At 65.6% G+C, this 106,889-nt stretch carries 108 protein-coding genes and 1 riboswitch (1 of these 109 cut by a window edge); of the genes, 62 read left to right on the forward strand and 46 right to left on the reverse strand.

Annotated elements, in window-relative coordinates; translation table 11 throughout:
• The 6 genes from gap to PU724_RS16210 all read left to right on the forward strand — a co-directional run.
• Positions 1-778: the 3' portion of a type I glyceraldehyde-3-phosphate dehydrogenase gene (gene gap, locus PU724_RS16185; protein ID WP_127310279.1), read on the forward strand. The gene continues 233 nt to the left of window position 1, outside the view; the window shows 778 of its 1,011 coding nt (coding positions 234-1,011); the start codon falls outside the window, past its left edge; the stop codon is at positions 776-778.
• 209 nt (positions 779-987) lie between these two features.
• Positions 988-2,877 carry a potassium/proton antiporter gene (locus PU724_RS16190; protein ID WP_354420094.1) on the forward strand — a complete coding sequence of 630 codons (1,890 nt, stop codon included), beginning with the start codon at positions 988-990 and terminating at the stop codon, positions 2,875-2,877.
• 104 nt (positions 2,878-2,981) lie between these two features.
• Positions 2,982-4,178 carry a phosphoglycerate kinase gene (locus tag PU724_RS16195; RefSeq protein ID WP_354420095.1) on the forward strand — a complete coding sequence of 399 codons (1,197 nt, stop codon included), beginning with the start codon at positions 2,982-2,984 and terminating at the stop codon, positions 4,176-4,178.
• Positions 4,179-4,393: 215 nt separating this feature from the next.
• The gene (locus tag PU724_RS16200; protein ID WP_292247966.1) at positions 4,394-5,419 is read left to right on the forward strand and encodes a class I fructose-bisphosphate aldolase; all 1,026 of its coding nucleotides are present in this window, start codon (positions 4,394-4,396) and stop codon (positions 5,417-5,419) included.
• Between the two features lie 151 nt (positions 5,420-5,570).
• Positions 5,571-6,311 (forward strand): DUF899 domain-containing protein, encoded by a 741-nt coding sequence (locus tag PU724_RS16205; RefSeq protein ID WP_354420096.1) that lies wholly within the window; start codon positions 5,571-5,573, stop codon positions 6,309-6,311.
• Positions 6,312-6,469: 158 nt separating this feature from the next.
• Entirely contained in the window at positions 6,470-7,198 is a 729-nt protein-coding gene (locus PU724_RS16210) for an SGNH/GDSL hydrolase family protein (RefSeq protein ID WP_354420097.1), read from the forward strand.
• Positions 7,199-7,224: 26 nt separating this feature from the next.
• On the opposite strand, the gene PU724_RS16215 is transcribed toward PU724_RS16210, so the two are convergent.
• The gene (locus PU724_RS16215; RefSeq protein WP_127310283.1) at positions 7,225-7,386 is read right to left on the reverse strand and encodes a hypothetical protein; all 162 of its coding nucleotides are present in this window, start codon (positions 7,384-7,386) and stop codon (positions 7,225-7,227) included.
• Between the two features lie 201 nt (positions 7,387-7,587).
• Here PU724_RS16215 and PU724_RS16220 point away from each other — a divergent pair, with 201 nt between their 5' ends.
• The 3 genes from PU724_RS16220 to PU724_RS16230 all read left to right on the forward strand — a co-directional run bounded on the left by PU724_RS16220 (position 7,588) and on the right by PU724_RS16230 (position 9,100).
• Positions 7,588-7,755: a hypothetical protein gene (locus PU724_RS16220; protein ID WP_127282773.1), complete on the forward strand. Its 168-nt coding sequence runs from the start codon at positions 7,588-7,590 to the stop codon at positions 7,753-7,755.
• Between the two features lie 141 nt (positions 7,756-7,896).
• Entirely contained in the window at positions 7,897-8,307 is a 411-nt protein-coding gene (locus tag PU724_RS16225) for a hypothetical protein (protein WP_189340493.1), read from the forward strand.
• A 73-nt stretch (positions 8,308-8,380) separates the two neighbouring features.
• Entirely contained in the window at positions 8,381-9,100 is a 720-nt protein-coding gene (locus tag PU724_RS16230; protein ID WP_354420098.1) for a helix-turn-helix transcriptional regulator, read from the forward strand.
• 63 nt (positions 9,101-9,163) lie between these two features.
• Here the strand turns inward: PU724_RS16230 and PU724_RS16235 are convergent, their stop codons facing one another.
• From PU724_RS16235 to PU724_RS16245, 3 genes are all read right to left on the reverse strand, one after another.
• Positions 9,164-9,859: a DUF1013 domain-containing protein gene (locus PU724_RS16235; RefSeq protein WP_127285986.1), complete on the reverse strand. Its 696-nt coding sequence runs from the start codon at positions 9,857-9,859 to the stop codon at positions 9,164-9,166.
• A gap of 276 nt (positions 9,860-10,135) precedes the next feature.
• Entirely contained in the window at positions 10,136-10,276 is a 141-nt protein-coding gene (locus PU724_RS16240) for a DUF1127 domain-containing protein (RefSeq protein ID WP_127285985.1), read from the reverse strand.
• A gap of 362 nt (positions 10,277-10,638) precedes the next feature.
• Positions 10,639-11,649, reverse strand: coding sequence for an NAD(P)H-quinone oxidoreductase (locus PU724_RS16245; protein WP_128274536.1), 1,011 nt, complete (start codon positions 11,647-11,649; stop codon positions 10,639-10,641).
• 111 nt (positions 11,650-11,760) lie between these two features.
• On the opposite strand from PU724_RS16245, the gene PU724_RS16250 reads away from it, so the two are divergent.
• The 4 genes from PU724_RS16250 to PU724_RS16265 all read left to right on the forward strand — a co-directional run bounded on the left by PU724_RS16250 (position 11,761) and on the right by PU724_RS16265 (position 14,063).
• A complete protein-coding gene (locus PU724_RS16250) occupies positions 11,761-11,955 on the forward strand; it encodes a DUF1192 domain-containing protein (RefSeq protein WP_354420099.1) in 195 nt (64 codons plus the stop codon).
• 83 nt (positions 11,956-12,038) lie between these two features.
• Positions 12,039-13,286 carry an MFS transporter gene (locus tag PU724_RS16255; protein ID WP_354420100.1) on the forward strand — a complete coding sequence of 416 codons (1,248 nt, stop codon included), beginning with the start codon at positions 12,039-12,041 and terminating at the stop codon, positions 13,284-13,286.
• A 31-nt stretch (positions 13,287-13,317) separates the two neighbouring features.
• Complete coding sequence (locus tag PU724_RS16260; protein WP_126057959.1) at positions 13,318-13,593, forward strand: ArsR/SmtB family transcription factor; 276 nt, start codon at positions 13,318-13,320, stop codon at positions 13,591-13,593.
• Between the two features lie 80 nt (positions 13,594-13,673).
• Complete coding sequence (locus PU724_RS16265; RefSeq protein ID WP_354420101.1) at positions 13,674-14,063, forward strand: hypothetical protein; 390 nt, start codon at positions 13,674-13,676, stop codon at positions 14,061-14,063.
• Positions 14,064-14,117: 54 nt separating this feature from the next.
• Here PU724_RS16265 and PU724_RS16270 read toward each other — a convergent pair whose 3' ends face one another.
• Together PU724_RS16270 and PU724_RS16275 are read right to left on the reverse strand one after the other, a co-directional pair.
• Positions 14,118-14,774, reverse strand: a complete 657-nt coding sequence (locus PU724_RS16270; RefSeq protein WP_128274522.1) for a glutathione S-transferase family protein — start codon at positions 14,772-14,774, stop codon at positions 14,118-14,120.
• An 84-nt stretch (positions 14,775-14,858) separates the two neighbouring features.
• Positions 14,859-15,704: an alpha/beta fold hydrolase gene (locus tag PU724_RS16275; RefSeq protein ID WP_127285980.1), complete on the reverse strand. Its 846-nt coding sequence runs from the start codon at positions 15,702-15,704 to the stop codon at positions 14,859-14,861.
• Positions 15,705-15,801: 97 nt separating this feature from the next.
• Here PU724_RS16275 and PU724_RS16280 point away from each other — a divergent pair, with 97 nt between their 5' ends.
• On the forward strand, positions 15,802-16,314 hold the full coding sequence (locus tag PU724_RS16280; protein WP_127285979.1) for a winged helix-turn-helix transcriptional regulator: 513 nt from the start codon (positions 15,802-15,804) through the stop codon (positions 16,312-16,314).
• A 210-nt stretch (positions 16,315-16,524) separates the two neighbouring features.
• Positions 16,525-16,956 (forward strand): GlcG/HbpS family heme-binding protein, encoded by a 432-nt coding sequence (locus PU724_RS16285; protein WP_354420102.1) that lies wholly within the window; start codon positions 16,525-16,527, stop codon positions 16,954-16,956.
• A 118-nt stretch (positions 16,957-17,074) separates the two neighbouring features.
• Here the strand turns inward: PU724_RS16285 and PU724_RS16290 are convergent, their stop codons facing one another.
• From PU724_RS16290 to PU724_RS16300, 3 genes are all read right to left on the reverse strand, one after another.
• The gene (locus PU724_RS16290; RefSeq protein WP_126057953.1) at positions 17,075-17,476 is read right to left on the reverse strand and encodes a hypothetical protein; all 402 of its coding nucleotides are present in this window, start codon (positions 17,474-17,476) and stop codon (positions 17,075-17,077) included.
• A 375-nt stretch (positions 17,477-17,851) separates the two neighbouring features.
• On the reverse strand, positions 17,852-18,034 hold the full coding sequence (gene rpmF, locus PU724_RS16295; RefSeq protein ID WP_006203806.1) for a 50S ribosomal protein L32: 183 nt from the start codon (positions 18,032-18,034) through the stop codon (positions 17,852-17,854).
• Between the two features lie 167 nt (positions 18,035-18,201).
• Entirely contained in the window at positions 18,202-18,909 is a 708-nt protein-coding gene (locus PU724_RS16300) for a transglycosylase domain-containing protein (RefSeq protein WP_127311378.1), read from the reverse strand.
• A gap of 129 nt (positions 18,910-19,038) precedes the next feature.
• Between PU724_RS16300 and PU724_RS16305 the strand changes: the two genes are divergently transcribed.
• Positions 19,039-19,956 (forward strand): polyprenyl synthetase family protein, encoded by a 918-nt coding sequence (locus PU724_RS16305; RefSeq protein ID WP_127393879.1) that lies wholly within the window; start codon positions 19,039-19,041, stop codon positions 19,954-19,956.
• Positions 19,957-20,237: 281 nt separating this feature from the next.
• Entirely contained in the window at positions 20,238-20,456 is a 219-nt protein-coding gene (locus tag PU724_RS16310) for a tautomerase family protein (protein WP_127393878.1), read from the forward strand.
• A gap of 59 nt (positions 20,457-20,515) precedes the next feature.
• Here the strand turns inward: PU724_RS16310 and PU724_RS16315 are convergent, their stop codons facing one another.
• Positions 20,516-21,439: an SMP-30/gluconolactonase/LRE family protein gene (locus PU724_RS16315; RefSeq protein WP_127311377.1), complete on the reverse strand. Its 924-nt coding sequence runs from the start codon at positions 21,437-21,439 to the stop codon at positions 20,516-20,518.
• Positions 21,440-21,570: 131 nt separating this feature from the next.
• Between PU724_RS16315 and PU724_RS16320 the strand changes: the two genes are divergently transcribed.
• The 3 genes from PU724_RS16320 (at position 21,571) to PU724_RS16330 (ending at position 25,381) form a co-directional block, all read left to right on the forward strand.
• The gene (locus tag PU724_RS16320) at positions 21,571-23,064 is read left to right on the forward strand and encodes a sugar ABC transporter ATP-binding protein (RefSeq protein WP_354420103.1); all 1,494 of its coding nucleotides are present in this window, start codon (positions 21,571-21,573) and stop codon (positions 23,062-23,064) included.
• 123 nt (positions 23,065-23,187) lie between these two features.
• Positions 23,188-24,270: an ABC transporter permease gene (locus PU724_RS16325; RefSeq protein ID WP_354420104.1), complete on the forward strand. Its 1,083-nt coding sequence runs from the start codon at positions 23,188-23,190 to the stop codon at positions 24,268-24,270.
• A 13-nt stretch (positions 24,271-24,283) separates the two neighbouring features.
• Positions 24,284-25,381: an ABC transporter substrate-binding protein gene (locus PU724_RS16330; protein ID WP_354420105.1), complete on the forward strand. Its 1,098-nt coding sequence runs from the start codon at positions 24,284-24,286 to the stop codon at positions 25,379-25,381.
• 68 nt (positions 25,382-25,449) lie between these two features.
• Here the strand turns inward: PU724_RS16330 and PU724_RS16335 are convergent, their stop codons facing one another.
• The 3 genes from PU724_RS16335 to PU724_RS16345 form a co-directional block, all read right to left on the reverse strand.
• Positions 25,450-26,469, reverse strand: coding sequence for a LacI family DNA-binding transcriptional regulator (locus PU724_RS16335; RefSeq protein WP_354420106.1), 1,020 nt, complete (start codon positions 26,467-26,469; stop codon positions 25,450-25,452).
• A 48-nt stretch (positions 26,470-26,517) separates the two neighbouring features.
• Positions 26,518-27,552, reverse strand: coding sequence for an L-idonate 5-dehydrogenase (locus PU724_RS16340; RefSeq protein ID WP_354420107.1), 1,035 nt, complete (start codon positions 27,550-27,552; stop codon positions 26,518-26,520).
• A gap of 67 nt (positions 27,553-27,619) precedes the next feature.
• On the reverse strand, positions 27,620-28,567 hold the full coding sequence (locus PU724_RS16345) for a 2-hydroxyacid dehydrogenase (RefSeq protein WP_354420108.1): 948 nt from the start codon (positions 28,565-28,567) through the stop codon (positions 27,620-27,622).
• A gap of 77 nt (positions 28,568-28,644) precedes the next feature.
• On the opposite strand from PU724_RS16345, the gene PU724_RS16350 reads away from it, so the two are divergent.
• The 4 genes from PU724_RS16350 to PU724_RS16365 are packed head-to-tail and all read left to right on the forward strand — an operon-like array spanning position 28,645 to position 31,121.
• Positions 28,645-29,400, forward strand: a complete 756-nt coding sequence (locus tag PU724_RS16350) for an SDR family oxidoreductase (protein ID WP_354420109.1) — start codon at positions 28,645-28,647, stop codon at positions 29,398-29,400.
• 13 nt (positions 29,401-29,413) lie between these two features.
• Positions 29,414-29,905: a gluconokinase gene (locus PU724_RS16355; RefSeq protein ID WP_354420110.1), complete on the forward strand. Its 492-nt coding sequence runs from the start codon at positions 29,414-29,416 to the stop codon at positions 29,903-29,905.
• On the forward strand, positions 29,902-30,783 hold the full coding sequence (locus PU724_RS16360) for an NAD(P)-dependent oxidoreductase (protein WP_354420111.1): 882 nt from the start codon (positions 29,902-29,904) through the stop codon (positions 30,781-30,783). Before PU724_RS16355 ends, PU724_RS16360 begins: the two co-directional genes overlap by 4 nt.
• On the forward strand, positions 30,780-31,121 hold the full coding sequence (locus tag PU724_RS16365; protein ID WP_354420112.1) for a hypothetical protein: 342 nt from the start codon (positions 30,780-30,782) through the stop codon (positions 31,119-31,121). Before PU724_RS16360 ends, PU724_RS16365 begins: the two co-directional genes overlap by 4 nt.
• 144 nt (positions 31,122-31,265) lie before the next feature.
• On the opposite strand, the gene PU724_RS16370 is transcribed toward PU724_RS16365, so the two are convergent.
• Positions 31,266-32,159 (reverse strand): LysR family transcriptional regulator, encoded by an 894-nt coding sequence (locus tag PU724_RS16370; RefSeq protein WP_127310513.1) that lies wholly within the window; start codon positions 32,157-32,159, stop codon positions 31,266-31,268.
• Positions 32,160-32,361: 202 nt separating this feature from the next.
• Between PU724_RS16370 and PU724_RS16375 the strand changes: the two genes are divergently transcribed.
• Together PU724_RS16375 and PU724_RS16380 are read left to right on the forward strand one after the other, a co-directional pair.
• On the forward strand, positions 32,362-32,757 hold the full coding sequence (locus PU724_RS16375) for a (R)-mandelonitrile lyase (RefSeq protein WP_292102211.1): 396 nt from the start codon (positions 32,362-32,364) through the stop codon (positions 32,755-32,757).
• 25 nt (positions 32,758-32,782) lie between these two features.
• Positions 32,783-33,799, forward strand: coding sequence for a zinc-dependent alcohol dehydrogenase family protein (locus PU724_RS16380; RefSeq protein ID WP_354420113.1), 1,017 nt, complete (start codon positions 32,783-32,785; stop codon positions 33,797-33,799).
• Positions 33,800-33,805: 6 nt separating this feature from the next.
• Here the strand turns inward: PU724_RS16380 and PU724_RS16385 are convergent, their stop codons facing one another.
• Entirely contained in the window at positions 33,806-34,333 is a 528-nt protein-coding gene (locus PU724_RS16385; protein WP_354420114.1) for a hypothetical protein, read from the reverse strand.
• Positions 34,334-34,441: 108 nt separating this feature from the next.
• On the opposite strand from PU724_RS16385, the gene PU724_RS16390 reads away from it, so the two are divergent.
• The gene (locus PU724_RS16390) at positions 34,442-36,778 is read left to right on the forward strand and encodes a response regulator (protein ID WP_354420115.1); all 2,337 of its coding nucleotides are present in this window, start codon (positions 34,442-34,444) and stop codon (positions 36,776-36,778) included.
• Between the two features lie 79 nt (positions 36,779-36,857).
• Here PU724_RS16390 and PU724_RS16395 read toward each other — a convergent pair whose 3' ends face one another.
• The 3 genes from PU724_RS16395 to PU724_RS16405 form a co-directional block, all read right to left on the reverse strand.
• The gene (locus PU724_RS16395) at positions 36,858-37,712 is read right to left on the reverse strand and encodes a transglycosylase SLT domain-containing protein (protein WP_354420116.1); all 855 of its coding nucleotides are present in this window, start codon (positions 37,710-37,712) and stop codon (positions 36,858-36,860) included.
• Positions 37,713-37,717: 5 nt separating this feature from the next.
• On the reverse strand, positions 37,718-38,968 hold the full coding sequence (gene ispG / locus PU724_RS16400; RefSeq protein WP_128276313.1) for a flavodoxin-dependent (E)-4-hydroxy-3-methylbut-2-enyl-diphosphate synthase: 1,251 nt from the start codon (positions 38,966-38,968) through the stop codon (positions 37,718-37,720).
• Between the two features lie 333 nt (positions 38,969-39,301).
• Complete coding sequence (locus PU724_RS16405) at positions 39,302-39,481, reverse strand: YdcH family protein (protein ID WP_006203778.1); 180 nt, start codon at positions 39,479-39,481, stop codon at positions 39,302-39,304.
• Between the two features lie 242 nt (positions 39,482-39,723).
• Here PU724_RS16405 and PU724_RS16410 point away from each other — a divergent pair, with 242 nt between their 5' ends.
• Positions 39,724-39,927 (forward strand): YdcH family protein, encoded by a 204-nt coding sequence (locus tag PU724_RS16410; RefSeq protein WP_126057933.1) that lies wholly within the window; start codon positions 39,724-39,726, stop codon positions 39,925-39,927.
• A 30-nt stretch (positions 39,928-39,957) separates the two neighbouring features.
• On the opposite strand, the gene PU724_RS16415 is transcribed toward PU724_RS16410, so the two are convergent.
• Complete coding sequence (locus PU724_RS16415; RefSeq protein ID WP_354420117.1) at positions 39,958-40,758, reverse strand: IclR family transcriptional regulator; 801 nt, start codon at positions 40,756-40,758, stop codon at positions 39,958-39,960.
• A gap of 129 nt (positions 40,759-40,887) precedes the next feature.
• Between PU724_RS16415 and PU724_RS16420 the strand changes: the two genes are divergently transcribed.
• The 12 genes from PU724_RS16420 (at position 40,888) to PU724_RS16475 (ending at position 50,346) form a co-directional block, all read left to right on the forward strand.
• Positions 40,888-41,769 (forward strand): transporter substrate-binding protein, encoded by an 882-nt coding sequence (locus PU724_RS16420; protein WP_426213364.1) that lies wholly within the window; start codon positions 40,888-40,890, stop codon positions 41,767-41,769.
• A gap of 97 nt (positions 41,770-41,866) precedes the next feature.
• Complete coding sequence (locus PU724_RS16425; RefSeq protein ID WP_126057930.1) at positions 41,867-42,532, forward strand: amino acid ABC transporter permease; 666 nt, start codon at positions 41,867-41,869, stop codon at positions 42,530-42,532.
• Position 42,533: 1 nt separating this feature from the next.
• The gene (locus tag PU724_RS16430) at positions 42,534-43,184 is read left to right on the forward strand and encodes an amino acid ABC transporter permease (protein WP_127287158.1); all 651 of its coding nucleotides are present in this window, start codon (positions 42,534-42,536) and stop codon (positions 43,182-43,184) included.
• A gap of 4 nt (positions 43,185-43,188) precedes the next feature.
• Complete coding sequence (locus PU724_RS16435; RefSeq protein WP_128346799.1) at positions 43,189-43,983, forward strand: amino acid ABC transporter ATP-binding protein; 795 nt, start codon at positions 43,189-43,191, stop codon at positions 43,981-43,983.
• A gap of 92 nt (positions 43,984-44,075) precedes the next feature.
• Positions 44,076-44,537: a RidA family protein gene (locus tag PU724_RS16440; protein WP_127394310.1), complete on the forward strand. Its 462-nt coding sequence runs from the start codon at positions 44,076-44,078 to the stop codon at positions 44,535-44,537.
• Between the two features lie 42 nt (positions 44,538-44,579).
• Positions 44,580-45,755 carry an aminotransferase class V-fold PLP-dependent enzyme gene (locus PU724_RS16445; RefSeq protein ID WP_354420166.1) on the forward strand — a complete coding sequence of 392 codons (1,176 nt, stop codon included), beginning with the start codon at positions 44,580-44,582 and terminating at the stop codon, positions 45,753-45,755.
• A 110-nt stretch (positions 45,756-45,865) separates the two neighbouring features.
• Positions 45,866-46,822, forward strand: coding sequence for a metallophosphoesterase family protein (locus PU724_RS16450; protein ID WP_354420118.1), 957 nt, complete (start codon positions 45,866-45,868; stop codon positions 46,820-46,822).
• An 18-nt stretch (positions 46,823-46,840) separates the two neighbouring features.
• Positions 46,841-47,185, forward strand: coding sequence for a cupredoxin domain-containing protein (locus PU724_RS16455; RefSeq protein WP_354420119.1), 345 nt, complete (start codon positions 46,841-46,843; stop codon positions 47,183-47,185).
• A gap of 46 nt (positions 47,186-47,231) precedes the next feature.
• The gene (locus PU724_RS16460; protein ID WP_354420120.1) at positions 47,232-47,771 is read left to right on the forward strand and encodes a sigma-70 family RNA polymerase sigma factor; all 540 of its coding nucleotides are present in this window, start codon (positions 47,232-47,234) and stop codon (positions 47,769-47,771) included.
• Positions 47,772-47,818: 47 nt separating this feature from the next.
• A complete protein-coding gene (locus PU724_RS16465; RefSeq protein WP_426213370.1) occupies positions 47,819-48,679 on the forward strand; it encodes an anti-sigma factor family protein in 861 nt (286 codons plus the stop codon).
• 96 nt (positions 48,680-48,775) lie between these two features.
• Complete coding sequence (gene purE / locus PU724_RS16470; protein ID WP_128346974.1) at positions 48,776-49,273, forward strand: 5-(carboxyamino)imidazole ribonucleotide mutase; 498 nt, start codon at positions 48,776-48,778, stop codon at positions 49,271-49,273.
• Complete coding sequence (locus tag PU724_RS16475) at positions 49,270-50,346, forward strand: 5-(carboxyamino)imidazole ribonucleotide synthase (RefSeq protein ID WP_354420122.1); 1,077 nt, start codon at positions 49,270-49,272, stop codon at positions 50,344-50,346. Before purE ends, PU724_RS16475 begins: the two co-directional genes overlap by 4 nt.
• Before the next feature lie 8 nt (positions 50,347-50,354).
• On the opposite strand, the gene PU724_RS16480 is transcribed toward PU724_RS16475, so the two are convergent.
• Positions 50,355-50,777, reverse strand: coding sequence for a lysozyme inhibitor LprI family protein (locus tag PU724_RS16480; RefSeq protein ID WP_354420123.1), 423 nt, complete (start codon positions 50,775-50,777; stop codon positions 50,355-50,357).
• Between the two features lie 244 nt (positions 50,778-51,021).
• Between PU724_RS16480 and ykgO the strand changes: the two genes are divergently transcribed.
• The 4 genes from ykgO to PU724_RS16500 all read left to right on the forward strand — a co-directional run bounded on the left by ykgO (position 51,022) and on the right by PU724_RS16500 (position 53,617).
• Positions 51,022-51,147 (forward strand): type B 50S ribosomal protein L36, encoded by a 126-nt coding sequence (gene ykgO / locus PU724_RS16485; RefSeq protein ID WP_006203764.1) that lies wholly within the window; start codon positions 51,022-51,024, stop codon positions 51,145-51,147.
• Positions 51,148-51,314: 167 nt separating this feature from the next.
• Entirely contained in the window at positions 51,315-51,911 is a 597-nt protein-coding gene (locus PU724_RS16490) for a tetratricopeptide repeat protein (RefSeq protein ID WP_127393587.1), read from the forward strand.
• A 180-nt stretch (positions 51,912-52,091) separates the two neighbouring features.
• Entirely contained in the window at positions 52,092-53,153 is a 1,062-nt protein-coding gene (locus tag PU724_RS16495; protein ID WP_127393588.1) for an alpha/beta fold hydrolase, read from the forward strand.
• On the forward strand, positions 53,153-53,617 hold the full coding sequence (locus PU724_RS16500; protein ID WP_135860852.1) for a hypothetical protein: 465 nt from the start codon (positions 53,153-53,155) through the stop codon (positions 53,615-53,617). Before PU724_RS16495 ends, PU724_RS16500 begins: the two co-directional genes overlap by 1 nt.
• 9 nt (positions 53,618-53,626) lie before the next feature.
• Here PU724_RS16500 and pyk read toward each other — a convergent pair whose 3' ends face one another.
• Positions 53,627-55,066 (reverse strand): pyruvate kinase, encoded by a 1,440-nt coding sequence (pyk, locus tag PU724_RS16505; RefSeq protein ID WP_127283856.1) that lies wholly within the window; start codon positions 55,064-55,066, stop codon positions 53,627-53,629.
• Positions 55,063-55,557, reverse strand: coding sequence for a DUF1036 domain-containing protein (locus tag PU724_RS16510; protein WP_127283857.1), 495 nt, complete (start codon positions 55,555-55,557; stop codon positions 55,063-55,065). Before PU724_RS16510 ends, pyk begins: the two co-directional genes overlap by 4 nt.
• Positions 55,558-55,802: 245 nt before the next feature.
• Here PU724_RS16510 and PU724_RS16515 point away from each other — a divergent pair, with 245 nt between their 5' ends.
• From PU724_RS16515 to PU724_RS16530, 4 genes are all read left to right on the forward strand, one after another.
• Complete coding sequence (locus PU724_RS16515) at positions 55,803-56,603, forward strand: N-formylglutamate amidohydrolase (RefSeq protein ID WP_354420124.1); 801 nt, start codon at positions 55,803-55,805, stop codon at positions 56,601-56,603.
• 30 nt (positions 56,604-56,633) lie between these two features.
• On the forward strand, positions 56,634-56,942 hold the full coding sequence (locus PU724_RS16520; RefSeq protein WP_354420125.1) for a DUF1244 domain-containing protein: 309 nt from the start codon (positions 56,634-56,636) through the stop codon (positions 56,940-56,942).
• 82 nt (positions 56,943-57,024) lie between these two features.
• Positions 57,025-57,939, forward strand: coding sequence for an alpha/beta fold hydrolase (locus PU724_RS16525; RefSeq protein WP_354420126.1), 915 nt, complete (start codon positions 57,025-57,027; stop codon positions 57,937-57,939).
• 200 nt (positions 57,940-58,139) lie between these two features.
• Positions 58,140-59,321 carry an MFS transporter gene (locus PU724_RS16530; protein WP_426213375.1) on the forward strand — a complete coding sequence of 394 codons (1,182 nt, stop codon included), beginning with the start codon at positions 58,140-58,142 and terminating at the stop codon, positions 59,319-59,321.
• On the opposite strand, the gene PU724_RS16535 is transcribed toward PU724_RS16530, so the two are convergent.
• Positions 59,279-60,193 (reverse strand): LysR family transcriptional regulator, encoded by a 915-nt coding sequence (locus PU724_RS16535; protein WP_354420127.1) that lies wholly within the window; start codon positions 60,191-60,193, stop codon positions 59,279-59,281. The two genes, PU724_RS16530 and PU724_RS16535, sit on opposite strands and share 43 nt — an antisense overlap.
• Positions 60,194-60,287: 94 nt before the next feature.
• Between PU724_RS16535 and PU724_RS16540 the strand changes: the two genes are divergently transcribed.
• The gene (locus PU724_RS16540) at positions 60,288-61,247 is read left to right on the forward strand and encodes an SDR family oxidoreductase (RefSeq protein ID WP_354420128.1); all 960 of its coding nucleotides are present in this window, start codon (positions 60,288-60,290) and stop codon (positions 61,245-61,247) included.
• Positions 61,248-61,297: 50 nt separating this feature from the next.
• On the opposite strand, the gene PU724_RS16545 is transcribed toward PU724_RS16540, so the two are convergent.
• From PU724_RS16545 to PU724_RS16570, 6 genes are all read right to left on the reverse strand, one after another.
• On the reverse strand, positions 61,298-61,456 hold the full coding sequence (locus tag PU724_RS16545; RefSeq protein WP_127283862.1) for a DUF3309 family protein: 159 nt from the start codon (positions 61,454-61,456) through the stop codon (positions 61,298-61,300).
• A 97-nt stretch (positions 61,457-61,553) separates the two neighbouring features.
• Positions 61,554-64,724: an efflux RND transporter permease subunit gene (locus PU724_RS16550; RefSeq protein WP_354420129.1), complete on the reverse strand. Its 3,171-nt coding sequence runs from the start codon at positions 64,722-64,724 to the stop codon at positions 61,554-61,556.
• A gap of 72 nt (positions 64,725-64,796) precedes the next feature.
• The gene (locus PU724_RS16555; protein WP_127283864.1) at positions 64,797-65,972 is read right to left on the reverse strand and encodes an efflux RND transporter periplasmic adaptor subunit; all 1,176 of its coding nucleotides are present in this window, start codon (positions 65,970-65,972) and stop codon (positions 64,797-64,799) included.
• 161 nt (positions 65,973-66,133) lie between these two features.
• Entirely contained in the window at positions 66,134-66,742 is a 609-nt protein-coding gene (locus tag PU724_RS16560) for a hypothetical protein (RefSeq protein WP_292100998.1), read from the reverse strand.
• Positions 66,739-69,012, reverse strand: coding sequence for a xanthine dehydrogenase family protein molybdopterin-binding subunit (locus PU724_RS16565; protein WP_354420130.1), 2,274 nt, complete (start codon positions 69,010-69,012; stop codon positions 66,739-66,741). The genes PU724_RS16560 and PU724_RS16565 overlap by 4 nt, the downstream gene beginning before the upstream one ends.
• A gap of 2 nt (positions 69,013-69,014) precedes the next feature.
• A complete protein-coding gene (locus PU724_RS16570) occupies positions 69,015-69,476 on the reverse strand; it encodes a (2Fe-2S)-binding protein (protein ID WP_320255275.1) in 462 nt (153 codons plus the stop codon).
• A 126-nt stretch (positions 69,477-69,602) separates the two neighbouring features.
• On the opposite strand from PU724_RS16570, the gene PU724_RS16575 reads away from it, so the two are divergent.
• Positions 69,603-70,199 (forward strand): TetR/AcrR family transcriptional regulator, encoded by a 597-nt coding sequence (locus PU724_RS16575; RefSeq protein ID WP_292101004.1) that lies wholly within the window; start codon positions 69,603-69,605, stop codon positions 70,197-70,199.
• A gap of 24 nt (positions 70,200-70,223) precedes the next feature.
• Here PU724_RS16575 and PU724_RS16580 read toward each other — a convergent pair whose 3' ends face one another.
• Both PU724_RS16580 and PU724_RS16585 read right to left on the reverse strand, forming a co-directional pair.
• Positions 70,224-71,354, reverse strand: coding sequence for a patatin-like phospholipase family protein (locus PU724_RS16580; RefSeq protein ID WP_354420131.1), 1,131 nt, complete (start codon positions 71,352-71,354; stop codon positions 70,224-70,226).
• 185 nt (positions 71,355-71,539) lie between these two features.
• On the reverse strand, positions 71,540-72,628 hold the full coding sequence (locus PU724_RS16585; protein WP_354420132.1) for a citrate synthase/methylcitrate synthase: 1,089 nt from the start codon (positions 72,626-72,628) through the stop codon (positions 71,540-71,542).
• 109 nt (positions 72,629-72,737) lie between these two features.
• Here PU724_RS16585 and PU724_RS16590 point away from each other — a divergent pair, with 109 nt between their 5' ends.
• A complete protein-coding gene (locus PU724_RS16590) occupies positions 72,738-73,880 on the forward strand; it encodes a citrate/2-methylcitrate synthase (RefSeq protein ID WP_354420168.1) in 1,143 nt (380 codons plus the stop codon).
• A gap of 100 nt (positions 73,881-73,980) precedes the next feature.
• Here PU724_RS16590 and phaR read toward each other — a convergent pair whose 3' ends face one another.
• The gene (phaR, locus tag PU724_RS16595; protein ID WP_127285535.1) at positions 73,981-74,592 is read right to left on the reverse strand and encodes a polyhydroxyalkanoate synthesis repressor PhaR; all 612 of its coding nucleotides are present in this window, start codon (positions 74,590-74,592) and stop codon (positions 73,981-73,983) included.
• Between the two features lie 301 nt (positions 74,593-74,893).
• On the opposite strand from phaR, the gene PU724_RS16600 reads away from it, so the two are divergent.
• From PU724_RS16600 to PU724_RS16625, 6 genes are all read left to right on the forward strand, one after another.
• Positions 74,894-76,078, forward strand: a complete 1,185-nt coding sequence (locus PU724_RS16600) for an acetyl-CoA C-acetyltransferase (protein ID WP_127285534.1) — start codon at positions 74,894-74,896, stop codon at positions 76,076-76,078.
• A gap of 123 nt (positions 76,079-76,201) precedes the next feature.
• On the forward strand, positions 76,202-76,927 hold the full coding sequence (phbB, locus tag PU724_RS16605) for an acetoacetyl-CoA reductase (protein ID WP_127285533.1): 726 nt from the start codon (positions 76,202-76,204) through the stop codon (positions 76,925-76,927).
• Between the two features lie 760 nt (positions 76,928-77,687).
• On the forward strand, positions 77,688-81,050 hold the full coding sequence (locus PU724_RS16610; protein WP_354420133.1) for a helicase-related protein: 3,363 nt from the start codon (positions 77,688-77,690) through the stop codon (positions 81,048-81,050).
• Between the two features lie 12 nt (positions 81,051-81,062).
• Positions 81,063-81,449 carry an RNA-binding S4 domain-containing protein gene (locus PU724_RS16615; RefSeq protein ID WP_127285710.1) on the forward strand — a complete coding sequence of 129 codons (387 nt, stop codon included), beginning with the start codon at positions 81,063-81,065 and terminating at the stop codon, positions 81,447-81,449.
• A gap of 158 nt (positions 81,450-81,607) precedes the next feature.
• Positions 81,608-81,946, forward strand: a complete 339-nt coding sequence (gene fdxA, locus PU724_RS16620) for a ferredoxin FdxA (RefSeq protein ID WP_006202440.1) — start codon at positions 81,608-81,610, stop codon at positions 81,944-81,946.
• 430 nt (positions 81,947-82,376) lie between these two features.
• On the forward strand, positions 82,377-82,958 hold the full coding sequence (locus tag PU724_RS16625) for a CarD family transcriptional regulator (protein WP_127285709.1): 582 nt from the start codon (positions 82,377-82,379) through the stop codon (positions 82,956-82,958).
• A gap of 174 nt (positions 82,959-83,132) precedes the next feature.
• On the opposite strand, the gene PU724_RS16630 is transcribed toward PU724_RS16625, so the two are convergent.
• The 3 genes from PU724_RS16630 to PU724_RS16640 all read right to left on the reverse strand — a co-directional run bounded on the left by PU724_RS16630 (position 83,133) and on the right by PU724_RS16640 (position 85,503).
• Positions 83,133-83,897 (reverse strand): amino acid ABC transporter ATP-binding protein, encoded by a 765-nt coding sequence (locus tag PU724_RS16630; RefSeq protein ID WP_292173358.1) that lies wholly within the window; start codon positions 83,895-83,897, stop codon positions 83,133-83,135.
• Positions 83,894-84,574: an ABC transporter permease subunit gene (locus PU724_RS16635; RefSeq protein ID WP_127311582.1), complete on the reverse strand. Its 681-nt coding sequence runs from the start codon at positions 84,572-84,574 to the stop codon at positions 83,894-83,896. Before PU724_RS16635 ends, PU724_RS16630 begins: the two co-directional genes overlap by 4 nt.
• 155 nt (positions 84,575-84,729) lie before the next feature.
• Entirely contained in the window at positions 84,730-85,503 is a 774-nt protein-coding gene (locus PU724_RS16640) for an amino acid ABC transporter substrate-binding protein (RefSeq protein WP_354420134.1), read from the reverse strand.
• Between the two features lie 339 nt (positions 85,504-85,842).
• Here PU724_RS16640 and PU724_RS16645 point away from each other — a divergent pair, with 339 nt between their 5' ends.
• Positions 85,843-86,706, forward strand: coding sequence for an RNA polymerase factor sigma-32 (locus PU724_RS16645; RefSeq protein ID WP_127285705.1), 864 nt, complete (start codon positions 85,843-85,845; stop codon positions 86,704-86,706).
• A gap of 17 nt (positions 86,707-86,723) precedes the next feature.
• On the opposite strand, the gene PU724_RS16650 is transcribed toward PU724_RS16645, so the two are convergent.
• The 4 genes from PU724_RS16650 to thiB all read right to left on the reverse strand — a co-directional run bounded on the left by PU724_RS16650 (position 86,724) and on the right by thiB (position 92,250).
• Complete coding sequence (locus PU724_RS16650; RefSeq protein WP_407046023.1) at positions 86,724-88,130, reverse strand: M48 family metalloprotease; 1,407 nt, start codon at positions 88,128-88,130, stop codon at positions 86,724-86,726.
• A 327-nt stretch (positions 88,131-88,457) separates the two neighbouring features.
• Entirely contained in the window at positions 88,458-89,225 is a 768-nt protein-coding gene (gene thiQ / locus PU724_RS16655) for a thiamine ABC transporter ATP-binding protein (RefSeq protein WP_354420169.1), read from the reverse strand.
• The gene (gene thiP / locus PU724_RS16660; RefSeq protein WP_354420135.1) at positions 89,225-90,835 is read right to left on the reverse strand and encodes a thiamine/thiamine pyrophosphate ABC transporter permease; all 1,611 of its coding nucleotides are present in this window, start codon (positions 90,833-90,835) and stop codon (positions 89,225-89,227) included. The genes thiQ and thiP overlap by 1 nt, the downstream gene beginning before the upstream one ends.
• A gap of 410 nt (positions 90,836-91,245) precedes the next feature.
• Positions 91,246-92,250 carry a thiamine ABC transporter substrate binding subunit gene (gene thiB / locus PU724_RS16665; RefSeq protein ID WP_354420136.1) on the reverse strand — a complete coding sequence of 335 codons (1,005 nt, stop codon included), beginning with the start codon at positions 92,248-92,250 and terminating at the stop codon, positions 91,246-91,248.
• 43 nt (positions 92,251-92,293) lie between these two features.
• Positions 92,294-92,407, reverse strand: a riboswitch (TPP riboswitch).
• Positions 92,408-92,508: 101 nt separating this feature from the next.
• Here thiB and PU724_RS16670 point away from each other — a divergent pair.
• From PU724_RS16670 to PU724_RS16680, 3 genes are all read left to right on the forward strand, one after another.
• Positions 92,509-93,153: a thiamine diphosphokinase gene (locus PU724_RS16670; RefSeq protein ID WP_354420137.1), complete on the forward strand. Its 645-nt coding sequence runs from the start codon at positions 92,509-92,511 to the stop codon at positions 93,151-93,153.
• A 1-nt stretch (position 93,154) separates the two neighbouring features.
• Positions 93,155-94,975, forward strand: coding sequence for an ABC-F family ATP-binding cassette domain-containing protein (locus PU724_RS16675; protein WP_354420138.1), 1,821 nt, complete (start codon positions 93,155-93,157; stop codon positions 94,973-94,975).
• Between the two features lie 68 nt (positions 94,976-95,043).
• A complete protein-coding gene (locus PU724_RS16680) occupies positions 95,044-95,286 on the forward strand; it encodes a type II toxin-antitoxin system CcdA family antitoxin (protein ID WP_127286941.1) in 243 nt (80 codons plus the stop codon).
• Positions 95,287-95,351: 65 nt separating this feature from the next.
• On the opposite strand, the gene PU724_RS16685 is transcribed toward PU724_RS16680, so the two are convergent.
• The 7 genes from PU724_RS16685 to glmM form a co-directional block, all read right to left on the reverse strand.
• A complete protein-coding gene (locus tag PU724_RS16685; protein ID WP_354420139.1) occupies positions 95,352-97,049 on the reverse strand; it encodes a hypothetical protein in 1,698 nt (565 codons plus the stop codon).
• Positions 97,050-97,124: 75 nt separating this feature from the next.
• The gene (locus PU724_RS16690; RefSeq protein ID WP_292101036.1) at positions 97,125-98,423 is read right to left on the reverse strand and encodes an adenylosuccinate synthase; all 1,299 of its coding nucleotides are present in this window, start codon (positions 98,421-98,423) and stop codon (positions 97,125-97,127) included.
• A gap of 268 nt (positions 98,424-98,691) precedes the next feature.
• Positions 98,692-100,293 carry a phosphoglycerate dehydrogenase gene (gene serA, locus PU724_RS16695; protein WP_354420140.1) on the reverse strand — a complete coding sequence of 534 codons (1,602 nt, stop codon included), beginning with the start codon at positions 100,291-100,293 and terminating at the stop codon, positions 98,692-98,694.
• A 68-nt stretch (positions 100,294-100,361) separates the two neighbouring features.
• Positions 100,362-101,537: a phosphoserine transaminase gene (locus tag PU724_RS16700; protein ID WP_320255287.1), complete on the reverse strand. Its 1,176-nt coding sequence runs from the start codon at positions 101,535-101,537 to the stop codon at positions 100,362-100,364.
• Positions 101,538-101,733: 196 nt separating this feature from the next.
• Positions 101,734-102,603, reverse strand: a complete 870-nt coding sequence (locus PU724_RS16705) for an outer membrane protein (RefSeq protein WP_127393486.1) — start codon at positions 102,601-102,603, stop codon at positions 101,734-101,736.
• Between the two features lie 205 nt (positions 102,604-102,808).
• Entirely contained in the window at positions 102,809-103,660 is an 852-nt protein-coding gene (locus tag PU724_RS16710) for an outer membrane protein (RefSeq protein ID WP_127311747.1), read from the reverse strand.
• A gap of 234 nt (positions 103,661-103,894) precedes the next feature.
• Positions 103,895-105,247, reverse strand: a complete 1,353-nt coding sequence (gene glmM / locus PU724_RS16715) for a phosphoglucosamine mutase (RefSeq protein WP_127393485.1) — start codon at positions 105,245-105,247, stop codon at positions 103,895-103,897.
• A 727-nt stretch (positions 105,248-105,974) separates the two neighbouring features.
• Between glmM and PU724_RS16720 the strand changes: the two genes are divergently transcribed.
• Positions 105,975-106,637 (forward strand): hypothetical protein, encoded by a 663-nt coding sequence (locus tag PU724_RS16720; RefSeq protein WP_245509128.1) that lies wholly within the window; start codon positions 105,975-105,977, stop codon positions 106,635-106,637.
• The last annotated feature ends 252 nt before the right edge of the window (positions 106,638-106,889 follow it).

Below are 106,889 nucleotides of genomic sequence, written 5' to 3' on the forward strand. Positions count from 1 at the left end.
CATCAAGGACCCGACCCAGCTGCCGTGGAAGGAACTCGGCGTCGACATCGCGCTCGAGTGCACCGGCATCTTCACCGCCCGCGACAAGGCGGCGGCGCATCTCACCGCCGGCGCCAAGCGCGTCATCGTCTCGGCGCCGGCCGAAGGCGCCGACCTTACCGTCGTCTACGGCATCAACCACGACAAGCTGACCAAGGACCACATCGTCATCTCGAACGCGTCCTGCACCACCAACTGCCTGGCGCCGCTCGCCGCCGTGCTGCACGAGACCGTCGGCATCGAGAAGGGCATGATGACGACGATCCACTCCTACACCGGCGACCAGCCGACGCTGGACACCATGCACAAGGACCTCTACCGCGCCCGCGCGGCGGCGCTGTCGCAGATCCCGACCTCGACCGGTGCGGCCAAGGCGATCGGCCTGGTGCTGCCCGACCTCAAGGGCAAGCTCGACGGCATCTCGATCCGCGTGCCGACCCCGAACGTGTCGGTCGTCGACTTCAAGTTCATCGCCAAGCGCTCGACCACCGCGCAGGAGATCAACGAAGCGGTGATCGCCGCCTCCAAGGGCAAGCTGAAGGGCGTGCTCGCCGTTACCCATCACCCGAATGTCTCGATCGACTTCAACCACGATCCGCATTCCTCGATCGTCGCCCTCGACCAGACCAAGGTCATGGACGGCAACTTCGTGTCGGTGCTGTCCTGGTACGACAATGAATGGGGCTTCTCCAACCGCATGGGCGACACCGCAGTCGCCTTCGGCAAGACCATCGCCTGATCGCGGCGGGCTTCGATCTTTCCAGACCAGACGCCCGGCTTCGGCCGGGCGTTTTTCGTTTGCAGGCCGGGCTGGCGCCCCAAGCGGCAAAACCTCCGGAAATCAGCCCCATAGGAGCAAAAAACCACGCTGCCGCCTTGCACTGGTCATGTCTTCGCCCCACTCTGCCGTAAAGCGGGGAGGGAGGCGGATTTGAGGGGCAATTCCGGATGGAGCATGCGATCTATCTTGTAACGCTGGTTGGCACCGCCCTTGTCGTTGCCGCCGCGTTTTCGAGCCTGATCGCCTTTCGCTTCGGCGCTCCCCTCCTGCTTCTCTTCCTCTGCATCGGCCTGGCCACCGGGACCGACGGCCTCGGCATCGAATTCGACAATGCAAGGCTGGCCTATTTTGCCGGCTCACTGGCACTGGCCGTCATCCTGTTCGATTCCGGCTTCGGCACGCCGCTCAATGCGCTGCGCCAGGCAGCCGGGCCGGCGCTGTCGCTGGCGACCGTCGGCGTCATCCTGACCACCGGCCTGTTCGGCGCCGCCGCCTTTTACCTGCTCGACCTCACCTGGCTGGAATCCTTCCTGCTCGGCGCCGCCGTCGCCTCGACCGATGCGGCTGCGGTGTTCTTCCTGCTGCGCGCCGGCGAGATCAATTTGCGCGAGCGCGTCCGCGCGACGCTCGAGGTGGAATCCGGCACCAATGACCCGATCGCCATCTTCCTCACCATCACCCTGGTCGAGATCATCGCCGCCCACGCCAATCCCGAGGCCAATGTGCTGGTCACCAACCTCGTGCTCGGCTTCCTGCTCAACATGGGTGTCGGCGCCGTCGTCGGCATTCTCGGCGGCCTCGCCATCGTGCGCCTTGTCGAGCGGCTGAACCTCGACCACGGCCTGCTGCCGATCTTCGTGCTGACGCTGTCGCTTATGGTGTTCGCGGCCGCCGGCGCCATTGGCGGCTCCGGCTTCCTGGCGGTCTACCTCGCCGGCCTGATAGCGGGCAATTCCGACATCCGCGCCGTCACCATCCTCAAGCGCTTCCAGGACGGCATGTCATGGCTGGCGCAGATCATCATGTTCCTGATCCTCGGCCTGTTCGCCACGCCCTCGCAGTTTCCGGCGATCCTGGCGCCGGCGGTCCTGCTCGGCCTGTTCCTGATCTTCGTGGCGCGGCCGGTCGCCGTCTGGCTTTGCCTTTTCCCGTTCCGCCTGCCGCGGCCCGAGGTGGCTTTCGTCTCCTGGGTCGGACTGCGCGGCGCGGTCTCCATCCTGCTTGCCATCACGCCACTGCTCGGCGGCCTGGAAAACGGCCGCGTCATCTTCAACACCGCCTTCATCATCGTGCTGGTATCGCTGGTCGTGCAGGGCTGGACCGTCGGGCCGCTGGCGCGCCGCCTCGGCCTCATCGTGCCGGCTAGGCTCGGGCCGCTCGACAAGGTCGAGCTCGAACTGCCGGGCTCGGCCCATCACGAGCTGCTCGCCTATCGCGTGGCGCCGGGCAGCCCGGTGGCGCGCGGCGAGCGCATCCCGCGCTGGGCGCGGCCCTCGCTGGTGCTGCGCGACGGCCGCTCGATGCGCTTCCAGGACATGGGCCGGCTGGCCGCCGGCGACCAGGTCTACATCTTCGTGCCGGACCGCTATCCGCGCCTGCTCGACAAGCTGTTCGCCAGCCGCGCCGTGGTCGATCCGGAGGACGCGGATTTCTTCGGCGCCTTCGCGCTCGATCCGACGCGCTTGGCCGAGGAACTGGAGGCCGCCTATGGGCCGGGCCTGACCGAGGCCGAGCGCAAGCTGACCGTCGGCGCCCTGGTGACGGAGCGGCTGGGCGGCCATCCCGAATATGCCGACCGGGTGCTGATCGGACCGATCGAGCTCATCGTGCGCGACGTCGACGACAAGGGGCGGATCATCGGCCTCGGCCTGTCCTTCGAGCCGACCGCGCCGGTGGCGCGCGTACCGGTGTTCCTGAGCGCCGGCGAGATCCGCGACCGCATCGCCGCCTTCGTCCGCGGCTGGCGCAAGCCGGCGCAGGCGCCTGCCGTCGAAGCGCCGCCCGAACAGCCCGCGACGCCCGAGCCGACAGCGCAAAAGGCAACAAGCGAAAGCTGATCTTGCGCGGCTACATCATTTTTGCGCGCGCGCTTCCACGCGGGCCTTGCATCGTCGCCGTTGGCGGGTAAGGTCCCCGCGATTTTCGAGGAAAGGGAACCAGCATGGCCGGCTTCAAGACACTGGACGACATCGGCAACATCTCCGGCAAGCGCGTGCTGGTGCGCGTCGACCTCAACGTTCCCGTCGCCGACGGCAAGGTCACCGACATCACCCGCATCGAGCGCATCGCGCCGACCATCGCCGAACTGTCCGGCAAGGGCGCCAAGGTCATCCTGCTTGCCCATTTCGGCCGTCCCAAGGACGGACCCACGCCCGAATTCTCGCTGGAGCCGATCGCAAGCGCCACGGCGGACGTGCTCGGCCGGCCCGTCGGCTTTGCCGCCGACTGCATCGGCGACATAGCGGGCAGCGCCGTCGCCGCCATGGACAAGGGCGATGTGCTGCTTTTGGAAAACACCCGCTTCTACAAGGCCGAGGAGAAGAACGACCCGGCCTTCACCGAGAAGCTCGCCGCCAACGGCGACATCTTCGTCAACGACGCCTTTTCCGCCGCGCACCGTGCCCATTCCTCGACCGAAGGCCTGGCGCATCTGTTGCCGGCCTTCGCCGGCCGCACCATGCAGGCCGAGCTCGACGCGCTGGAAAAGGGCCTCGGCAATCCCGTCCGCCCGGTCGTCGCCATCGTCGGCGGCGCCAAGGTCTCGACCAAGATCGACCTCTTGATGAACCTGGTGAAGAAGGTCGACGCGCTGGTCATCGGCGGCGGCATGGCCAACACCTTCCTGGCCGCGCGCGGCACCGCCGTCGGCAAGTCGCTCTGCGAGCATGATCTTGCCGCCACCGCCAAGCAGATCATGATCGAGGCGGCCGAAGCCGGCTGCGCCATCATCCTGCCGGCCGACGGCGTCGTGGCGAAGGAGTTCAAGGCCGGGGCCGCCAGCGAGACCGTCGCCATATCGGACGTGCCGGCCGACGGCATGATCCTCGACGTCGGCGAAAAGACCGTGAAGGCCGTCGGCGACTGGATCGACCGCGCCGCCACGCTGGTCTGGAACGGCCCGCTCGGCGCCTTCGAGATCGAACCTTTCGACCGCGCCACGGTGGCGACGGCAAAGCACGCCGCCGAACGCACCAAGGCCGGCAAGCTGGTCTCGGTGGCCGGCGGCGGCGATACGGTGGCCGCGCTCAACCACGCCGGCGTCGCCGACGACTTCACCTATGTCTCGACCGCCGGCGGCGCCTTCCTTGAGTGGATGGAAGGCAAGCCGCTGCCCGGCGTCGAGGTGCTGAAGCGCTGAAGCAATTCCAGGAAAACCGCGCAGCGGTTTTCCGTTCGGAATTGGGTGGAGCAAAGCATTTGCAGCCAGGCGGCGATGCTTGGCGTTGACCCGATCAAGACTCGGCGAGCCGGCCCCGCGGCGCGACTTTCAATCGATTTCGCGCTTTCCGGCATCATTCCTTTGGCGGTAGAGTTCCGTGAACCGCGGAAAACCACTGTCAGGAGGAAGCAACAATGAGCGAACGTCTCGAAGACATTGCCGCCGCGATCGTGGCCGACGGCAAGGGCCTGTTGGCCGCCGATGAAAGCTCCGGCACCATCAAGAAGCGCTTCGACGTCATCGGCGTCGAATCGACTGCCGACAGCCGCCGCGACTATCGCGAGATGATGTTCCGCGCCAAGGACGCGATGACGCGCTACATCTCCGGCGTCATCCTCTATGACGAGACCATCCGCCAGAAGGCTGCTGACGGCACGCCGCTGGTCGACATCATCAAGGCATCCGGCGCCATTCCCGGCATCAAGGTCGACGCCGGCGCCAAGCCGCTGGCCGGCTTTCCCGGCGACACCGTCACCGAGGGCCTCGACGGCCTGCGTGAGCGGCTTGCCGACTACTACAAGCTCGGCGCCCGCTTCGCCAAATGGCGCGCGGTGATCGATATCGACATCGCCAAGGGCGTGCCGTCTCAGACCTCGATCGGCTCGAACGCGCATGCGCTCGCCCGCTACGCCGCGCTCTGCCAGGAGGCGGGCATCGTGCCGATCGTCGAGCCGGAAGTGCTGATGGACGGCGCCCACGGCATCGACACCTGCTACGAGATCAGCAAGGCGACGCTGCTCAAGCTCTATGACGAACTCTATGCCGCGCGCGTCGTGCTCGAAGGCACTATCCTGAAGCCGAACATGGTCATATCGGGCAAGAAATCGGGCAAGCTGGACAGTCCCGAGATCGTCGCGGAAAAGACGATCAAACTGTTCCGCGAGACGGTGCCGGCGGCGGTTGCAGGCATTGCCTTCCTCTCCGGCGGCCAATCGGACGAGGAGGCGACCGCCAACCTCAATGCCATCAACGCCATCGGCCCGCATCCGTGGAAGCTGACCTTCTCCTACGGCCGTGCCCTGCAGGCGGCGGCGCAGAAGGCCTGGAGCGGCAAGGCGGCGAACGTCGCCGCCGGCCAGGCCGCCTTTGTCCATCGCGCCCACATGAACCATTTGGCGGCGCTCGGCAAATGGCAGCAGGCGCTGGAAAAGGCCGCCTGACACGTTTCCTCAGACGCGACGAAAAACCCGGGCTCACCGCCCGGGTTTTGTTTTTCGCCGGCGGCATCCCCACTTGCGCAGAAAAGCGCGCCGGCCATGTCGGGTCGCGCCGATATCGAACGTCCTTGGCAGGAGAGGACAGGAGATCGTCATGCATCGCAATGCCGTCGTTTCGCGGGAAGACTGGTTCGAGGCGCACAAAAGGCACCTCGATCGCGAGAAGGAACTGACGCGGCTGCGCGACAAGATCGCCGCCGAGCGGCGCGAATTGCCCTGGCTGAAGATCCGCAAGGACTACGTCTTCGAGAGCGAGCAAGGCCCGAAGCGGCTGGCCGGGCTCTTTGGCGAAAACAGCCAGCTGATCGTCTATCACTTCATGCTGGCACCCGGCTCGAACCATCGCTGCGAGGGCTGCTCCTTCCTTGCCGACCATATAGACGGCGCCAATCTGCATCTCCAGCACCACGACGTGTCGCTGGTCGTGGTGGCGCGCGCGCCGCTGGCCGAGCTGTTGCCCTACAAGCAGCGCATGGGCTGGCGGTTCGACTGGGTGTCGTCCTATGCGTCCGACTTCAACTTCGACATGCAGGTTTCCTTCACCGACAAGCAGATCGCCGCCGGCGACACCGCCTACAACTTCGAAAGGCGCGCTCGCACGTCGAAGGACCTGCCCGGCATCAGCGTGTTCTACCGCGACGGGGCCGGCGACATCTTCCTCACCTTCACGTCGCGCGCCCGCGGCGGCGATCCGCTGATCGGCGCCTATCACTATCTCGACATGACGCCGAAGGGCCGCAACGAGACCGGCCCCTATGGTGGCCTGATGGACTGGGTGCGGCTGCATGACGAGTACGGGGACGGCCCCCAGCCGCCACCGGCCTGTTGCGACTGAACCGGCGGCTAATGCATGTCGCCCAAAAGTGGCCCCGGTTTTGGGAAACGACATGCATAAAACAAAGAGCTAAAGCGCGTCGCATGAGGCCGTTCAGGCGCGACGCGCTTTAGTTAGATCGTTCACCTCTTCAACAATATGCGCTAAGGGCATGAGCCATGCAGCGCCTGCTCGCCCTCCTCACCTGGCTCGCCTTTCCCGTCTATGTCTGGCAGGGGCTCGGCGTGCGCCGTCGCACCAGCCGCATGCTGCCGGCCAGAGGTCCGGTCATGCATGAAATGCCGGGCAAGGCGCCGGCGATCACGCTGCTGGTGCTGGGCGATTCCTCCGCCGCCTCTGTCGGCATCGGCCATTCCGAGAACGGGCTCGCGGCGCAGCTCGCCATCCTGATTTCAGAGCGGACGGGCAGCGCCGTGCGCTGGCGGGCGGCCGGCTTCAATTCGGCGACCTCCGGCCAGGTGCGCGACCATGTCCTGCCCAATTTGTCTGCCGATCCGTGGACGCATATCGTGCTCGCCATCGGCACCAACGACACCAAGAACTTCCACTCGGTGCCACGCTTCAAGAAGGAGTTCGGCGGCCTGCTTTACGCGCTGCGCGCCAAATGGCCGGAGGCGCGCGTGGTGTGGTCGCCGGTGCTGGAGTTCACCCGGGCGCCGGCGATGCCCTCCCTGCTTGGCAGGATCCTCGAGATCAGGGCTGCCGAGATGAACCGGATGGGCAAGCGCCTCTGCCTGGAGCGCGGCACGGTACCTGCGTCGCGGCTGCCGATCCTCGATCCGCAGGCCGGCTTTGCCGTCGACGGATTCCATGCCTCGGAAGCCGGCTACCGCGCCTGGGCGGAGCATCTGCTTGCTCCCGTTCTGGGCGAGCAGCCCTCGGCGTAGGCAGCCGATGGGGTGACGTCGCGGCTCTAGCCCCAGTGCCCCAGCACCGCGGTGAGCGAGATCGCCGCCATGGCAAGCAGCGCCAGCTTCCAAAAATCGCTGCGCCGCCTCAGCCCCGGCCAGCCGAGCGGCTTGATCAGCTGGATGACCATGATGCCAATGATGACGAGCGCGAGGAGTTTCGACATGCCGCTTTTGAGCAGCATCGCGGCCGGCTGTCAAAGCCGGTATCGTTGCTTTGAAGCCGGGCGGAACCGGGCAGGACAGCCGCTTCTCCGCGTGCCGGCCAGACTGACCGCAATCTCCTTCGAAAGGCTGCCATCCTCCTGACAGACTGCTGTCAGCAGGGGTGTGCGATAGTGTCCTCATCAAAGAAGAGGAGACTAGCCATGACCGGTTACCAGATCCTGCGCGGTGTGCAGCACTATGTCGGCAAGATCCGCACGATGCGCAACGAGATCCGCACCCAGCGTTTCATGAATGGCTTGCCGGCGGACATCCGCAAGGACATCGGCTGGCCGGATATGTACGCCAACGGCCGCCACATCGACCAATGAGCTTTTTTTGCGTGCCGCGCTTGGATGCGGACACCGCGGTGCCCAGATCTAGAAGCGTCGGCGGATATGCTGAACCCTCCTGACAGTATGCTGTCAGGAGGGTCGTGTCATGGTGTGGCAGGAGTAGAGAGTGAACTTCGCATGGTGAAGAGCTGGAACGACAGGCTGAACACGCCGGGCGTCAATGGCATCAAGCCGTCGCCGCGGAGTTTTGCCGACGTCGTCGAAGGCCAGCCGATGCTGGTGCCGACGGCGCGTCAGGTCGATGATTTCATCCGCTCGATCCCGGAAGGCGTCGAGATGGATGTCCGCGCGCTGCGCACCGCGCTGGCCATCGAGCACGGGGCTGAAGTGACATGCCCGGTCGCCATCGGCTATCATTTGCGCACCGTGGCCGAGGCGGCCGGCGAGGATCTCGAGCACGGCATGGCGCTGAGCGAGATCGCGCCGTTCTGGCGGGTGCTGGACGCCAGGACGCCGACAACGAGGAAACTGTCCTTCGGCACGGAGTTCGTCGCCGTGCAGCGCAAGCGCGAAGGGCTGAAGCCATAGTGCATGTCGCCCAAAAGTGGGAACCGGTTTTGGGGCCACGACATGCATAGAAACAACATCGAGGAACCATACGATGCGTCGTGCCGACAGGCTCTTCCAGATCGTGCAGCATTTGCGCGGCGGCCGTCTGGTCACCGCCCAGAAGCTGGGTACGTGGCTCGAGGTTTCCGAGCGCACGATCTATCGCGACATCGCCGACCTGCAGTCGACCGGCGTGCCGATCGACGGCGAGGCGGGCGTCGGCTACATGATGAGGGAGGGTTTCGACCTTCCGCCGCTGATGTTCACGCGTGACGAGATCGTGGCGCTGGTCGCCGGCGCCCGCATGGTGCGCGCCTTTGGCGGCGCCGCCATGGCGCGGGCCGCCGACGAGGCGCTGGTCAAGATCGGCGCCGTGCTGCCCGATACCGAGAAGGACCGCATCGCCCGCACCGAGATCCACACGCCGATGTGGGTGGTGAGCGATGCCGCGCGCGAGGCGATCGACCTGATCGAGCGTGCGATCGAGAAACGCCAGGTCCTGACCATCGACTATTCGGACGAGGCCGGGCGCGGCACGGCGCGCGACATCCGGCCGCTCGGCCTGTGGTTCTGGGGCAAGGTGTGGACGCTGGTCGCCTGGTGCGAGATGCGCGACGATTTCCGCGCCTTCCGCATCGACCGCATTGCCTCGGTGGTGATCGCCGGCCGCATCTACAAGCCGGAGCGCGGCAAGCAGCTCGCCGATTTCTACCGCGCGGTGGAGCGCAGCGAGGACTATGGCATGACGCCGGACCGGGCGGCGCGCAACTGAAGCCTCGAAAGCCAATAAAAAAGCCCGCTCGAAGCGGGCTTTTTTGTTGGCATGCCGAGAATTCTACTCCTCGTCGTCCGTGTCCTTGTCCTTCGACTTCAGCGCCGAAAGCTTGGCGAAGACGGCGTTGGCGTCGAGCTCGGCGTCCTCGTCCTTCGGCTTTTCCGGCGCCGGGACCAGCCGTTCCGTCAACGCCGCCGGCAGCAGCGTGTCGCCGACCGGCTGCGCCTGCTCGCGGCCGCGCGAGGCGCGGTTGACTTCCATGTCGAGGTCGATCTGCGAGGCGAGGCCCAGCGTCACCGGATCCATCGGCTGCAGATTGGCCGAATTCCAATGCTTGCGCTCGCGGATCTGCTCGATCGTCGACTTGGTGGTGCCTACAAGACGAGCAATCTGCGCGTCCTTCAGTTCGGGATGGTTGCGTACCAGCCAGAGGATGGCATTCGGCCGGTCCTGACGCTTCGACAGCGGCGTGTAGCGCGGGCCCTTGCGCTTGGATTCCGGCACCCTGACCTTGGGGTCGGACAGCTTCAGCCGATGGTTCTGGTCCTTCTCGGCGCGCGCGATCTCGTCGCGGGTCAGCTGGCCGGTCATGATCGGGTCCATGCCCTTGATGCCTTGCGCCGATTCGCCGTCGGCGATCGCCTTGACCTCGAGCGGATGCAGCCCGCAGAACTGCGCGATCTGCTCGAAGGAGAGCGCGGTGTTGTCGACCAGCCAGACGGCGGTCGCCTTGGGCATCAGCAGCGTATTGGCCATATCTAGAAATCCTTCTCGTTCGCCCGCGTTCCCGCGCGGGCGGTGGTTTTAGAGCCACCAAAATGGGAAATTCGCGGTCTGTATAACCGCTCCGTCACCATTTCGCAATGTTTTTGGAAAGCCCCGAGAAGGGAGAGGCCGGGCACAAGCGCGGCTTGGAAAGACAAAACCCGCCGGACTGGGTCCAGCGGGTTTGGAACCGGAGACGAGCAAGCGTCTGCGACGGCTCTGGCTTCGCGACGCGGTCCCGGCGTTGCAGCCGGGTCGCGTTTGCAATCAAAGAGCCTGGCGGGCGATACGCTCGATGTCGGCGCGGTTGATGCCGAGGTCGCTCAGCTGACGGGCGTTGAGCTTGTTCAGCTCGCGCACGGTCTCGTTGTACATGCGCCAGTTACGGAAAGCGCGGATCGGGTTCATGGTGGTTCTCCAGTCGTTGGTTGATTTGTTCGATGCCGTGTAAATAGGCACCGCCGCCTAAGAATTGAACGGACGCTTTTGCATGGCGGCAATGCGTTTTGTGCATTGCAGCATTAAGCTCTTGTTCAGGTTTTCCGCAGGCGATTTACGCACCAGGGCGCGTCGAGATTCAGGTCAGGCCGAGCCGGAGTCGAAGACGGGGCGCGGAGCGACCAAAACGGTGGTTTCCGAGACCCGGCGCGGAGCGTACCTACGCATGTCCCGGAAAAGTGCTCCCGGTTTTCCGACAAGGACATGCGGCAGCAAGGAAACTACGTGAGCACCGGAAGCGCAGGTTTGCAGGCCGGCCTCACCTGAATATCCTAGCCGACGTCGAGCACGATCTTGCCGATATGCTCCCCATCCTCCATCCGCTCATGCGCCCGCCAGGCTTCGCTGAGCGGCAGGATCGTGTCCATCACCGGCGCAATCTTGCGGCTGCCGAGCAGCGGCCAAACCTGCGCCTCGAGCGCGGCCGCGATCGCCGCCTTGAATTCGACCGTGCGCGGCCTCAGCGTCGAGCCGGTATGGGTGAGCCGCTTGACCATCAGCTTGGAGAAATCGACGCTCGCCGCCGCCCCGCCCTGCACGGCGATCTGCACGATGCGGCCTTCCACCGCCGCGGCCTCGTAATTGCGCGTGACATAATCTCCGGCGACCATGTCGAGGATGACGTTGGCGCCCCGGCCGGCGGTCGCGTCCTTGACCGCGGCGACGAAGTCCTCCTCGCGATAGTTGATCGCGCGATCGGCGCCGAGCTTCAGGCAGGCGTCGCATTTCTCCTTGCTGCCGGCGGTGGTGACGACATAGGCGCCGAAGGCCGACGCCAGCTGGATCGCCGTGGTGCCGATGCCGGACGAGCCGCCATGCACCAGCAGTGTTTCGCCGCTCTTCAAGCCGCCGCGCTCGAATACATTGTGCCAGACGGTGAAATAGGTTTCCGGCACCGCCGCCGCTTCGGTGTGGGTGAAGCCGGCCGGCAGCGGCAGCACGCTGCCGGCATGCACCTTGACATATTCGGCATAGCCGCCACCGGGGGTGAGCGCGCAGACCCGGTCCCCGATACGCCAGCGCGATATCTGGTCACCCAGTGCCGCGACCTCGCCCGAGACTTCGAGGCCCGGCAGGTCGGACGCGCCGGGCGGCGGCGGATAGGCGCCCTTGCGCTGCAGCACATCCGGCCGGTTGACGCCGGCGGCTCGCACCCGGATCAGCACCTCGCCCGGTCCCGGCACGGGCACGTCGCGCGTTTCCGGCTTCAGCACCCGCGGCCCGCCGGGCTCCGAGATCGCGATCGCCGTCATCTTCGCCGGAATCTTCTGTCCGCTCGCCATGAACTGTCCCGTCCTCCTCCGGCCGGTCTGACCGGCAGTTTGCATCAGCGCCCCTGCCCTATGTATGCTCATTGTCGAATCCGGCAAATGGCAAATCAGGGAGGAGCGACGATGGCGAGCTTCGACGACGAACCCGTAAAGAAAGCGCGCCCGCATGAGATCGGGCAGGATCTGGCCCTGCTTTCGGCCGACGAATTGTCCGAGCGGATCGGCATGCTGCGCGACGAGATCGCCCGGCTGAAAGCCGAGCTCAAGGCCAAGGGCGCGACCAAATCGGCAGCCGAGGCGCTGTTCCGTCGCGGCTAGCGTTGACGACAGCAACGCTTGCCGCCGAAAAGCCCGAATGCGCCTGTCAGACCGGCGCCACGAACCCCAAGCCGGATCAGACAATGTTTGCAACCTACCGACCGATCCTCTCGTTGCTTCGCGGCACCGCCTTCCTGCTCGCGGCGTCCGGCCTGCACGGGCTGCTTTTGCCGTTGCGTGGCCAGTTGGAGGGCTTTTCCACGGCATCGCTCGGCCTGATGGGCACGGCCTGGGCGGGCGGCTTCGTCACCGGCTGCTTCTTTGCGCCCCGCCTGGTTCGCCGCGCCGGCCATGTCAGGGCCTTCGGCGCCTTTGCCGCGTCGGGCGCCATCGTCGCCTTGCTCACCGGCCTCATCATCGATGAATATGTCTGGATCCTGCTGCGCGCCTTCACCGGCTTCACCATGGCCGGCGCCTTCATGGTCATCGAAAGCTGGCTGAACGAGAAGGCGACCAACGAGAATCGCGGCACCGTCTTCGGCCTCTACATGATGGTCACCTATGCATCGATCATGGGCGGCCAGATGATCGTCGCCGGCGGCGACGTGAAGTCGGCTTCGCTGTTCATGATCACCGGCATCCTGTTCTGCCTGTCGCTGCTCCCGACCGCTGTCTCGACGCAGTCGCATCCCAAGCCGCTGCAGGACGTCAAGCTGGATGTCAAAGGGCTCTACGCCAATTCGCCGGTGTCCGCTGTTGCCTGCCTGCTGATCGGCATCGCCAACGGCGCCTGGGGCACGCTCGGCGCCGTCTATGGCGCCCGCATCGGCATTTCCACGGCCGAGATCGCGCTGATGATGAGCCTGGTGGTGGTCGCCGGCGCGGCCATGCAGCTTCCAGCCGGGCGCCTCTCGGACAAGACCGACCGCCGTTTCGTGCTGGCGGGCGCCGCGTTCGGCGCGGCCTTGTTCGCCATCGTCGTGTTCCTGTTCGAGCCGCGCTCCGGCGTCTTCGTCCTTGTCCTGACCGCCTCCTATGGCGCCTTCGCCTACACGCTCTATTCGATCGCAGTGGCGCATGCCAACGACCACGCGCGGGCGGAGGATTTCGTCAAGGTTTCGGGCGGTCTTCTGCTGCTCTACGGTTTCGGCACCATGATCGGGCCCCTGCTCGGCGCCGGCCTGATGGGCTGGCTGCGCCCCGAGGGCCTGTTCCTGGCCACCGCGCTCGCCCATCTTTGCCTGGCGGGCTACACCCTGCTGCGCATCAGCCGCCGCGCCCCGGTGCCGATCGAAAACCGCGACGCCTTCAAGACCCAGCCGGCCGACCGTTCGGTGACGCCGGAAGCCCTGCGGCTCGATCCGCGCAGAAAGGCTGAAACCAATGGTTGAGATTTGGGAAACTTTGCCTCTAAAATGACGCATGATGTTTTCTGATGCCTTTGTGGCGATTGCCGATCCCAACCGGCGCTATCTTCTCGAAGAGCTCCGGCGCGGCCCGAAGACCGTCAACGAACTGGCGGCCGGACTGCCAGTTTCACGCCCAGCCGTCTCGCAGCACCTGAAGGTTCTGCTCGAGGCCGGCCTGGTCAACGCCAAGGCGGAAGGCACGCGGCGTGTCTACACGGTCAGCAGTGCCGGCTTCCTGCGGCTGAACATCTGGCTCGACCAGTTCTGGGAAGCATTGCCCGGCGAGTGACCTCTGGGCGGCAAGACCGGTCCGGCACTTGCTTCATGCGATTCCGTTCTGCGCTTTTTCTGGCTGTGGAGGAGGAACCCATGGGACGCGAAGCGGTACTTGGCGCTCTGACGGCGATCAATCTGGTTCTGCTCGCTGGCATGGGGCTGATGCAGATCCTGCCGGCGAAGGCGCAGGACGGCACAGGCATGCTGCGCGGAAGCGGGCTTCAGATTGTCGATAGTCAGGGCCGGGTGCGCTCCAGCATCTCCGTGCTGCCGGCGACGGCCGGCGAGGCCGAAACCGTTCTGTTCCGCCTCATCGCGGAGAATGGCCAGCCTTCGGTCAAGATCAGCGCCTCGACCGCAAGCGCCGGCCTGAGTTTCGTCGGCGGCGACGATGCAAGCTACATTTTGCTCGAGGCGGATGGTCCCGAAACCCGGCTCGAGATGGTGGAACCGGAAGGCCGCAAGGAGGTGATCGAGCCATAGGAGCGATTCAAGGCTAGGGGAGAAGGACCGCTCGCCCGATGCGAGGCACTGATGTCAGCCGTCGTTGTAGGGGAAGAACTTGAAGTAGGGCTGGGCTTCCTCGATCACGCGGGCGAAGGACGGTCGTTCGACCAGGCGATCGTGATAACGCCTGACCGCGGGGAACCTGTCGCCGAACGGCTCGACCTTGTTGGCGTAGAACAGCGCCGGCGCCGCCGCGCAGTCGGCCATGGTGAAGGTTTCGCCAACCGCCCAAATCCTCGACTGCATCTCGGTTTCGACGATGGCGTAGGAGGCGCGCAACTGCGCCCGCGCCTGCTCGACACCGAACGGATCGGTCTGGCCCTGCGGCCGCAGCCGGTCGCCGACGATCTTCTGCATCGGCTCCTGCACATAGAAATCGTAGAAGCGGTCGGCGGTCCGAACCTGGCGGGCGAGGTCGGCATCGGCCGGGATCAGCGCGGTCGGGCCAGGATAGTGGACGGCCAGATACTCGATCACGATGGTTGATTCCGGCACCGTCTGCCCGCGCGCCTCGTCGCGCAGCACCGGCATCTTGCCCGCCGGCGACAGTCTCAGGAACGCCGCGCGCGACTGCTCGTTGCCGAGATCGACAATGACGACATCGAAAGGCGTGCCATTCTCATAGAGCGCGATCAGCGGCTTCCAGCAGAAGGATGCCAGCGGGTGGAGGTGCATGGTCAGGGACATAGGGTGCTCGCTTCCGTTCGGCGTGGATTGGCCCGATTTCGATAGTGACGCATTCCGTGCGGCGATGTCACGGCAGACGGCGGGTCAGGCGGCCCGCGCTGCCCGGTCATGCGTCGCGATGGCGGCGATCATGACGGCCCAGTCGTCCGGATGCAGTTCGTGGCCGCCGCCCTCGATACGCACCAACTTCGCACCGGCAACCGCCTCGGCGAGCGCTGCGCCATGCTCGATCGGAAAGATCGGGTCCGTCGTGCCGTGGATGACGAGCAGCGCAATCCGCATCGCCCGAAGACGGTCCTTCCAGTCTCCGCCGCTCTTGAGCAGGAAGTGGTTGGTCGCGCTGAGCAGGCCTCCCGACCGGTCATAGTCCCGCTCGACGAACGCCCTTGTCCGCTTCTCGTCGAACGGATGCGCGGTGCTCGCGATGACGCGGGCCTCGCGGACGATGAAGTCGATCACCTGCTCGCGATCCGACCAATCGACCTTCTCGCCTGCCGCCGCGTGCTCTTTGTAGCTCTCGGACATTGCCGGCAGATGCGAGGTGTCGATGCCGACTGGCGACGTGCTGATCACGGTCAGCGCCGTGACGCGCGACGGGTGTTTCAGCGCCACCAGCTGCGCGATCATGCCGCCCATCGACATGCCGACCACATGCGCCCTCACGACCTCATGATCGTCGAGCACGCGTATGGCATCATCGGCCATGTCATCGAATGTGTAGGGCGGCTCGCCCGGCGCGTATTTCGCCGAGTGGCCGGTGTCGCGATTGTCGTAGCGGATCACGAACAGACCCTCGCCGGCCAGCTTCCGGCAGAACGCTTCCGGCCACCACAGCATCGACGCCATGGCGCCCATGATCAGCAGAACCGCCGGATCGGCGGGACTGCCAAAAGTTTCGGAAACGATCCGGGGCTGCTCTTTCGTCTTCATGGTCGCTTCCTCCTCTGCAATCCGATTGCATTTTGCAATCAGTTGCACGATAATCAGACTGATATGATAATGCAACCGGTTTTTTCTGGAGGCTTGCATGAACACCGACCACCGCTCCGGCTGCCCGATCAATCTGTCGCTCGAAGTGTTCGGCGATCGCTGGAGCCTGATCATCCTGCGCGACATGATCTTCGGCGGCCGGCGTCATTTTCGCGAAATGCTCAACGGATCGATCGAGGGCATCGCGTCCAACATCCTTGCCGACCGGCTGAAGCGGCTGATGGAGCTGGGCATGCTGACAAAGGCCGACGATCCCTCCCACAAGCAGAAGGCAATCTACAGCCTGACCGAGATGGCCATCACCCTGGTGCCGATAATGGCGCATCTCGGCGCCTGGGGCCGTGTCTGGCTGCCGGTCAGCGAGGAGCTCTCGATCCGCGCCGAGCTTCTGGAAAACGGCGGCCCACCCTTATGGGAGCGCTTCATGGACGAATTGCGCCATGAACACCTCGGCGCGCCGATCGACCATGCGGGGCCAACCGTTCGGGCAACCCTGCAGGCCGGCTACGAGGCGGTGGTCGCCCGCAAGGCTGAGGCTGCCGCCGGCTAGAGCAATTCCAGGAAAAGTGTGTAACGGTTTTCCGTCCGGAATTGCGTAAAAACAAATACTTAGAGCGGCTCGGCGATTCCATGAAGCGTTGAACCGCTCTAGACAGGGCGCGGCGTTTCGCCACTTCCCGAAAATCAGTTTCAACCGCCGCCGGGATTGTATCTTGCGTCTCGTCGACGATGATCGCGGCCTTTCAACAGGAGACTGCCCATGACCGCGCTGACGCTCGAGAAAGCCAAGCAAATCATCGACGCCGCCTTCGCCAGGGGTGCCGAGCTGAAGCTCAGGCCGCTGGGCGTGTCGGTGCTCGATGCCGGCGCCCACCTAGTCGCCTTCCAGCGCCAGGATGGCGCCTCGTTCCTGCGTCCGCAAATGTCGGCCGGCAAGGCCTATGGCGCGCTCGCCATCGGCATGGGCTCGCGCCGCGTCGAAGCCTTCGCCAAGGAACGGCCGCATCTGATGGCCGGCATCTCCGACGTCTCCGGCGGTCGTGTCCTGCCTGTCGTCGGCGGCGTGCTGATCCGCGATCATGCCGGCGCCGTCATCGGCGCGGTCGGCATCTCCGGCGACACGTCGGACAATGACGAGGCCGCCGCGATCGCCGGCATCGAAGCCGCCGGTTTCACTGCTGATCCGGGCTGAGCCGGCAGGAGGATGTGCCGAGATTCAGGTCAGGCCGAGTCGAAAATGTTGGTTTCCGAGAACCGGAGCGGAGCGTACCTGCATTTGCAGACCGGTCTCACCTGAATATCGGCACGTCCTAGTTCAGGTTGATATCCCGGCTTGCCGACCGCATCGACACCGAGAAGCCGGCGAGCACGTCGAACAGCGCGATGACCATCAGGGTGAAGAAGACCGAATGCGCCGCGCCCTTCACAAGCAGGAACTCGACCAGGAAGGCGATGAAGACCAGCGTCGACAACAGATGGTCGAGGATCGAGGCGTTGGTGGTGCGCACCGATTTTGAGATCTCGACGAACAGGAAGATCAGGCCGATCAGCACCATCAGGTCGCCGAGCGTCATCGAGAACACGCCACCGGACATCATGCGGAACGAGAACATCTCGTTGGCCCAGGGATCGTCGCCGCTGCCGAATATCCCGAGCAGCCCGAGATTGTAGAGCACGAAGGGCACGATCAGCAGGGGGATGGCACCGAACATCTGGCGACTCCGATTGAGCTTCCTTCAGTTGCAGCCCGCCGGCCTTCCTCGTCAAGAAGTTTCATGCGTCGCCGCTAACACGCTCGAAGACCGCGCGAAACAAGCATGTCAGAGCAATTCCAGGAAAAGTGCGCAGCGGTTTTCCGTCCGGAATTGCGTCAAAACAAAAACTTAGGGCGGTTCGACGATTCCATGAAACGCTGAACCGCCCTAGCGGGGGTTCCTCCCGCGCCTGTCAGGCCACAAGGACCGGCGCGCAGGGTCCGTCGGCGGAGTCGGTATCGGACCGCGACGCTGGAGCGATTGGCGAGGCCAAACGCAAAAAGACCGGCCAATGGCCGGTCTTTTGGAAGTCGCAAAACCGCCGGAAGCTTCTCAGCTTTCCTTCGGCTCCAGAACCTGGCGGCCACGATACATGCCGGTCTTCAGGTCGATATGGTGCGGGCGGCGCATTTCGCCGGAATTCTTGTCCTCGACATAGGTCGGGGCCTTGAGGGCGTCGGCCGAGCGGCGCATGCCGCGCTTCGACGGAGAGGTTTTTCGTTTCGGAACGGCCATGGATATGCTCCACTACATGGTCAAAATGCCCCGGCAACCCTCGTGAAAGGGCCGTGTCTGGGGCCATAATCTGAGAAAGTCGGGTGCCTATACACGCCCTGCGCCGTTTTGGCCAGCACCGCGGCAAATTTTTTTGCCGGAGCAGGAAAGCAGCATTAAGCTGCACCTCAGTCCAGGCAGCCTATATAGGCGCCGGATCTGCCAGCGCGTCGCTCGATCAGCGCCGCCAGCCGTCGCAGGCCAGGCCCCGGCTTGGCGGGATTGCGGGCGATCGGGTTGGGCAGCGTGACGGCAAGCAGCGCTGCCTGCCGGCGCGACAGCTGCTTTGCCGAAACGCCGAAATGATGCTGGGCGGCAGCCTCGATGCCATAGATGCCCGGCCCCCATTCGGCGATGTTGAGGTAGATCTCCATGATGCGCCGCTTCGACATCACCGCGTCGAAATAGACGGCGAGCGGCAGTTCGACCACCTTGCGCACTGTGCCCAGCGGCCGCGACCAGAGGAAGAGATTCTTCACCGTCTGCATGGTGATGGTCGAGGCGCCGCGCGTTGCCTCGCCGGCCAGCGCGTCGTCGACGACGCCGCGCAATTCGCCGAGATCGACGCCGCGGTGGAAGCAGAACTGCCCGTCCTCCGACATGACCACCGAATGCGCCAGCACCGGTGACACGTCGTCGATGGAAACCCAGCGCCGGTCGTAGCCGGAGAAGGTCGCGAGGTCCTTCAGCATCAGCGTCGACACCGGATGCACGAAGGACGGCAGATAGAGGAAGGTCAGCACCACTGGTATCACCGCCAGGATGGCGGCAACGACCAGGGAGCGCCGGCCAAGGCGCTTGAGGCCGGCGCGGTTCAGGCGCCTCGGCCGCGCCATGTCCAGTCCTTCGATTTCATGATCGACGATCGGTTCCGTCAAGCCGCCCCACCCGTGCCATCAGCTCAACCGGCATAATGGCGCGCGGCTTCTTGCGCAATGTCTGAGTGTCGGCTACCGCTCCCGGCCATGGCGAAAGACGAAGAAATCGCGTTCGAAACCGCACTTCTGATGCGCGCAGCGGCAATCGAGGCGCTGCTCAGGCGGCTTCTCGACCAGCGCGCGCTGTCCGGCGAGATCGCCCGGCCGAAGCGGCTGATGGCGGCCATGCGCCATGGCGTGTTGAACGGCGGCAAGCGCCTGCGTCCGTTTCTGGTCATGGAAAGCGCGGCGCTCTTTTCCGCCGATGGCGAGGCGGCATCGCGCGTCGCGGCGGCGCTCGAATGCGTGCATTGCTATTCGCTGATCCATGACGATCTGCCGGCCATGGACAATGACGATCTGCGCCGCGGCCAGCCGACCGTGCACCGGGCCTTCGACGATGCCACCGCCATCCTCGCCGGCGACGCGCTGCTGACGCTTGCCTTCGACATCCTCGCCGACGAGGCGACCGTGCTGCCCGTGGAACGCCGGGCAGCGCTGGTGCTGGCACTTGCCCGCGCCGCCGGCGTTGGCGGCATGGTCGGCGGGCAGATGCTCGATCTCGATGCCGGCCGCAATCCACCGGACGAGGCCGGCATCATCCGGCTGCAGGCGATGAAGACCGGCGCCTTGATCCGCTTTGCCTGCGAGGCCGGCGCCATCGTCGCCGGCGCGCCGCCGGAAGACCGCGAGCGGCTGGCCGAATTCGGCTCGGCGATCGGGCTCGCCTTCCAGCTTGCCGACGACTTGCTCGACCTGACGGCGGATGCGCACCAGATGGGCAAGGCGACCGGCAAGGACGCCGCCGCCGGCAAGGCGACGCTGGTCGCCCTGCACGGCGCCGACTGGGCGCGCAAGCAGCTCAGCGGCCTCGTCGGCCAAGCGCATGCGCTGCTGGATCCCTATGGCGAGCGCGCGGCCTTGCTGAAGGAAGCGGCGACATTCGTGGCGACGCGCAACAGCTGACCTGTTGCACAGGCGGACGACGCCGGCTCGCCACCAGTCCGATCTTCACAACCCTGCCAGCGCGAAATGCTGGATGCCATTCCAGCAAAGCGCGCACTGCTGAGCGAGCTGCGGATAGGGCGCCGACGTCGGCTTCGATTGTTCGCTCTTTCCGAATAGTGCTGCCAGCAGCGGGGTGATTATCCGACTTCTGCGGCAATCTATATCCGCCCGATGACGGCGCGACCGTCGTCATCAGCCTCGCCAAGCAACGCCATGAATCCACCGAAAGGAACCTGCAAATGCCCTTTGCCAACTTCAAGATGCCCGAGGCCGCCCTCACAAAAGCGCAGAAGGAAGACCTCGTCCACAAGACCACGCAGATGTTCGTCGACTATTTCGGCGAGGGTGTGCGCCCCTACACCATGGTGCTGATCGAAGAAGTTCCTGATGGAGGCTACGGCCGCGCCGATGAAGTCTTCGTCCTTCCCGATGCCTATCGGGCAAAGGATGGTGCCTGACATGGACAAGGCGGGCCGCTTGTCGAGCGGCTCGCCTTTCGAGCAATGCAAGTCGGACCTCAGCCTCTTGCGGCCGCGTTGGCGACCACGAACACCGCATAGAGCGACTGCCGCGCCGTGATGAACAGGCGGTTGCGCTTGGCGCCGCCGAAGGTGAGGTTCGCCACCGTTTCAGGGATGCGGATCTTGCCGATCAGCGTGCCGTCGGGGTCGAAGCAATGCACGCCGTCGCCGGCGCCTGCCCAGACACGGCCGGCCGTATCCACCCTGAAGCCGTCGAACAGGCCGGCCGTGCAGGTTGCGAAAACGCCGATTTCCCCCAGCGAATTGCCTTCGACGGCAAACTTGCGGATGTGCCGCGGCCCGTCCTTCTGATGCGTGATGCCGGTGTCGCCGACATAGAGGACGCTCTCGTCCGGCGAGAAGGCGAGACCGTTGGGCTTCGCCATCGTCGAGACGACCCGCGCCACCGCGCCGGTCGCGGGATCGGCGCGGTAGACGTGGCAGCCCTCGATCTCCTGTTCGGCGCGGTCGCCCTCATAGTCGGTCGCGATGCCGTAGGGCGGATCGGAAAACCACACTGTGCCATCCGAGCGCACCACGACGTCGTTAGGCGAATTCAGGCGCTTGCCGTCGAAACGGTCGGCGATCACCGTGATCGATCCGTCATGCTCGGTGCGCGTGACGCGGCGCGCCCGATGCTCGCAGGTGACCAGCCGTCCCTCTGTATCGACCGTGTTGCCGTTGGCATTGTTTGCCGGCGCCCGGAACACCGAAACCACGCCATTGGTCTCGTCGTAGCGCATGATGCGGTCGTTGGGGATGTCGGAGAAGACCAGATAGCGCCCGGCCGCGAACCATGCCGGGCCTTCCAGCCAGCGCCCGCCGGTCCACAGCCGCTCGACCGCCACATGGCCGACGAAGCAGCTTTCGAACCGCTCGTCGAGGACCTCGAAGCCGGCGCCCTCTATGTCTCCGAACATGCTTCTTCCTCCGCGAAAACGGGTTATCGATAGCCTTCGCGGCGAGCTGTTTTCAAGACTTGACCTGCAAAAATGTTAGCGATAACATCGGTGCCAATTCAGTCCGTTTGCTTGGCTTGGGAGGGCCATAGATGCGGCCCAAGCTCATCGAATTCATCGACATCTCCAAGCGCTTCGGCGGCACCCTGGCGCTGAAGTCGGTGTCGCTCGACATCCACGAGGGCGAGATCGTCGCCCTGCTCGGCGAGAACGGCGCCGGCAAGTCGACGCTCATCAAGACGCTCGCCGGCATCCACAAGCGCGACCAAGGCACGATCCGCTTTCGCGGCGAGGACTATCACCACCGCCCGCCCCGTCCCAACCAGCCGCAGAAGGTCGCCTTCATCCATCAGGACCTCGGCCTCATCGAATGGATGACGGTGGCCGAGAACGTCGGCATGGCGCAAGGTTTTTCGCGCCGCTCCGGCCTGATCGACTGGCGCGACACCGAGCGCCGCGCCGAGCGCGCGCTGGCGCTGGTCGGCTGCGCCTTCGATCCGGCGACGCGCGTCCAGGATCTTTCCCGCACCGAAAAGTCGCTGGTGGCGATCGCCCGCGCGCTGGCGACTGAGGCCGACGTGCTGGTGCTCGACGAGCCGACGGCGAGCCTGCCGGCGGACGAGGTCGAGCGCCTGTTCGAGGCGCTGCGGCCGTTGCGCGAGCGCGGCGTCGGCATGATCTATGTCTCGCACCGGCTGGACGAGGTGTTCCGCATCGCCGATCGCGTCGCCGTCATGCGCGACGGCCGCATGGTCGCGGTGAAGCCGGTGGTCGAGACCACGCCGCAGGAACTGGTCGACCTGATCGTCGGCCGGCCGGCGCACCAGATGTTCGCCAAGTCGCAATGGCAGGACGGGCCGGAGCGGCTCAAGGTCGAAAACCTCACTTGCGGCAACGTCGGCCCGGTCACCTTCGAGGCGCGCTCCGGCGAATTGCTCGGGCTGGTCGGCCTGCGCGGCGCCGGACAGGAGGCTGTAGGCCGCGCGCTGTTCGGCGCCGAGCGTTTCGAGGGCAATGTCTCGCTCGACGGCAAGCGCCTCGACCTGTCTTCGGTCGGCGCCGCCCTTGCCGCCGGCGTCGGCCTCATCGCGCGCGACCGCACCGAGGAATCGGTCGCGCTGTCGCTTTCCGTGCGCGAGAACATGTATCTCAATCCGTCGGCGGTCGGTCGCGGGCTGTTCTCCTTCATGAAGCCGGCTCGGGAAAGCGATCTCACGCAGGAACTCGGCGCGCGGCTGGGGCTGAGGCCCAACGATCCGCATCTGCCGATCGAAGCGCTTTCAGGCGGCAACCAGCAGAAGGTGGTCGTCGGCCGCTGGCTGGCGACGGGCCGCAAGCTGCTGATCGCCGAGGACCCGACGGCCGGCGTCGATGTCGGCGCCAAGGCCGAGATCTACCGGCTGATTGCGGCGGCCGTCGAGGCAGGGCTGGCGGTCATCGTCGTCTCCACCGATTTCGAGGAGGTCGCCCATATCTGCCATCGCGCCCTCGTCTTCTCGCATAACCGCATCGTGCGCGAGCTGGTCGGCGATGCCTTGACGACGGCTGCGCTCATTCGCGCCGCCTCCGTGTCCGAAGCCGCCTAGAGCCGGATGATTTCAGGTCGAATCGACCTGAAATCTGAATCCGGTTCTAAATCAAAGAGATAGAGCATGATGTCGTCCGAAAACCGCCTCACACTTTTCGGCATCACGCTCTAGGAGGACCTCATGAATTCGATCAAATCGACGGCGCTTGAGCCGACCCGGTCGGAACTTTCCGGGCTGAGCCTCGGCCAGAAGGCTTCGCGCTACCTGCCGGTCTACGGCCTGCCGATCCTGACGCTGCTGCTCATCCTGCTGTTCTCGCTGCTCTTGCCGCGGACGTTCCCGACGCTGCTCAATCTGCGCTCGATCATCTCCGACAAGGCGATCATCGCGATGCTGTCGCTGGCGGCGATGATCCCGATGGCCTCGGGCCGCATCGACCTGACGGTGGGCTACGGCATCGTGCTGTGGCACATCCTGGCCATCAGCCTGCAGACGGCCTTCGGCATCCCGTGGCCGATCGCGGTGCTGGTCGTCATCCTGCTCGGCGTGCTCACCGGCTTCGTCAATGGCTGGCTGGTCGAGGTGGCGCGCATCGATTCCTTCATCGCCACGCTCGGCACCGGCACCGTGCTGTACGCTTTGGCCATGTGGTACACCGGCGGCCGCCAGGTCGTCGGCGTGCTGCCCGAGGGCTTCCTCTCCCTCAACGGCACGATGCTGTTCGGCTTGCCGATCACCGGCTACTACGTGGTCGTCCTGGCGCTGGCGATGTGGCTGGTGCTCGAATACCTGCCGATCGGCCGCTACCTCTACGCCATCGGCGCCAATCCGAAGGCCGCCGCGCTCAACGGCATCCCGGTGCAGAAATTCGTCATGGGCGCCTTCGTCGCCTCCGGTGCGCTGACCGCGCTGGGCGGGGTGCTGCTCGCCTCGAAGCTCCGGATCGGCCAGGCCAGCGTCGGCCTGGAATATCTGCTTCCGGCGCTGGTCGGCGCCTTCCTCGGATCGACCACCATCAAGCCCGGCCGCGTCAATGTCTGGGGCACCATCATCGGCGTCGTCATCCTCGCCGTCGGCATTTCCGGCATCCAACAGTTCGGCGGCTCGTTCTGGGTCGAGCCGCTGTTCAACGGCGTCACCCTGCTCGTCGCGATCGGCATTGCCGGCTACGCGCAGCGCCGCCGCGGCGCCGTCGTGCCAACCCAGGCGCCCGCCAATCAACCAGCCACCAGCCAACCAACAAAGACAACCAACAATGCTTAATGGGAGAAACAGCATGCATCGCAGGACAATTCTTCAGCTTGGCGTCGCCTGTCTGGCACTTGGCATCGCCTCGCCGACGCTGGCCGATCCGATGGCCGACGCCAAGGCGGTCGTCGACAAATACGCCGGCAAGGTCGAGAAATGGGACGGGCCGACGACCGGACCGAAGGGTGCTGCGGGCAAGACCATCGTCGTGCTCGGCGGCGACATGAAGAACGGCGGCATTCTCGGCGTCACCAAGGGTGTCGAAGAGGCTGCGGCAGCACTCGGCTGGACGGTCAAGACGCTTGACGGCGCCGGCTCCATCGGCGGCCGCACCGCCGCCTTCGGCCAGGCGCTGGCGCTCAACCCGGACGGCATCATCATCAACGGCTTTGACGCCGTCGAGCAGAAGCCGGCGATGGAGCAGGCCAAGGCGGCCAAGATCCCGATGGCGGCATGGCACGCGGCACCGACGGTAGGCCCGATCGACGACCTCGGCATCGTCGCCAACGTCTCGACCGATCCGATGGAAGTGTCGAAGGCGGCCGCCGACTGGGCCTTCGTCGACGCCAAGGGCAAGCCCGGCGTCATCATCTTCACCGATTCCACCTACCAGATCGCCATTGCCAAGGCGGATCGGATGAAGAAGGAGATCGAGGATCTCGGCGGCAAGGTGCTCGAATATGTCGACACGCCGATCGCCGAGACCTCGCAGCGCATGCCACAGCTCACCACCTCGCTGCTGCAGAAATACGGCGACGCCTGGACCCATTCGCTGGCCATCAACGATCTCTATTTCGACTTCATGGGTCCGTCGCTGGCGGCCGCAGGCAAGTCGGGCACCGACGCGCCGATCAACGTCGCGGCCGGCGATGGCTCGGAATCGGCCTATCAGCGCATCCGCTCCAGCCAGTTCCAGAAGGTGACGGTGGCCGAGCCGCTGAACCTGCAGGGCTGGCAGCTGGTGGACGAGCTCAACCGCGCCATGGCCGGCGAGAAATGGTCGGGCTACATCTCGCCGCTGCATGTGGTGACCTCGGACAATGTCGAGTTCGACGGCGGTCCGGACAACCGCTTCGACCCCGGCAACGGCTACCGCGACGAATACAAGAAGATCTGGGGCAAATAGGCTTCGCCAGCATCTCTGTCGGAAAAGCCAACGGCCGGCGGGATCCCGCCGGCCGTTGCTTTTTCCAATCAAGCCGTGTGGCGTGCGATCACCTTGGGCGTCATGCCGACCACGATCCGGTCATCGGGTTCCCGCCGCCCATTGAGCAGGTCAAGCACCAGTTCGGCGACGCGGATGCCGATCTCATGCGCGCCGACGTCGATCGTGGTGATCGACGGCACCGACTGCTCGGCAAGGTCATAGGCACCGAAGCCGGCGATTGCGACGTCGTCGGGAACGCGGATGCCGCGCCGCAGGCATTCCATAAGCGCGCCGAAGGCGGAAAGGTCCGACACGCACATCACCGCCTGGGTGTCCGGCCAGCGCGAGATCATCTCGACCATGGCGGCAGCGCCCTCGCGCATCGAGATCGGCGGCACGCCGGAGGCGATGACGCGCGAGGCGTCGAGGCCGCGGTCCTGCAGCGCCGCCACGAAGCCGCGCCGGCGGTCGAGGCCGCGCGTATCGCGCGAGGTGTCGCCGCCGATGAAGCCGAGCCGCGAATAACCGCGCGCGACGAGATGATCGACCATCAGCCGCCCGGCCTCGGCGTTGGAGAAGCCGACGACGTGGCCGATCGGGTCGCTCGGCAGATCCCACGTCTCCACCACCGGCACGCCGGCATTGGCCAGCATCTTGCGGCAGCGCGGCGTGTGCCTGCCGCCGGTGACGATGATCGCTTCCGGCCGCCGCTGCAGCAACTGCCCGACCAGGCGCTCTTCCTCCTCGACATTGTAGTCGGTGAAGCCGAGCAGGATTTCCAGCCCGCTGTCGCGCAGGCCCTCGGTCATGCCGCGCACCGTGTCGGCGAAGTTGGCGTTGTTGATCGATGGTATCGTCACCGCGACGAAACCGGAGCGCCGCGAGGAAAGGTTGGCGGCGATGCTGTCGAAGACATAGCCGAGCTCCTCAGCCGCCTGCAGGATGCGGTCTCGCGTGTCGGCGCTGACCGAGGCGTCGCGCTTGAAGGCGCGCGACACAGTCATCGTCGAGACGTTGGCGCGATGCGCGACATCGGCCATGGTCGGGCGTTTGGGCGAGGACTGCATGGCCGTACGTTATCGATATCACAACGGAATGCAACGCGCCGCCGACGCTTATGCAAAGGCGATCTGGACCTTCATCGCCTGGCTTCGGTCGTTGGCAAGCTCGAAGCCGGAAAGCGCCTCGTCGAACGCCACCGTGTGGGTGATCAGCGGCTTGACGTCGATCAGCCCCTTGCGCATCAGGCCGACGCCGACGGCGAATTCCGGATGGAAGCGGAACGAGCCGTTGATCGACAGTTCCTTGGCGGTGACCGTCGACATCGGCAGCGCCATCTCGGCGCCGCCGAGGCCGAGCTGCACGATCGTGCCGCGCGGACGCGTCGCCGCGATGCCTTGCGCCAGCGCCGTCGCCGCGCCCGAGCATTCGTAGAGGATGTCGAACGTCCCCTTGTCGGCGAGATAGGGCGCCAGCCCCTCCGGATCTGTCCGCGTGTTGATCGCTTTGTCGGCGCCGGCGCGCAGCGCCATCGACAGGGTGAAATCGGCGAGGTCGACGGCGACGATCTCGGCCGCGCCCGCGCGCCGCGCACTGAGGATCGACAACAGGCCGATCGGCCCGCAGCCGGTCACCAGCACGCGCTTGCCCAGCATCTCGCCGGCCCGGCGCGTGGCGTGCAGGCAGACCGCCAGCGGTTCGGCCATCGCCGCTTCGCCGGCGCTCAATCCATCGGCCGGCACGCATTGCGGCGCGTCCGCCACCAGCATTTCGCGGAACGCGCCCTGGATGTGCGGGAACGGCATGGCGCTGCCATAGAAGCGCATGTTGAGGCACTGGTTGTGCATCCCCTCGCGGCAGTAGCGGCAGCTGTAGCAGGGCCGCGACGGCGAGACCGCGACCAGTTGGCCAGGCTCCAGCCCTCTGACGCCCGGGCCGAGCTTCTCGATCACGCCGGAGACCTCGTGGCCGAGGATCATCGGCTCCTTCAGGCGCACCGTTCCGAAGCCGCCATGATTGTAGTAGTGCAGGTCGCTGCCGCAGATGCCGCCGGCGGCAAGACGCAACAGCACCTGGCCCGGTCCCGGCTCCTCGACCGGACGGTCCTCGATGCGCAGGTCCTTGGCGGCGTGGATGACGATCGACTTCATGGTGGGCGAGCTCCTCGAGCAATACCAGGAAAAGTGGATGACGGTTTTCCGTCCGGGATTGCGTAAGCTAAAGCACCGGCGAGATGAGCGGCTGGCCGGCGAAATGAGCGGCGAGGTTGTCGCGCACCAGTCTGCCCATCGCCTTGCGCGTTTCGACCGTGCCCGAGGCATGGTGCGGCTGCAAAAGCACGTTGTCGAGCGCCAGGAACCGCGGATTGAGCTTCGGCTCGCCTTCGAAGACGTCGAGCGCGGCCGAGCCCAGCACCTTATTCTCGAGCGCGTCGAGAAGCGCGTCCTCGTCGATGTTGGAGGCGCGCGAGATGTTGATCAGCATGCCTTCCTCGCCGAGCGCCGCGATCACCTCGCCGTCGACGATGTGGCGCGTCGCGGCGGAAGCGGCAAGCGTCACGAACAGGAAGTCCGAACGCCTGGCCAGCGCGACGGGATCGGCGAGGAACTCCCAATCGGCGGCAAAGTCCTTCGGCGCGACGTCGCTGTAGGCGATTTCCATGCCGAAGCCGGCAAGGCGCTTGGCCACCTCATAGCCGATGCGGCCGAGGCCGAGCACGCCGGCCCGCCGTCCCCAGACCCGGCGCTTGAGCGGATAGAGCCCCTTCGCCGCCCAACTGCCGTCGCGTACCCAGCGCTCCGCGCCGATCATGCCGCGCGACAGGCACAGCATCATGGCGATGCCGAGATCGGCGACGTCGTTGGTCAGCACGTCCGGCGTGTTGGTGACGCGCACGCCGCGCTCCCGGCAGGCCGCAAGATCGACCGCGTCGAAACCGACGCCATAGACGGAAACGAGTTCGAGCGACGGGCAAGCCTCGATCATGGCGCGGCTGGCGCCAAGCTCGCCGCGCGTGGCAATGCCGCGCACGAGCGGTCCGACCTCGGCGAGAAAGGCCGGCTTGTCGTCGGCCGCGAAATAGCGGTGCACCGTGAAGGCTTCGTTGAGCGGCTCCTCGTCCCATGCGGGATAGGGTCCAACCTGAAGGATGTGAGGCCGCTGCATCGTATTCGCTCCACTTGACTTGACAGATGATGTTATCGATAACATAAGACGCTCAGCGACGAGAGGCAATCAGGAAAATGTCGTCCAAACTGTTCGATCTCAGCGGGCGCACCGCGCTCGTAACCGGCTCCTCGCAAGGCATCGGCTTTGCCTTGGCCAAGGGCCTCGCCGAAGCCGGCGCCAAAGTGGTCCTCAATGGCCGCGACGAAGCTAAGCTGCGTGCCGCGGCAGCGGACATTCCGGGCGCCGCGACGCTCGCCTTCGACGCGACCGACCATGATGCGGTCCGCGCCGCCATCGACGCTTTCGAGTTTGCCGGCGGGTCGATCGACATCCTGGTCAACAATGCCGGCATGCAGTTCCGCACGCCGCTCGAGGATTTTCCCGCCGACGCCTTCGAGCGCCTGCTGCAGACCAATGTCGCTAGCGTCTTCCATGTCGGCCAGGCCGTGGCGCGGCACATGATCGGGCGCGGTCGCGGCAAGATCATCAACATCGCCAGCGTCCAGACCGCGCTCGCCCGCCCCGGCATCGCGCCTTACACCGCGACCAAGGGCGCGGTCGGCAACCTCACCAAGGGCATGGCGACCGACTGGGCGAAGCACGGCCTGCAATGCAATGCGATTGCGCCCGGCTATTTCGACACGCCGCTCAATGCAGCCCTCGTCGCCGACCCGGCTTTCAGCGCCTGGCTCGAAAAGCGCACGCCGGCCGGCCGCTGGGGCAAGGTCGAGGAACTGGTCGGCGCCTGCGTCTTCCTGGCCTCCGAAGCGTCATCCTTTGTCAACGGACACATTCTCTATGTCGATGGCGGCATCACGGCTTCGATCTGATCCCCCGCCGCGCATGGTGGTCATGGGCGTCACCGGTTCCGGCAAGACGACGGTCGGCGAGGCGCTCGCCGATGCGATCTCGGCGACATATGTGGATGGCGACAAGCTGCACCCGCAGGCCAACATCGCCAAGATGAGCGCCGGCATTCCGCTCGACGATGCCGACAGGTGGCCGTGGCTGGCCAAGGTCGGCGAAACGCTGCGGCAGCGGCCCGCACCGGTCATTGTCGGCTGCTCGGCGCTGAAACGCACCTATCGCGATTTCATCACCGAGCAGGCGGGCGCGCCGGTGCTGTTCATCTATCTCGACGGGTCGCGCGCGCTGATCTCGAAGCGCATGCATGAGCGTACCGGCCACTTCATGCCCACCAGTCTGCTCGACAGCCAGTTCGCGACGTTGGAGGTGCCGGGCAAGGACGAGAATGCGATCGCGGTGACAATCGACGCGGAGCTCGATGAGATCGTCGCCGACATAGCTGACAGGCTGGCGGGAGGACCGACATGACCAACAAAGTGGCACTGATTGGCGCCGGCGCCATGGGTGGAGCGATCGGCGAGCGCCTGCTCGCCACCGGCAATCGCCTCGCCGTCTTCGACCTCGACAAGGCCAAGGTGGAAGTGCTGGTCGCCAAGGGCGCGACCGCGATGGCGAGCGCTGCCGAGGCTGCCGGCGCCGCCGACTACGTCATCCTCAGCCTCAATTCGGCGGCGATCGTGCGCCGCGCCGTGTTCGGCGATGCCGGCGTGGCTGCCGGCGCGAAGCCCGGCACGCTGATCATCGACATGTCGTCAATCGATCCCGACGCGACGCGCCAGCTGGCGGCCGACGCGAGCGACAAGGGTCTGCGCTGGGTCGACAGCCCACTCTCCGGCGGTGCGCCGAAGGCGCTGACCGGCGCGTTGACACTGATGGCCGGCGGCGAGGAGGAGGATGTCGCGGATGCCCACACCGTGCTGCGCGACGTCGCGGCCAATTACACGCATATGGGTCCGGCCGGCGCCGGCCAGACGACCAAGCTCATCAACCAGGTTCTGTGCGCGCTGAATTTCATGGCCGTGGCGGAGGCGACCCGGCTGGCGCTCGACGCCGGCGTCGACGCGCTCAAGATACCGCAGGCGCTCAAGGGCGGCCGCGCCGACAGCGCCATCCTGCAGGAATACCTGCCGCGCTTCGCCACCCGCGACTACCGCCGCACCGGCCGCATCGACAACATGGTCAAGGACCTCAACGCCGCCCAGGACTTGGCGCGGCGCACGCATACGGCGATGCCGCTGACGGCGCTCTGCGCCGAGGTGCACCGGCTGCTGACCGCCGCCGGACTGGGCGGCGAGGACCAGGCCGCACTGATGGAATTCTTCCAACGCAAAGAGGACGGCAAATGATCACGCGCTACGCACTGTTCGAAGGCAAGGTGAAGGACGGCCAGACGGAAGCGTTCCGCAGGGACGTGATCGAGACCGTCCTGCCCAAATGGAAAGCCTTCCCGGGCGCGCTCGATGTCCGCGTCTCCTTCGCCGAAAAGCGCGACGACGGCGCGCCGGAATACCCGATGATCCTGGCGATCAACTACCGCGACCTGGCGGCGGTCGACGCGGCTCTCGCCAGCCCCGCCCGCGCCGAATCGCGCGCCGCGACCGAGGCGGTGCTGTCGCGATATTTCGAGGGCCGCATCCACCACCATGTCACGATCGCCAATGAGTTTCCCCTGGCGGGCGATTGACCCCCCAATAACCGTCGCGGATCAGCGTGTAGTGTTTGAGGAAGTGGCGCCTGCCTATCTCTATCTCACGCAGCGCGAGTTCATGACCGACGAGACCATCGACGGCGGGCAGCGGCCGGTCTAGCCAACAGGCGCTCCTGCCCCTCAGCTCCGGTGCCGCAGCGCCTCGACGATCACTGCCAATGCCGGCGAGAGCTGCCGCCGGCTCGGATAGTAGAGATGATAGCCGGCGAAGGGCGGGCTCCAGTCGCCGAGCACCAGCGTCAGCCGTCCCTCGGCGATGTGGCGGCTGACAAGGCTTTCCGGCACATAGGCGATGCCTGAGCCGCTGATCGCGGCGTCGACCATCGGGATGGTTGAGTTGAAGGTGAGTTGGCCCTCCACCCGGACCCTGAGGTCGCGGCCGTCCTTGGCGAATTCCCACGCATAGAGGCCCCCAAACGTCGTCAGCCGCAGGTTGATGCAGTCGTGCGCAACCAGATCCTGCGGCGTCCTGGGCACCGGGCGGCGAGCGAAATAGTCCGGCGAGGCGACGGCCACCAGCCGCCAGTCCGGGCCGATCCGCACCGCGATCATGTCCTTGTCGATGCTCTCGCCGAGCCGCACGCCGGCATCGAAGCGCTCCTCGACGATGTTGCGCATGCCGTTGTCGCTGTAGAGCTCGACATTGAGGTCGGGATAGTCGCGCAGCATCGGCTCGAGCTTTGGCCAGACGGTCGACTGCAGCGCATGGTCGGAGAGCGTGATGCGGACCGTTCCCGACGGCTTGTCGCGAAACGCCACCAGGCTTGCGAGGTCAGCTTCGATCTCTTCGAAACGCGGCACGAGCGACTGGTAGAGCCGCTCGCCCGCATCGGTCGGCGCGACGCTTCGCGTCGTGCGCGTCAGCAGCCGAACACCCAGGCGCGCTTCCAGCTCCTTGATCGTGTGGCTGAGCGTCGACTGCGAGGTTCCGAGCTTCGCCGCCGCCCTGGTGAAGCTGCGCTCGCGCGCGACCGCCACGAACCAGAGCAGATCCTTCATGCCGTCGCGCTGCATCGCTGCCTTGTGCAAGATTTATATCAGATCTCGATAAGTCCATGCGGATTATATCGCCTATTCGAACGAGGTCGACCGCAATATGTTCCCCGCAAGTCGGCGCAGGAGGCTCTCCGGCGCGCCGGTCGGGCTCGGCCGGCTGGGTCGAAGATCCCGCAACCGCCCTGCGGCCCACATTGAACGCATCAGACGAGAGATCCCCATGGACATTATTCGCGCCGGCACGAGACCCTCCGCCAACGGCCCCTCGGACTGGTTCACCGGCACGGTCCGCATCGATCCGCTCTTCAATCCCTTCGATGCCGCGCGGGTGCAGGGCGCGCAGGTGACCTTCGAGCCGGGCGCCCGCACCGCATGGCACACGCATCCGCTGGGACAGACGCTGATCGTCGTCTCCGGCTTCGGCCGTGTGCAGCGCGAAGGTGGTCCGGTCGAAGAGATCCGGCCGGGCGATGTCGTCTGGTTCGCTCCCGGCGAAAGACATTGGCACGGCGCGTCGCCCAACACCGCGATGGTCCACATCGCGGTCCAGGAGCCCAGGGACGGCAAGACCGTGGACTGGCTGGAACATGTCAGCGACGCCGATTACGGCGCCTGATCCCGATCGAACGAAAGGAAGAAAAATGCTCGCAACCGTTCTCCACAAGCCCGGCGACATCCGCTGCGAGGAAGTCGCCGATCCGAAAATCCTTCACCCGACGGACGCCATCATCAAGCTGTCGGCGAGTTGCATCTGCGGTTCGGATCTGTGGCCCTATCGCGGGCTGCAGCCGGTGGACGGCCCGATGCACATGGGCCACGAATATTGCGGCATCGTCGTCGAGGTCGGCGCAGAGGTGCGTAACGTTCGCCCCGGCCAGTTCGTCGTCGGCTCGTTCTGCCTCTCCGACAACACCTGCCCGCATTGCCGCTTCGGCTTCCAGTCTTCCTGCGCGCAGCGCGAGTTCATGTCGGGCGCGCAAGCGCCTTACGCCCGCGTGGCGCTGGCCGACGGCACGCTGGTGGCTACCGCGGAGGTTCCACCGGCCGAACTGGTGCCTGACCTCTTGGCCGTCTCGGACGTGCTAGGCACCGGCTGGTATGCGGCCGACGCGGCCGAGGTGCGGCAAGGATCGACCGTGGTCGTGGTCGGTGACGGCGCCGTCGGCCTGATGGGCGTTCTTGCGGCGAGGGAGATGGGCGCGGAGCGCATCATCGCCATGAGCCGCCACGCAAGCCGCCAGAGACTCGCACGCGAGTTCGGCGCCACCGACATCGTGGCCGAGCGCGGCGAGGAAGGCGTGGCGCGCATCAAGGACCTTACCAGAGGGGTCGGCGCCGACTCGGTGCTGGAATGCGTCGGCACGGCCGAATCCTTCGACCAGGCGTTGGCCGTCTCGCGACCCGGCGGCACCATCGGCTATGTCGGCGTGCCGCATGACGTTTCCCTGGACGGACAGCGCCTGTTCTTCGGCCAGAAGCGCATGCTCGGCGGCCCGGCGCCGGTCCGCCGCTTCCTGCCCGACCTGATGGATCGCGTGCTCAAGGGCAGGATCAAGCCCGGCAAGGTCTTCGACCTGCAGCTCCCGCTGGCGGACGTCGCCGAAGGCTACCGCGCCATGGACGAGCGTCGCGCGATCAAGGTGATGCTTTCCGTTTAGCCGGCTTCAGTTGCCGGGAAGCACGGCCCACAGCTTGGCGGCAAAACCGCGCTTGTCGAGCTGCCACGGATTGCCGGTGACCTCCGCCTTGCCGTTCCGGCATTTGTAGGAATAGACGGCGTCGTGGCCGGTCGCGAAGGCCGGCACGACGTCGTCATTCGGGTTGGCGTTGCAGAATCCATCCGCGCCGGGATTGTCGCGCGCGGCGTTCATCCTGGCGCAAGGCAGGTTGGCGCCGACGAAGCAGACCAGCACCTTGCCGTTCATGCAGCGATAGCTGGCCTGTGCCTGCAATTCGGACTCCTGCGGCGCGGCTCTGGCGTCCGGAAACAGCTTTTTGAACGCCTTGGCTGTGCCGTCGTAGAGATCGTGCGAATAGGGGCGGATCGTGTCGTCGTTCTTCACCTGTCGGCACAATTCATGGAGGTTCGTGGTCGTGGCTGCCGCCGCGCCACTTGGGGCGGCGACCCACCAGGCGAAGGTCGACAGCAGCACAGAAGCGAAGCCGATCGCCGAAAAGCGCAATGCCCGCATTTTGAGCTCCTCAGCAAACTGCGCGGCGACTGCCGCGCGAACGAAATCTTAATGTAAATCAAGCGTAATCCCGACAATTAAAATTATGCGTATGTGTTGGGGTTGCGCATGCCGGAATATTCTTCCTTCATCCGGTCGATCCGGGTCCGTTATCTCTCGGGATTGCTGATTTTCGCGCTGGCCTCCACCGCGGTCATGTTCGCGCTCAACCGGGTCAATTCTTTCCGTCACAACGTGGACGCGCTGAGCAGCAATCTGGTCATTTTCGGCCGCGATCTGCGCAACGCCACCAATTTCGCCGAGACCACCGGCACCGCCTGGCGCGCCGAGACGCGCGATGGGCTGGTGGCGTCGGCGCGCGGCCATTCCGAGCGGCTCTCCGGCGAGATCGAGGCCTTGACCGCCCAGCTTGCCGCCATCAGGCCGCGCCTGTCGAAGAGCACCGTCAACGACCTCGATTCCACGTCCGTCAACGGCGACCTGTTCTGGTCGGCACGCGACATGGTGCGCAACTTCAATCTGATGTCGGTGGCGCAGAAGGTCGATGAATGGAGTTACCGCGAGATCCGCAACCAGAATGACCTGTTTGCCCAGCCGATGCTGGTTCGCGTCCGCACCGCGATGGACAATGAGCGCCATCTGGCCGACGCCGCCAGCGACAGGCTGCTTCTGTGGGCGAGCGGGCTGTTGTTCGCCGTGCTCGCCATCGTCGCCTTCTGGGTCTTCAGGCCGATGGAAAAGGCGATCCGCCGCGCCTTCGCCGAGACCGCCGCCTCGCTGTTCAAGGCCGAGGCGGCCGACCGCGCCAAGTCGGAATTCCTGGCCAATATGAGCCACGAGATCCGCACGCCGATGAACGGCGTGCTCGGCATGGCCGAGCTTCTGGCCAAGACCGAACTGACGACGCGCCAGAAGACCTTCACCGACGTCATCGTCAAATCCGGCAACGCGCTGCTCACCATCATCAACGACATCCTCGACTTCTCCAAGATCAATGCCGGGCAGATGATGCTCGACCCGGCGCCCTTCCGCCTGGCGGAAGCGGTCGAGGATGTGGCCACGCTGGTGTCGGCGCGCGTCGCCGAGAAGAACATCGAGCTCATCGTCCGTGTCGATCCGCGTCTGCCGTCCTTCGTCGTCGGCGATGCCGGGCGCTTCCGCCAGATCGTCACCAACCTGGTCGGCAACGCGGTGAAGTTCACCGAGAAGGGCCACGTGCTGGTCGATGTCGGCGGCGAGGTAACGGACGGCGTCGTCCAGCTCAAGGTGCGTGTCGAGGACACTGGCATCGGCATTCCGGCCGAGAAGCTGCAGAACGTGTTCGAGAAGTTCGCGCAGGTCGACGGCTCCTCGACGCGCCGTCATGAGGGCACCGGCCTCGGCCTGGCGATCGCCGCCCGCCTTGTCGACCTGATGGGCGGCAAGATCGGCGTCGAGAGCGAGATCGGGCGCGGCTCGGTGTTCTGGTTCGCCGTGCCGCTGCCGGCGCACAGCCAGGACTCGCGCGACGAGATCGTGCCGGTCGACGTCACCGGCGCCCGCGTGCTGGTCATCGACGACAACCCGGTCAACCGCGAGATTCTGCTGGAGCAGTTGCGAAGCTGGAGCTTCGACTGCGCCGCCGCCGAAAGCGGCGCCGTCGGCCTTGCCTTCCTCGATCGCGCCAGCCAGCTCGGCGCCGCCGTAGACTGCATCATCCTCGACTATCAGATGCCGGGCATGAACGGCGCCGACGTCGCCAAGGCGATTGCCGCCGACAGCCGCATGTCCGCAATCCCGGTGGTCATCCTGACCTCGGTCGACCAGGTCGATTTCGGCAAGATGGTCATCGATTTCGGCATCGCCGCGCATCTGACCAAGCCGGCGCGCTCGGCGGTCCTGCTCGGCACCGTCATCTCGGTCATCCAGAAGGCGCGCTCGCAGGTCGGCAAGGCACGCTTCGTCCGCGAGGCGGTCGCGCCGCAAGCAGCGCCCGCACCCGCCTTCACCGTCATCCGCGGTCCGGCCATGCCGGCGCCCGCCGCACCGGAACCGGCTGCCGCCGCGAACGGCCCGATCGACATCCTGATCGCCGAGGACAATGACGTGAACCAGCTGGTCTTCGGCCAGATCCTCAACGGTCTCGGCCTCAGCTACCGCATCGCCGGCAATGGCCGCACGGCCGTCGAGATGTACAGGGCGCTGCGGCCGAGGCTGATCCTGATGGATGTCTCCATGCCCGAGATGAACGGCTACGAGGCGACCGGCGCCATCCGCCAGATCGAACGGCAGAGCGGCAACCACACGCCGATCATCGGCGTCACCGCGCACGCGCTGAAGGGCGACCGCGAAAAATGCATCGAGGCCGGCATGGACGACTATCTGCCGAAGCCGATCTCGCCCGACCGCCTCGGCAGCAAGATCGGCACATGGCTCAGCGAGACGGTGGCTGTGAAGACGGCGTGATCGCCGTTGAGGAACTGGTCGCAACGATCGCCCGTCGAATTCCTTCGCGCTAGCGTCTCTGATCTTCTTTGAATGCCAGCTATCGGTTGCGCACCACCAGGCAGGCGCCGCCGACGCCGTGCAGTTTCTGGCAGATGCCATTCGCCTCGCCCCGGCTGTCGGCGCCGATCCGGACCGCGTAGATGCCGCGCCGGCCGATCGGCGTGCGCACCCGGCTGACCACCGGATCATGACTGGAAAGCAGGGCCGGGAAACGGCTCCTGACCCTCAGCCATTGGCCGACCGCGGCGCTGCGGCGGAAATTGCCGGCCACCTGCACGCCCCAGGGCTTGACGTTGATCGAGGCCATGGCAACGGTCTGCGACATGATCACCGGCAGCTTGCGGCAGGCGGCGGCAAAGCTTGCCTTGGCATCGAGCGGCTCGATCTTGCCGGCATAGGAACTATCCGAGAATTTGTCGACCGGCTCGCCCATGACGTCGAAGACATAGCTCTCGGTCTCCATCGGCAGGAAGCCGCCGGAGCCGAGCCAGCGCGACACGCGGTTCTCGCCGGCATTGTAGGCGGCGGCCGCAAGGCCGAGATTGCCGTAGCTGACCTTCATCTCGGCAAGGTATTTCGCCGAGGCAGGGATCGCCTGCTCGATGTCGAAGGGGTTGGCCAGTCCCCGCATCTTGGCCGTGCCCGGCATGAACTGGGCAATGCCTTCGGCGCCGACGGGGCTCACCGCATTGGGATCGAAGCGGCTTTCCTTCCAGATCAACCGGGCGAAGAAGTCCTTGGGCAGGCCATTGCCGACGGCATGCGCCTCGATCAGGTTGCAGACCTTGCCGATGAGCCGCTGCTTGGCCGACGGCGGCGGATCGGCTTGAGCGATTGTCACCCAGCCTGCCCCGCACAACAGGATCAGCGTCGCCCTGAGGAAACGCCGCATCGGATCTACTCTGCCGCTGCCTTGCCGCGTCCGTAGCGCTGCTCGATATAGTCGGCGACCATCTTCTCGAAATCCTGGGCGATCGACGGGCCGCGCAAGGTCGCCGCCTTCTTGCCGTCGACGAACACCGGCGCCGTCGGCGTCTCGCCGGTGCCGGGCAGCGAAATGCCGATATCGGCATGCTTGGATTCGCCCGGACCGTTGACGATGCAGCCCATCACCGCGACCTTGAGGTTTTCCACGCCGGGATACTTTTCGCGCCACACCGGCATGTTCTTGCGCAGGTCGGCCTGAATGTTCTGGGCCAGTTCCTGGAATACTGTGGACGTCGTGCGGCCGCAGCCGGGGCAGGCCGCGACGATCGGCACGAACTGGCGAAAGCCCATCGTCTGCAGCAGTTCCTGCGACACCTGCACCTCGCGGGTGCGATCGCCGTTCGGCTCCGGCGTCAGCGAGATGCGGATGGTGTCGCCGATGCCTTGCTGCAGAAGGATGCCCATGGCGGCGGACGAGGCAACGATGCCCTTGGTGCCCATGCCGGCCTCGGTCAGGCCGAGATGCAGCGCATGGTTGGAGCGGGTGGCAAGCTCGGCGTAGACGGCGATCAGGTCCTGCACGCCGCTGACCTTGGCCGACAGGATGATCTTGTCGCGGCCAAGCCCGATCTCCTCGGCCATTTCGGCCGACAGGATCGCCGACTGCACGATCGCCTCGCGCGTCACCTCCTGCGCGGTCAGCGGAAAGCCCTGGGCCTGGTTCTCGTCCATCAGTCGCGTCAGTAGCTCCTGGTCGAGCGAGCCCCAGTTGACGCCGATGCGCACCGGCTTGTCGTATTTGATCGCCATTTCGACGATCGCCGCAAACTGCCTATCCTTCTTGTCCTTGAAGCCGACATTGCCGGGATTGATGCGGTATTTGGCCAGCGCCTCGGCGCAGGCCGGATGATCGGCGAGCAGCTTGTGGCCGATATAGTGGAAATCGCCGACCAGCGGCACATTGATGCCGAGCCGCGCCAGCCGGTCGCGAATGGCCGGCACGGCGGCGGCACTTTCATCGCGATCGACGGTGATGCGCACAATCTCGGAGCCGGCGCGGTGCAGCGCCGCGACCTGGGCGACGGTCTGGTCGATGTCGGCGGTGTCGGTGTTGGTCATCGACTGCACGACGACCGGCGCGCCGCCACCGACGACCACGCCGCCGACGGAAACGCCGACCGATGTCCGGCGCGGGAAGGGAGAGGAAAAATATCCGGTCATGCCGGCTGCCTTTTGCTCAGAGCAAAGCGTGCTCAAGGGTCCGGGCATGAGGTGGAGGAGCAAAGATGGCTTGTCAATGGCAACGGGCCAGCGGAAGCCGCAAATTGGCGGGGCGGCGATGCGACCGTTGCGCACCGCGATGGCCGACTGCCGCCCACCCGCATGCCGAGATGAATGGCGAGAACGGTCCGATATACGGCGCCCGAGGCACGCGATCCGCATGCCTGAAGCCGTGGGAACCTTTATCGGGATAAAGAAGGAAACATCTCCGGCGACAGGCTGCCACCGGAGAGATGATCGCACCGAAGGCGGCGCGGCTTTGTTAAAGGAGCGTCAGTGCGTCGTCGGTTTCGCCTTCAGCTTTTCAATCTCGTCCTTGATTGCCAGCTTGCGCCGCTTGAGATTCACGATTTCGAGGTCGTCGACCGACGGATGGTTCATCGCATCGGTGATCTCGCGCTCGATGTCACCGTGTTTCCGCTGCAACTCATCAAGATGGGATGCAAGAGACATGATTGGTTCTCCCTTTCATGATTTTCCTCGATTGCAGCCGCCAAAATGCGCCCACCGCCAGTCCGCATCTGTGACAGCACGATGACACTCTGCCACCAACCGATCCCGATGTCGAATGCCGCGTGGTAGCATTCCACGACAATGTGAAATGTGATATGAGCGGCCCGCCGGTTGCAAAATCCCACCGGCCCCGCCCAATCAGGCCCATCTCTTGGGCGCCGCAGACGTGCAGACGGTAGAGAATGTCCGAACAGGAACAGGCCGAGATCCGGCTCGAATTTTCCCGCCTGAAGCAGGAACACGCCGATTTCGACGCCGCCATCAATGCGATGATCGCCACCGGCTGCGACCCCCTGCAGATTCAGCGCATGAAGAAGAAGAAACTCTTCCTCAAGGACCGGCTGATGGCGCTGGAAGACCGCATCATCCCCGACATCATCGCCTGACGCGCGGCCGGGCGTCCCGGCCCGATCGGCTCACGCCGCGATCGACAGCCGTGCCGCGCGCTCGCGCAGCAGAGCGATGAGTTCGGCTGTCCGCTCCTCGGATGTGTCTATCGGAACGACAAGGCACATCGTTGCCTCGACCTTGCCCAGCGCCGAAAATACCGGCGCTGCCAGGCACTTGGTGTAGGCGTCGACGAGCCCGGAGGTCACGCAATAGCCGGTGGCCCGCGCCTTGCCGATGTCGTCGATGAAATCGTCGAGCTTGAGCTTGCGGCCATCCGGCAGGATGAGGTCGGCCTCGGATACCATGGCTTCGATCCGGTCCCGGTCGAAGCCCGCAAGCAGCAGCCTGCCGGAAGCGGTCCAGGGGAGCGGTATCTGCAGGCCGGTGGCCGAGCTGATGCGGAACGGCCTCGTGCCGGGACTGGAATGGATGATCGTGTAGCGGCCGCTCTGCAGCATGCACAATTCGGACGTTTCGCCGGTCTCGTGCGAAAGCGTGTCGACCTCCTGCCTCCCGCGCCGCAGCATGTCGTTGCCGCGCATATAGGCCATTCCATAGAGGTAGAGCTTCTTGCCGAAATAGACCCGGTTGCCGTCGCCGGCCAGCTCCAGCAGCCCGGCGTCGACCAGCTCGCGCACCAGCGTGTAGGTCGTCGATCGCGGCGCGTTCACCCCCTTGGCCAGCTCGCCTATGCCGATCGCGCGCTGGGTGGCGTGCAGGAAGTCCAGAATGTGCAGCACCCGGTTGAGGCCCTTCTCGCGTGAGTTCGCGGGCTTCTCCTCGTCCGTTCCGGTCTGCCACTCCGCGAGAGTTTCGCCATCTTGCATTGTCGATTCCTGGTGTTAGTATTGTCTTGTACAGGATACACGCGTCTCTTGTAAGAGACAATCGCCTTGTCGATCACCGACGCGTGTATCGCTCGTCCACTGGGGAACACAACACGAAAGGAGGTCGCCGTGAACGACACATCCAAAAGACGTGATTTTCTGAAACTGGGAATGGCGGGGCTGGCAACGGCCGGCGTGGTAGCCGCGGCCGCAACGGTCGATGCCAAGAAGGCGGCGGCTCAGGCGGCGCCCGACAGCCTGCTGCGCACCGTGCTCGATCGCGGCAAGCTGATCGTCGGCACCGGCAGCACCAACGCGCCCTGGCACTTCGAGAACGATGCCGGCGAGCTTGTCGGCATGGACATCACCATGGGCCGGATCCTGGCCAAGGGCCTGTTCGACGACCCGACCAAGGTCGAGTTCGTCATGCAGGACCCGGCGCAGCGCATTCCGAACGTGACCACCAACAAGGTCGACATCACCATCCAGTTCATGACCATGACGGCGCAGCGCTCGCAGCTGATCAACTTCTCGCGGCCCTACTACGTCGAAGGCGTCGCTCTGCTGACGCTTCCTTCCGCCGAGAACAAGACCTTCGACAAGCTGCTCGCCGCCGGCTCGGCGACCCGCATTTCCATCCTGCAGAACGTCGATGCCGAGACCTCGGTCCATTTCGCCCTGCCAGATGCTCAGGTAATGCAGATCGACACCCAGGCCAATGTGCTGCAGGCGCTGGAATCCAAGCGCGTCGACGCCGCCGCCGTCGATCTTTCCACGGTGCGCTGGCTCGCCTCGCGCAATCCCGACAAATATTTCGACGCCGGCAAGAGCTGGTACTCGATGCTCTACGGCGCGGCGCTTCGGCAAGGCGATCTCGACTGGCTGACCTACGTCAACCAGACCTTCACCATCGCCATGTTCGGCCACGAAACCGCGCTCTACGACGCGGCGTTTAAGGACTATTTCGGGCTGGAGCCGCCGGTGCGTCATCCGGGCTTCCCGGTCATCTGATGCCGTTCGCAGAAAGGGCGCCTGGCGCGCCCTTCCATTCCCTTCCAGCGCGGCGCGACCTGTTCGCGCCGCGGCGGAAGTCTTGAGGCTGCAGCACATGGGCTACGCGCTCAACTTCAACCTGATCTGGCGCCATTTCGACAAGCTCTGGGGCGGGCTGCTGCTCAGCCTCGAGCTCGCTGTGATCTCGATCGCCATCGGCATCGTCATCGGGCTGGTGCTGGCGGTCTGGTACGTTTCGGCCGGACGCACGGTGCGGGCGATCATCGCCGCCTATGTCGAGTTCATCCGCAACGTGCCGCTGATCCTGCTCGTCTATCTGGTCTTCTACGGCCTGCCGACGGTGATCGACATCGCCTATAGCGCGCCGACCTCGTTCGTGCTCACGCTGTCGGTCTATAGCGGCGCCTATCTGGTCGAGGTGTTCCGCTCTGGTCTCGAGGCCGTGCCCCGCGGCCAGTTGGATGCCGGCAAGGCGATCGGCCTCACCCCCTGGCAACGGCTGCTCCATGTGCGCCTGCCGACGATGCTGCGCATCACGCTGCCGGCGCTCTCCAACACCTTCATCTCGCTGTTCAAGGACACCTCGATCGCCTCGGTCATCTCGGTGCCCGAACTCACCTACGGCGCGCAGTGGATCAACTTCAACACCTTCCGCATCGTCGAAGTCTACCTGGTCACCACGGCGATGTACCTGGTCACCGGCTATGCGCTGCTTTTCGCGCTCAGGCTCGTCGAGCGCCGGTTCAGGGCGGCGCGCTGACATGCTGAGCCAGATCCTCTACGCCGTCCCGTTCCTCGCCCAAGGCTTCGCCATCACCCTGTGGGTGTCGCTGCTGGTCGTGGTGCTTTCGCTCATCGCCGGTGTCCTGTTGGGCGTCGGCCTGGTCTATGGCCCCGCCCCGCTGCGCTGGGCGGTGCGCATCTTCAGCGACACCATCCGTGGCATCCCGATCCTGGTGCTGATGTTCTTCGTCTATTACGGCATGCCGGCGGTCGGGCTTCATCTACAGTCCTTCTGGGCCGCGGTGCTGGCGCTGACGCTGTTCAAGACGGCGCAGGTGGTCGAGTATGTGCGCGGCGCCGTCGGCTCGATCCCCAAGGGCCAGTCCGAAGCAGCGATGGCGATCGGGCTGACCTTTCGCCAGCGGCTGACCTACGTCATCTTTCCGCAGGCCTTCAGGCGCTTCCTGCCGCCCTGGATCAACGGCGTCACCGACGCGGTCAAGGGCAGCGCGCTGGTCTCGCTGCTCGGCATCACCGACTTGATGCAGGCGATCAACCAGGTCATCGGCCGCACCTACGAGGCGATGCCGCTCTATATCCTCGGCGCGCTGGTCTACTTCGCCGTCAATTACGCGCTTTCGCTGGCCAGCCGTCGGCTGGAGCGACGCTTCTCCTTCATTCGGGAATAGCATGATGTCCGACGCCTCAAACGCCCGTCCCGCGCTGCTCGAAGTCCGCGATGTGTCCAAGGCCTTCGGTGCCGTCGCGGTGCTGCGCTCCGTCAGCCTCGAGGTGACGCGCGGCGAGGTGGTGACGGTCATCGGGCCGTCAGGCAGCGGCAAGACCACGCTGCTGCGCTGCGTCAACTTCCTCGAAAGCTACGACAGCGGCTCGATCCGCATCGACGGCAGGGAGGTCGGCTACCGCGACGCCGCAACGCGCCAGCGCCGCAGCGAGCGCGACTTGGCCAGCATGCGCGCCGAGACCGGCATGGTGTTCCAGGGCTTCAACCTGTTCCCGCATCTGACCGCGGCCGGCAACATCATGCTCGGCCTCACCAAGGTGCGGGGCAAGAGCGCGGCAGAGGCACGCTCGATCGCCGAACACTGGCTCGGCCGCGTTGGCCTTGCGCACAAGGCCGACAGCCTGCCGGCCGAGCTGTCCGGCGGCCAGCAGCAGCGCGTCGGCATTGCGCGCGCGGTGGCGATGGAGCCGAAGATCCTGCTTCTCGACGAGATCACCTCGGCGCTCGATCCGGAACTGGTCGGCGAGGTGCTGGCCGTGGTGCGCAGCCTCGCCGAGGACGGCATGACCATGCTGATGGTGACGCATGAAATGGCTTTCGCCCGCGATGCGTCCAGCCGCATCGTCTTCATGGCCGATGGCGGGGTCAGTGCCGTCGGCCCGCCGAAGGAGATCCTGGCGGCGGAGACCACCAACGAGCGCCTCCGCAGCTTTCTGGCGCGGTTCCGCGCCTCGCATTTCTGACATCGGGCGGCGACCCAAGCAACTCCAGGAAAAGTGCAAGCGGTTTTCCGTCCGGAGTTGCGTAGAACAAAGAGAAGCCGCAAGGAGACTACATGACGCCCTATATCCGGCTCGCCGAACTCGGCCTGAAGCTGCCCGAGCCGCCGACGCCCATCGCCAACTTCGTCACCCACGCCGAGAGCGGACGGCTGATCTTCCTCTCCGGCCAGGGGCCGTTGCGCGCCGACGGCACGCTGTGCACCGGCAAGGTGGGCGAGGACGTGACGGTGGAGGAAGCCTATGAGCACGCCCGCCTCACCGGCCTCAACCTGCTTGCCGTCATGCATGCCGCTGCCGGCGACCTCGGCCGCATCGTGCGCGTGGTGAAACTGCTCGGCTTCGTCAACGCCACGCCGACCTTCAGCGACCATCCCAAGGTGGTCAATGGCTGCTCCGATCTTTTCGCCGACGTCTTTGATAAGATCGGCGGCCATGCCCGCTCGGCGATCGGCGTCGGCTCGCTGCCGGGCAACATTACGGTCGAAATCGAGGCGGTGGTCGAAATCGCCGCCTGAGGTCTTTTCAATACGGGATTCCAGAAGATGACGATCTCCAACATGACAATCCGTGAACGTCTCGGCCTGCGCCCGATCATCAACGTCTCCGGCACGATGACGACGCTCGGCGCCTCGATCATCGTTCCGGAAGCGATCGCGGCGATGGCAGAGATCGCCTCGCAATGGGTGGAGATGGACGACCTGCAGCGCGCTGCCAGCACAGTCGTCGCGCGGCTGACGGGCGGCGAGGCCGGATTCATCACCGCCTGCTGCGCCTCAGGCATCACCATGGCGATCGCCGGCGCGATGACCGGCACCAATCTTCTGGCGATCGAGCGGCTGCCCAACGACACGGAAGGGCTGAAGTCGGAGGTCGTCATCCAGCTCGGCCACATCGTCAACTACGGCGCGCCGATCGACCAGTCGATCCGGCTAGCCGGCGCCAGGGTCGTGCCGGCGGGCACCGTCAGCGTCACGCAGGACTATCATGTACGCGAGGCGATCAACGAGCGCACAGCGGCCGCCCTCTACGTCGTCGCCCACCACACGGTGCAGTACGGCATGCTGTCGCTGGAGGAGTTCTGCGAGATCTGCCATGCCAAGGGCGTGCCGGTGATCGTCGACGCCGCCTCGGAATATGATCTGCGCAGCTTCCTCGCGCGCGGCGCCGACATCGTCGTCTACAGCGGCCACAAATTCCTCTCCGGCCCGACCAGCGGCATCGTCACCGGCCGCAAGGACCTGGTGCGCGCCGCCTATCTGCAGAACCGTGGCGTGGCGCGCGCCATGAAGGTCGGCAAGGAAAGCATCGCCGGCACGATGGCCGCGCTGGAAGCCTGGGAGAAGCGCGACCATGCCGGCATCCGCAAGCGCGAGGAAGCGGCGCTCCACCTGTGGAAGGACGCGCTGCATGGCCTGCCCGGCATCGTCGCGCGCATCATCCCCGATCCGACCGCCAATCCGCTCGACCGCCTGCAGATATTCGTCGCGCCCGAAAGCCGCTTCACCGCCGCCGGCCTCGCCTCGGCGCTGGCCGCCGGCTCGCCGCCGATCATCGTGCGCAACCATGAGGTCGAGCGCGGCCATTTCTTCCTCGATCCCTGCAATCTCCATCCCGGCGAGGCCGAGATCGTCGCCGAGCGCCTGCGCGCCGTGCTGACCGCCAAGGACCGGCCGGCGGACGCAATGAAGGTGGCGCGCAAGGATTCGGCCGGTGCCTTGCGCTGGCCGGACTAGCATTCGCGATCACGACAGTGTGAACGGCCGGGTTTTCGCCGGGCGGGAATAAACCGCCGGCATGATGGGTCTCCTCGACATACGCCGCTTCGGGCGTTGAGGAGACCGACATGACCCATCACCACGATGACGACGGCGGCGACGGCATCAGTCGCCGCCATGCGCTGGAATGCATGATCTGGGCCGGCACCGGCGTTCTGTGGACGATTTCGGGCGGCGTGCCCATATCGCTCAACCTGCTCGGGGCTGCTCAAGCCGCCGAGGCCATGGCCACCGGCTTCACCTTCCTGCAGATCTCCGACAGCCATATCGGCTTCGACAAGGCGGCCAATCCTCATGCCATCGACACGCTGAAGGAAGCGATGGGCAAGATCCAGGCGTTGCCGCAAAAGCCCGCCTTCCTGATCCACACCGGCGACATCACCCATCTTTCCAAGCCGGCGCAGTTCGACAATGCCGCCCAGATCATCGGCGGCGCCGGCTTCGACGTGCACTACGTCCCGGGTGAGCATGACCTGATCGACGAGGGCAACGGCCAGGCCTATCTCGAACGCTACGGCAAGGGCACGAAAGGTGCCGGCTGGTACTCGTTCGACCAGAACGGCGTGCATTTCGTGGCCCTCGTCAATGTCGTCAACTTGAAAGCCGGGGGGCTCGGCAACCTCGGTGCCGAGCAACTCGGCTGGCTGGCGGACGATTTGAAGGCCGTCAGCGCCTCGACGCCGGTCGTCGTCTTCGCCCATATTCCGCTGTGGGCGGTCTATCCAGAATGGGGCTGGGGCACCGACGACGCGGCGCAAGCACTCGGCCTGCTCAAGCGCTTCGGCTCGGTCACCGTGCTCAACGGCCACATCCATCAGATCATGCAGAAGGTGGAAGGCAACGTCACCTTCCACACCGCGCGCTCGACCGCTTTTCCGCAGCCAGCGCCCGGCACCGCTGCCTCGCCCGGACCGATGACGGTGCCGGCCGGCCAGTTGCGCAGCCTGCTCGGCACCAGCCGGGTCATGGTCAAGCAAGGCGGCCAGGACCTCGCCATCATCGATTCGACACTGGCCAACGCCTGAACGGCAAAGGAACCCACCATGATCTGCATACGCCTTCCGGCCCGGCACATGGCCGCGATGCTGACCGCCTTCGCCCTGACCACGGCGACCTCCCAGCCGCTCAGCGCGGCGGACGCGCCGATGGTCAAGATCGAGAACTTCGCCTTCACGCCGCCGGTGCTGACGATCAAGCCCGGCACCACTGTGACCTTCCGCAACGACGACGACATCCCACATCTGGTCGTCGCCAACGATTCCTCCTTCCGTTCCAAGGCGCTTGACACCGGTGACACATATGAATTCACCTTCACCAAAGCAGGCGATTTTGCCTATTTCTGCGGGCTTCACCCGCACATGCAGGGCAGGATCACCGTCGCTCCCTGAAGGCGCGCGGCGGACCCAGCCCGGGGTGCCGGACAATGGTGCGGTGTTGAGCGAAAAGGCCCTGGCCGAGCGCTTCGGCGCGGTGGTGCTGCCCCATCTCGGCGACGCGCTTGCGCTCGCCCGCTGGCTGACCGGCAACGCCGCCGACGCCGAAGATGTGGTGCAGGAAGCCTGCCTCAAGGCGCATGCCGGCATTGCCGGCTATGCCGGCGGCAACGCCCGCGCCTGGCTGCTGACCATCGTGCGCAACACCGCCTACAGCTGGATGTCGCGCAACCGGCCGCGCGGCACGATCGCCGTCGGCGACCTCGGCGATCTCGACGAGATGGCGGCGGCGCATGGCGCCGGCCTGCCGGATGACAATGGTCTCGAGGCGAGCCTCATCGCCAAGGCCGATACGGCGGCACTTGGGGCGGCGATAGCGGCACTGCCGCGGCCGTTCCGCGAGACGCTGGTGCTGCGCGACATCAACGGCCTGAGCTACCGCGAGATAGCGGCCATGCTCGGCGTGCCGATCGGCACCGTGATGTCGCGGCTGGCGCGCGCCCGCGGCCTGCTTGTGTCTGAACTGGGGAGAGCGCCATGACCGGACATGACGACGGACTGCCCAACGATCCGGAAGGTATCAGACTTATGATCCATGCCCTTGTGGATGGCGAACTTGATGCGGCAGCGGCGTTGGCCGTGGAGCGGCGCATCGCCGCCGACCCGGCGCTTGCCGCCGAGCATGCCCGCATCGTCGCGTTGCAAGCGGCGGTCAGCCGCTTGCCGCGTCCCGATGTCAGCGATGCCTTTCGGGCCCGCATCGCGGCGATCGGCATGGCGGGCATCGAACAGCAGGTGCCCGCCGAGGCGGCAGAGCCGCAGCGGGGTGCGTCGCCGGCGCTACCAAGATTGATTGCGGGCGCTGGCGGAGGCCAGAGGCGAGAAACCGGGACGCGTCCCTCCCAGACGCGGCCATCGTCAAAGACACGCCTTTTTGGCTCGTTCGATTGGCGGGCGCTGGCGGCGTCGATTGTGATCAGCGCGGTGCTGGCCAGCGGCGCAACGCAATGGCTGATGTTCAACGGCGCGTCCGACAGCTTTGCCGCGGCGGTCGCCAGCGGCCATCGCCGCAGCCTGCTCGCCGCCAGCCCGATCGACATCGTTTCGTCCGACCGCCACACCGTGAAGCCGTGGCTCGACGCCCGCATCGGCGTGTCGCCCCCGGCGCCCGACCTCGCGCAGGACGGCTATGCGCTGATCGGCGGCCGGGTCGAAGTGATCGCCGATCGGCCCGTGCCGGCATTGGTCTATCGCCATCGCGAACACCTGATCACGCTGGTCGCCGAGCCGCGGCAGGGTGGCAATGCCAGCCAGCCCGAAGACCTATCGTCCGGCGGCTTCTCGCTGGTCCACTGGAGCGACGGGGCCTTCTCCTACTGGGCGATCTCGGACATGGAGCGGCCCGAACTCGAGGACTTCGTCGCCCGCTTCCGCAAGGCGGCGGTGTAAGCCGATTTATGGCCGCCGGCCTCGCGATGCCGGCGCGTCCTTGCCGTTGCCGGCGAATTCCGCTAAGGCGCGCCTTTGCCGCCGGGAGCGAAAACTTTGACCGATCAGCGTGCCGACGTCGCCATCATCATGGGCAGCCAGTCCGACTGGGCGACGATGCGCCACGCCGCCGAGACGCTGGAGGCGCTGGGCATCCCGCACAAGCGGCTGATCGTCTCCGCCCACCGCACGCCCGACCGGCTCTATGATTTCGCCAAGGGCGCCAAGGCGGCCGGCTACAAGGTGATCATCGCCGGCGCCGGCGGCGCCGCGCACCTGCCCGGCATGACGGCGGCGATGACGCCGCTTCCCGTCTTCGGCGTGCCGGTGGAATCGAAGGCGCTGTCCGGCCAGGATTCGCTGCTCTCCATCGTCCAGATGCCGGCCGGCATTCCGGTCGGCACGCTCGCCATCGGCAAGGCGGGTGCCGCCAATGCCGCTCTTCTCGCCGCCGCCGTGCTGGCGCTGAACGACGACCGGCTGGCCGCCCGGTTGGACGCGTGGCGCGCCGCCCAGACCGCCAAGGTTGCCGCCGAACCGACGGACGCGCCATGAGCCTGCCTGCGGGATCGACCATCGGCATCATCGGCGGCGGTCAGCTCGGCCGCATGCTGGCGATGGCCGCGGCCCGTCTCGGCTATCGCGCCGTGGTGCTCGAACCGCAGGCCGATTGCCCGGCGGCCCAGGTCGCCAACCGTCAGATAACAGCCGCCTATGACGATGCAGCGGCCCTCGCCGAACTCGCCGCGGCCAGCGCCGTCGTCACCTACGAATTCGAGAACGTGCCGGTGGCCGCCGCCAGCACGCTGGCCGCCAAGGTGCCGGTCTACCCGCCGGCTCGCGCCCTCGAAGTGGCGCAGGACCGGCTGGCCGAGAAGAAGTTTCTCAACGGCGTCGGCATTTCGACCGCCGATTTCCGCGCGATCGACAACGATGCCGAACTGACTTCCGCGCTGAAGGAATTCGGCGGCAGCGGCATCCTGAAGACCCGGCGCCTGGGCTATGACGGCAAGGGCCAGCGCGTCTTCCGCAACATGGACACCGGCGGCTTTTCCGGCACCTGCGAGGCGATGGGCAATGTGCCGCTGATCCTCGAATCCTTCGTCGCCTTCGAGCGCGAGATATCGGTGATCGCCGCGCGCGGCCTTGACGGCAGCATCGCCGCCTACGATCCGGCCGAGAATGTCCATCGCGACGGCATCCTGCACACTTCGACCCTTCCGGCCGGGATCAGCCATGAAACGGCGGCCGCCGCGCAGGCCGCGGTGGCAAAGGTGCTGGCGGCGCTCGACTATGTCGGCGTCATCGGCGTCGAGTTCTTCGTGCTCGCCGACGGCTCGCTGCTCGCGAACGAGATGGCGCCGCGCGTCCACAATTCCGGCCACTGGACGGAGGCCGCCGCGACGGTCTCGCAGTTCGAGCAGCATATCCGCGCCGTTGCCGGCCTGCCGCTGGGCACGCCCGGCCGTCACTCGGACTGCGTCATGGAAAACCTGATCGGCGACGACGTCAGCCGCGTTCCGGCCTTGCTCGCCGAGCCCGACCTGATGTTGCATCTCTACGGCAAGGCCGAGGCGCGCGCCGGCCGCAAGATGGGCCATTTCACCCGGATCAGCCGTCGAAGCTGAGCACCGGCTTACTGCATGTCCTGGTCTTCGTCCTCGTCCGGGCTGGCGCAGGTCGCGTCGCCTTCCTGGCAGTTGCGGCCGGACGTGAGCCGCTTGACGCGCTCATTGGTCAGCTCCGTCAGGCATTGCGAGACCTCCATCGGGTAGATGGAGCCGCCCTCGCTGTCCGCGGCGGAATAGGCGCATTCCGCGTCGCGGAACGTGATCCAGGCGCGCTGCGCCGCCTGCAGCAATTTGTTGGATTTCTCGTCGCCATCGCCGACAAGACCCTTGTAGGTTGCATTGAGCTTGGCGTCGGCCGCCTGGTAGTCGGCATCGGCGCAGATATTCATCATCTGCTGGCTGTCGTCGCCTCGGTCGCATTCCTGCGCCCGCGCGACCGGGGCCGCCGCCAGCACGGCAAGACAGGTGGACAGAACCGTCAGGCGCATGTGCGTCTCCAAATCATCTTGCGAGGCGACGGCACCATTCCAGCCCGACCCCGGCTGCGCAATGCCACGCAGCGGAGATGGCGAACATTTGATTGCCCGCGATTTCAGCCGGCCATAAAGCACGCTTGCGGTTGACACGGGCAAGGCTCCTCGTTTATGAGCCACGCAAGTTCAGAGGCGCGCTTTTTCGGGCGCGCCTTTAAAATTCGGCCCGGCAGCGGGCCCCGACCGAACAGGCAAGACCATGAAGATCAAGAATTCGCTCAAGGCGCTGAAGGCGCGTCACCGCGACAACCAGCTGGTTCGTCGCAAGGGTCGCATCTACATCATCAACAAGACCGCCCCGCGTTACAAGGCGCGCCAGGGCTGAGCCTTGCGCGCGGCTTAGTGCATGTCGCCCAAAGGTGCCAAGCGGTTTTGGGACAAGGACATGCACATAGAGACCACGCCGCGCGTCTATGATGGTATTGCCGGCTTGCCGGCCCCTTCACGCTAAAATCACTTTGCCGATCCGCCGTCCGGGATTAGATTCCGGCGATGCGGATTCGTTTTGCATTCCTCGCGACCCTTTGCCTGTCCGGCGCTGTCCTGCCGGCCGCTTTGGCGCCCGCTTGGGCGAATGATCCGGCCGCGCCGCCTGTGGCTGTGACCAAGCAAGCCCGCCTCGACCAGTTGTTCACCGATCTGAAGCGCGAGCGCAATGAAAAGGCCGCCGAGCGCATTGCCCAGCGCATCTGGAGCGAATGGTCGCAATCCGGCAGCGCCTCGATCGACCTGATGATGCAATGGTCGCAAAAGGCGATGGAAGACCAGAAATACGACGTCGCGCTCGATTTCCTCGACCAGGTGGTGACCTTGCAGCCGACCTATGCCGAAGGCTGGAACCGGCGCGCCACGCTGCATTTCATGATGAAGAACTACGGCAAGTCGATGTCCGACATCGACCACACGCTGCATCTCGAGCCGCGCCATTTCGGCGCCCTGTCCGGCCTGGCGCAGATCATGGCCGAAACCGGCCACAAGCAGTCGGCGCTGGAAGCCTGGCAGAAGGTGCTCGCCATCTACCCGATGATGCGCAGCGCCCAGGACCAGGTCGGCACGCTGTCGGAAGAGCTTGCCGGCGAAGGCATCTGATAAGGGAGTAGGGGAGTAGGGGAGTAGGGGAATAGGGGAGTAAGGCAGTAGGCAGTGCTTCATGGAACACACTCCCCTATTCCCCTATTCCCCTATTCCCCTATTCCCCTATTCCCCTACTCCCCTACTCCCCTACTCCCCTACCAAAACTAATTTCTCTCCGGCTCGTATTTCCTCCGCATGAACCTCATCTACGCTGCGTTTGCCTTCTTCCTCGCGCTCGTCCTTGCCTTTGTCGGCGTCACCCGCGCCGGTGCCTGGCTGATCGAGCGCCGCAACCTGCCGGTCGGCGACTTCGCCGACATCGGCGGCGCGCGCATCCATTATGTCCATGTTCCGGCGCCGGCCAATGCGGAGCTGCCGCCGATCGTCTTCATCCACGGCGCCAGCGCCAATCTCAAGGATCAGATGCTGCCGCTGCGGCCGCTGCTCGAAGGCCGGGCCGAGATGCTGTTTCTAGACCGGCCCGGCTTTGGCTGGTCGGAGCGCGGCGACAACGAGACCTTGCCGGCGCAGGCCGACACCATCGCCGCGCTGATGGATCAGCTTGGCATGAAAAAGGCGATCGTCGTCGGCCACTCCTTCGGCGGCGCGGTCGCCACCGCCTTTGCCCGCAAGCATCCGGACAAGACGCTGGGCCTCGTCTTCCTGTCGCCCGCCAGCCATCCCTGGCCGGGCGGGGCGACGGCCTGGTACTACAATCTGACGGCCATTCCGCTGATCGGCCCGCTGTTTTCCGAGACGCTAGCCTATCCGGCCGGAGCGCTGCGCATCGATGCCGCCACGGCCTGCGTCTTTTCTCCCAACAAGGCGCCGGACGGCTACGTCGCCGCCGCCTCGATTCCCCTGGTGCTGCGGCCAGGCGCCTTTCGCGCCAACGCCGCCGATGTGGCTGGGCTCTACAGCTACGCGCTCGACGCTTCGCCGCACTACCATGACATAAAGGCGCCGACCGTCATCATTTCCGGTGACCACGACAAGGTGGTCTACGCCACCATCCATTCGACCGGCCTTGCCCGCGATATCCCCGGCGCCGAGCTGGTCTGGGTACACAATCTCGGCCACAAACCCGACTGGATCGCGCCGGATCTCGTCGTCGGCGCCATCGAGAAGACCGCCGGCAAGAGCATCGACCTGCAGGCGATGGCGAGGAGGGTCGAGGCGCGGCTTGCCGACGATGCCTACAACCAGGGACAATGTCCCGACATCACGGTGCCCGACGCCGAGCTGGCGCCGACCTGATGTATGTCCTGAAGCACGGCATCAAGAAAAACCCCGAAAAATTCTGGGCACTGCCGGACCGCATTTTCTTTGGCTACGGCGCCTGCCACATCCTTGCGGGCACTTTCCTCGGTCATCCTCCCAAGGGCGGATTTTACGGCGAGCGGATCATTCCGGGCGAAGGCTTTTCGGGAAACCACATCTATGTGACGAACGGCGTGATCGCCTTCGACTACCATGGCTATTCCCGGCGCGAGCGGCTTCTGGTGCACCACAAAAGAGGATGGGCCGCGCACAGCGCCGGTTGGCACTGCGCGCTCGAAAGGGTCGACTTCGATCTGCTCGACACCGCCGAACTCAACCGGCGCAAGATGCGCGGGCCGGATCAGTATCTGCATGATCCCATCCCTCGCGCGCGCCACTTCCTGCGGCGTGTCGATCACGCCGAAGGTGCGGCAAGAGCGCTCGGAACTGCAGCGGACTAAGCCCAGGAGCTAGGTGCGGCTGGCCTGCGTCTCCGACCCGACATAGGCGATGCGCAGCATGTTGGTCGAGCCCGGCGTCCTCAGCGGCACGCCCGCGGTGATGATGACGCGGTCGCCCGGCTTGCCGAAGCCCTCGTCGATCGCGATGCGGCAGGCGCGGTCGACCATGTCGTCGAGGTCGACGGCATCGGGCGACACCACGCAATGCGTGCCCCACAAAAGCGACAGCCGCCGCGCCGTGTTGAGGATCGGCGACAGCGCCACGATCGGCACTTGCGGTCGCTCGCGCGCGGCGCGCAGGCCGGTCGTGCCGGAGGCCGTATAGGTGACGATCGCCGACAGTTTCAGCGTTTCGGCGATTTCGCGAGCGGCGAGCGATATCGCATCGGCGCCCGTCGCTTCCGGTTCTGAGCGCTGCGCGTTGATGATGCCGGCATAGGTCGGGTCGGTTTCGACCTTGGTGGCGATGCGGTTCATCATCGCCACGGCCTCGACCGGATAGGCGCCGGCCGCGGATTCGGCCGAAAGCATGATGGCGTCGGCGCCCTCGAACACGGCGATCGACACGTCAGACACCTCGGCGCGGGTCGGCACCGGCGCGGTGATCATCGATTCCAGCATCTGCGTTGCGATCACCACCGGCTTCCCGGCGCGGCGCGCCGCACGCGTGATCTGCTTCTGGATGCCGGGCACCGCCTCGAGCGGCATCTCGACGCCAAGGTCGCCGCGCGCGACCATCAGCGCGTCCGACAGTTCGATGATCTCCGCTAGGCGGGTAACCGCCTGCGGCTTCTCGATCTTGGCCATGATCAGCGCCCGGCCGCGCGCGATCTTGCGCGCTTCGGCGAGATCTTCCGGCCGCTGCACGAAGGACAGCGCCACCCAGTCGACGCTTGCCGCGAGCACCGCGTCGAGATCGGCGCGGTCCTTCTCGGTCAGCGCGCCGACCGGCAGGTCGGTGTCGGGCAGGCTGACGCCCTTCTTGTCGGAAATCGTGGTGCCGGCGACGACGGTGCAGGTGATCGACTTGCCGTCGCTCTTCACCGCCCTGAGCTCCAGCTTGCCGTCGTCGATCAAAAGACGATGGCCGGCCTCGACCGAACTCAGGATTTCCGGATGCGGCAGATAGACCCTGCTCGACGTGCCCGGCTCCGGATTGTTGTCGAGCGTGAAGGTCTGGCCGACGCTGAGCGTCTCCTTGCCATTGGCGAACTTGCCGACCCTGAGCTTCGGCCCTTGCAGGTCGGCGAGAATGCCGATCGGACGGCCGACCGTTTCCTCGACCGCGCGGATGCGCCCGACCAGCGTGCGCATCAAATCGTGGTCGGTATGGCTCATATTGATGCGGAAGACATCGGCGCCGGCTTCGAAAAGCTTTTTCAGCATCTCCTCCGACGAGGAAGCCGGACCGATGGTGGCGAGGATCTTGACCTTACGGTTACGTCTCATTGACTGTTTGTTCCCGGGGCGGGGGCCGCTGGTGCGCCTCCCGTTGCGGGCTCGTCGGTCAGCTGGACCATCCAGCTTGCCTGCTCGCCCGTGTCATATTCCTGAAATCCGGCGCGTTGGAAGCCCCGGGCGACGCAATCGGTTACGCCGGCGATCTTGAACTCTTTTTCGGCCACGCACATGTTGATCGGGCCGTCCCAGCGCCCGCCGCGCTCGGCGTCTTCTGCATAAAGATAGTAAAACCTTGATGACAGCGGACCCTCGATCAGCGTCTTGCAGCTCGACCCTTCGATGTGCCACCAGCCCTCGGTGATCCAGCCGGCCTTGGCGCGGTAGCCGATGCCGACGCCGACCAGGTTCTGAGTGGCGTTGCAGACGCGGAAATCGGCCCGGGCGGGGGACGCCGCGACCATGGCTGTGAGCCCGGTGGCGACGGTCAGGATCGGCAAGGCGAAGGCGCGGCGCATGCGCGGCCTGCCGGCGGAACCCATCCTGAAACCCCTCAAGAACGACATCTGCATCTCTCGACGCCCCTTTTCGGCAAACTCCGGGCGCATGTCAACGCGCCGTTTTGTTCAATTCCAATCGATTTAGAAAGGCCCCAGGCGCGATTTGCCGCCATGCTTTGGATTCTTCGCAGAAACCGTGGCCAAACAACGGCATTGCGCCAGCGTCCTCTTCGTGGAATGACGTTACCACCCTGCCGGGAAGCCAGCGACCAGACCATTTCCAGCCGATGACCCGATCCACAGTTTTCGCGCCTTTCGATATTGTCGAAGGCGACCGCAAGCGAGGCATCGTTCTGCTTGGCGATCATGCCCGCCGCGCGCTGCCGGAAGAGTATGGCAGCCTCGGCCTGCCGGCGAGCGAGTTCGAGCGCCACATCGCCTACGACATCGGCGTCGAGACGGTGACGCGCGAACTGGCGGCGACGCTCGGCGTGCCGGCGGTGCTGGCCAATTTCTCGCGGCTTTTGATCGATCCCAATCGCGGCGAAGACGACCCGACGCTGATCCGCCAGCTCTATGACGGCACCATCGTGCCGGGCAATTATCCGATGGCTCCAGAAGAACGCGAGCGACGGCTCGACCGCTTCTACCGGCCCTATCACGACGCCGTCGGCGCCATGATCGCCTCGGTGGCCGAGGCGTCAGCCAAGGCGCCCTTCATCTTCTCAATCCATTCCTTTACGCCCGTCATGCAAGGCATCCGGCGGCCCTGGCATGTAGGCATATTGTGGGACCTGGATGATCGCGTGGCGCGGCCGCTGATCGACATGCTGGCCGAGGACAAGAACCTCGTCGTCGGCGACAACGAACCCTATGACGGCGCGCTGCGCGGCGACACCATGTTCCGGCACGCCATCGTCAACGGCTTTGCCCACGCGCTGCTCGAGATCCGCCAGGATCTGATCGCCGGGCGCGAGGGCGCCCTCGCCTGGGCCGAGCGGCTGGCGCCGATCGTTGACGCGATCGATGGCCGTCCCGATATACATCGGGTGAAGATGTTCGGCTCGCGCACCGGGCCGGTATCATAGGGCCTGAGAAGGGCCCAAGGAGTGCATGACATGACCGAACTCAGCGATGAGCAGAAGCGCGATTTCGAGGCCGCCGCCTTCCGCCGGCTTCTCGATCACCTGCGCCAGCGCGGCGACGTGCAGAACATCGACCTGATGAACCTTGCCGGCTTCTGCCGCAACTGCCTGTCGAACTGGTATCGCGACGCGGCCGAGGCCGAGGGCGTCGCGCTATCCAAGGACGAGTCGCGCGAGATCGTCTACGGCATGCCCTATGCCGAATGGCAGGCGCTCCACCAGACCGAGGCGTCGGAGGCCAAAAAGGCCGAGTTCGAGGCAAGGCGACCGAAGGATCACTAGCGAATCTGGTGCGGTTCAAGGCGACGACGTTCGTTCGGCTGACCCGCTATGAACTTTAGCGGCTCGTTGCCGTTCTAAAGTCATGATGAAAGATACGACAGAGATTCCCGGCTTCACAAGCCGCGTGGTTGAAGGCGAGCGCGGCGGAATTTTCGTTTACGAAGGTGGCGACGGGTTTCCCGTACTTCTCCTGCACGGCTTTCCAGAGACGAACCTGATGTGGCGCGAGATCGCCCCATTGTTGGCGGGCGAATATAAGGTGATCGCGGCCGACCTGCCCGGATACGGGCGAAGCAACTGTCCAGACGAGCGCTTGAGAGACGCTATGTCGAAGCGCGAGATCGCCACGACGCTGGTGGAAGCCATGCGATCCGCCGGCCATGATCGCTTCGCCATAGTCGGCCACGACCGAGGAGGCAGAGTTGCCTATCGGGCCGCGCTTGACCATCCCGCATGCGTATCTCACGTCGCGGTGTTGGACGTTGTGCCAACTTTCGACGTGTGGGATCGCGCTGACGCGCGCCTTGCCTTGGCTTTCTGGCCGTTTTCGCTGCTCGCGCAACCATCTCCTCTTCCAGAGCGCCTGATTTTCTCCGCGCCCGGCGCGGTCGTGGACAATGCGCTTGGTGAGTGGGGAACACCGCGAGACGTTTTTCCCGACTGGGTTCGAGAGACCTATATTGCCGCCCTGAGCGATCCTGGCCATATCCATGCAATCTGCGAGGAATATCGCGCAGCGGCGAGTATCGACCGCGAGAACGACGCGGCAGATCTCGGTGCTGGCCGGCGCATCAATTGCCCTCTGCTCGCCCTTTGGAGCGAAAGCGGCGCCCTGGCGAGCTGGTACGACGATGCCGGGGGTCCCTTGGCCCTCTGGCGCCGGTGGGCGATCGATGTACAGGGAAGGGCGATGACGGGAGGACACTTCTTCCCTGAGGAGCATCCAGCGATCACGGCTGGTGTGATAACCGATTTTCTCAAGAGTCGAATGTCTTGATAACTGTCCTTGGCTGACTTGGCGGTCACCCTGCAACGACATGCGCCGGCATGCGGATGGCCTGTCCACGAGTTTGTCGTTGACGCTGTGAACCAACCCGATGTCGCCGCTTTGGCCCAAGCACTTCTGCCGGCTCAGCGCTTGACTATGAATTGAATCGATCTAATTTTCTGCCCAAATCCACCGGCGTACTTCACATCATGAGCGTGCAAATCACGATGCAAGCCGCGACGCGCGGACGCTGGGCCGTGGCCGGCATCTTCCTCGCCAACGGCTTTCTGACCGGGAGCTGGGCACCGCAGATCCCGGTGTTCCTGACCCGGCTGGACATCTCGAAATTCACGCTCGGCCTGCTGATCCTCCTGTTCGGCGCCGGCGCGGTGGCGGCGATGACCTGGTGCGGCCATCTGATCTCCAGGCATGGCTCCCGCGCCGTGCTGCGCTCGTTCGGCCTGTGCGGCAGCTTCGGCCTGCTGGCCGTTGCGCTCGCCCCCAATGTGCCGCTGGCGGCCATCGCCATGTTCATCTTCGGCGGCTCGATCGGCGGCATGGACGTCGCCATGAACGCCAACGCGGTGGCGGTGGAAAGAAGGCTCTCCCGCGCCATCATGTCGTCCTCGCACGGCTTCTGGAGCCTTGGCGGTTTCGCCGGCGGCGCGCTGGGCGGCTTCGCCATCCAGAACTACGGCCATTTCGCCCATGCGACGGTGGTGACGGTGCTCGCCTTCGCGGTGATCGCGCTCGCTGTCGGCCATCTCATTGTTGAGGACAAGCCCGAGGCCGCCGAGCATCGGAAATTCTCACTGCCGGCGAATCCGCTGGTCTATCTGGTCGGGCTGATGGCTTTGCTGACGATGGTCTCCGAGGGCGCGGTGCTCGACTGGGCGGCGCTCTACCTGCAGCAGGAGCTCGGCGCCGACCTTGCCATCGCCGGCCTTGCTTACGCGGCCTTTTCGGGCGTCATGGCATTGATGCGCTTCCTCGGCGACGGCGTGCGCAACCGCTTCGGCGCGGTGGCGACGCTGCGCGGCTCGGCCCTTGTCGCCGCCGCCGGCATGCTGGTGGCCGGCCTGTCGCCCTCGCCCTGGCTTGCGATCGCCGCCTTTGCCTTTTGCGGCTTCGGCATCGCCAATATGGTGCCGATCATCTTCTCGGCCGGCGGCAACCAGGAAGGCATGTCATCCGGCACTGGCATGAGCGTCGTCACCACCATGGGCTATTCCGGCATACTGGTGGCGCCGTCGGCGATCGGCTTCGTCGCCGAGCATTCGAGCTTCGGCCCGATCTTCGTCGCCCTGTCGGGGCTGTTGATCGTCGTCCTGTTGATGGCCGGGCTTGCTCACCGCGCCGAGTTCGCTCCGGAACCGGCACCGGCCGAATAGCGCTTCAGCTCCTCGTAGAGGAAGTCGGCGACGCGGCGGATGCGCACGCTGCTGCGCACGTCGCGATGCATGGCCAGCCACACCGGCAGCACCGGCAGTGGAAGCTGTGGCAGCACGATCTCCACCAGCGGATCGCGCTCGGCCAGCGGACGCTGGCCAAGGCCGATGCCATTACCGGCCCGCACCGCCTCCCACAAAACGATCTGATTGTCGGTCCTTAAGCGAAAGCTGTTGCGGCTGACCGGAATGCCGTACCCGGCAAAGCCTCGGATCATCTCGTCGCTGCGATCGAAGCCGATCAGCGCATGGCCGGCAAGGTCGGCGGGCTCCAGTGGGCGGCCGCCCCTGCCGAGATAGGATTTGGCCGCGCAGGCGCAGAGCGGAATGTCGGCGACCTTGCGCGCCACCAGCTCGTTCTGCGCCGGCTTGACCATGCGGATGGCGATATCGGCATCCCGGCGCAACAGGTTCTCGACCTGGTTCGAGGCGACGATCTCGACTTCGATGCCCGGTTCCTCAACACCAAGCCGCGCCGTGATCTCCGGCAGCACATAGGCCGCCACCACCTCGCTGGCGGCGATGCGCACCGTGCCCTCGATCGCCTCGACCGACCCCAGCGCCAGCAGCGAAAAGGCGCTCGCCTGCTCGCTCACCGCGCGGCCGCGTTCGAAGAGCACGCTGCCGGCCTCGGTCAGCGCGTAGCCGCTGCGGCCGCGACGGAACAGCGTCACGCCGAGCGCCTGCTCAAGCTCGGCGATGTGCCGGCCGAGTGTCGGCTGGCTCGCCACAAGCTTTCGCGCGGCGGCCGACAGGCTGCCGGTCTCCGCCACGGCGACGAAACTCTTGATCAGGTTCCAGTCAATCTCTGCCATTCATTTATGAATATCAAAACGTCAACATCAGTCAATTTCCATTCGTTTGCGAAAGGCCCAGATTGAGGGCCCAACGCAAACACGGAGACGAGAAATGACCAAGATCGCAATCCTCGGCGCCAATGGCCGGCTCGGCCGCGTCGTCGGCAAGGCCTTCATCGACGCCGGCTTCGACGTCCGCGCCGTCACCCGCAGCGGCAAGGTGCCGGCCGACCTCAAGGGCGCCGCGGCGATAGCCGGCGATGCGCTCGACCGCGGCTCGCTGATCCGCGCGACGCAAGGCGTCGACATCATCTTCAATGGCCTCAACCCGATCTACACCGACTGGGGCAAATGCCTGCCGATGGCCGAGAATGTCATGGCCGCCTGCGGCGCCAACGGCGCGCTGCATCTGTTCCCCGGCACCGTCTACAATTACGGCTCGCCGATGCCTCGCGTGATCACGGAAGACACGCCGTTCCGGCCGACGACCGAGAAGGGCCGCATCCGCGTCGCCATGGAGGATCTGTTTCGCCGCGAGGCCGAGGCCGGCCGCGTGCGCACCATTCTGCTCAGGGCGGGCGACTTCTTCGGCGGCACCGGCAGCGGCTCCTGGTTCGATCTGGTCGTCGCCGCCAAGATGGCGAAGGGCATCTACACGGCGCCCGGTCCGGCCGATCTCGTCCACGAATGGGCCTATCTGCCGGATTTCGCAGCGGCTTTCGTCGGCCTGGCGCGCAATCTCGACAAGCTCGGCTTCTATGAGGCGCTCAACTTCCCCGGCCATGCCGTCACCGACCTCGATATCAAGGCCGCGGCCGAGAATGCGCTCGGGAGCAAGCTGAAGCTCGGCTTCATGCCGTGGTGGGTGCTGCGCGCCGGCAGCCCGTTCGTGGCGATGTGGCGTGAGATCGTCTCGATGTCCTACCTTCGTTTCGAGGAGCACCAGCTGGTCTCGACACGGCTGGAGGAGATCATTGGCGAAATCCCGCACACTCCTCTCGATCAGGCGGTGAAGGAGGCCATGCGGGATATCGGCATTGCCGTCGCTCCCGCTTCGCGCGAGGCCGCCTGACTGCGGCCGACGACGACCGGGCCTCCGAGGAAGCTCGGTCGCATAAGGGATCAGATTCTGCCCATCAACAACAGGATCAAAAGCACCACCAGGATGACGCCGACGATGCCCGAAGGGCCATAGCCCCAGGAGCGCGAATGCGGCCATGCCGGCACGGCGCCGATCAGGATGAGGATGAGAATGATGACGAGAAGTGTGCTGACCGTCATGAGAAAGCCCTCGCCGTGAGGTGAAGTTATGCTGGGACAATGCAAAAGGCCGCCCGGTTGTTCCCCGGGCGGCCTTTATCTTCCTGGTTGAGCTGACTTATTCGGCGGCTTTCTGGAAGGCGATGGCCGGCTCGGCGCCCGCATCGTCGCCTGGGACAGTCGTTGAAACCTTGCCCTTGCCGCGACCGAACAGCCGCCGGAAAAACGCGTTGAAGCGACTGTCCTTGCTGCGCGTGAACACCATCAGCATCGATGGCGTCACCACCAGCGTCAGCAAGGTGGCGAAGGACAGGCCGAAGACGATCGCCGACGACAGCGATATCCACCACTGCGTCGACGGCGCGTTGATCGTCGTCTCGTGATGGAAGATCTCGAGGCCGAGGCCGAAGGCGATCGGCAAGACGCCGAGGATCGCCGACACCGCCGTCAGCACCACCGGACGGGCGCGCTCGCGGCAGGTCTGCAGCACCGCGTCCATCTTGTCCCAGCCTTCCTCGCGCAACCGGTCGTAAGTGTCGATCAGCACGATGTTGTTGTTCACCACCACGCCGGCGAGCGCGATGACGCCGATGCCGGACATGACGATGCCGAAGGCTTCGCCCGTCAGAAGCAGCCCGAGGAAGACGCCGACCGTCGCCATGACCACGCAGGACAGCACCAGCCAGACGCTGGTGAACTTGTTGAACTGCATGAGCAGCACCAGGAAGATCAGGAAGATCGCCGCGCCGAAGGCCTTGCTGAGGAAGGCGCCGGCCTCGGCGCTGTCCTCGTTGGAGCCGGCGAGCTTCCAGCGGATGCCGCTGCCCAGCTCCATCTCGGAGACGGCCTTGGTCACTTCCTGCTGCACCGCCGCGACCTGGGCGCCGGCGCTGACATTGGCTTGCACCACCACCGTGCGCGCGCCGTCGATGCGGTTGAGGATGCCGACCGTCGGCTCGGGCTTGCGCACGACGAAGTTCGAGATCGGCACCGAGCCTTGCGAGGTCTGTACCCTCAGCTCATCCAGCGTCGACAGCGTGCGCCGGTCCTCGGGCAGGCGCAGCCTTATGTCGACGGCGTCGTCCGCCCCGGCGGGCCGGTATTCCGAGAGCTTCAGGCCGTTGGTGACCAGTTGCACCACCGTGCCGACCGAGGTCGGGCTGATGCCGTATTGCGCCGCCTTGGCGCGGTCGACCTCGAGCGCCCAGTCGACGCCCGGCGGCGGCAGGCCGTCCGATATGTCGATGACGTTAGGGATCTTGGCGATCCGCGCCGCCACCGCGCGCGCCTTGTCGTCGAGCCCCTTGGGATCGGCGGCCGAAAGCCTGATTTGGATCGGCTTGCCGGTCGGCGGGCCGGCTTCCGGCACGCGCACCTCGACATCGACGCCGGGAATGCCGGCCATGACGCCGCGCAGGTCGCTGAGGATCTGGTTGGCCGACTTGCGCTCGCGCCAGTCGACGAACTCGTACTGGATGACGCCGACGACATCCTCAGGAATGTCCTGACCGCCGCCTTGCGTCTTGCCGGCGCGCGTATAGACCGACTTCACCCCCGGCCAGCCGAGCAGCCGGTTTTCCGCTTCCTTGGTGGCGGCGTCCATCTCGGCCAGCGAAAGGTTGCCGCGCGCATGCACGTAGAGCAGGCCGTAATCCGGCTCGACGCTGGGGAAGAATTCGACGCCGGCACCGTATTTCGAATAGGCGAAGCCGACGCCGACCAGCAGGCCGACGGTGAGCAGTATCACGGTGATCGGGAAGCGCACCGCCTGCTTGACCAGCGCCATGTACCAGCCGTCGCGGTTCTCGTCCTCATCATGCTTGGGCGCCTTGGCGAAGATGGCGCCCAGCGTCGGCGCGAACACCAGCGCATAGAGCATCGAAGCCGACAGCGTCACGATCAGCGTGATCGGCATGTATTTCATGAAGTCGCCGATGATGCCCGGCCAGAACAAAAGCGGCGAGAAGGCGGCGATGCGCGTCATCGTCGCGGCGATGACCGGACCGGCCATGCGCCTTGCGGCCAGCGCGAAGGCGTCCGCCTTCGGCATGCCTTCGCTCATGCGCCGCTCGGCGAATTCGGTAACGATGATGGCATCATCGACCAGCATGCCGACCGCCAGGATGAGGCTGAACAGCACGATCATGTTGATCGTGTAGCCCATCATGGCGAGCAGCAGGATGCCGATCAGGAAGGACGACGGAATGGCCAGCCCGATCAGCAAAGAGGCCCGGCCAGACAGCGCGTAGAGGATGACGATGAACACCAGGATGACGGCGATCATCACGTGGTTCTGCAGGTCGCCGAGCAGCTGGTTGACGAAGACCGACTTGTCCTGCGTGTAGGTGACATGCATGCCTTCCGGCATCGTCTTGATGAAGCTGTCGGACACTTCCCTGACGTGGTTCAGCGTGTCGATCAGATTGGCGCCGATGCGCTTCTTCACCTCGATGGCGATGGCCGGCTTGCCGTCGAGGCGCGTCACCGTCTCGGCGTCCTTGAAGGTGGAGCGGATGGTGGCGATGTCCTTGGCCTGCACCACGGCATTCGGCGTGGCGACGACCGGCAGGTTGGCGACATCCTCCGGCGTCTCGATCAGCGACGGCACCTTGACCGCGTATTTGCCTTCCGAGCCCTCGAGATTGCCGGCCGCGACCAGGCTGTTGGAGGCGCCGACGCCTTGCATCACCTGGTCGAGCTGCAGCCCGTAGGAGGACAGCTTGACCGGGTCGATGACGACTTCGACCAGATCGTCGCGCGCGCCCTGCAGCGAGCCTTCGAGCACGCCGGGCACTTCCTCGATGCGGTCGCGCAATTCGCGCGCCGCCGCCGTCAGCACGCGCTCCGGCACGTCGCCGGACAGCGTCACGACAAGGACCGGGAATTCCGAGACGTTGACCTCGTTGACGGTCGGCTCCTCGGCGGCCTGCGGCAGGTCGGCCTTGGCGTCCTGCACCTTGCTGCGCGTGTCCTGCAGCGCCGTCGCCAGATTGGTCTGCGGCTGGAACTCGACCAGCACGTAGCCGCCGCCCTGGAAGGCGGCCGAACGCATCTCCTTGAGGCCCTTCAGGCTTTTCAGCTTGCTTTCCATCGGGCGCAGAAGAAGGCGCTCGGAATCCTCCGGCGAGATGCCCTGATAGATCAGGCTGATATACATCATCGGAATCGGAACGTCGGGCTCCGCTTCCTTCGGCGTCGACTGATAGGCGACCCAGCCCGCCACGAGCAGGAACAGCAGCGCGGATATTGTGAGGCGGGCGTTGTGGATGGCGAGTCTGACGATATCCATGACTTATGCCTGCTGTTGTCTTCGAGGAGTCGCGATTTGGCCGACGCCGGGCGCGCCCGACATCGGACTGCGCTACTGCGTCCCGGAGGTGGCTTCGCCGATCAGCTTGTTGATGGTCGCCTGGTCGGCCTCGACCGGCTTGACCGCATCGCCTTCCTTCACCAGCTCCTGGCCGGCGACGATGATGCGCGCGTCACCTGGAATGCCGCCCAGCACCAGGCCGTTCGGCGTGTCGTCGACGAGATCGATCGGGTAGAACGCCACCTTGTTGTCCTTGCCGACGGCGCGGATGCCGAGGTCGCCCTTGTCGCCGAGCGTCACCACCGAACGCGGCAGCATGACCGCGTCGGTCGGCTGCGCGCTGAGCGTGATTTCGGCCGTCATGCCGGCGGGGATGGCGCCATCGGCATTGGGGATCGCCACTTCGACACGGAAGGTGCGGGTCTGCGATGAGGCGTCGCGGCTGATGTAGCGCACGGTGCCGGTGACCTTCTGGTCGTTCACAAGGCGCACATTGGCCTCGTCGCCGATCTTGATGTAGCGCAGGTCGCGCTCGCTGACCTCGCCGCGCGCGATCACCGGGTCGAGCTTGAGGATGGTCGCCACCTCACCGCCCTGCATCACCGAGCTGCCCAGTTCCACCGGAACGCGGTCGATGACGCCATCGAACGGCGCCTTGACCTCATTGCGGTCGAGCTCGGCTTGCGCGGTCTCCAGCTGGGATTGCGCGGACGTCAGGTTCGAGCGCGCGGTGTCGAGCTGCAGCGCCGGCAGATTGCCGGTTTTCATCAGCCGCAGGGCCGCTTCCAGCTCGGCCTGGCGCTGCACCAGAAGCTGCTTGGCGTTGTCGACATTGGAGATCTTCTCCTCGGCCGCCAGCATCAGCACGAGGTCGCCGGTCTTGACGCGCTGGCCCTGCTTGACCGGCAGCTGGTCGATGACGCCGGCGACCCGCGTCGCCAGCACCGCCCGCTTGTCGGCTTCGGTCAGCCCGGAGATGCGGATGGCGCGCGCATAGGTCTTGCGCGGCGGCGTCACCACCGCGACGGTGCGCAGCGGCGCCTTCGCCTCGGCCTCGGCGGCTTTCGGCTTGGCGGCCTCCGGCTGCGTAGCCTTCGAGGCGTCTTCTGCCTTCGGCTTGTCGGCGGCGGCGCTGCCCACGGACGAGAATTCACCAGTTCCCATCCAGGCTGCGAATCCGATAAGCACAACAATGGCTGCAAGCTTGTGAAACCTGATTTTCGGCATCGTCGTCGTTTCCACTGCGGGGTTCGGCCAGGCCGCTTCTTTCAGATGCGGGCGCGTCGCCGATATGGGTGCGCGCAAGGCCCTATTCAATTTGCCGTGATAGGCGAAGCGCCGCTTCTACCTCAAAGTTGCAACGCAAAATAGTCAGAAACTTTGATGGATTATTGCGCTGCCGGACAGGGCGCGCCCGCCGCCATCCAGTTCTCGATCGCTGTGTATGTCTCCTCCGCCGAGCCTGGCGCCGGCTCACGATCCGCTCCCGGGGCCCAGCCCCAGGCAACCAGTTTGTCGTCGCGAACATGCAGCGCGACATCCTGCAGGCTGCGCCCGCCATTGCGGGCGGGGTCCTTGATCTGGGCGCAGATTTCGGCCGAGGACTTTCCGAACCAGACCATCTCGGCCGGCGCCAGATGCCAGTTCTCGGCCCCCGGCGGCCCGTGCAATGCCTTGGAATTGCTGGAGAAATGGCACGTCGTGCAACGCAGGCCGGGATTGCCGAAGCCGGAGCCGTCGGCGCCGCGCTGGACATTGAAGCCATGCACGCGCGTGCCGCCATAATGCGCGCCGGACCAGCGCGGCCGGTCGTCGGCGACATGGCAGTCGGCGCAGCGTGGATGCGAGAACACCGCATAGACCTTGTCCCATTCGGGCAGACCCTTGGCCGTGTCGACTGCTGCTGGGGCTGGTTGCTGGGACTCCTGCGCGGTTGCAAAAGGCGCCGCCAGCAACATGATGGCAGCAGGCGTCAGCATGATGAGAAGCTTCCTCATGCGAAGGTCACCTCTTTTGACAGCGGCAACCTACGGATGCGCTTGCCGGTCAGCGCGAAGATGGCATTGGCGAGCGCCGGAGCGGCCGGCGGCGTGCCGACCTCGCCGACGCCGCCCATCTTGTGGAAATTCTCCAGCACCGCCACCTCGAACACCGGGGCCTGGAAGATGCGCATGGCGTCGAAATCGTGGAAGTTCGACTGCTCGACCATGCCGTCGGCGAAGGTGATTTCCTGGCCCATCGCCGCCGACAGGCCGTAGATGGCGCCGGAGATGAGCTGCGCCTTGATGATGTCCGGGTCGAGCGCGGTGCCGACATCGGCAGCGATCCACACCTTCTCGATGCGGATGCCGGCCGGCGTGTCCGCGACCTGCACGATCTCGCCGACCCAACTGCCGAAGGACAGCGTGAAGGCCATGCCTTTGGCCTTGCCGGCCGGCAGCGCCTCGCCCCATTTCGCCATCCCGGCGACTGCCTCGACCACCTTCAGCGCCGACGGATAGGCGGCCATCAGCTTCTTGCGCAGTTCGACCGGGTCGGTTTTCCCGACGGCCGCGATCTCGTCCATGAAGCCTTCATGGAAGAAGCCGTTGATCGAGCTGCCGACCGAACGCCACGAGCCGACGGGAATCGAGACGGGCGCGGCGACGCCGCTCACCCGGTAGTTCGGGATCGTGTAGGGCTGGTCGTAGGCGCCATCGACGATGGTCTTGTCCGGTCCCATCGCCGACAGCGAGGGGAACAGCCGCCGCAAGGTGCTGGCGATCATCGATGGCGACGATACCTTCATGTCGACCGCGACCGGCAGGCCATCGTCGCCGAGCCGCGCCTGGAACCTGCCGATTGCCGCGGGGCGGTAGGCGTCGTGGCGCATGTCCTCCTCGCGCGTCCAGGTCACCTTGACCGGACGACCGCCGGCTTCCCTGGCCATCAGCGCCGCGCACAGCGCATAGTCCATCTCGACGCGCCGGCCGAAGCCACCGCCGAGGAAGGTTGTGTGCACCGTGACCTTGTCCTGCTCGATGCCGACCGCGTTGGCGCAGAGCTGGCGTACCAGCGTCGGCGCCTGGTTGCCGCACCAGATGTCGAGGGCGCCGTCCTTCAGCCGCGCCGTGGCGTTCATCGGCTCCATCGTCGCGTGCGCCAGGTACGGCACCGCATAGTCGGCCTCGACGATCTTTTCGCGTGGCGCGTCGGCGAAGGCGGTGTCGACATCGCCGTCGTTGCGGAGTGCCGAGCCCTTGGTGATGAGCGCCTGTTTCAGCGCCGCGTCGATGGCGGCGCTGTCCAGCGGATATTCGGGGTCGGCCCATTTGGCCTCGATCGCCTCGGCGGCCCTGAATGCCGCCCAGGTGTTTTCGGCGATGACGCCGAAGCCATGGCCGTAGCTGGTCTCGATCGGCACGATCTTGACCACGCCCGGCATTTTTTCCGCCTTGGACAGGTCGGCGCTCACCGGCTTCGACCAGAAGCGCGGGCTCATCTTCACCGTGCCGTAGAGCATCTCCGGCAGCCGGACATCGATGCCGAAGATCGGCGCGCCGGTGACCTTGGCCAGCATGTCGACGCGCTTCTGCGGCTTGCCGAGCAGCTTCCAGTCGACCCTGTCCTTGAGCCTGACCTCGGCGGGCGGCGGCATGGCGCTGGCTGAGGCGGCGACTTCGCCATAGGTGACCGATTTTCCCGACGCCTTGTGCAGGACCGTGCCGCTGGCGGTTTCCAGCTCGCCGGCCGAAACGCCGAGCTTCTGCGCCGCCGCCGCGATCAGCATCTGCCTTGCGGCAGCGCCCGCCTGCCGCATCTTGTCGAACCCGTCGCGCATCGAGGACGAGCCGCCGGTGCCCTGCAAAGCGAGCAGCTTCCCGACGACGCCGAGGCCGGAGCGCACCGCTTCCGCCGTCATGCTCTCGTCGAAGAAGGCGAACGGACCGCCCTCCTGGAGGATCGCCGCGTTGTAATAGGCATAGGAGGCCGGGCCGTGCTCGACCTTGACCTGGTCGAGACCGACATCGAGCTCCTCCGCGACCATGGCGGCAAGCGTCGTCGACACGCCTTGCCCCATCTCGGCGCGCGGCGCGACGATGGTGATGGTGTTGTCGGCGCCGATCTTCACATAAGGATTGAAGGTCGCCTCCCCCTTGCCGAGATCGGCCTCGAGCGGGTTCGCGAAGGGCTTGCGGTAGTAATAATAGCCGACGGCGACACCGCCGGCGACGGCGGCGGCGCCGATTAGGAAGGTGCGGCGGGCGATCTTTCCGATGCTGGCCATGATCAAAGCCCCGCCGTCTTCAGCGCCGCGGCTTTCTTGATCGCCGCGCGGATCTTCGGATAGGTGCCGCAGCGGCAGAGGTTGCCGCCCATGGCGTTGTCGATGTCGTCGTCGCTCGGGTCCGCCACCTCCTCGAGCAATGCCACCGCGCTCATGATCTGGCCGGCCTGGCAGTAGCCGCACTGCGCCACCTGCTCCTCGAGCCAGGCCTGCTGCACCGGGTGCAGCTTGCCGCCGGCGCCGATGCCTTCGATCGTGGTGATCGCGCCGCTGACTCCGCCGACCGGCAATGAGCAGGAGCGCACCGGCTGGCCGTCGACATGCACGGTGCAGGCGCCGCAAGCGGCGATGCCGCAGCCGAATTTCGGGCCCGTCTTGCCGACGAGATCGCGCAATGCCCACAACAGCGGCATTTCAGGATCGGCATCGATGTCGAACGATTGTCCATCGACGGTGAGGCGCATGGGGATACCCTTCGTTGTCGTCCACAGCCAGGAGCGAAATGGCAGGTCTCGGCCACTTCGCCTTCATACAACTTGACAAAATCCGTCATTTTGTCAATAGAGTTCGTACAGGATAGACTTGCCGCCATGATCGAAGCCGAGGACATTGCCGTCGACCCCAAGCGCGCCCGCATTCTGGAGGGCGCGATGAAGGTGTTCCTGGCCTATGGTTTTTCGCGCACCACCATGGACGACATCGCGCGCGCCGCCGACATGTCGCGGCCGGCGCTCTATCTGCTGTTCAGGAACAAGACCGACATTTTCCGCGCCATCGCCCTGATGCTGCTCGGCCGTTCGGTCGAACAGGCAAAGAGCGAGCTCGAAGGCGGCGGCGCCTTCGCCGAACGCATGATGCGCGCCGTCGACGCCGCGCTGATCTCGATGATAGGCGCCGTGCACGCCTCCCCGCACGGCGCCGAGCTGCTCGACATGAAGTCGAGCGTCGCCGACCTCGTCGGCTGCTGGCGCGGCGGCCTTGTCGAGCACATTGCCAGGGCGATCGAGGGCGAAGCGAAAGGGAACGGCGTCGACCTCGCCGCCAAGGGACTTTCGGCGCGGCTGCTCGCCGACATGCTGCTCGACGGGCTGGAGGGCATGAAGACGCGCATCAGCAATCCGGACGAGCAGCGGCAGGCCGCCGCCGCGCTGATCATGGTGATCGACCTGGTGCTGCACAAGGGTTGAAGTCGGCGGGCAGTACCCGGTGCGCTAGGCGCCGCGCCGCGCCTGCTCGGGCTTCCTGCGTATGGCGAGAAACTCCTTGACCCGCCGGCCCGGCGCCGGGCCGCGCACCGGCCGGTAGCCGTCGTCGAGTTCGCCGGACAGATCGAGCGTCGGCCGCTTGCCGACGGCGTCGTAGTTCTCCTCCAGCCAGTCGCTGGCGGCACTTCGGCCAAGATCGCGCAGATAGGCGAGGAAGGCCCATTCGGCATTGACCTTGGACGACGCCGACAGATCCTTGAACGCCTCGTCGGCATCGATGCGATGCATGCGGATGTCGCGGTACTCGCCATGCGGCAGCCGGCCGGCGGCGATCAGCTCCTTGACGAAGGCGATCGAGCGGAATTCGCGCAAAAGCCCGGCGTTGAAGGTGATCTCGTCGATGCGGTTCTGGATCTCGTTGGCGCTCCTCGGCGTGCCCTCGCGCACCACCGGGTTGATCTGCACCAGAAGCACGTCCTCGGTGGCAGTCGTCTTGAAGAACGGATAGAGCGCCGGATTGCCGCCGTAGCCGCCATCCCAGTAGGGCACGCCCTTGATCTCGACGGCGCGGAACAATTGCGGCAGGCAGGCCGAGGCCATCACCGTATCGAGGTCGATCTCGCCATCGGAAAAGACGCGCAACTGCCCGGTCTCGACATTGGTCGCCGAGATGAACAGCTCCACCGACTTGCAGGCGCGCACATTGGAGAAGTCGATCTCCTGCTTGACCACGTCGCGCAGCGGATTGAGGCCGAGCGGGTTGGCGACATAGGGGGAAAACACCCGCGACATCGTGTCGAAGAAGACATAGCCGGGCGTGTTCTCGATCGACCAGTTGCCCCAGGCGACGTCCCACGGCATGCGCTGCACCGGGCTGAAGCGGCCCTTCCGCGCTACCGCGCGCCAGAAATCGTCGAGCTTCTTGCGCGCGCCTTCGACGCCGCCACGGACGAAGCCGTCGGCCAGCGCCACCGCGTTCATGGCGCCGGCGCTGGTGCCGGAAACCGCAGAAATCTCCAGCCTTCCGTCCTCCAGCAGCCTGTCGAGCACGCCCCAGGAAAAGGCCCCGTGCGAGCCGCCCCCCTGCAGCGCGACGTTGATCTTCTTGTTTTCTTCCGCCTTGCCGTTCGTCGTCATGGCGTTCCTGTCGTTGGGTGGCGCAGCCTCATCCGGCCCGGGAATCGGGTCGGCGCGGCCGCGGCGGACCTATGTTGCAGTGCAGCATATAAGTCCTGACCAAGGCAAGAACACGAACACGCTCGCGTGATCACATGAAATTTCGCTCATGAGCGAGATTCTCCGCCTGAAGGCGGAGACCGACTTCAGGCGACGAGATCCGGCACCGGCCCGACATAGCGCGACTGCGGCCGGATCAGCCGCCCGGTCGTCTGCTGCTCGCGCGCATGGGCGATCCAGCCGGCGATGCGGCCCGCGGCGAAGACATTGGAGAACGCCTCCGCGGGAAAGCCCGCCGCTTCCAGCAGGAGCGCGGTGTAGAATTCGACATTGGTCTGGATCGAGCGCTGCGGCTTGGCGACCCGCAGCACCTCGAGCGCTGCCTGCTCGACCTCTTCGGCGAAGGCCAGCCGGCGGCCGGTTCCACCCTTGCCGCCCAGCTGCCGCACCACCGCCTTCAGCACGTCGGCGCGCGGATCGCGCACCCGGTAGATACGGTGGCCAAAGCCCATGATGCGCTCGCCATGCACGATCTCGTCGCGCAGCCAGCCGGCGGCGTCCCCGCTCGCCTCGATCGCGTCCAGCATTTCGACGACCGGTCCGGGCGCGCCGCCATGCAGCGGCCCCTTGAGCGCGCCGAGCCCGGCCAGGATCGCCGAGGTCAGCCCGGCCTGGGTCGAGGCGACGACGCGGGTGGCAAAAGTCGAGGCGTTGAGGCCATGGTCGCACACGGTGACCAGATAGGTGTCGAGCGCCCTGGCCAGGTCGGGTGAATCCGCCTTGCCGCTCAGCATCCGCAGCATGTCGGCGGCATGATCTGCACCCTTGTCCGGCGCGACCGCTTTGTCGCCGCGTTTTGCCCGCAGCAAGGCCGGCGTCAGCACCGCTGGCGCGGCGATCAGCCGGAGCGCATCCGCCAGCGTCCCGCCATCCTGCAGCAAGGCGATGCCGGCGCGCATGCCGCTGTAGACATCGAGCGCGGCCAGCGTCGGAAAAATCGGCTGCAGCCGCCGGAACACCTCGACCCGCGCCCGGCCGATCGCCTCGGCCAGTTCAGCATCGCCGGGAAGGTCGTCGAAGAAGCCGTCGAGCAACAGGCGCGCCACTTGCGGATAGCGCCAGCGGCCGGCCAGTTCCAGCAGCGAATGGCCACGGATCGTCAGCCGGCCGCCGAGGCCGTCGACATCGGAAAGCACGGTTTCAGCCGCCACCACATCATCGAGCCCGTTTGCCATGTCCGTCTCCTTCGCCATTTACGGAGCTGAATTAATGGTGCAAGTTCGAGGCATCAATCTTGATCAAGTGAATCAATATGTCCAAGCAATCGGCTGCATGACAAACAACATGTCCGAATGGCTGACGCGCGAGGAGGCGCTGGAACGGCTCAAGGTGCGGCCGCAGACGCTCTATGCCTATGTCAGCCGTGGCCGTATTGGCATGCGTCCGGACGCAGCCGATCCGCGCCGCAGCCAGTATCGTGCCGACGACATCGCCGCCCTCGCCACGCGCCGCGCGCGCGGCCGAAGCCCGCGAGCGATCGCAGAAAGCGCCATCGACTGGGGCGAGCCGGCTTTTGCCACCTCGATCTCGACCATCCAGCATGGCGGCCTTTTCTATCGCGGAAAGGATGCTGTGACGCTCTCCAGCGCGGCGACGCTGGAGGAGACGGCAAGCCTGCTCTGGGCAGCGGACGTCCCGGTGTCGTTTGCCTCGCCCGGCCGCGGTGACGCGCGCGACAGCGGTCGCGGCGCGGCATTCGCGACGCTGGCTGGACTGGCTGCCGAAGGCCGGCCTTCGCTGGGACGCGGGCCAGCCATGCTCTACCGCGATGCCGCCGACGCCATCGCGGCCCTGGCAGAGGCGCTCGGCGCGGCTGCGGGAAACGGCGCCGTGCATGAGAGATTGGCGCGCAGCTGGTCGGTCGGCGCTGCCGGCGCCAATCTGATACGCAGGGCATTGGTGCTGCTCGCCGATCACGAGTTGAACGCCTCGACCTTCGCCACGCGGGTCGCCGCGTCCACCGGCGCGTCAGTTGCCGCTTGCCTGCTTGCCGGTCTTGCCACCCTGTCCGGACCGCGCCATGGCGGCGCCGGCGAGGCCTTGCTCAATCTGGTCGAGGACGCCGAAAGGCTGGGAGCCGATGCGGCGGTCGAGCGCTGGCTTGGCCACGACCGGCCGCTGCCCGGCTTTGGCCATCCACTCTATCCGGAGGGCGACCCAAGGGCGGAGGCGTTGTTGGCCGATGTCGAGATCGATGGCTGTATGTCATGCCTCGGCGAGACCGTCCTCGGCGCGACGGGGGCGCGCCCGAACATCGACTTCGCGTTGGCCGCGCTGACGCGCCAGTTGCGCCTGCCGCCCGACGCGCCGTTCCGCCTGTTCGCGCTCGGGCGCAGCGTCGGCTCGGCCGCGCATGCCGTCGAGCAGGTCGTGAGCAACCGCCTGATCCGGCCGCGCGCCCGCTACGACGGGCCCGTCGGGATTTAGCGGAACTGGTGCTTATCAAAGCCAAGCCCTGGGGCGCGTCGCTCCAGGGCTTGTTGAGATTCAGGGTCAGGCCGGCTTCACCTGTATGGCAACGTGCCCGTCACGACATCGTGTCGAGCTTGCGCTGCATGGCCGCGATCTGTTCCTTCAGTTCCTGGAGGTCATCGGATTTTTCCGGCGCTTCCTTTTTCACCGGCTCGGCCGGGGCGGGCGCAGTGCCATTCGAGGTCGCCGACGGAAACGGCGTGAACATGCGCATGGCGTTCTGGAACATCTCCATGTTGCGGCGCGTCTGGTCCTCCAGCGCCTTCATCGGCGTCGACATCTTCATCATGTCCATCGGCGACTTGCCGAACGCGCCCTTCATCTGTTCGCGAAAACGCTCCTGCTCCTTGGAGAAGGCGATCATCGACTGCTCGAGGAAGCTGGGCACGATCATCTGCATCTGGTCGCCGTAGAAGGCGATCAGCTGGCGCAGGAACGGGATCGGCAGCATGTTCTGCCCATCCTTGTTCTCCAGCTCGAAAATGATCTGGGTCAGCACCGGATGCGTTATGTCGTCGCCGGTCTTGGCGTCCTGGACGGTGAATTCCTCGCCCTTCTTGACCATGTCGGCGAGGTCTTCCAGCGTCACATAGGTGCTGGTGCCGGTGTTGTAGAGTCGGCGGTTGGCATATTTCTTGATGACGATCGGGTCGTCTTTTGCGGCCATCAGTATCCTCCCCGGACACCGGCGCATTTGAGTAAGCAGCCGGTAACGATTGCGCCCTGTCAAGGATATGCGCAAAAGCGTCACAATTCCAAGCGGTTTGTGCAGTGCAAGATCGATTAATGCTGCACGGCGGCCGGAATATGCTGCGCAGCGAAGCGAGGACCGCCGCCCTGGCCGGCGCAGGCCTGCTTGCCGCGCATGGCCGGCATGCCCATTTCCGGTTTGACTTGGCACCGGGAAAGGGCAAGAAAGTTCCTCAACGACACCCAAAAACACCACACCTCGAAGTCTGGAGAAGAAAATGTCCGCATCCAATGGCATCGTTGTCGCCAGTGCCGCGCGCACAGCAGTCGGCTCCTTCAACGGCAGCTTCGCCGCCACCCCGGCACATGAACTCGGCGCTGTCGTGATCAGGGAATTGCTCGCGCGCGCCAACGTCGAGCCTTCCGAAGTCGACGAGGTCATCCTCGGCCAGGTGCTGACCGCCGCCCAGGGCCAGAACCCGGCCCGCCAGGCTTCGATCAACGCCGGCCTGCCCAAGGAGACCACTGCCTGGGGCCTCAACCAGGTCTGCGGCTCGGGCTTGCGCGCAATCGCGCTCGGCATGCAGCAGATCGCCACCGGCGATGCCAAGGTGATCGTCGCCGGCGGTCAGGAATCGATGTCGCTCTCGGCGCATGCCCAACATCTGCGCGCCGGCGTCAAGATGGGCGACTACAAGATGATCGACACCATGATCAAGGACGGGCTGTGGGATGCCTTCAACGGCTATCACATGGGCAACACCGCCGAGAATGTCGCGCGCCAGTTCCAGATCACCCGCGACGACCAGGACGAGTTCGCGCTGGCTTCGCAGAACAAGGCCGAGGCCGCGCAGAAGGCTGGCAAGTTCAAGGACGAGATCGTCGCCTTCACCATCAAGGGCAAGAAGGGCGACACGATCGTCGACCAGGACGAATATATCCGTCACGGCGCGACGCTCGACGCCATGACCAAGCTTAGGCCCGCTTTCGACAAGGACGGCACGGTCACCGCCGCCAATGCGTCCGGCATCAACGACGGCGCTGCCGGCGCGCTGCTGATGAGCGAGGCGGAAGCCGCCCGCCGCGGTATCACCCCGCTGGTCCGCATCGCCTCCTGGGCGACCGCCGGCGTCGATCCGGCGATCATGGGAACCGGCCCGATCCCGGCCTCGAAGCGGGCGCTGGAGAAGGCAGGCTGGTCGGTCAAGGACCTCGACCTTGTCGAGGCCAACGAGGCCTTCGCCGCGCAGGCCTGCGCCGTCAACAAGGGCATGGGCTGGGATCCGTCGATCGTCAACGTCAATGGCGGCGCCATCGCCATCGGCCACCCGATCGGCGCCTCCGGCGCCCGCGTCTTCAACACGCTGGTCTTCGAGATGCGCCGCCGCGGCGCCAAGAAGGGTCTTGCCACGCTCTGCATCGGCGGCGGCATGGGCGTTGCCATGTGCGTCGAAGCGCTCTGAGCTCAGCGAATAGCGAAAAGGGAGTAGCGAATAGAGAAGAAAAGCGTCGCGCGGCGGGACGACTAATCCCTGTTCGCTATTCGCTGCTCTCTATTCGCTCAGACGATTCAAAGGGAGGACCACATGAGCAAGGTAGCAATCGTCACGGGCGGATCGCGCGGCATCGGCGCGGCGATATCGATCGCTTTGAAGAAGGCCGGCTATTCGGTTGCGGCGAACTATGCCGGCAATGACGAGGCGGCCGCGAAGTTCAAGGCCGAGACCGGCATCCCGGTCTACAAATGGTCGGTCGCCGACTATGACGCCTGCGCTGCCGGCATCAAGCAGGTCGAGGCCGATCTCGGCCCGGTCTCGGTGCTCGTCAACAATGCCGGCATCACCCGCGACGCCATGTTCCACAAGCTGACGCGCGAGCAGTGGAAAGAGGTCATCGACACCAATCTGTCCGGCGTCTTCAACATGACGCATCCGCTGTGGGGCGGCATGCGCGACCGCAAGTTCGGCCGCGTCATCACCATCTCCTCGATCAACGGCCAGAAGGGCCAGGCCGGACAGGTCAACTATTCCGCCGCCAAGGCCGGCGACATCGGCTTCTCGAAGGCGCTGGCCCAGGAGGGCGCGCGCGCCGGCATCACCGTCAACGTCATCTGCCCCGGCTACATCGCCACCGAGATGGTCAAGGCGATCGATGAGAAGGTGCTCAACGAGCGCATCATCCCGCAGATCCCGGTCGGCCGGCTCGGCGAGCCCGAAGAGGTCGCGCGCTGCGTCGTCTTCCTCGCCTCCGACGAAGCCGGCTTCATCACCGGTTCGACCATCAGCGCCAATGGCGGCCAGTATTTCGCCTGAGGTCCGCCAATTCGCCTGAAGACGCGACGCGCTTCGGGTCCGAAATTCCGAGACAGCGATCTGAAAAACGGGCCGGGAGATCGGCCCGTTTTTTGTTGCCGTTGCAACCCCCGCGGCGTCTCCCGCGCGACGCCCTGCCCCGATCCGGCACGCAAAGGTTAACGGCCGTCGCGGGGCCTGTGCAAAAGCTGTTCGCAACCCTGTGGATTCTCGGTGGAAAACTTTGCCGCGACACAACATATTGGGGTGAACAAACCGGGAAAATACCGCCATCGCTGATTCGTCGCCGATTCGTTCCGGCTTTGGCCGGAACGTTAACGCCGAGGACCGAAAATCCGCCTCGAAAGGTTAACGCGCGTTAGGAAAAGTCAAGAATTTCATAATCTTGGGCAAGGCCGGAAGATCAGGGTCCGTCGCCGATCGGCAAAGGTTAACGGCGCCGCGCGACTCGCGTTCGCCCTGCATGAATCGGGCCAATCAAGAGATTCAGCATGTGGTGAGACTCGCCGTCGAAAAACCCACATGTAGCCGTGAACAAAACCTGAATCTCGGCGAGTCAGTGATTCGTCGCCGATTCGTTCCAGACTCGTTCCAACCATTAACCGAGACCGCATTTCGGACCCTCATACGGAGCCAGGGAGACTGACGGCGGAACATTCCGCTTTCGCTTCGCGCATGAAGTCCTTATGTGTCGCCTGTCACACGCGCCGACGCTGGCGTGCTCCCGACAACGAGCGGCAGAGAGTCTATTTCCGGGCCGATGAACGTCCAGCCGAAACATCCTCAGCCGTTGATCCTTTCCGGCCGTGACGTGACGGCTGTGCTTGGGCCGACCAACACCGGCAAGACCCACCTCGCCATCGAGCGCATGGTGGCGCATGAGAGCGGCGTCATCGGCCTGCCGCTCAGGCTCCTGGCACGCGAGGTCTATACGCGCGTCTGCGAGAAGGTCGGCGCCCACAAGGTCGCGCTGATCACCGGCGAGGAGAAGATCCAGCCGCCTGGCGCCAGATATTCGGTCTGCACGGTCGAAGCGATGCCGCGCGAGACCGATGCCGCCTTCGTCGCCATCGACGAGGTGCAGCTTGCCGGCGATCTCGAGCGCGGCCACATCTTCACCGACCGCATCCTGCATCTGCGTGGCCGCCAGGAGACGCTGCTGCTGGGCGCGGCGACCATGCACGGCATCCTGCAGCGTCTCCTCAAGGGCGTCTCCGTGGTCACGCGCCCAAGGCTGTCGCACCTTGCCTATGCCGGTTCGAAGAAATTGACCCGCCTGCCCAGGCGCACGGCGATCGTCGCCTTCTCCGCCGACGAGGTCTATGCCATTGCCGAGCTGATCCGCCGCCAGCAGGGCGGCGCGGCCGTCGTGCTCGGCGCGCTGTCGCCGCGCACTCGCAACGCCCAGGTGGCGCTGTTCCAGGCCGGCGATGTCGACTATCTCGTCGCCACCGACGCCATCGGCATGGGATTGAACCTCGACCTCGACCATGTCGCCTTCGCCCAGAACCGCAAGTTCGACGGCTACCAGTACCGCAACCTGACCGCCGCCGAGCTCGGCCAGATCGCCGGCCGCGCCGGCCGGCATTTGCGCGACGGCACGTTCGGCGTCACCGGACAGGTCGACCCGCTGGACGAGGAGCTGATCAAGAAGATCGAGAGCCATGATTTCGATCCGGTGAAGGTCATGCAATGGCGCACCGCGGATTTCGACTTCGCCAGCCTCGACGCGCTGAAGCGCTCGATCGAGACCAACGCCCCGGTCGAGGGCCTGACGCGCGCCCTGCCGGCAGTGGACGCGCAGGCGCTGGAGCATCTGTCGCGCGACGAGGCTATCCGCGCGCTCGCCACCGACGCCAAGCGCGTCGCGCTGTTCTGGGAGGCCTGCGCCCTGCCCGACTACCGCAAGATCGCGCCGGCCCAGCATGCAGACTTGATCGCCTCGATCTACATGGACCTGGCCCGACATGGCCATGTCGACGAGAACTACATGGCCGAGCAGGTGCGCCGCGCCGACACGACCGACGGCGACATCGACACGCTGTCGCACCGCATTGCCCAGATCCGCACATGGACTTTCGTCGCCAACCGCCCTGGCTGGCTGGCCGATCAGGCACACTGGCAGGAAAAGACGCGCGAAATCGAAGACAGATTGTCGGATGCGCTGCATGAGCGGTTGACGAAACGCTTCGTAGACCGCAGGACTTCCGTCCTCATGCGGCGCCTTAGAGAAAATACCATGCCTGAAGCCGAAATCAGCCCAACCGGAACCGTCCTCGTCGAAGGCCATCATGTCGGCGAGTTGCAGGGGTTCCGCTTCACCGCCGACCAGAGCGCCGGCGGCGAGGATGCCAAGGCCGTGCGCACGGCCGCCCAGAAGGCGCTTGCCGCGGAATTCGAGACACGCGCCGAGCGCTTCGGCGCCTGCGCCAATGGCGATCTCGCGCTTGGCTCGGACGGCACGCTACGCTGGATCGGCGCGCCGATCGGAACGCTGGTTGCCGGCGACGAGCCGCTGAAGCCGCGCCTCGTGCTGCTGGCCGACGAGCAGCTCACCGGTCCGGCTCGCGACAAGGTGGCGGCGCGCGCCGAGCGCTTCGTCAATTTCCAGATCGAGTCGCTGCTGAAGCCCCTGGTCGACCTCAAGAATGCCGAGCAGCTCACCGGCATCGGCCGCGGCATCGCCTTCCAGCTCGTCGAGCATTTCGGCCTGATCAACCGCCGCGACATCGCCGAGGAGATGAAGTCGCTCGACCAGGAGGGCCGCGCCGCGCTGCGCCGGCTGGGCGTGCGCTTCGGCGCCTATCACGTCTTCGTGCCGGCATTGATCAAGCCGGCGCCGGCCGGGCTGGTGACGCTGCTGTGGGCGCTGAAGAACGACGGCAAGGACAAGCCCGGCTTTGGCGACGTCGTTCATGCGCTGGCGTCGGGCCGCACCTCGGTGGTCATCGATCCCGCCTTCGACAAGAGCTTCTACAAGCTCGCCGGCTATCGCAATCTCGGCCGCCGCGCCGTGCGCGTCGATATCCTTGAGCGGCTGGCCGACCTGATCCGTCCCGCCACCAACTGGAAGCCCGGCCTCGGCCAGCGCCCCGACGGCGCCTATGACGGCCACGCCTTCATGGTGACGCCGCCGATGATGTCGATCCTCGGCGCCACCGCCGACGACATGGAAGAGATCCTCAAAGGCCTCGGCTACCGCGCCGAGCCGAAGCCGGCCGCCGAGGTCAAGGCGCGGCTCGAAGCGCAGGACAATGCCGCCCGCGAGGCGGCCGCCGCCAAGCTTGCGGCCGAGGAAGCGGCAAAGGCCGAGCTGGCCGCCGCGGCCGAAGCGGCGTCTGCCGAAGCCGGCGTCGAAACACCGGCCGAGGGTTCCGAACCTGGCCCGGATGCCGTTGTGGCGTCGGATGTCATGGTTGAAGTTTCGGCCGAACCCGTCATCGAGATGGTTGCCGAGCCGGTCGCGGAAGAGGCCACCGACGAGGCCCCACTCGCCGCGGAAGCCGTCACCGAGCAGCCTGCGGATACTGCTCCGGCAGTCGAGCCGCACGCAGAAGCCGAAGTTGACGCCGTCGCCGCAGAGCCGGTGGCCGAGGAGTCGCTGGCGGCCGAAGCGGTGTCCGCCGCGCCTGCCGCGACGCCGGAAGCCGCCTCCAGCGAGGCGGCCGCCGAGGCCGAGGAGCCGAAGCCCATCCTTCTGTGGCGGCAGGGCCGCTTCGACCAGCGCCCGCGCCATCGCCACGACAACCGCAGGGACAATCGCCCGCGCAACGGCCAGGCCGCGCGCGAGGGCCAGGCTGACGCCGCCGGCGGGCAGCCTGGCGGAGCCCAGGAAGGACGCCGCGATCAGCGCGACGGCAAGCCTCGCTTCGACCGCTCCAAGTTCAAGCCGAGACCGCAAGGCGAGGCTGGCGAGCGCCGCGAGGGCAGACCGCAAGGCGAACGTCCCGACCGCCGCGACGGCAGGCCCGACTGGAAAGGCGGCCGGCAGGACGGCAAGGGCGGCGCGCAGGCCGGCAAGCCTGCCTTCCAGGCCAAGCCGCGCGAGGAGCGGCCGGCGCGCTTCGATCCGGACTCGCCCTTTGCCAAGCTCGCCGCCTTGCGCGACCAGCTGAAGAAGTAGCCCGCGGGTACGATGGTCACCGATGCCCGCCAGCGCATCGACAAATGGCTGTTCTTCTCGCGCGCGGTGAAATCGCGCTCGCTGGCGGCCAAGCTCGTGGTCGCTGGCCGCGTGCGCATCAACAGCGACAAAGCAGCGCAGGCCTCCGACATTGTCCGCCCCGGCGACGTCCTGACCCTCACTCTGGATCGACGCATCCTGGTCTGGAAGGTGCTCGGCGCCGGCGCCAGGCGCGGCCCCGCCGAGGAGGCCCGCCTGCTCTATGAGGACATGTCGCCACAGCCCACGCCGAAGGGCGAGGCGGTGCCGGACGCCATTCCGGCGCTGCGCGAAGCCGGCAGCGGTCGCCCGACCAAGAAAGAACGGCGGGAAACCGACCGGCTGCTGGGCGAGGATTGAGAGAGGATTGAGACAAGACCGGCCTTGTCCGGCGGGCCGTCTGGAAAATCCTTTCCGGGCACGCCGGCGGCGCCGGGGACGGCCGCCCTTGCCAGCGGCCGGCAAAGGCGTTACCTCACCAAAAAGCCCAGCAAAAACGGGACGTCCCGGAGCCTGCGATGACCTATGTCGTGACCGACAATTGCATAAAATGCAAATACATGGACTGCATTGAGGTCTGTCCGGTCGACTGTTTCTACGAAGGCGAGAACATGCTCGTCATCCACCCCGACGAGTGTATCGACTGCGGCGTCTGCGAACCGGAATGCCCGGCCGACGCGATCAAGCCCGACACCGAGCCGGGGCTCGAGAAGTGGCTGCAGGTCAACACCGAATATGCCGAGAAGTGGCCGAACATCACCGCCAAGAAAGAGCCGCCGGCCGACGCCAAGACCTTCGATGGCGAGGCTGGCAAATTCGAGAAATATTTCTCGGCCGAGCCCGGCGAAGGCGACTAGCGCATGACCCCGAAAATCGCTTTCGATTTTCGGAAAGGATCATGCGCAAATCAAAAGCGACACGGCCGGTTCGGCCGGCATGACGCTGCGTAACAGGTGCGAAACAGGAACTGTCTTGACAGGCAGGGATGGCGCACGGCCTTCGCGAATGCAGCAAAACCTTGATTCTTCCGACTTTTTGTGCTACATCAGCCAAACATGCCGGTGACACAACGTCGATTTATGGCGCAGACGCCCCAAATCACTGAAAGGTGAACTTCACAATCCGGACCAGAGCGATCTGGGGCAGGCGGTCGCAATTGTGCGGTTGGCTGGCCCCGGTTTTTCCGGATGGGTTCATCTGTTGTGCGGCTAACGGTCGGTGACCCCGATCGCGCGAGTTTCAGCCGGCGCCGCCATGCCGGCGCTACAACAAGGAGTTCAGGGCGTAATGGCAACGATCACCCCGCAGAAGAAGTCCAGCGCAGCACGTCACGGTTTCAAGACCGGCGAGTTCATCGTCTACCCGGCGCACGGCGTCGGCCAGATCGTCTCGATCGACGAGCAGGAAGTCGCCGGCCACAAGCTGGAACTGTTCGTCATCGACTTCCAGAAGGACAAGATGCGCCTCAAGGTGCCGGTCGCCAAGGCGACCTCCATCGGCATGCGCAAGCTGTCGGAAGAGGACTATGTCGACCGCGCGCTGAAGGTCGTGCAGGGTCGCGCCCGCATCAAGCGCACCATGTGGTCGCGCCGCGCCCAGGAATATGATGCCAAGATCAATTCGGGCGACCTGATCTCGATCTCGGAAGTCGTGCGCGACCTCTACCGCGCCGACAACCAGCCGGAGCAGTCCTATTCCGAGCGCCAGCTTTACGAGGCCGCGCTCGACCGCATGGCCCGCGAGATCGCCGCCGTCAACCGCATGTCGGAGACCGAGGCGGTTCGCCTCATCGAGGTCAACCTCAACAAGGGCCCGAAGCGTGGCGCCAAGGCCGACAACGAGGAAGCCGAGCAGGAAGAAGCTGCCTGAGCTTTTTCGCTCAAGAATACGAAAAACCCGGCCTCGCGCCGGGTTTTTTGTTTCCTGGAGCCTCTGCCCTCCCCCTTGTGGAGAGAGTCGCTGCGAAGCAGTGGGGCGGGGGTGCCGCGCCGACCCCCACCCGGACCTTCGGTCCGACCTCCCCACAAGGGGGAGGTAGGGGGCTCAGCTACCCTTCTGAGCCTCCTCCTGCCGCAGCGAGGCGATGAAGCGCTTCGTCCGCTCGCGCTCCGGCCTGTCGAACACGACCGAGGCCGGGCCTTTCTCGACGACGACGCCGGCATCGAGGAACACCACCTCCTGCGCGATCTTGGAGGCGAGCCTCAGATCGTGCGTGGCCATCACCATGGTCGTGCCCTCCCGGGCGAGTTGCCCGAGCACCTCGACCACTTCCTGGGCCAGCTCCGGGTCGAGCGCCGAGGTCGGCTCGTCGCAGAGCAGCACCTTCGGCGACGGCGCCAGCGCGCGGGCGATCGCCACGCGCTGCTGCTGTCCGCCCGACAGCGTCGCCGGCCAGGCATCGGCCTTGTGCGCCATGCCGACCTTCTCCAGCAGCGCCAGCGCGCGCTCGCGCGCCCTCGCCTCCGGCCGTCTCAGCACCGTCACCAGTCCCTCCATGACGTTCTCGATCGCGGTGCGATGCGGGAACAGCTGGAAGTTCTGGAACACCATGCCGGTCTGCAGGCGAATGCGCTGGATGTCCCTGGCGTGCACCTTGATGCCCGGGCGGAATTCCAATGTCTCCTCGCCGATCCGCACCGTGCCGGAGGTCGGGATCTCCAGCAGGTTGATGCAGCGCAGGAGCGTGCTTTTGCCGCCGCCGGACGGGCCGACCAGCGCGGTCACGCTGCCTTCCTCGATGCTGACGGTGACCCCCTTCAGCACGAGGTTGTCGCCGAACCGCTTCTCGATCTTGTCGAGGCCGATCATGCGTTCGCCTCCAGGAAGCCGCCGTAACGGTTGAGGCGCACCTCCAGCCGCGCCTGCAGCGCCGACAGCACGGAGCTCATCACCAGATAGAGCGCCGCCGCCTCGATATAGAGGATCAGGGGCTCGTAGGTGGTGGCGACGATGCGCTGCGCCGCCTGGAACATCTCCGGCACGGTGATGGCTGCGGCCAGCGAGGTATCCTTGACCAGCGAGATGAAGGTGTTGGACAGCGGCGGCACGGCGACGCGGCCTGCTTGCGGCAGGATCGTGCGCCGCATCGCCTGGCTCCAGGTCATGCCGATCGAATAGGACGCCTCCCACTGCCCTTTCGGCACCGAGCCGATGACGGCGCGGATGATCTCCGACGTATAGGCGCCGATGTTGAGCGTGAAGCCGATCAGCGCCGCGGGAAAGGCGTCGAGCAGGATGCCGACGGAGGGCAGGCCGTAGAAGATCAGGAAGAGCTGCACTAGGAGCGGCGTTCCACGGAAGATCCAGACATAGAAGCGGGCCACGGCCGCCAGGGGCTTGGGGCCGAACAGCCTGAGCAGCGCCGTGGCCAGCCCGGCGACGAGCCCGAAGGCGAAGGACAAAAGCGTCAGCGGCACGGTGAAGATCAGCGCCGCCCACAACAGCGTCGGCAGCGATTCCAGCATCAATTGCAGCCAGTGCGGCACGGGGCCCTCTCCTTGAGGTGCAGCCTGGATAACCGTCCATCGCCTCCGGCGTCGCGGCGGGTGGCTCCGGCGAGGGGCTGCGCGGTGCATATCACGCGAAAACCGGCGGGCCGTCAAAGACGACTCGCCGGGATCGAAGTGCCAGACGGCCTGGCTTACTGCGAAACGTCCTGGCCGAAATAGGTGTCGGCGATCTTCTTGTAGGTGCCGTCCGCCTTGATGTCGGCCAGCGCCTTGTTGATCGCCGCGACCAGCTCCGGATCGCCCTTGCGCACGATGACGCCGGAATAGTCGGCATTCTCTTCCTGCGCGGCGATCTTCACATTGGCGTCGGGCTTGTGCTTCTTGAAATCGAGGAAGGAGAGGCTGTCGTTGATGGTGGCGTCGGCGCGGCCGGTGAGCAGAAGCTGGATCGACTGGTCGAAGCCGTCGGTGCCGACCAGCTCGGCGCCGTTGGTCTCGGCCAGCTTGCCGAAATTGGAGGTCAGCGACTGCGCCGACTTCTTGCCCTTGAGATCGGCGAAGGTCTTGATGTCGGTGTTGTCGCCGCGCACGATCAGCACCGCCTTGGAGGCGATGTAGGGCTCGGAGAAATCGTACTTGGCCTTGCGCGCGTCGGTGATGCCGACCTCGTTGATGACGGCGTCGTAGCGGTTGGCGTCGAGGCCCGCGATGAGCCCGTCCCATTTGCCTTCGAGGAACTCGATCTTGACGCCGAGCTTGTCGGCGATCGCCTTGGCGATCTCGACATCGAAGCCGACCAGCGCGCCGGACGTGTCATGATAGGTGAAGGGCGCGTAGGTGCCTTCCGTGCCGACCTTGAGGACGCCGGCCTGCTTGATCTGGTCGAGATTGGCGCCGGCATGGCCGGCGGTGACCGCCAGGGCCTGCAGCGTCCCGGCGATGATGAGCGACTTAAGCCATTTCATTTTTCTGTGATCCCGTTTTGGCCGGTGCCCCGGCGCGTCTGTGAGAGCCGGAAACTGACAGATAGGGCTGAGCAAAATAAGGAACCAGATTTCAAAAATCTGGCATTCCAGGAATGACATGCTCAAGCGCATGCGAGAACCGATCCGCATGCAGGCTCCCCGCTGTTTTCGAGTCGTCCGAGACAACGCAAGGCGGCCCGGCCGTCGCTGCGGAACATTCCCCGGCATGGCACGTTCTTGGCTTTGTAGGGCGCGGCGCCGCCATTTCAACCGCCGCTGACGCCAGGGATGGTATCCGGACACCGGAAACGTCCGCGATATCGGAAAATGGAGCGCGGCATGATCGACGACACGGCAGGACGGACCATGGTCCGCGCGGCGATGAAGGCTCCCTATCTCGAGCGCGAGGAAGAGCATCTTCTGGCGTTGCGCTGGAAGGAGGACAACGACCAGCACGCGCTGCACCGCATCACGGTCGCCCATATGCGGCTGGTCATCTCCATGGCCTCGCGGTTCCGCCACTACGGCCTGCCGCTCGGCGACCTGATCCAGGAGGGCCATGTCGGCCTGCTGGAAGCAGCCGCCCGTTTCGAGCCGGAACGCGAAGTGCGCTTCTCGACCTATGCCACCTGGTGGATTCGCGCCTCGATGCAGGACTACATCTTGCGCAACTGGTCGATCGTGCGCGGTGGCACCAGCTCGGCGCAGAAGGCGCTGTTCTTCAATCTCAGGCGTTTGCGCGCCCGGCTGGCGAACGGCGCCGAGCCGATTTCCAACGCCTCGCTCTATCGCGAGGTGTCGGCGGCGCTCGGCGTGCCTGAAGCCGACGTGGCGATGATGGATTCGCGCCTGTCGGCTCCGGACAGCTCGCTCAATGCGCCGCTTGGCGATGATTCCGGTCCGGCCGAGCGCATGGATTTCCTGATTTCGGACGATCCGCTGCCGGACGAGGTCGTCGGCGACACGATCGACATCGAACGCCGCTCGCTGTGGCTGAAGGCGGCGCTCGGCGCGCTCAACGCGCGCGAGCTGAGGATCATCGAGGAGCGCCGGCTGACCGACGAGGGTGCGACGCTGGAAGCGCTCGGCGAGGCGCTCGGCATCTCCAAGGAGCGCGTCCGTCAGATCGAGGCCCGCGCCATGGAAAAGCTGAAAGTCGCGCTGGTCGAGCAGAATCCTGAATTCCTGGCGACCGCCGCCTGACTTCTGTCTGCCCCAGCTTATCTGTCGGTGACGATCTTGACCTTGTCGCCGGTCGAGACGGCGGCGCCCGGCGATAGCGCGTTGAGCACCCTGAACAGGTCGAGCTTGCGGTCGACGCCGACCATCTGCGCGGCGAGCGAGCCCATGGTCTGCCCGGCCTGGACCGTGACGACGCGAATATGCAGCGGCTTCAGCGCCGCCTTCTCGGCAGCGCTGAGGATGCGGAACGAGCCACTGACCGAACGCGCCACCGGCTCCAGCGCGGTGCTGGCCGAAGGTGCCGCCGTCAGCAGCCGGTAGACCTGGCCGCCAGCGCGGATCACAGCGATGTCGAACTGCCAGCCGTCGGCGCCGGCATGCGCCACGGCCGCCTCGTTGCCATTGATGGTTTCCTGGCGAACGCTGGCATCGTCGAGGCCGGCCACCCAGCCGCTGCGGATATAGTCGGTCAGCGCCCGCGACTTGTCGATCGAGACGCCATCGAAGCGGATCGCCATGTCGCCGGGGCCGGTTGCCGTCACCGCCGCCGCCGAATTGTCGATGACGAAGCCGTCGGGCACCGTGAACGACACGCCGAGGCCCGGATGCAGGAAGGTCTGGCCGCGTACATAGCCCTCTTCCGGCGTGTCGCCGTAGAGCAGCCCGTCAATGCCGGCGAGGAAGGCGTCGCGGTCGCGCGTGCCGATGCCCGGCGGGCCGAAGTTGCGGGCAAGCCGCTGGGCAAGCTCGATGCGCTGCGGCGTGTTCGGATGCGTGGCCAGGAAGTCGAGGCTGGCATCGGTTGCGCCGCTGATCGAGCGGAAGTCGGTATAGGCCGACATCGACTGCAGGAAGCGACCGGCGGCGTAGGGATCATAACCGGCCTCGCCGATCGACTTGATGCCGATGGCGTCGGCCTGCAGTTCCTGGTTGCGCGAGAACTGGGCGAGCCTCAGCTTGCCGCGGATGAGCGCCGCCTTGGCCGTCGGGCTGTCGCCCAGCACATCCGACACCACCTTGGTCGCCAAGCCTTCCTCGGCTTCGAGCTGCTGGCGCTGCAGGCCGTGATTGGCGGTGACATGGCCCATCTCGTGCGCGATGACGGCGGCGAGCTCGGACGAATCATTGGCCAGCGCCAGCAGGCCGCGGGTGACATAGAGGTAGCCGCCGGGCAGCGCGAAGGCGTTGACGTTGGGCGAATTGAGGATGGTGATACGATAGGTCTGGGTCGGATTGGCCGACACCACCGTCAGGCTGCCGACGACCTTGGCCACCATGCGCTCGAGCTTGGGATCGGAATATTCGCCGCCATAGGTGGCAAGGATGCGCGGGTGCTGCGCCTTCGCCATTTCGGCAAGCTTCGAGTTGGCGACGACATTGTCGACGGTGATCGGCTTGTCGGACGGCTGGAAACCGGATTCCTGCACATCCGGCGGCGTGAACATCTGGCAGCTGGCCAGCGCCACGGCAAGGCCGGCCAACGCGAGGAGACGCGCCAGCGGTTTCGTCAGCACTCTATGCTTGCCGGTCGGCAGATCGGCTTCCTTTCCAAATCTTTGCGGGCAAATCACGGCCTATGCCGGACCAGTATGGGCGGACCTAGCCATACTCCTCCAGTCAAGGCAAGCAAACGCTGCATCACCCAAACCCGGTTTGAGCGTAAATTATGTCCGCTTCCGGGCAACACGCCATGATCCGGCGGCGATGCATGCCGCCCGAAAATGCACTGTGGTTTTGAGGCAACGGCCTGCATCGAACAGAACCCGAGCGCCTCATCCGCGGTCGTCGAGGCGCGACCCTTTGGCCGCGCCCATGCCGACATAGCGCCGGAAGGCGTCCGGTCCAGAGCCGTCGAAGAAATCGGCCGCCGTCCCCGTCGCGGCGACCGTGTGGTTGTCGAGGAACACCATGTCCTGGCCGATGCGGCGCGCGTCCTCGGGCTGGTGCGTGACAAACAGCACCGTCATCTGCCGTTCGGCATGGACGCTGGCGAGGAGGTCGAGCATGTCGTCGCGCAGCGCCGGACCGAGCGAGGCGAAGGGCTCGTCGAGCAAGAGCACCGGGCGGTCGCGCACCAGCACACGCGCCAGCGCAACCCGCTGCCGCTCGCCGCCGGAAAGCTCGCGCGGCAGCCGCCTCTCCTTGCCGGCAAGGCCGACACGCGCCAGCGCCTCGGCAATCGCCGCATGGTCGGCCTCGCCGAGGCTGAGCGATGGCGAGCGGCCGAGCCCGACGTTGCGCTCCACCGAAAGGTGGGCGAACAGATTGTTCTCCTGGAAAACCATCGAGACCGGCCGTGCCGAAGGCGGCGCGGCGCTGACGTCGCAGCCATCGATCAGCACGCGCCCCGAACGCGGCGCCTCGAAACCGGCCACCAGGTTGAGCAGCGTCGACTTTCCCGAACCGCTCGGCCCCATGATGGCGGTGATCTTCGCGGCGGCGAACCCGACGTCGAAACGGAACGGCGCTTCGCCATAGTCGAATGACACGTCCTCCAGCCGAACCGTCGCTCCTTTCGCCCTGCTTTCCTTCGCCGGCATCATGATCTCTCCCCGCGCCCGAGCCGGTCGGCGGCAAGCACCAGCGCCAGGCAGACGAGGCCGAGCAGCAATGCCAGGCCGGCGGCGTCGGCGGTGCGATAACTGCCCATGCGTGCCAGCAGAAGATACGGCAAGGTCTGCACGGAATCGCTGCCGAACAGCGCGATGACGCCGAGATCGCCGAGCGACAGCGCCATGGCAAAGGCGAAGCCAGTGGCGAGCGGCCGCCTGAGCGACGGCCAGTCGATCAGGCTGAGCCGGTTCCAGCCGGATATGCCGAGCAGCAGGCAGAGCCTTTCATGGCGTTCGCTTGCCGCGTCATAGGCGGGGCGGATCGCGCGGATGGCGAAGGGCATCGCCATCACCGCGTTGACGGTGACGACCATCAGCGGGGCAACGGCAAAGACGTCGCCGACCGTGCGCAAGAGCAGGAACCAGCCGGCGCCGACGACGATGGGCGGCACGACGAGGACGAAGCCGGCGCCGGTATCCGCTGCATGTTCCAGCAATGTCTTGCGGCCGGAACGGCGTTTCAGGGCCAGCGCCCGGCGCGCCGCGATCAGCGCCAGCGACATCGCCACCGCGAGCGACGCCGACAGGAAGGCCAGCCCCACGCTGGTCAGCGTCGCCTGTCGCACCGCGCCCTCGCCGGCCAGCCGGCCAAGGTCGGCGCCAAGGCCCGCCGCGACCGTCGCCGCCATCGGGCCGGCCACGAACAGCAGGGCGAGCACGATCAGGGCCGCGTTCAGCAAGGTTTCCGTGGGGCTCGCCGAAAGGTAGCGGCGCGCCGCCACCGGCAGGTTGGCGTCGCCGGCCGTGTTGGCGCCGAGCCGCGTCAGCGCCAGCACCACGGCAAAGGTCAGCGCGATCTGCAGCAGCGTCAGCGTCACCGCCCGCGCCGGATCGAAATCGAAGCGCAGCGCCTGGTAGATGGCGACCTCCAGCGTTGTCGCGGCCGGCCCGCCGCCGAGCGTCAGCACGATGGTGAAGGAGGTGATGCACAGCATGAACACCAGCCCGGCGACACCGGGCAGCGCTGCCCGCAGCGCCGGCCACTCGATCAGCCGGAAGGCGGGCCGGACGCCCATGCCGAGCTGGCTTGCCAACCGCCAGTGATTGGCCGGCACAGTGCCCAGCGCCTCGAGGAACAGGCGCGTGGCCAGGGGCAGGTTGAAGAAGACATGGGCGACGAGGATGCCGGACAGTCCGTAGATGCCCGGCCAATCCCGGCCGCCGAGCAGGCCGGCGAAATAGCCGGCGCTGCCATAGAGTGCCAGAATGCCGAGCGCCGCAACGATCGCCGGCAGCGCCAGCGGCAGGGCGAAGAGCTGCAGGATCAGGCCGCGCCCGAGAAATCGCGGATGCCGGGAGAGCGCGCGTGCGACGAACAACGCCGGCACGACGGAAAGCAGCGTCGACAACAGCGCCTGCCACAGCGTGAAGCGCACGACGCGCAGCAGATAGGGATCGAAGGCCGAGGCGGCGCCGGAGAAATCATGCGCGCCTTCGAGGACAAGGCCGGCAAACGCCCCGCCGATCAGCAAGGCGATGGCGCCTAGCGCGGCGATGCCGGCGGTGATGCGGGGGTCAGAGCGAGGCGCGAGCTGCACGCTGCACCACCAGTCTCCGGATGGCTGGTTGGCCCGAACTCAATGAACGTCGAGTTCCTTCGCGCCCCCCTCTGTCCTGCCGGCCATCTCCCCCGCGGAGGCTCCTTTCCTCTCCCTCCGGAGGGGGGAGAGGTGGCGCCGCGAAGCGGCGACGGAGTGGGGGAACCACCTGGAAACCGCCGCAGCGGACACAGGAAAGAGGATCGCGTGCAAGCATCGTCTTGATGCGCGCCAAGGTCGACCCCCACTCCGTCGAGCTTCGCTCGCCACCTCTCCCCCGATCGACGGGGGAGAGGAAGGATGCCAAGTCATCCGAGCCGGCGCCTGTCCTCAACGGCAAAGGCTCCCTTCCGAAGATTGTGTGATCTGTCCCCCCTTGCGGGGGTGGCTTGGCGCAAGCATCGAAAAACCTACTTGCTCATCGCCGCCAGCCATTCATCCACCCAGGCCTTGCGGTTGGCGGCGACCTCTTCGGCGCTGAACAGCAAGGTCTTGGTCGGCTTGACCAGTTTGTCGAAGGCCGGATTGAGCGGATTGTCGGTCTTGCCGGCCGGGAACATCCAGTTGGTCTCGGGGATGACATCCTGGAATTTCGGGCCGGTCATGAAGGCGATGAATTTTTCGGCCAGTGGATTCTTCGCCCCTGCCGTGGTGATGCCGGCAACCTCGATCTGCAGATATTCGCCCTCCTCGAAGGACGCCGCCTGGTAGCGCTCGGTGTTTTCCGCGACCATGTGATAGGCCGGCGAGGTCGTGTAGGACAGCACCATCGGCGCTTCGCCCTTGGTGAACAGGCCATAGGCCTCGCTCCAGCCCGGCGTCACCGTCAGCACCTTGGGCTTGAGTTTGGCCCAGGCTTCCGGCGCCTTGTCCCCATAGACCGACTTCACCCAGAGCAGCAGGCCGAGGCCGGGCGTCGAGGTGCGCGGATCCTGGATGACGATCTTGTCAGTGGCGCTGCCCTCGACCAGTTCCTTCAGGCTCTTCGGCGGGACTTTCAGCTTTTCGGTGTCGTAGACGACGGCGAAATAGCCGTAGTCGAACGGCACGAACGTGTCGTCGCTCCAGTCGCCGGGGACGTTGAGGCCGGACACGCCGCCATGCGGTGCGAACAGGCCGCTCGCCTTGGCTTCCGCCGTCAGGTTGGTGTCGAGGCCGAGCACGATGTCGGCCTTGGTCGCCGCGCCTTCCAGCTTGACGCGGTTGAGCAACGCCACGCCATCGGCGACCGAGACGAATTCGAGATCGCAGCCGCATTCGGCCTCGAATTCCTTCTTCACCGCCGGGCCTGGCCCCCACTCGGCGGTGAAGCTTTCATAGGTGTAGACGGTGAGCTTGTCCTTCGCGGCCGCAGGGCCCGCGAGAAGCGAAACCAGGCCGGTGGCCAGAACAAGGTGGGATAAGAGCGTGCGCATCGGCGCCTCCTTCGTTGGTGTTGAAAGGAATTGAGGCGTCGGATGTTCCGAAACGTCTAATCCCTCCGCCGGTACAAACCGGATCAGGTTCAGCGGGTTGGCGATTGCCTCTCAGCCGGCCCGCGAAAACCCGCGTCCGGCACCCCGTTAGAGCGTTTCGACACATAGGCCCGGCCACGGCACCGCGCAAGCGGAAGTTTGCCGGGTTTCCAAGGCGCCGCTTCCGTTTCGCCGGCGAGGCTGATAAGGGCGACGCCCATGGGCACATTCACCATCCTGCTTGGCGGCGACCTCGTCCGCACGCCTAGGCTCGAGAGCCAGCTCGCCGGCGCGCGCGTCATCGCCGCCGATGGCGGCATCGGCCATGCCCGCATGCTGGGCCTGACGCCCGAGCTCTGGGTCGGCGATTTCGATTCCGTGCCGGCGGACTTGCCGCATGATCTGGCCGCCGTGCCGCGCCAGGTGTTTCCGGCCGAGAAGGACAAGACGGACGGCGAGCTGGCGATCGCTGCCGCCCTCGAGCGCGGCGCCACCGCCCTGGTGCTGGCCGGCGCCTTCGGCGGCAAGCGTGCCGACCACGCCTTCCTGCATCTGGCCCTCGCCGTCCGCCTGGCCGAGGCCGGCATCAGCGTGCTTTTGACCAGCGGCGCGCAGGAGGGCATCCCCCTTCTGCCGGGCAAGGCCGGCTTCGACTATGCCGACGGCACGCTGTTTTCAGTGCTCGGCTTTTCCGATCTTTCCGGCCTCAGCGTCACCGGCGCCAAATGGCCGCTCGACCATGTCGAGGTGGCGTTCGGCTCGTCGCTGACTATATCCAACGAGGTCAAGGGGCGGCTTGAGATCGCTCTCGGCCACGGCCGCGCGCTGCTGCTCGCTCACCCCTATCCTCTTCCTGAAAGCTGACATGGCCCCGCCTCTTCTCAATCTCGACGGGATAAGACTGACCTTCGGCGGCACGCCGCTGCTCGACGGGGCGGCACTCAGCGCATCCGCCGGGGACAAGATCGCGCTGGTCGGCCGCAACGGCTCCGGCAAGTCGACGCTGCTCAAGATCGCCGCCGGCATGATCGAGCCACAGGACGGCGAGGTGTTCCGCCAGCCTTCGGCGACGGTGCGCTACCTGCCGCAAATGCCCGACATGGATGGCTTCGCCAATGTGCGCGCCTATGTCGAGGCGGGGCTCGGGCCGGCCGACGATCCCTACCGCGCCACCTATCTGATGGAGCATCTCGGCCTCACCGGCGAGGAGCGGCCGAACGACCTGTCCGGCGGCGAGGCGCGCCGCGCCGCCCTTGCCCGCGTCATGGCGCCGGAGCCCGACATTCTGCTGCTGGACGAGCCGACCAACCATCTCGACCTGTCGGTGATCGAATGGCTGGAGGAGGAGCTTGCCCGCACCTCCTCGGCGGTGATCCTGATCTCGCACGACCGCCGCTTCCTCGAGCGCGTGTCGCGCGCCACCGTCTGGCTCGACCGCGGCCAGACCAAGCGGCTGGACAAGGGCTTTGGCCATTTCGAGGAATGGCGCGACCAGGTGCTGGAAGAGGAAGAGCGCGAGCAGCACAAGCTCGGCCGCCAGATCGTGCGCGAGGAGCACTGGCTGCGCTACGGCGTGACCGCACGGCGCAAGCGCAACATGCGACGGCTCGGCGAGTTGCAGACCATGCGCCAGCGTTTCCGCAGCCATCGCGGCGCCGAGGGCACTGCCACCCTGGTGGCCAGCGACGCCGCCGAGTCCGGCAAGCTGGTGATCGAGGCCAAGAGCATCGAAAAGAGCTTCGGCGACCTCACCGTGGTCAGGGGTTTTTCCACCCGCATCCAGCGCGGCGACCGCGTCGGCCTGGTCGGGCCGAACGGCGCCGGCAAGACCACGCTTTTGAAGATGCTGACCGGCGAATTGGCGCCGGATGCCGGTTCGGTGCGGCTCGGCGTCAATCTCGAGATCGCCACGCTCGACCAGAAGCGCGAGGCCGTCGATCCGCAGGAGACGCTGGCGCATTACCTCACCGACGGGCGCGGCGAGAACCTTCTCGTCAATGGCGAGCAGCGCCATGTCGTCTCCTACATGAAGGACTTCCTGTTCAAGCCGGAGCAGGCGCGCACGCCGGTGCGCGAGCTTTCGGGCGGCGAGCGGGCGCGCCTGCTGCTCGCCCGCGTTCTGGCCAGGCCGGCCAACCTGCTGGTGCTCGACGAACCGACCAACGACCTCGACATGGAGACCCTGGAGTTGCTGCAGGAACTGGTGGCCGGCTTCGCCGGCACCGTCATCCTGGTCAGCCACGATCGCGATTTCCTCGACCGCACCGTCACCAGCGTGATCGCACCGGATGGCGGCGGCCGTTGGATCGAATATGCCGGCGGCTATTCCGACATGCTGGCGCAGCGCGGCGGCTCGAAGCTCGAAGACCGCAAGGCAAGGCCAAGGGCGGAGGCCGGCGAAACGCCCGCCGCAGCGAGATCTGAAACGGCCGCGCCGAAAGGCCCGGCGAAGAAACTGTCGTTCAAGCAGAAATTCGCGCTGGAATCGCTGCCAAAGAAGATCGAGGCAGTAACCGCCTCGATATCCCGGCTGGAGAACAATATCGCCGACCCCTCCTACTACGAGCGCGATCCGGCCTCGTTCCAGAAGACCATCGCCGCCCTCGACAAGGAGCGGGTAACGCTCGCGGCGCTGGAAGAGGAGTGGCTCGAACTGGAGATGCTGCGGGAAGAGATGGAGGGGTGAGCGGCAATCAACGCCGCCTCGCTGCCGTAACCGTACAATGCGCATATACGCATGTTGCGGAGGCCATCATGCGCAAGATAGCCGCGAACGCGGTTCGTCAGCCGGCAAATCTGTCGATCGATTCACAGATCATGAAGGAAGCGAAGGGGCTCAATGTGAACGTCTCGCGAGCCGCCGAAGCCGGGATAGCCGAAGCGGTCGCCGCCGAGAAAACGCCGCTATGGAAGCTTGAGAACCGCGCCACCATGGATGCTTGGAACGACTATGTCGACAAGCATGGCGTTCCGCTCAAGGAGCATCGGCAGTTCTGATGGCCCGCTATGACGTCTTCGCCGCCAGGCTGTTCCAAGGCTTCTGAGCCGACGACAGCCCTTCCTCATCCCGACGTTTTCGCCTGCCAGGCTTTCAGCGCCTCGTCGAACACCTTCTCGCCGGGAATGCCCTTTTCCATGGTGAGCAGGGCGCGGCGTCCGGTCTTGTAGACGACCGGAACGTCGATCCAGTCCTGGCCCCTGAGCAGCGTCAGATTGGCGTCCTCGTCAGCCTTGGTGTCGTTGAGAGCAACAAGGAAGAAGCCGTCTGCGATCTTGGCCGGGATGCCGATCAGCGGGCTGCCGGCATCCTGTTCGGAGCTCTTCATGGCGATGCGCAGGATGTTGTCGACGCCGCCGCCGTCAAACCCTTCCGGCGTCAGGAAGATCATCTCGATGATGTGGCTGGCCGGCAGCGTCTGGTCGGTGTTGCGCCTGATCGTCATGCGCAGCTGGATGTCCTTGCCCGGAATGGTCGCCTCGGCGCGGATCGCCGGTTCCGGCGGCAGATCGCCGCCCGGCGATTCCTGCACCAGCGACCAGACGATGTTGCCGGGCTCGGCCGAGCCCTGCTGGGTGCTGGTGCGCTCTTCATAGAAGATCGCCTTCTGGCCGACCGGCAGCGCGGTTTCAGTCGGCGCGGCGGCCGGTGCGGCTGGCGCAGCGCCAGCGGCCGGTGCGGCGCCGGCTGCCGGCGCGGGCTGTGCGCCGGCGGCCGGTGTTGGCGGCGCAGCGGCCGCATCAGCCGGCGCGGCGGGTGCGGCAGCATCGGCGGGAGCGGCAGGTGCGGCAGCATCGGCCGGCGGCGTTGCACCGGGCGCGGGAACCGCGGGTGCGGCGGTAGCCGCTGCCGGCTGGCTGACTGGCGGCGGAGCGGCTGACGGCGGTGTCGTCAGCGCAGCGACGGATTCGCCTTCGCCAATGCCGCTTTGCCCGCCGGCCGGGCCGGGATCGGTCTCCTTGCCCTCGGGGGTCAGGCGCTGGGTGAACTTGGTCGCCTCGGACGGTTCGCCGGCGCCCGCCGCCGGCGGCGCCGCCGCGGCGTCGGCGGCAGGCTTGGCCGGCTTCACCAGCGGCTCGGTGGTGACGGTCTTATCTCCGCCAAGACCGAGCATCGAGCCGAATGCGTCCTTGTTCAGCCAGATGCCGTAGCCACCGCCGCCGATCACCACGAGCACGGCGGCCGCGGCGATGAGCCCGCCATAGCTGCGCTTGCGCGCGGCGGGGCGCAGCCGCTGGAAAGTTTCGGCCGGCGCCGGCTCCTGGTCGTTGTCGAAGACCTCATCCTGGTCGTTCGGCACCGAGCTGTCCATGCCAGCCAGGGGGACATCGGTCTCGAATGGCGGCGGCGCTGGCGGCGCCTTCTGCCAGCCTGGCTCCGTCTTGGCGACGGGCGGCGCCGGCCGGAACGGTTCGGGCTTGGCGGGCTCCGGCCTGGCCGGTTCGGGTTTGGCGACGACAGGCTGCCGGACATGGCTCGGCTGGTTCTTGTTGCGGTCGATCGAGGAGAAGATGTGCTCCAGCTCGGCCAGCGGATCGGCCGCCGGCGCGCTTTTGGCATAGCCCCGTTCGACGCTGGAAATGGCATCCTCGAGAGTGCGCTTCTGCTGATCGGCGACCGACGGCGCCAAAGGCGGGACGTGGTCCGCAAGCTTCTTGGCGATTGTCGCCCGCGCCTTGTCATAGACCTTCGACCGCATCTCCGGCGTGTTCTCGCTGAGACTGTCGATCGTCTTTTTCAGAACGGTGATGAAATCTGCCATGCTTCAGTGGACCTGCATTTTGTTCCTGGGCCGGCCCCCGCAAATCAGCCGCTATGCCCTGGAAAGGCTGAGAAACTAGTCTTGAAACGGATCGGTCACAAGTATCGTGTCATCCCGCTCCGGGCTGGTGGAAAGCAGCGCCACCGGCGCGCCGATCAGCTCCTCGATGTATCGGACATACTTGACCGCCTGGGCCGGCAGATCGTTCCAGCTGCGCGCGCCGGCGGTGGTGCCTTTCCAGCCTTCGAGCGTCTCGTAGACCGGCTCGACACGTGCCTGCGCGCCCTGGCTTGCCGGCAGATAGTCGATCGTCTCGCCATCGAGGCGGTAGGCGGTGCAGACCTTGATCTCGTCCAGCCCGTCGAGCACGTCGAGCTTGGTCAGCGCGATGCCCTTGATGCCGTTGACGGCCACCGCCTGGCGCACCAGCACCGCGTCGAACCAGCCGCAGCGGCGCTTGCGGCCGGTGACGACGCCGAATTCATGGCCGCGCGTGCCGAGGAACTCGCCGATCTCGTTCTTCTGCTCGGTCGGGAACGGACCTTCGCCGACACGCGTCGTGTAGGCCTTGGTGATGCCGAGCACATAGCCGATGGCGCCTGGACCGACGCCCGACCCGGCCGCCGCCTGGCCGGCGACGGTGTTGGACGAGGTGACGAACGGATAGGTGCCGTGGTCGATGTCGAGCAGCGTGCCCTGCGCGCCTTCGAACAGGATGCGCTCGCCGGCGCGACGACGGTCGTCGAGAACCTTCCAGACCCGGTCCATATAGGGCAGGATCTCGCCGGCCACCGAGGTCAGCTCCTGCATGATCGCCTCATGCGTCGCTTCCGGGTGGCCGAGCCCGCGACGCAGCGCATTGTGATGCGTCAGCAGCCTGTCGACCTTCACGGGAAGCGTTTCCAAATCCGCCAGATCCATCACCCTGACCGCGCGCCGGCCCACCTTGTCCTCGTAAGCGGGTCCGATGCCACGGCGGGTCGTGCCAATCTTCGTCCCGGAATTGGAGGCGGCGTCCTCGCGGAATCCGTCCAGTTCGCGGTGCAGCGACAGGATAAGCGCGGTGTTTTCGGCTATTTTCAGGCGGTCCGGCGTCACCTCGACGCCTTGCGCCTTCAGTTTCGCCGCCTCGGCGACGAACGCGTGCGGATCGAAGACCACGCCATTGCCGATGATCGACAGCTTGCCTTGCCGCACCACGCCGGAGGGCAGGAGCGACAGCTTGTAGACCTTGCCGTCGACGACCAGCGTGTGGCCGGCATTGTGGCCGCCCTGGAAGCGCACGACGACGTCGGCCCGCTCCGACAGCCAGTCGACGATCTTGCCCTTGCCTTCGTCGCCCCACTGCGAGCCGACGACCACCACATTGGCCATGTTGCTTTTCCCTTGAGATGCCGACTTGCGGCTTGAAAACGACAGGCCTCTATAGCGTCAAGACCCGGCGAACGCGACCATTCTTTGCCGCCGAAAACGGCCAAAGGCATAAGAATTTTGCCTGCCGCGCCATTTGCCCGGGCGAGCGGGGCGCGATGCCGCGGCTTTGCTCCCGGGCGCTCCCGCCAAGCCGACGCCCGGCACAAATGCAAACGCCGCGCGGGCTATCGCACGCGCGGCGCTGTCATGCAAACCGGCGAGACTTCGTTCAGTCGCCGCCGACGTCGAACCGCAGTCGCTTCGCCGAGTCGATCGACTTGTGCGCCCGCACCTGCTCCAGGACCGTTTCCGGGAACGGCGCGTCGAGATAGAGCAGCGCGATGGCGTCGCCACCCGGCCGGTTGCGGCCAAGCTGGAAGTTGGCGATGTTGACGCCGTTCTCACCGCAGACCGTGCCGAGCAGGCCGATGATGCCGGGCGCGTCGGCATTGGTCGTGTAGAGCATGTCGCGGCCGACCTCGGCGTCGAGATTAATGCCCTTGATCTGGATGAAGCGCGGCTTGCCGTCCGAGAAGCAAGTGCCGGCGATCGACCGGGTCCTGTGCTCGGTGGTCACGGTCAGCTTGATGTAGCCGTCGAAGACGCCCGACTTGTCGCGCTTGACCTCGGCGACGATGATGCCGCGTTCCTTCACCATGATCGGCGCCGACACCATGTTGACGTCGGAGACCTGCGGCCGGATCAGGCCGGCAAGGGCCGCGCTGATCAGGGCGCGCGTGTTCATGGTCGCGGTCGAGCCGTCGAACAGGATCTCGACCTCCTTGATCGGATCCTCGGTGACCTGGCCGACAAAGGCGCCGAGCACCTCGGCGAGCTTGACGAAGGGCTTCAGTCGCGGCGCTTCCTCGGCGGTGATCGAGGGCATGTTGATGGCGTTGGAGACGGCGCCCTTGATCAGGTAGTCGGACATCTGCTCGGCCACCTGCAGCGCTACGTTCTCCTGCGCCTCGGTGGTCGAGGCGCCGAGATGCGGCGTCGCCACGACGTTTTCCATGCCGAACAGTTCGTTGTTCTCGGCCGGCTCGACCTCGAACACGTCGATGCCGGCGCCCGCCACCTTGCCGCTCTTTAGCGCCGCCACCAGGTCGGCCTCGACGATCAGCCCACCGCGGGCGCAATTGATGATGCGCACGCCGGTCTTCATCTTGGCGATCGCCGCCGCGTCGATGATGTTGCGTGTCTTTTCGGTCAGCGGCGTGTGCAGCGTGATGAAGTCGGCGCGCGCGAAAAGCTCGTCGAGCTCGACCTTTTGAACGCCGAGCTCCTCGGCGCGGCTGTCCGAGAGGAACGGGTCGAAGGCGATGACATGCATCTTCAGCCCGACGCCGCGCGTGGCGACGATCGAGCCGATATTGCCGCAGCCGATCACGCCCAGCGTCTTGCTGGTGATCTCGATCCCCATGAAGCGGTTCTTTTCCCACTTGCCGGCATGCGTCGAGGCATTGGCCTCCGGGATCTGGCGGGCGAGCGCGAAGATCATCGCGACCGCGTGCTCGGCGGTGGTGATCGAATTGCCGAACGGCGTGTTCATCACGATGATGCCCTTGCGGCTGGCCGCCGGGATGTCGACATTGTCGACGCCGATGCCGGCGCGGCCGACGACTTTGAGATTGGTCGCGGCGTTGATCAGCTTTTCGGTGACCTTGGTGGCCGAGCGGATGGCGAGGCCATCATACTGGCCGATGACTTCGGCGAGCTTTTCCTTGTCCTTGCCGAGATCGGGCAGATAGTCGACCTCGATGCCGCGATCCTTGAAGATCTGCACTGCGGTGGTTGAAAGCTTGTCTGAGACGAGAACGCGGGGCGCCATGGCGGCCTCCTTCGAATGGGATTGATCCGGTTGGAAATGGGCGGCCTTGGGGGCCGCCCGCCAGAAACTCAGGCCGCTGCCTTCAGCGACGCCTTCTGCGCGGCAAAGGCCCAGTCGAGCCAAGGCAGCAGCGCCTCGAGGTCGGCGGTCTCGACGGTTGCGCCGCACCAGATGCGCAGGCCAGGCGGTGCATCGCGATAGGCGCCGATGTCATAGGCGACGCCGTCCTTGTCGAGCGCCGAGACCAGCCCCTTGGCGAAAGCCGCTTGCCCGTCGGCGTCGAGCGCCGCGACATCTGGATCTGTGAAGGAAAAACACGCCGAGGTGTTCGAGCGCGTCGCCGGGTCGACGGCGAGATGGCCGAGCCAGGATGATTTGGCGACGAACCGGTCGAGCACCGCCGCATTGGCGTCGGCGCGGGCGACCAGGGCGTCGAGGCCACCGATTGATTTCGCCCAATGAAGCGCGTCGAGATAATCTTCCACGCACAGCATCGACGGCGTGTTGATCGTCTCGCCCTTGAAGATGCCCTCGATCAGCTTGCCGCCCGAGGTGAGGCGGAAGATCTTCGGCAGCGGCCACGAAGGCTTGTAGGTCTCCAACCGCTCGACGGCGCGCGGCGACAGGATCAGCATGCCGTGCGCGCCCTCGCCGCCCAGCACTTTCTGCCAGGAGAAGGTGACGACGTCGAGCTTGGCGAAATCGAGCCTTTGCGCGAAAGCCGCCGAGGTCGCGTCGCAGATGGTCAGACCCTTGCGATCGGCGGGAATGAAATCGCCGTTCGGCACCCGCACACCCGACGTCGTGCCGTTCCAGGTGAAGACCACGTCGCGGTCGAAATCGATGCCGGCCAGGTCCGGCAGCGCGCCATAGCCGGCCTCGAACTTGCGCACGTCGGCGAGCTTCAGCTGCTTGACCACGTCGGTGACCCAGCCCGAGCCGAAGCTTTCCCAGGCGACCATGTCGACGCCGCGCTCGCCGAGCAGCGACCAAAGCGCCATCTCGACCGCGCCGGTGTCGGACGCCGGCACGATGCCGATGCGGTAGTCGGCCGGAACCTTGAGGATGTCGCGCGTCAGCTCGATCGCCTGTTCGAGCTTGCTCTTGCCGATCTTGGCGCGGTGCGAGCGCCCGAGCGCGGCAGCTTTCAGCGCCTCGACCGACCAGCCGGGACGTTTTGCGCAGGGACCTGAGGAGAAATTGGGATTTGCCGGACGGAGTCCGGGCTTCGTAAGCGTCGTCATCGTGGTCTATCCTTCCAGATAGTGGCCCCTCGTTGGGGAGGGGTGGCCCACGGACGGCGATATGCGTTCAGGCTTCCGGCGTCAAGAGGAAAGTTTTTGTCGCTGGCGGGATACTCGCGCTGAGTCGGCAAGCAGCGGCCCGCAAAAGCAAACGGCGGGCCACGGACCCGCCGTCAAGAATCCTGCCCCGGCGGACCTACCAGAGATCGTAGCGCAGCCCGAGCTTGACCGTCTGGTAGTCGATACCCTTGTGGATGTTGAAGGCGCCGCTGTCAAAGGCCACGTATTTGGCGCTCGGCACCGAGAAGTACTCGTAGCCGAGATCGACCGAGAGGTTCTTGCTCACCTGATAGGAGAACCCGGCGCCGATCGAATAGGCGAGGTTGAATTTTGCTTCGGAATCCTCCGATCCCTGGTAACCCGCCGGATCATCGCAGGTGAAGCCGCCGCCGCCCGACGAATCCGGCGCGATCTCGACGCAATTGCGCTCGCCCTGGGTCTTGAAATACTTGTTGTAGGCGACGCCGATGCCGCCGCCGACATAGGGCGTGATGCCGACATAGGTGCCGAGGTCGACATAGCCATTGGCCATCACGCTGTAGCCCTTGTTGGTGGCGCGGTTCGTGGCCACGCAGTCTTCCGTATCCGGGGCCGTGCCGATGATGATGACGCCGCCGGGCCCGATCGTCACCGTATTGGTGTGGCCGGCGCAGCCGTCCGGCACCACTGCGTGGTCGCCGAACTTGTTGGTCGGCAGGATGCCGCCATTGAGTTCGACCCTGAGGAAGTCATTGAGGTGGTAGCCCATGCCGATGCTGCCCGTGAACAGGCTGCTGTCGTTGGTGAAGCTGGTCGCTCCGCTCGCCGAGATCTGATGCTCGAACGGATGGCTGAACGCGTAGCCGATATCGCCGCGCAGATACCATCCCGAGCCGACCTCGACCGGCACGTAGTCTGGCGCCTGGTCGACATAGATCGGCGGATCGTAGTCGGCCGGCAGCGCCTGCGTCACCGGCATCAGCACGATGGCGGCCAGCGCCAGCGCAATACGCGATTTGAATACCATGTCCCCGGCTCCCGAACTTGGCGCGCGCCGCAAGCGCAGCACCGTTTTTCAAGGAGCATTGTTAACCATAGTGGTTAAGTGCCGGTTAAGGATAACAGAGCGTTAGCGAATTGATTTCGAAGAGCTTTCGACCTGACTTTTCTTGCAAACGAAAAACCGCCCGGCAAGGCCGGGCGGCTGAGGAACTTCTCGAATATTCAGGCGCTTACTTGGTATAGATCGGCTCCGGCTCCGGAACATAAGGCTCCGGCGGCGGGGCGCAGTCGGACCTGCCGAACTGGTAGCGCAGGCCGCCGCGAACTTCGTGCACGTCGATGCCGCGGTCGTAGCCCGGGCCGACGTTGCTGGTCGCCTCGTAGTCGAACATCTTGCCGCCGTTGATGTGGCTGTAGCGATAGCCGACGTCCAGCTTGACGCGGTCGGTCAGGCAGTAGGACGTGCCGGCCATGAGGGCATAGGCGAAGCGCCAGCCCTTGCCGCCGCGATGGAAGAAATCGCCGTCGGCGTCGCTGTTGTGCAGCGTGTCCCACTTCACCCAGGCACCGCCGATACCGGCGCCGACATAGGGCGTGAAGCCGTGCCAGGTGCCGATGTCGACATAGGCATTGGCCAGGAGCAGCAGCGCCGAATAGGACGAGGTGTCGGTCGACACGCAAGGCGTGCCAGGAGCGGGCGTGTTACAGAAGCCGCTGGTCGAGCCGCGGAACTTCGAGCCGAACATCCAGTCGCCCGTCAGGTCGGTGCGGAAGTGCTGGTTGATCTGGTAGCCGACGCCGGCGCCGGCGGAGAAGGCGCCCTTCAGCTTGCCGCTGTCGAAGCTGCCGGGGATCTGCGGTGCCGCGCCATAGGTGATATAGTCGCCGCCGCCGAAACGCGACCAGTGATAATCGATGTCGCCGCGGATATACCACCCGCCGACGTCGACGGGCTGCTCGTAGGTGACCGGCGGCGGCGCCGCTTCGACCACTGGCGGTTCCGCGAGATCGGCGGCAAGCGCCGGTCCGGCCACCCCCGCGAACAGCGCGGCAAACAGTGCCATTCTTGCTGTATTGAACATGCTTGTCACCCCTAAGAAGCCTCGGAACAACGAATCCGCCCGAATGCGATTGACCTCGGGTGTGGATAATGAATTGCAAAGGTTAAAAGCCGTTTAACCGTACCGATTAACTACGAATCTATACAATTTTAGAGCGAACTGCTCGCCCGGCCGGCCCGGCCTTGCCGAGGCGATTGCGCAAAAAAGCCCGCCGGATGGCGGGCTTCGCGAATTCGGCGGCCGTGCGCGCTCGGATCAGGCGGCGCTGCGGGTTTCCGAAATGATGCCGACGAGATCGTTCACGACAGCCTCGACCAGCTGCGGGTCGTCGCCCTCGGCCATGACGCGGATCAGCGGCTCGGTGCCGGAGGGGCGGATGACCAGGCGCCCGGCCTTGCCAAGCCGGTTGCGCGCCTCCTCGATCGCCGCCTTGACCGGCGCTTCCTCGAGCGGCTTACCGCCGGCGATGCGGACATTCTTCAGAAGCTGCGGCACGGGCTCGAACTTCTTCGACAGCTCGCTGACCGGCCGGTTCTGCCGCTTGATGCAGGCCAGCACCTGCAGCGCCGAGACCAGCCCGTCGCCCGTGGTCGAGAAATCGGAGAGCACGATGTGGCCCGACTGCTCGCCGCCGACATTCAGCCCATGCGCGCGCATGTGCTCGACGACATAGCGGTCGCCGACCTTGGTGCGGTGCAGCTGCAGCTTCATGTCGCCGAGGAAGCGTTCCAGGCCCAGATTGGACATCACCGTCGAAACGACGCCGCCGCCGGCCAGCCGCCCGCTCTGGTGCCAGGACTCTGCGATCAGCGCCATGATCTGGTCGCCGTCGACGATGGTGCCGTTCTCATCGACGATCACCACCCGGTCGGCGTCGCCGTCGAGCGCGATGCCGATATCGGCGCGCACCTCATGCACCTTCTTCTGCAGGCCTGCCGGATGGGTCGAGCCGCATTCCTTGTTGATGTTGAAGCCATTGGGCTCGACATTGATGGCCACGACCTCGGCGCCGAGTTCCCACAGCGCCTCGGGCGCCACCTTGTAGGCGGCGCCGTTGGCGCAGTCGACGACGATCCTCAGGCCCGACAGCGACATCGAGCGCGGCAGCGTGCGCTTGGCGAATTCGATATAGCGGTCATGCACGCCGTCGACGCGCTTGGCGCGGCCCAGCCCGTCGGAATCGGCAAGCGCCAGATCGATGTCCTTGTCCAGCATGCCCTCGATGCGCTCCTCGATCTCGTCGGAGAGCTTGTAGCCGTCAGGGCCGAACAGCTTGATGCCATTGTCGTAGTAGGGGTTGTGCGAGGCCGAGATCATCACCCCAATATCGGCGCGCAGCGAGCGCACCAGCATGGCGACGGCCGGCGTCGGGATGGGACCGAGCAGGAACACGTCCATGCCGGCGGCGCACAGGCCCGAGACCATGGCGTTTTCGATCATATAGCCGGAAAGCCGGGTGTCCTTGCCGAGCACGACACGGTGGCGATGGCTGCCGCGCTGGAACGAAAGGCCGGCGGCCATGCCGACCCTCATGGCGACTTCCGCCGTCATCGGAAACTTGTTGGCGCGTCCGCGAATACCGTCGGTGCCGAAATACTGCCCTGCCATGCGTTCCCTGATCCCCGTCGGTTTTTCAGCCGCTCGTATTGCCACAATTGAGCCGCACCCGAACATCACATTTCGTGATTATATATTACCATTCCTTAGAAAATCATTGTTGCGGGCCGTGCAAGCGATTCGACAGTCTATCATGGCGGTCCTTCTTGCGGGAACGACCAGGCGTTGCAGCTCCATGGGGTCCGGAATCGCCCGCCAGACCTTGCTCGAGGGCATCTGAGCGCAAGGATTCCATCACCTTATCGGGAGCAACACAGTTTGTGAGGGTGTCCGCGCCGCTGGCATCTGGCGCGGGCGGGCGTTGAGGGCTATTGGTTTCGCAAAGGGACAACCTATGGGCGGCAGCAACGGAGAAAACGCCATGCTCATCCACCGACTTGCAACCTTGACGGGATTAGCCGTCGCAACCCTGTTCCTGGCGGCGCCGGCCAATGCGCTGACCATGGCCGAGTGTAGCACCAAGTATAACGCGGCCAAGGACGCCGGAACACTTAACGGCCAGACATGGAACCAGTTCCGCAAGGCTGAATGCGGCACCGACGCGGCGGCAACGACCGCCGAGACCAAAGCCGCCAAGAAGACGGCGAAGGCGAGCGATGCGGCCAAGACCGACACCAAGGCCGCCGCTGCCACCGACGACAACGCGGCCAAGGGCCTGACCGCCAAGGAATGCAGCACCAAATACCAGGCCGCCAAGGCCGCCGGCACGTTGAACGGCATGAAGTGGAACGACTTCCGCAAGACCGAGTGCGGCGCCGGTGCCACCGCCGCTGCTGCCGACGCCAAGCCCGCCAAGACGACCAAGGCGGCGGCCGCGACCGAAGAACCCGCCAAGGGCCTGACCGCCAAGGAATGCAGCGCCAAATACCAGGCCGCCAAGGCCGCCGGCACGCTGAACGGCATGAAGTGGAACGACTTCCGCAAGGCCGAATGCGGCCCCGGCGCCACCGCCGCGGCGGAACCCGCCAAGGCAACCACCAAAGCCGCCGCCGCTGAAGGCGGCAAGGGCCTCAGCATGGCCGATTGCAGCGCCAAGTATCAGGCGGCCAAGACCGCCAACAAGCTGAACGGCATGAAGTGGAACGACTTCCGCAAGGCAGAGTGCGGCGCTGCCGCGGACGACGACGACACGGTGCCGGCTCCGACCGAGGCGACCTACACCAGCGAGCCCGAGAAGCCCACCGTTGCCGCTCCCAAGGGCGTGAAGTTCCCGACGGCGATCTCCAAGAAGTATGCCAGCGAGACGCCGGGCAAGGGCCGCATGCACACCTGCCTCGAGCTCTACTACGCCAACAAGGACGCCAACACGCTGAATGGGCTCAGGTGGATCCAGAAGGGCGGCGGCTTCTACAGCCTCTGCAATGCCAAGCTGAAGAGCTGATTTCGCTTCGTTTACGGCTGACGAAGGCCCGCGAACCGTAAGGTTCGCGGGCCTTTTTCTTTGTTGGGGGTATTTGAGCGAGTACGGCGCATTTGAGCTGGCCAGCGGATATTCCTCAGGCGTTGGCGCTGCCCCTCACCTGCCTGCCGGCATCCTTGTAACTTGTCCCTTGCCGACTCTGCTATTGCAGCAGGTGCGGTGGCGGACGAGAGACCGGAGCATCTTTGGGCCTTGAAGCCCGTGGGAGAGCGA

The sequence above is a fragment of the Mesorhizobium abyssinicae genome (assembly GCF_049887195.1).
In the GTDB taxonomy this organism is placed as follows: Bacteria; Pseudomonadota; Alphaproteobacteria; order Rhizobiales; family Rhizobiaceae; genus Mesorhizobium; species Mesorhizobium abyssinicae.

Bases quoted from the DNA above. Each gene is read 5' to 3' on its own strand.
- PU724_RS16710 (WP_127311747.1), bottom strand. From the start codon at position 103,660: ATGTTCAATACAGCAAGAATGGCACTGTTTGCCGCGCTGTTCGCGGGG.
- PU724_RS16275 (WP_127285980.1), bottom strand. From the start codon at position 15,704: ATGAAGACGAAAGAGCAGCCCCGGATCGTTTCCGAAACTTTTGGCAGT.
- PU724_RS16395 (WP_354420116.1), bottom strand. From the start codon at position 37,712: ATGCGGCGTTTCCTCAGGGCGACGCTGATCCTGTTGTGCGGGGCAGGC.
- PU724_RS16195 (WP_354420095.1), top strand. From the start codon at position 2,982: ATGGCCGGCTTCAAGACACTGGACGACATCGGCAACATCTCCGGCAAG.
- PU724_RS16520 (WP_354420125.1), top strand. From the start codon at position 56,634: ATGACCGAACTCAGCGATGAGCAGAAGCGCGATTTCGAGGCCGCCGCC.
- PU724_RS16545 (WP_127283862.1), bottom strand. From the start codon at position 61,456: ATGACGGTCAGCACACTTCTCGTCATCATTCTCATCCTCATCCTGATC.
- PU724_RS16720 (WP_245509128.1), top strand. From the start codon at position 105,975: ATGAAGTGGAACGACTTCCGCAAGACCGAGTGCGGCGCCGGTGCCACC.
- PU724_RS16475 (WP_354420122.1), top strand. From the start codon at position 49,270: ATGAGCCTGCCTGCGGGATCGACCATCGGCATCATCGGCGGCGGTCAG.
- PU724_RS16500 (WP_135860852.1), top strand. From the start codon at position 53,153: ATGTATGTCCTGAAGCACGGCATCAAGAAAAACCCCGAAAAATTCTGG.
- PU724_RS16690 (WP_292101036.1), bottom strand. From the start codon at position 98,423: ATGGCCAATGTGGTGGTCGTCGGCTCGCAGTGGGGCGACGAAGGCAAG.
- PU724_RS16345 (WP_354420108.1), bottom strand. From the start codon at position 28,567: ATGCAGCGGCCTCACATCCTTCAGGTTGGACCCTATCCCGCATGGGAC.
- PU724_RS16575 (WP_292101004.1), top strand. From the start codon at position 69,603: ATGATCGAAGCCGAGGACATTGCCGTCGACCCCAAGCGCGCCCGCATT.
- ykgO (WP_006203764.1), top strand. From the start codon at position 51,022: ATGAAGATCAAGAATTCGCTCAAGGCGCTGAAGGCGCGTCACCGCGAC.
- phaR (WP_127285535.1), bottom strand. From the start codon at position 74,592: ATGGCCGCAAAAGACGACCCGATCGTCATCAAGAAATATGCCAACCGC.
- PU724_RS16215 (WP_127310283.1), bottom strand. From the start codon at position 7,386: ATGTCGAAACTCCTCGCGCTCGTCATCATTGGCATCATGGTCATCCAG.
- PU724_RS16685 (WP_354420139.1), bottom strand. From the start codon at position 97,049: ATGGCAGATTTCATCACCGTTCTGAAAAAGACGATCGACAGTCTCAGC.
- PU724_RS16285 (WP_354420102.1), top strand. From the start codon at position 16,525: ATGACCGCGCTGACGCTCGAGAAAGCCAAGCAAATCATCGACGCCGCC.
- glmM (WP_127393485.1), bottom strand. From the start codon at position 105,247: ATGGCAGGGCAGTATTTCGGCACCGACGGTATTCGCGGACGCGCCAAC.
- PU724_RS16680 (WP_127286941.1), top strand. From the start codon at position 95,044: ATGCGCAAGATAGCCGCGAACGCGGTTCGTCAGCCGGCAAATCTGTCG.
- PU724_RS16225 (WP_189340493.1), top strand. From the start codon at position 7,897: ATGGTGAAGAGCTGGAACGACAGGCTGAACACGCCGGGCGTCAATGGC.
- PU724_RS16580 (WP_354420131.1), bottom strand. From the start codon at position 71,354: ATGACGACGAACGGCAAGGCGGAAGAAAACAAGAAGATCAACGTCGCG.
- PU724_RS16370 (WP_127310513.1), bottom strand. From the start codon at position 32,159: ATGCAGCGCGACGGCATGAAGGATCTGCTCTGGTTCGTGGCGGTCGCG.
- PU724_RS16230 (WP_354420098.1), top strand. From the start codon at position 8,381: ATGCGTCGTGCCGACAGGCTCTTCCAGATCGTGCAGCATTTGCGCGGC.
- serA (WP_354420140.1), bottom strand. From the start codon at position 100,293: ATGGCGCCCCGCGTTCTCGTCTCAGACAAGCTTTCAACCACCGCAGTG.
- PU724_RS16585 (WP_354420132.1), bottom strand. From the start codon at position 72,628: ATGGCAAACGGGCTCGATGATGTGGTGGCGGCTGAAACCGTGCTTTCC.
- PU724_RS16385 (WP_354420114.1), bottom strand. From the start codon at position 34,333: ATGCGGGCATTGCGCTTTTCGGCGATCGGCTTCGCTTCTGTGCTGCTG.
- pyk (WP_127283856.1), bottom strand. From the start codon at position 55,066: ATGAGACGTAACCGTAAGGTCAAGATCCTCGCCACCATCGGTCCGGCT.
- PU724_RS16340 (WP_354420107.1), bottom strand. From the start codon at position 27,552: ATGAAGTCGATCGTCATCCACGCCGCCAAGGACCTGCGCATCGAGGAC.
- PU724_RS16610 (WP_354420133.1), top strand. From the start codon at position 77,688: ATGAACGTCCAGCCGAAACATCCTCAGCCGTTGATCCTTTCCGGCCGT.
- PU724_RS16525 (WP_354420126.1), top strand. From the start codon at position 57,025: ATGATGAAAGATACGACAGAGATTCCCGGCTTCACAAGCCGCGTGGTT.
- PU724_RS16570 (WP_320255275.1), bottom strand. From the start codon at position 69,476: ATGCGCCTCACCGTCGATGGACAATCGTTCGACATCGATGCCGATCCT.
- PU724_RS16455 (WP_354420119.1), top strand. From the start codon at position 46,841: ATGATCTGCATACGCCTTCCGGCCCGGCACATGGCCGCGATGCTGACC.
- fdxA (WP_006202440.1), top strand. From the start codon at position 81,608: ATGACCTATGTCGTGACCGACAATTGCATAAAATGCAAATACATGGAC.
- PU724_RS16320 (WP_354420103.1), top strand. From the start codon at position 21,571: ATGCGGCCCAAGCTCATCGAATTCATCGACATCTCCAAGCGCTTCGGC.
- PU724_RS16265 (WP_354420101.1), top strand. From the start codon at position 13,674: ATGGGACGCGAAGCGGTACTTGGCGCTCTGACGGCGATCAATCTGGTT.
- PU724_RS16510 (WP_127283857.1), bottom strand. From the start codon at position 55,557: ATGGGTTCCGCCGGCAGGCCGCGCATGCGCCGCGCCTTCGCCTTGCCG.
- rpmF (WP_006203806.1), bottom strand. From the start codon at position 18,034: ATGGCCGTTCCGAAACGAAAAACCTCTCCGTCGAAGCGCGGCATGCGC.
- PU724_RS16625 (WP_127285709.1), top strand. From the start codon at position 82,377: ATGGCAACGATCACCCCGCAGAAGAAGTCCAGCGCAGCACGTCACGGT.
- PU724_RS16600 (WP_127285534.1), top strand. From the start codon at position 74,894: ATGTCCGCATCCAATGGCATCGTTGTCGCCAGTGCCGCGCGCACAGCA.
- PU724_RS16245 (WP_128274536.1), bottom strand. From the start codon at position 11,649: ATGGCGAGCGGACAGAAGATTCCGGCGAAGATGACGGCGATCGCGATC.
- PU724_RS16490 (WP_127393587.1), top strand. From the start codon at position 51,315: ATGCGGATTCGTTTTGCATTCCTCGCGACCCTTTGCCTGTCCGGCGCT.
- PU724_RS16240 (WP_127285985.1), bottom strand. From the start codon at position 10,276: ATGAACCCGATCCGCGCTTTCCGTAACTGGCGCATGTACAACGAGACC.
- PU724_RS16590 (WP_354420168.1), top strand. From the start codon at position 72,738: ATGTCCGAATGGCTGACGCGCGAGGAGGCGCTGGAACGGCTCAAGGTG.
- PU724_RS16300 (WP_127311378.1), bottom strand. From the start codon at position 18,909: ATGGCGCGGCCGAGGCGCCTGAACCGCGCCGGCCTCAAGCGCCTTGGC.
- PU724_RS16405 (WP_006203778.1), bottom strand. From the start codon at position 39,481: ATGTCTCTTGCATCCCATCTTGATGAGTTGCAGCGGAAACACGGTGAC.
- PU724_RS16390 (WP_354420115.1), top strand. From the start codon at position 34,442: ATGCCGGAATATTCTTCCTTCATCCGGTCGATCCGGGTCCGTTATCTC.
- PU724_RS16535 (WP_354420127.1), bottom strand. From the start codon at position 60,193: ATGGCAGAGATTGACTGGAACCTGATCAAGAGTTTCGTCGCCGTGGCG.
- PU724_RS16360 (WP_354420111.1), top strand. From the start codon at position 29,902: ATGACCAACAAAGTGGCACTGATTGGCGCCGGCGCCATGGGTGGAGCG.
- thiQ (WP_354420169.1), bottom strand. From the start codon at position 89,225: ATGCCGGCGAAGGAAAGCAGGGCGAAAGGAGCGACGGTTCGGCTGGAG.
- PU724_RS16205 (WP_354420096.1), top strand. From the start codon at position 5,571: ATGCATCGCAATGCCGTCGTTTCGCGGGAAGACTGGTTCGAGGCGCAC.
- PU724_RS16260 (WP_126057959.1), top strand. From the start codon at position 13,318: ATGATGTTTTCTGATGCCTTTGTGGCGATTGCCGATCCCAACCGGCGC.
- PU724_RS16280 (WP_127285979.1), top strand. From the start codon at position 15,802: ATGAACACCGACCACCGCTCCGGCTGCCCGATCAATCTGTCGCTCGAA.
- PU724_RS16255 (WP_354420100.1), top strand. From the start codon at position 12,039: ATGTTTGCAACCTACCGACCGATCCTCTCGTTGCTTCGCGGCACCGCC.
- PU724_RS16650 (WP_407046023.1), bottom strand. From the start codon at position 88,130: ATGTTCACGCCGCCGGATGTGCAGGAATCCGGTTTCCAGCCGTCCGAC.
- PU724_RS16350 (WP_354420109.1), top strand. From the start codon at position 28,645: ATGTCGTCCAAACTGTTCGATCTCAGCGGGCGCACCGCGCTCGTAACC.
- PU724_RS16410 (WP_126057933.1), top strand. From the start codon at position 39,724: ATGTCCGAACAGGAACAGGCCGAGATCCGGCTCGAATTTTCCCGCCTG.
- PU724_RS16675 (WP_354420138.1), top strand. From the start codon at position 93,155: ATGGCCCCGCCTCTTCTCAATCTCGACGGGATAAGACTGACCTTCGGC.
- PU724_RS16440 (WP_127394310.1), top strand. From the start codon at position 44,076: ATGACGCCCTATATCCGGCTCGCCGAACTCGGCCTGAAGCTGCCCGAG.
- PU724_RS16250 (WP_354420099.1), top strand. From the start codon at position 11,761: ATGGCGAGCTTCGACGACGAACCCGTAAAGAAAGCGCGCCCGCATGAG.
- PU724_RS16445 (WP_354420166.1), top strand. From the start codon at position 44,580: ATGACAATCCGTGAACGTCTCGGCCTGCGCCCGATCATCAACGTCTCC.
- PU724_RS16565 (WP_354420130.1), bottom strand. From the start codon at position 69,012: ATGGCCAGCATCGGAAAGATCGCCCGCCGCACCTTCCTAATCGGCGCC.
- PU724_RS16325 (WP_354420104.1), top strand. From the start codon at position 23,188: ATGAATTCGATCAAATCGACGGCGCTTGAGCCGACCCGGTCGGAACTT.
- PU724_RS16380 (WP_354420113.1), top strand. From the start codon at position 32,783: ATGCTCGCAACCGTTCTCCACAAGCCCGGCGACATCCGCTGCGAGGAA.
- PU724_RS16270 (WP_128274522.1), bottom strand. From the start codon at position 14,774: ATGTCCCTGACCATGCACCTCCACCCGCTGGCATCCTTCTGCTGGAAG.
- PU724_RS16550 (WP_354420129.1), bottom strand. From the start codon at position 64,724: ATGGATATCGTCAGACTCGCCATCCACAACGCCCGCCTCACAATATCC.
- PU724_RS16450 (WP_354420118.1), top strand. From the start codon at position 45,866: ATGACCCATCACCACGATGACGACGGCGGCGACGGCATCAGTCGCCGC.
- PU724_RS16365 (WP_354420112.1), top strand. From the start codon at position 30,780: ATGATCACGCGCTACGCACTGTTCGAAGGCAAGGTGAAGGACGGCCAG.
- thiB (WP_354420136.1), bottom strand. From the start codon at position 92,250: ATGCGCACGCTCTTATCCCACCTTGTTCTGGCCACCGGCCTGGTTTCG.
- PU724_RS16305 (WP_127393879.1), top strand. From the start codon at position 19,039: ATGGCGAAAGACGAAGAAATCGCGTTCGAAACCGCACTTCTGATGCGC.
- PU724_RS16465 (WP_426213370.1), top strand. From the start codon at position 47,819: ATGATCCATGCCCTTGTGGATGGCGAACTTGATGCGGCAGCGGCGTTG.
- PU724_RS16290 (WP_126057953.1), bottom strand. From the start codon at position 17,476: ATGTTCGGTGCCATCCCCCTGCTGATCGTGCCCTTCGTGCTCTACAAT.
- ispG (WP_128276313.1), bottom strand. From the start codon at position 38,968: ATGACCGGATATTTTTCCTCTCCCTTCCCGCGCCGGACATCGGTCGGC.
- PU724_RS16425 (WP_126057930.1), top strand. From the start codon at position 41,867: ATGGGCTACGCGCTCAACTTCAACCTGATCTGGCGCCATTTCGACAAG.
- PU724_RS16220 (WP_127282773.1), top strand. From the start codon at position 7,588: ATGACCGGTTACCAGATCCTGCGCGGTGTGCAGCACTATGTCGGCAAG.
- PU724_RS16530 (WP_426213375.1), top strand. From the start codon at position 58,140: ATGAGCGTGCAAATCACGATGCAAGCCGCGACGCGCGGACGCTGGGCC.
- PU724_RS16330 (WP_354420105.1), top strand. From the start codon at position 24,284: ATGCATCGCAGGACAATTCTTCAGCTTGGCGTCGCCTGTCTGGCACTT.
- PU724_RS16210 (WP_354420097.1), top strand. From the start codon at position 6,470: ATGCAGCGCCTGCTCGCCCTCCTCACCTGGCTCGCCTTTCCCGTCTAT.
- PU724_RS16645 (WP_127285705.1), top strand. From the start codon at position 85,843: ATGATCGACGACACGGCAGGACGGACCATGGTCCGCGCGGCGATGAAG.
- PU724_RS16555 (WP_127283864.1), bottom strand. From the start codon at position 65,972: ATGCCGAAAATCAGGTTTCACAAGCTTGCAGCCATTGTTGTGCTTATC.
- PU724_RS16235 (WP_127285986.1), bottom strand. From the start codon at position 9,859: ATGGCCAATACGCTGCTGATGCCCAAGGCGACCGCCGTCTGGCTGGTC.
- phbB (WP_127285533.1), top strand. From the start codon at position 76,202: ATGAGCAAGGTAGCAATCGTCACGGGCGGATCGCGCGGCATCGGCGCG.
- PU724_RS16705 (WP_127393486.1), bottom strand. From the start codon at position 102,603: ATGGTATTCAAATCGCGTATTGCGCTGGCGCTGGCCGCCATCGTGCTG.
- PU724_RS16495 (WP_127393588.1), top strand. From the start codon at position 52,092: ATGAACCTCATCTACGCTGCGTTTGCCTTCTTCCTCGCGCTCGTCCTT.
- PU724_RS16200 (WP_292247966.1), top strand. From the start codon at position 4,394: ATGAGCGAACGTCTCGAAGACATTGCCGCCGCGATCGTGGCCGACGGC.
- PU724_RS16615 (WP_127285710.1), top strand. From the start codon at position 81,063: ATGGTCACCGATGCCCGCCAGCGCATCGACAAATGGCTGTTCTTCTCG.
- PU724_RS16315 (WP_127311377.1), bottom strand. From the start codon at position 21,439: ATGTTCGGAGACATAGAGGGCGCCGGCTTCGAGGTCCTCGACGAGCGG.
- PU724_RS16415 (WP_354420117.1), bottom strand. From the start codon at position 40,758: ATGCAAGATGGCGAAACTCTCGCGGAGTGGCAGACCGGAACGGACGAG.
- PU724_RS16700 (WP_320255287.1), bottom strand. From the start codon at position 101,537: ATGACGACGCTTACGAAGCCCGGACTCCGTCCGGCAAATCCCAATTTC.
- PU724_RS16190 (WP_354420094.1), top strand. From the start codon at position 988: ATGGAGCATGCGATCTATCTTGTAACGCTGGTTGGCACCGCCCTTGTC.
- PU724_RS16480 (WP_354420123.1), bottom strand. From the start codon at position 50,777: ATGCGCCTGACGGTTCTGTCCACCTGTCTTGCCGTGCTGGCGGCGGCC.
- PU724_RS16640 (WP_354420134.1), bottom strand. From the start codon at position 85,503: ATGAAATGGCTTAAGTCGCTCATCATCGCCGGGACGCTGCAGGCCCTG.
- PU724_RS16430 (WP_127287158.1), top strand. From the start codon at position 42,534: ATGCTGAGCCAGATCCTCTACGCCGTCCCGTTCCTCGCCCAAGGCTTC.
- PU724_RS16630 (WP_292173358.1), bottom strand. From the start codon at position 83,897: ATGATCGGCCTCGACAAGATCGAGAAGCGGTTCGGCGACAACCTCGTG.
- PU724_RS16310 (WP_127393878.1), top strand. From the start codon at position 20,238: ATGCCCTTTGCCAACTTCAAGATGCCCGAGGCCGCCCTCACAAAAGCG.
- PU724_RS16560 (WP_292100998.1), bottom strand. From the start codon at position 66,742: ATGAGGAAGCTTCTCATCATGCTGACGCCTGCTGCCATCATGTTGCTG.
- PU724_RS16335 (WP_354420106.1), bottom strand. From the start codon at position 26,469: ATGCAGTCCTCGCCCAAACGCCCGACCATGGCCGATGTCGCGCATCGC.
- PU724_RS16355 (WP_354420110.1), top strand. From the start codon at position 29,414: ATGGTGGTCATGGGCGTCACCGGTTCCGGCAAGACGACGGTCGGCGAG.
- PU724_RS16515 (WP_354420124.1), top strand. From the start codon at position 55,803: ATGACCCGATCCACAGTTTTCGCGCCTTTCGATATTGTCGAAGGCGAC.
- PU724_RS16435 (WP_128346799.1), top strand. From the start codon at position 43,189: ATGTCCGACGCCTCAAACGCCCGTCCCGCGCTGCTCGAAGTCCGCGAT.
- PU724_RS16375 (WP_292102211.1), top strand. From the start codon at position 32,362: ATGGACATTATTCGCGCCGGCACGAGACCCTCCGCCAACGGCCCCTCG.
- PU724_RS16670 (WP_354420137.1), top strand. From the start codon at position 92,509: ATGGGCACATTCACCATCCTGCTTGGCGGCGACCTCGTCCGCACGCCT.
- PU724_RS16540 (WP_354420128.1), top strand. From the start codon at position 60,288: ATGACCAAGATCGCAATCCTCGGCGCCAATGGCCGGCTCGGCCGCGTC.